The organism is Kitasatospora sp. NPDC002227 (assembly GCF_040296285.1).
Taxonomy (GTDB): domain Bacteria; phylum Actinomycetota; class Actinomycetes; order Streptomycetales; family Streptomycetaceae; genus Kitasatospora.
In genome coordinates this window covers 115,343-205,627 of record NZ_JBEOWY010000010.1, presented here as the reverse complement: position 1 = coordinate 205,627, position 90,285 = coordinate 115,343, and the positions used below count along the sequence as shown (strand labels likewise).

The window sequence follows — 90,285 nt, the reverse complement described above, 5'->3', positions numbered from 1 at the left end:
AAACGCTCGGCTGGGAAACCCCAGCCGAGCGTCTGGCTAAACTCCTCGCGGCCTAGACAACCGACCACGTGTTGCAACGACCCCTAGAAACCGCCCTTTCTCTCCTGGTCCGGGCCCTTCCGGTGCGTGCGACTCAGTCCTCGTCCTCGTCGTCGAGACGGGCCAGCCAGGTGGCCAGCCGCTCGACCGGGATCTCGAAGTCCGGGTTGAGGTCGACGAACTCGCGCAGCCGCTCGGCCAGCCACTCCAAGCTGACCTCCTCCTCGCCGCGGCGGCTCGCCAGCTCCTCGATGCCTCGATCGGTGAAGTACACAGTGCTCTCCGGCCTTCCTGGGGTGTACTGCAGTGGCTCAGTCTGGGGGTCAGGGTAGTACGCCGAAGGCCCGGCCCCCGCGGGGAGCGGGAGCCGGGCCTTCGGGGCGGTGCTAGAGGGTGAAGATCTCCTCGAGCAGGGCCGCCTGCTCGACCTTGTGCCGGTTGGCCGAACCCACCGCCGGGGCGGAGGAGGCCGGCCGGGCGACGCGGCGCAGCCGGGCGCCGTTGGCGCTGCGGCCGATGACGACCTGGAGGTGGTCGACCAGGTTCATCGCGATGAACGGCCAGGCACCCTGGTTGGCCGGCTCCTCCTGGGCCCAGATGAACTGGACGCCGTCACCGTAGCGGGCCAGCTCCTCCTGGAGCTCGGCGACCGGCAGCGGGTAGAGGCGCTCGACCCGGACGATGGCGGTGTCGGTGACCCCGCGCTCCTCCCGGGCCTGGGCGACGTCGTAGTAGAACTTGCCCGAGGTGATGATCACCTTGCGCACGTTGGCCGGGTCCACCGTGGTGTCGCCGATGACCGGGCGGAACGAGCCCGAGGTGAACTCGGACGCCGCCGAGGCCGCCGCCTTCAGACGCAGCATCGACTTCGGGGTGAAGACGACCAGCGGCTTGTGGTGCGGGTTGTGCGCCTGCCAGCGCAGCAGGTGGAAGTAGTTCGACGGGAGAGTCGGCATCGCGACCGTCATGTTGTCCTGCGCGCACAGCGCCAGGAAGCGCTCGGGGCGGGCGGACGAGTGGTCCGGGCCCTGGCCCTCCATGCCGTGCGGCAGCAGCAGGGTGACGCCGGAGTGCTGGCCCCACTTCTGCTCGGCGGAGGCGATGTACTCGTCGACCATGGTCTGCGCGCCGTTGACGAAGTCACCGAACTGCGCCTCCCACATGACCAGCGCGTTCGGGCGGGTCAGCGAGTAGCCGTACTCGAAGCCCATCGCCGCGTACTCCGACAGCAGGCTGTCGTAGACGGTGTAGCGGGCCTGGTCCTCGGTCAGGTACAGCAGCGGGGTGTAGTCCTCGCCGGTGTTCCGGTCGATCAGCACCGCGTGGCGCTGGCCGAAGGTGCCGCGGCGGCTGTCCTGGCCGGCCAGGCGGACGGGGTGGCCCTCCATCAGCAGCGAGCCGATGGCGAGGGTCTCGCCCATGGCCCAGTCGATGGTGCCGTCCTCGACCGAGGCCGCGCGGCGCTGCAGCTGGGGCAGCAGACGCGGGTGGACGGTCAGCCACTCCGGCAGGTTGACCTGCGAGGCGGCGATCCGCTTGACCATCTCCTCGGAGATGCCGGTCTGGATGGAGACCGGGAAGTCGGCCTGCGGCTTGCCGTTGGTGGCGGCGGTCTGCGCCGAGGTGGCCTCGCGGACCTCGGAGAAGACCTTCTCCAGCTGGCCCTGGAAGTCCTGGAGCGCCTGCTCCGCCTCTTCCATGGTGATGTCGCCACGGCCGATCAGGCCCTCGGTGTAGAGCTTGCGCACCGAGCGCTTCTTGTCGATCAGGTCGTACATCAGCGGCTGGGTGAACGACGGGTTGTCGGCCTCGTTGTGACCGCGGCGGCGGTAGCAGATGAGGTCGATCACGACGTCCTTGTGGAACGCCTGGCGGAACTCGAAGGCGATCCGCGCGACGCGGACCACGGCCTCCGGGTCGTCGCCGTTCACGTGGAAGATCGGGGCCTCGATCATCCGCGCGACGTCGGTGCAGTACATCGACGAGCGGGAGGACGCCGGGGCGGCGGTGAAGCCGACCTGGTTGTTGACCACGAGGTGGATCGTGCCGCCGGTGCGGTAACCGCGCAGCTGCGACATGTTCAGGGTCTCCGCGACCACGCCCTGGCCCGCGAAGGCCGCGTCGCCGTGGACCTGGATCGGGAGCACCGGGAAGGTGGTGCCGCCCTGGTCGAGCACGTCCTGCTTGGCGCGGACGATGCCCTCGACGACCGGGTCGACCGTCTCCAGGTGGGAGGGGTTGGCGGCCAGCGAGACCTTGATGGTCTCCCCGTCCAGGCCGGTGAAGGTGCCCTCGGCGCCCAGGTGGTACTTGACGTCGCCGGAGCCGTGCATCGACTTCGGGTCGAGGTTGCCCTCGAACTCGCCGAAGATCCGGCCGTACGGCTTGCCGACGATGTTGGCCAGCACGTTCAGGCGGCCGCGGTGGGCCATGCCGATGACGGCCTCGTCCAGGCGGTGCTCGGCCGCCGAGTCGATGGTGGCGTCAAGCAGCGGGATGAGGGACTCGCCGCCCTCCAGCGAGAAACGCTTCTGCCCGACGTACTTGGTCTGCAGGAAGGTCTCGAAGGCCTCGGCGGAGTTCAGGCGGCGGAGGATCCGCAGCTGCTCCTCGCGCTCGGGCTTGGCGTACGGCTTCTCCAGGCGCTCCTGCAGCCACTTGCGCTGCTTCGGGTCCTGGATGTGCATGTACTCGATGCCGACGGTGCGGCAGTACGTGTTGCGCAGCAGGCCGAGGATGTCGCGGAGCTTCATCATCTTCTGGCCGCCGAAGCCGCCGACGGCGAACTCGCGCTCCAGGTCCCACAGGGTCAGCCCGTGCTCGACCACGTCGAGGTCCGGGTGGCGGCGCTGCTTGTACTCCAGCGGGTCGGTGTCGGCCATCAGGTGGCCGCGCACGCGGTAGGCGTGGATCAGCTCCATCACGCGGGCGGTCTTGTTGACCTCGTCCTCGTGCGTGGTGGCGACGTCGGTGGCCCAGCGGACCGGCTCGTACGGAATGCGCAGCGAGGCGAAGACGTCGTCGTAGAAGTTGTGCTCGCCGAGCAGCAGCTGGTGGATCGTGCGCAGGAACTCGCCCGAGGCCGCGCCCTGGATGACGCGGTGGTCGTAGGTCGAGGTGAGCGTCATGATCTTGGAGATGCCCAGGCGGGCCAGCGTCTCCTGGGAGGAGCCCTGGAACTCGGCCGGGTACTCCATGGCGCCGACGCCGACGATGGTGCCCTGGTTCTGCATCAGGCGCGGCACGGAGTGCACGGTGCCGATGCCGCCGGGGTTGGTCAGCGAGACGGTGACGCCGGTGAAGTCGTCCATCGTCAGCTTGTTGGCGCGGGCCCGGCGGACGATGTCCTCGTAGGCCTGCCAGAAGCCGAAGAAGTCGAGCGTCTCGGCCTTCTTGATGGCCGCGACGACGAGCTGGCGGTCGCCGTTGGGCTTCACCAGGTCGATGGCGAGGCCGAGGTTCACGTGGTCCGGCTTCACCAGGAAGGACTTGCCGTCCTTGACCACGTAGCTGTGGTTCATGCCCGGGTTGGCCTTGATGGCCTGGACCAGGGCGTACCCGATCAGGTGCGTGAAGGAGACCTTGCCACCACGGGCGCGCTGCAGGTGGTTGTTGATGACAATCCGGTTGTCGATCAACAGCTTCGCCGGGACGGCGCGCACGGAGGTCGCCGTGGGCACCTCCAGCGAGGCGTCCATGTTGGTGGCGACGGCCTTGGCCGGGCCACGCAGCGCGATCAGCTCGGGTCCCTCGGCAGCCGCGGCGGCGGGCGCCTGAGCGGCGGCCTTCGGAGCCGGGGGCGCGGCCGGAGCGGCGGCGAGCGGCGCGGGCGCCGGCTGGACCGGAGCCGCGGCGGCCGGTGCAGCGGGTGCGGGCGCCGGTGCGGCCTGCGCGGCAGCAGTCGGAGCAGGGGCGGCAACGGCGGTCGGCGTGGGGCCGGCCTGGGTCGCGGCCTGGGTCACTGGAGTCACCTCGGTACCGGGCTTGTAGTCGGCGAAAAAGTCCCACCAGGCTCGGTCGACCGAGTTGGGATCCTGGAGGTACTGCTGGTAGATCTCGTCGACGAGCCACTCGTTGGGGCCGAAGCCAGTGGAGCTTGCCGAGCTGACGGGGGTTTCAGGGTGTGGCGACACGGGGCAACCGCCCTCTTCCGCTTCCTTTTGGGATGGTGGACAGCGGGGATTAAGGCTACGCCTCTCCCGAGTGATCGCGCAGTCCCCAGCGGGCAGGCGTCGCCCAGATCACAGTGCCGACCGTTAATTTGGCTGGAAATCGACGTTAGGGATTTGTATCGGCGGGGAACGAGGGGTCTCTCCGTCGGTCTCAAATCTAGTCAAAACGGGACAAAGATGCCCGTGCGGGCCCGAACAGATGATCTGACGTAGTCGGATCGGCCCTTCTGTCCCAGTTCTGTGACAGATGTGCAGGTTACGGGCGGACCGGGGGCTCACCCGGGAGAGCGACCTCGATCCGGCAGCCCTTGGCGGACTCGGCGACCCGGATCCGCCCGCCGTGCAGATCGACCGCCCAGCGGGCGATCGCCAGGCCCAGACCGGTGCCACCGTCCGCACCCGGACCAGTGGCCGTCGCGGTGCCGCTGCGGCCGAAGCGCTCGAACACCCGCGACCTGTCCTGCACCGGGATTCCCGGCCCCTCGTCGGTGACGGCGAGCAGCAGCCCGCCCGGCTCCTCGCCCGGCGTGGCCAGCACCGTCACGGTGCCGCCGGCGGGGGAGTGCTTGCAGGCGTTGTCGACCAGGTTGGCCACCACCTGGTGCAGCCGCTCCGGGTCCGCGACGCCGGTCAGGTCCGGCGGATCGACCTCCAGGCGCAGCCGGACGTCGTCCCGCCGGCCGTACGCGCCGCCCGCCGTCGCACCGTCCACCGTCACACCGCGCAGCACGCCGTCCAGGAAGTCGCGCACCTCGAAGGGGCGGGCGTCCAGCGGCACCACGCCGCCGTCCAGCTTGGACAGGTCGAGCAGGTGGGTGACCAGCCGCCCGAGCCGCTCGGTCTGCTCCAGCGCGGCGCCCAGCGTCTTCGGATTGGGCTGGACCACGCCGTCCACCACGTTCTCCAACACGGCGCGCAGCGCCGCGATCGGTGTGCGCAGCTCGTGCGAGACGTTGGCCACCAGCTCGCGGCGGTGGCGGTCGGAGGCCTCCAGGTCTCCCGCCATCCGGTTGAAGGCCTCGGCCAGCTCGCCGATCTCGTCCCGCGAGGAGACCTCGACCCGGCGGCTGTAGTCGCCGCCGGTCATCGCGCGCGAGGCGGCCGTCATCTCGCGCAGCGGGGCGGTCAGCCCGTGCGCGAGGAACTGCATGAAGAGCAGCGAGGCGATCATCGAGAAGATCATGATGATCCGGATCTGGGTCTCGGACCTGGTCGCCACCACGGCCATGCCGGTGGCCAGGAAGACCGAGACGATCACCAGCAGGGCCAGCTTGCCCTTGATCGAGCGGAACGGGTCGAGCGGTCTGATGTCCGCCCAGACACGCCGGGCGGCGCGTGCGGCCAGCCCTCGGCGCGGGCCCTCGCCCGTGTCGTCCCCGTCGCGTTGCTGTGGAAAAGTCATGTCGCCTCTGAAGTCATCCCCCGCGAACGCTCCGGTGCTCCGGCTGTGACGCCTGGGACGTGGGCCCCCCGGTGGCCCGAACGCCCGGTGTCACTCACTGCGAGAGGGGTGCCTCCAGGGCGTACCCGACTCCGTGCACCGTACGGATCCAGCTCGCGCCGATCTTCCGCCGCAGCGCCTTCACGTGGCTGTCGACCGTGCGGGTGCCCGAGGCATCCGTCCAGTCCCAGACCTCGGCCAGCAGCTGCTCACGGGTGAGCACCGCGCGCGGCTGGGCGGCCAGGCAGGCCAGCAGGTCGAACTCGGTCGGCGTCAGGTGGACGTCGCCCGAGCCGAGCCGGACCCGGCGCTGGACGTGGTCGATCTCCAGATCGCCGAAGCGCAGGCTGCCGAGCGCGGGCGTACGGGCCGCCTGCTGGGCGCGCTCGACGCGGCGCAGCAGCACGTTGACCCGGGCCGCCAGCTCGCGCATGGAGAACGGCTTGGTCATGTAGTCGTCCGCGCCGACGCCGAGGCCGACCAGCAGGTCCGTCTCGTCGTCGCGCGCGGTCAGCATCAGCACCGGCACCGGCCGCTGCGCCTGGATCCGGCGGCACACCTCGAGGCCGTCGAAGCCGGGCAGCATCACGTCGAGCACGACGAGATCCGGCTGCCAGGTGTGGAAGCCGTCCACGGCACCGGGCCCGTCATGGGCCACGGCGACCTTGAAGCCTTCCGCGCCCAGCCGGGCGGCGATCGACTCGGCGATCGTGGGCTCGTCCTCGACGACGAGTACGCGTCGCTGCGTACTCACCGCACCGCTGCCGCTGTCCTGTTGAATTTCTGTCACGGTCACGCCACCGCCCCCAGGGCTACGGGCCGACTGCCTGTGGGGACAGCGGGCTCCGCTCGTAGTCGTCTTGTTCCGTCGTGGGCTGTGCCCCGCCAGCGAGCGTACGGACACCTCGCGTGTCCCGGCAGGTCAACCGGACATTTCCGGTCCGCGCAACTGGTGCCGACCCAGGTCAGGACGGGGCACGGGGCGATACCTTACCCGGCAAAAATATCGCCCGTAACGGTGCGTATGCCGCTGGAGGGGTGGCAGACTCCTGGGCTGCGGGGCTACTGGTCCGTAAACAGAGGGCGGCTTCGGGTCGGGCGGTGCGGCAGTTCTGCCGATCTTCACAGCTCGTCCTCAGCCGACTCTCAGAAGTGCCACGTAACGTGGGCACGACAAGTTGCCAGTGGCGGCGTTTCGGGGGGCCGGAACGGCTGGAGTGGAGGCGACATGTCGGATGTGCGGGACGACTTCACACTGCCCCGTGAGCCGGTGCCCCTCGCCGTCACCGTGGTGCCGTACGGCGGCCTCCGGTACGGCCTCCGGTACGGGGTGCTCGGGCGGGTGCTCGGCCTGATCCCCACGCCGCGGCGCAACCGCTTCGCGCTCGGCTACCTCGCAGTACTGCTCGGCACCACCCTCTTCTCCCGGCTCGCCGACCCCGATCTCGTGCACCGGCTGCAGGAGATCTCCAGCACCGACGGGCACAACCTGATCCACCGGCCGCTGGTCGCCCTCTTCTTCAGTGGCTGGTGGGTGGCCGGTCCGGCCTGGCTCCCCTATTTCTGGGGCTTCGCCCTCACCGTCGCGCCGCTCGAGCGCCGGGTCGGCCCCTGGCGGGCGGCCGGCGTCTTCGCCGCCGGGCACGTGGTCGGCACGCTCATCTCGCAGGCCGTGGTGGCCGTCGCGGTGGCCACCGGGAGCATCGGCGCGGACGCGCTCGACTCGCTGGACATCGGGGTCAGCTACGGCGTGCTCGCCAGCATCGGCGCGCTGGCCGGCCTGCTGAAGCCGCCCGGGCGGGTGCTCGCGCTCGCCGGCGCGGGGGCGATGATTCTGCACCAGATCGTGACCGGCGCGGACCTTGTCACCGATGTCGGCCATCCGGTCGCCCTGCTCGTCGGCATCGCCACCTGGCGGCGGCTCCGCCGCGGCCCCGGCGCACCCTTCCGCCTCCGGCGGCTCGCCCTCGCCGGGGCGTAAGCAAGAACAGGGGGCGCGAGGAACTGCACTGCCAGCCATGTGCGGCCTGCGGCCTACCGCTTCGCGCAGTTCCCCGCGCCCCTTGATAGTGCAACTGGTCCGCCGTGCGCCGATGCAGCGAGCTCCTTGGCTGGCCGCGCCGTTCCCCGCGCCCCTGGTGGTTGGCCTTTCGCTCAGAGTGAACAGTTCTCCGGGAACAATCGGCCCTCGCCAATCCTTAGTCAGGTCAACTCAACTTCGCTGACTGGGGAGAGATCATGGCTTCGACGTCCACTCCGCTCACTCTGCCCGTGCTGCCGCTCGACGACGAGGTCGTGCTCCCCGGCATGGTGGTGCCGCTGGACCTGAAGGACGCCGAGGTACGGGCCGCGGTGGAGGCCGCCCGGGCCGCCGCGCAGGGCGGGAAGCCGCAGGTGCTGCTGGTGCCCCGGCTGGACGGCTCGTACGCGTCGGTCGGCACCCTGGCGACCGTCGAGCAGGTCGGCCGCCTCGCCGACGGCGACCCCGCCGCGCTGGTGCGGGCCGTGCGAAGGGTGCGGATCGGCACCGGCACCACCGGGCCGGGCGCCGCGCTGTGGGTGGAGACCAGTGCGTTCCGCGAGTCCGACGCCGGGCTGCCGGTGGCCGGGCGGGCGGCCGAGCTGGTCCGGGAGTACAAGGCGCTCTCCACCCAGTGGCTGCGCAAGCGCGGTGCCTGGCAGATCGTGGACCGGGTCGCCCAGATCGAGGGCGTCGGCGAGCTCGCCGACAACATCGGGTACGCGCCCTTCGCCACCGCCGAGCAGAAGCTCAAGGTGCTGCTCGAGGCCGACCAGGTGGCCCGCCTGGAGTACGCGCTGGGCCTGCTGCGCGACCACCTCGCCGAGGAGGAGGTCAACGACACCATCCGCAAGGACGTGGAGGAGGGTGTCGCCAAGCAGCAGAAGGAGTTCCTGCTCCGCCGCCAGCTGGAGGCCGTCCGCAAGGAGCTGGCCGAGCTGAACGGCGAGGCCGTCGACGAGGAGGGCGACTACCGCGCCCGGGTCGAGGCCGCCGACCTGCCCGAGAAGGTGCGCGAGGCCGCGCTCAAGGAGGTCGACAAGCTGGAGCGCTCCTCCGACCAGTCGCCCGAGGGCTCCTGGATCCGGACCTGGCTGGACACCGTCCTCGAGCTGCCGTGGAACAACCGCAGCGAGGACGCGTACGACATCGAGGGCGCCCGCGCGGTGCTGGACGCCGACCACGCGGGTCTTGGTGACGTGAAGGACCGGATCGTGGAGTACCTGGCCGTGCGAAAGCGCCGGGCCGAGCAGGGGCTCGGGCTGGTCGGCGGCCGCCGTGGCGGTGCGGTGCTGGCGCTGGTCGGGCCGCCCGGGGTGGGCAAGACCTCGCTGGGCGAGTCCGTCGCCCGGGCGATGGGCCGGGACTTCGTCCGGGTCGCGCTCGGCGGCGTGCGGGACGAGGCCGAGATCCGGGGCCACCGGCGCACCTACGTCGGCGCGCTGCCCGGGCGGATCGTGCGGGCGATCAAGGAGGCCGGTTCGATGAACCCGGTCGTGCTCCTGGACGAGATCGACAAGGTCGGCTCCGACTACCGGGGCGACCCGGCGGCGGCCCTGCTCGAGGTGCTCGACCCGGCGCAGAACCACACCTTCCGCGACCACTACCTGGAGGTCGAGCTCGACCTCTCCGACGTGGTCTTCCTGGCCACCGCCAACGTGCTCGAGGCCATCCCCGAGCCGCTGCTCGACCGGATGGAGCTGGTGCGGCTCGACGGCTACACCGAGGACGAGAAGGTCGTCATCGCGCGGGACCACCTGCTGCCCCGGCAGTTGGAGCGGGCCGGGCTGGACCCGGCCGAGGTCACCGTCGAGGAGGGCGCGCTGCGGCTGCTCGCCGGGGAGTACACCCGCGAGGCGGGTGTGCGGAACCTGGAGCGCTCGGTGGCCCGCATCCTGCGGAAGATCGCCGCGCAGAGCGAGCTGGGCACGCTGGAGCTGCCCACCACGATCGGCGCGGCGGACCTGCGCGGCCTGATCGGGCGCCCGCACCACACGCCCGAGTCCGCCCAGGAGCCGGCCGAGCGGCGCACCGCCGTCCCCGGCGTGGCCACCGGCCTGGCCGTCACCGGCGCGGGCGGCGACGTCCTCTACATCGAGGCCTCGCTCGCCGACGCCGAGACCGGCGGCACCGGGCTGACCCTGACCGGGCAGCTGGGTGACGTGATGAAGGAGTCCGCGCACATCGCGCTCTCCTACCTGCGCTCGCGCGGCGCGGAGCTGGAGCTGCCGGTCACCGGCCTGCGGGAGCGGGGCATCCACCTGCACGTGCCCGCCGGCGCCGTCCCCAAGGACGGCCCGAGCGCCGGGATCACCATGACCACGGCGCTGGCCTCGCTGCTCTCCGGCCGCCGGGTGCGCCCCGAGGTGGCGATGACCGGTGAGGTCTCGCTGACCGGGCGGGTGCTGCCGATCGGCGGCGTCAAGCAGAAGCTGCTCGCCGCCGACCGGGCCGGGCTCAGCACGGTGATCATCCCCAAGCGCAACGAGGCCGATCTGGACGACGTCCCGGCCGAGGTGCTCGCGCGGCTGACGGTGCACCCGGTCGCGGACGTCCGGGAGGTGCTCGCGCTGGCCCTGGAGCCGGCGGAGGTCCTCGTCGCGGCCTAGTGCATCCACCTCAGGTTGCACTGTCAGGGGCGCGGGGACTGCGCGAGTGCGGAAGGAACCGGCCTGCGGCCTCCCGCTTCGCGCAGTTCCCCGCGCCCCTGGATAGTGCGACTGGCCCGCTGCGGAAGCTGGCAGCGCCGTCTCTTCCGTCCTCGCGCAGTTCCCCGCGCCCCCGGTGGTGCTCGAGCCATGAGACGGGGGTTGTCTGACCAACCGTCAGGCCGTCACCGTGAGCGCCATGGCCCTGTACGCACACCTGACCCGTCGGCTCGACGTCGACCTGGCCCGGGTGTGCTCGGCCATCTGTCGTCCCGCTGCGTGAACACGAGTCCGCTCACCCTTCACCCACGCAGAACGGGACACCCCTGTCATGCTCCGCTCCCTCGCCGCCGCCGCGCTCCTCGGCCTGACGCCGCTGCCCCCGCTACGCCGAGATCGTCCCGGAGACCGGGCGGGTGACCAGGACGAAGTACCTCGGCGCCGGGTTCGTGTTCGACGCGCTCCAGCTGGCCGGCTCGATCGCGCCCGGCGGTGTGGTGCTGCAGGGCACCACGACCGGAGTGCTGCGGATCACGGGCGGGTGAGCGCGCGGGCCGCGTCCCGTGCGAGACTGCCGAGGTGCCGTCACCTACTCAGCGGGCTCTGGCCCGGGTGCCCGACCGGCTGCGCCCCTTGCTGGTGCAGCATCGCAAGCTGGTGAAGTTCCTGATGGTGGGTGGTTTCTGCTTCCTGCTGACCATGGCCGTCAACTTCGGGCTCAAGCTCACCGTGCTGCAGGCCAAGCCGGTGGTCTCGCTGACCATCGCCACCACCCTGGCGACCGTGGTCAGCTACGTGCTGAACCGGCAGTGGTCCTTCCGGACCAACGGCCGGCAGCGGGAGGCGATCCTGTTCTTCGTGGTCAGCGCGCTCGCGGTGCTGGTCAACGACGCGCCGCTGATCGTCTCCCGGTACGTCTTCGACCTGCGCGAGCCCGATGTCAGCCACCTCGGGCAGGAGGTCGCGGACTTCCTCAGCGGGATGATCGTCGGCACCCTGCTGGCGATGGTGTTCCGGTACTGGGCGATGAAGCGCTGGGTCTTCGTGGCGGGCACGCGACCGGCCCCGGCCGGAGAGCCGGAGCCGGAGCGGGTCTGAGGCGTCAGACCGAGGGGGCCGGCCGGCCCAGGCTCGGGCGGCGGACCACCGCGATCAGCGTGACCAGGATGCCGACCAGAGCCCAGACGAAGAGCACCAGCAGCGGCACCCCGATGTTCGTACCGCCGAAGTAGGCGATCGAGCGGGCCACGTCGGTGCCCGCGCCGTTCGGGATCCAGGCGCCGATCGCGCGCCAGAAGGCCGGCATCAGCGGCGGCGGGTAGACGCCGCCCGCGCTCGGGTTGCCGAGCACCACGAAGACCAGCACCGCCAGGCCGATGCCGACGATGTCGAAGAGCGACTGCAGGGCCATCGTGATGGTGCCGACCGAGAAGACCACCAGGGTGCCCAGGCCGATCAGGCCCCAGAGGGAGCCGGGCAGGGCGTTCAGCACCGGCCCGATGATCACCGCGCCGCCGATGCCGGCCGCGAAGGAGTACACCGCCAGGACGCCGAGCCGGATCAGCGCCCGGTTGGTGTTGGCCGGCCGGGCTCCGGCGCTGATGCCGAGGATCGAGGCGACCAGGTACCCGCCGACGCACCAGCCGATCACCAGGTAGAAGGAGGAGAGGCCGCCGGAGTCGCCGGCGGCCAGCGGCACGACGTTCGCCACCTTCACCGTCCGGCCCTGGGCCTGCTCGAGCGCGGTCACGATCGTCGTGGCCGCCCGGGAGGCGGCCGGGCCGCGCGCGTCGGCGACCAGCAGGGTGTCCTCGGTGCCGGCCGGGTCGAAGACCAGCGCGGCGTAGAGCTTCTGGTCTTTGATCCGGGCGGTGGCGGCCTCGGCGTCCGGCGCGGTTTCGGCCTTCACCGCGTCGTTCGGCACCTGGTCCAGCGCGCCCACCAGCTTCGGCGCGACCTGCGGCGGCGCGACCACGGCGATGGAGAGCTCGTGCGGCTCGGGGTGGTGCAGGGCGCCGACATAGGAGGTGATGAAGCCGAGCTGGAGCAGCAGGACACCGATCACCAGCAGTGCCGCGCGCGGGGTCACGGCCTCCTTGAGCTCGGTGAGGATTCCCCGGGGCGGTCGGTCAATCGACGGTTGCTCCACCGGACTGCGCTCCTAACGGTCGTTATGGCTGAGAAGCGGTCAAAACGGATACTTCATATCATGAAACAGTTGCCGTGAGGGGGAGGCGTGCCCTACGGGATACTGGCGCCATGAGCACAGGCCCGGGGAGCGATGAGGTGGCGGCGCGGAAGGCGGCGGAGGAGGCGGCCCTCGCGGTGGAGCGGGAGGTGACCGCGCTGTTCCGGCGCGGCCGGGCCCGGACGGCGGAGATGTCCCGCCGGGTGCACCCCGCACTGGAGGGGGTCGCGTACAGCCTGCTCGGCTACATCGCGGAGTCGGCGCCGGTGCGGCTGACCGACATCGGCGTGCACTTCGACGTCGGCAAGCCGACCATCAGCCGCCAGCTCAAGACGCTGGAGGGCCTCGGTCTGGTGGTCCGCGAGGTCGACCCGCTGGACCGGCGCTCCTCGCTGGTCTCGCTCACCGAGGAGGGTGCCCAGCGCTACCGCCGGGCCCGGGGGGCGCGGATGGACCGGTTCCGGGAGCTGATGGCGACCTGGGACACCGCGGACGTGGTGCAGTTCGCGCAGTTGCTCGAGCGCTTCAACGAGCTGACCCGCGAGGTCGACGCCCGGTAGGGCCCGACTGTCCGTCCCGCACGGGATCTTTGGCCTGAAAAATAGTTGCCCGAGTCAACCTTTTCCCTTATGGTTGCCTTAGGCAACGAAGTCTCGGCCGAAGGAAGCAGATGAACGACACCGAACCCATGAGTCATCGCCAGGTGATGGAAGCCCTATCGGGGCTGCTCCTCGGCCTCTTCGTGGCCGTGCTCTCCTCGACCGTCGTCTCCAACGCCCTGCCGCGCATCCTCGGCGACCTGCGCGGCGGCGAGTCGGCCTACACCTGGGTGATCACCGCCGCGCTGCTCTCGCTCACCGCCTCCACCCCGATCTGGGGCAAGCTCTCCGACCTGGTGAGCAAGAAGCTGCTGGTGCAGATCGCACTGGTGATCTACATCGTCTCCTCGGCACTGGCCGGCCTCTCGCAGAACACCGGCGAGCTGATCGCCTGTCGCGTCCTGCAGGGCATCGGCGCGGGCGGCGTCACGGCGCTCGCCCAGATCTGCCTGGCCTCGATGGTGCCGCCGCGCGAGCGCGGCCGCTACAGCGGGTACTTCGGCGCCGTCTTCGCGCTGGCCACCATCGGTGGGCCGCTGATCGGCGGCGTCATCGTGGACACCGACTGGCTGGGCTGGCGTTGGTGCTTCTACGTCGGAATCCCGTTCTCGCTGATCGCCATCGTGGTGCTGCAGCGCACGCTGCACCTGCCGGTGGTGAAGCGGAAGGCGAAGATCGACTACCTGGGCGCGCTGCTGATCACCGGTGCGGTCAGCCTGCTGATGATCTGGATCAGCCTGGCGGGCAAGAACTACGCCTGGCTCTCCTGGCAGACCGCCGCGATGGTCGGCGGCGGCCTCGCGCTGGCCGTGCTCTTCGTGCTGGCCGAGCGGCGGGCGGCCGAGCCGATCGTGCCGCTGAGCCTCTTCCGCCACCGCACCGTCTCACTGGCCGCCGGGGCCAGCGCGCTGGTCGGCATCGGGATGTACGGCGCGACCACCTTCCTGAGCCAGTACTTCCAGCTGGCCAAGGAGAAGTCGCCGACCATGGCCGGGATCCTGACCCTGCCGATGATCCTGGGGCTCGCGCTCTCCTCGACGCTCGCGGGCAAGCTGATCACCAAGTACGGCCGCTGGAAGGGCTTCCTGGTGGCCGGGACGTTCCTGCTGGCCGTCGGCTTCGGGCTGCTCGGCACCGTCAAGGCCGACACCTCGTACGGGCTGCTCTCGGTCTACATGGCCGCGGCCGGCATCGGCCTCGGGCTGACCATGCAGAACCTGGTGCTGGCCGTGCAGAACACCGTGCCGCGGCAGGAGCTCGGCGCCGCCAGCTCGGCCGTCACCTTCTTCCGCACCATGGGCGGGGCGATGGGCGTCTCGGCGCTCGGGGCGCTGCTGGCGAACAAGGTGACGCACTACCTCGGCGCGGCGGGCCTGCACGGCGGCGGGGGTGAGATCCCGGACCTGCACAAGCTGCCGCCGCAGGTGGTGCCGGTGGTGACGGACGCCTTCGGGCGCGGGGTCGGGGCGGTGTTCCTGATGGCGGCGCCGTTCGCGCTGCTGGCGTTCGTCCTGGTGCTTCTCATTCGGGAGACCCCGCTGCGGACCAGGGCCGAGGAAGTTCCGGCGCAGCCGAAGCTGGAGCTCGTGCGGGACTGAGTGGGAAAGCAACAAGGGGCGCGAGGAACGGCGCGACCGGCCGTGCACGGAGGTGCATGGCCGGCAGCGCAGTTCCTCGCGCCCCTGGTAGTGCGACCGGCTCAGGCTGCGATGAGCGAGAGGCCGTAGAGGACGACTGCCGCGCAGGCGGCGAAGCAGACTCCGGCGGTGGCCAGGGCGGCCCCGGCCTTGGTGGTGTTGGGGGTGTCACCGGCGAGGGCGGTCTCGCGGGTGGAGAGGGCCATGATGCCGACCGCGAAGACGGCGACCACGGCGACGGTGACCGCGACGCTGACACCGGCGGTCTGGGCCAGGGCGGCCCACTTGATGCTGATGCTGCTCATGGGGTGCTGCCTTCCGGGCTCAGGCCGCGACGGTGGTCTTGGGGGCGGCGGTGGAGGTCGCGACCTCCACCGGGGTGACCTCGTTGACGTTGCCCGCGTGGACGGGCTGGCGGCGGGAGATCACGAACATCGCGGCCGAACCGGCGACCAGCACGACGCCGACCAGCAGGACGCCCCAGGTGCCCTTGTCCGCGACGAAGGCGGCGGCGCCGGAGACCAGCGCGGCGGCCGGCAGGGTCAGGCCCCAGGTGTAGACCATGCGGCGGGCCATCGACCAGCGGACGGTGCCGCCCGGCTTGCCGAGGCCGGCGCCCATGATGCCGCCGGAGCAGACCTGGGTGGTCGAGAGGCCGTAGCCCATGTGCGAGGAGGTGAGGATGACCGTCGCGGCGGCCGACTCGGAGGCGAAGCCCTGGGCGGGCTGGATGTCGGTCAGACCCTTGCCCATCGAGCGGATGATGCGCCAGCCGCCCATGTAGGTGCCGAGCGCGATGGCCGCGCCGGCGCTGACGATGACCCAGGTGGGGGGCAGCGCGTGCTTGGGCAGGGCGCCGACGGAGACCAGGGTGAGGGTGATGATGCCCATGGTCTTCTGCGCGTCGTTGGTGCCGTGCGCGAGCGAGATCAGCGAGGCCGAGAAGACCTGGCCCTTGCGGAAGCCCTTGGCGGAGGACTCCTCGTTGCCCTTGCGGGTGATCAGGTACGCGAGCTTGGTGGCGCCCCAGGCCGCCACGCCGGCGACGATCGGGGAGGCGACGGCGGGGATCAGGATCTTGGAGACCACGACGCCGAAGTTCACGCCGTTCATCCCGATGCCCACGACGGTGGCGCCGATCAGGCCGCCGTACAGCGCGTGCGAGGAGCTGGAGGGCAGGCCCCGCAGCCAGGTCAGCAGGTTCCACAGGATGGCGCCTGCCAGGGCCGCGAAGATGATCGACGGCTGGATGCCGGCCTTCTCGTTGACGATGCCACCGGAGATGGTGGTGGCCACCTTCACGGAGAGGAAGGCACCGGCGAAGTTGAGGACCGCGGCGACGGTGACCGCGACCTTGGGCTTGAAGGCTCCCGTCGCGATGGACGTGGCCATCGCGTTGGCGGTGTCGTGGAAGCCGTTCGTGAAGTCGAAGGCGAGCGCCGTGATGATCACAACGGCCACCAGGAACGTGATGTGTTCCATACCCAAACAATCGTCGTAGTTGTCGTACTGACGCTGATGTCATCGGCGACGGTAGGGACGGTTGGTGAACGGAAGGTGAACTCAACCGGGAATCCCGGCTCCGATGGTGTCAGGTGGGTGGCGCGGAGACGTCCACCGGGTGGCAATCACCGCCGTGACGTGCAGGTTTGTCCCCAGCCGTCCGGTTTGGTCCGGGTATGGTGAGAGCTGTCTCACAGCGCCCTGCCAGGGAGTCTGAGAATTTCGTCAGATCGTGTGGATACCCCCTGTCTGCTTGACGGCGGCCCATGACAGGATCAGGCGGTAACGCCAGGCTGTGGACCGTCCGGCAGGAGCCGGACGCGATGGGGAGGGGCAGGGCCGATGGGGGCTGGACAGCGCGCGGAGACTGACGGCGGGCTCACCCGGCTCGGCACCCGGCCGTGGGTGCGGGCCGCCCTGCGCTGCGGCGCGGTGCTGGCCGTGGCCGCGCTCTCACTGCCGCTGGGGGCCGCCGCCTACGCCGCGCCCGCGCCGCCGGTGCCCACCTTCACGGTGGCCCCGGGGGCCGACCCGCTGGCCGACGCCAAGGCGACGCTGGGCCCGATGCTCGACCGGCTGCACCAGCTCTACCAGGAGGCCGAGGCGGCCACCGACAAGTACAACGGCGCCGCGGCCCAGCTGGCCAAGGAGCAGGCTCTGGTGACCGACCTGGACGGCCGGGTGACGCGCCAGCAGGCCGCCGTGGAGGCCGGCGCCGACCTCGCCTCGCGGCTCGCCGCCGCGCAGTACCGCAACGGCAACGGCTCCCAGATGGCCGACCTGCTGCTCGCCGAGAACCCGTACGAGGCCGTCATGATCGCCGAGCTGCTGCAGGCGGCCGGGCGCTCGCAGTCGGCCTTCCTCGACAAGCTCAAGGAAGACCGGATCGCGCTCAGCGCGCTGCAGCAGCAGGCCCAGCAGGCGCTCGCCCAGGCCAAGGCGCTGACGGCTCAGCAGGAGCTGGCCAAGAACGACGTGGCCAAGCGCCTCGCCGAGGTCGAGCAGATGGTCGCCTCGCTCACCGGCGCCCAGCGCGAGGAGCTGGCTCAGCTGGAGAAGCAGCAGGCGGACGAGGCCCAGCTGGCCTTCCTCGCCTCCGGCGCCCTCGGCAAGGGCGAGCGCACCCCCTCGCAGGCCGGCCGCAAGGCCGTCGCCTTCGCGATGGCGCAGCTCGGCAAGGACTACCAGTGGGGCGCCCAGGGCCCGGACACCTACGACTGCTCGGGCCTCACCTCGCAGGCCTGGATCCACGCCGGGGTGCCGATCCCGCGGACCAGCCAGGAGCAGTGGGCCGAGCTGCAGCACGTGCCGCTCAACCAGCTGCGGCCGGGCGACCTGGTGGTCTACCACTTCGACGCCTCGCACGTCGCGATGTACATCGGCGGCGGGCTGGTAGTCCAGGCGCCGCACACCGGCGCCGTGGTCAAGGTGTCGCCGATCGGGATGAGCACGATCCTCGGCGCGGTGCGGCCCGACCCGTCGGGTGCGGCGGACGACGCCGGCGGGCAGTGGAAGGTACCGGACATCCCGAAGGGCGCGGACGGTGTGACGCCGATCCAGCCCACCAAGCCGGTCAACCTCCCGACGCCGACGCCCACGCCGACGGCTCCCACCACGCCGCCGGTGACGCCGACCCCGACCAAGCCGACCCCCTCGGCCCCGACGACGCCCACCACGCCCACCACGCCGACGACGCCCGGTACGCCGACCACGCCGACCACCCCGGGTACGGCTTCGCCGTCGCCGTCCGATTCGAGCTCGGCCTCAGGCTCGGTGTCGCCCTCGGCCACCGGCTGACGGCACGGAAGAGGGGGTGCGGCCGGCCGCACCCCCTCTTTTTCACGCGCCCGAGTCGGGCTCGAAGCGGATCACGACCGCCTTCGAGGTCGGGGTGTTGCTGATGTCCGCCGTGGAGTCGAGCGGGACGAGGACGTTGGTCTCCGGGTAGTAGGCCGCCGCGCCGCCGCGGGCGACGGGGTAGTGGACCACGCGGAAGTGCGGGGCGCGGCGTTCGATGCCGTCCTTCCACTCGCCGACCAGGTCGGTGTAGGAGCCGTCGGCCAGGCCGAGTTCGGCGGCGTCGGCCGGGTTGACCAGTACGACGCGGCGCCCGCCGGTGATGCCGCGGTAGCGGTCGTCCAGGCCGTAGACGGTGGTGTTGTACTGGTCGTGCGAGCGCAGCGTCTGGAGCAGCAGGCGGCCCGGCGGGACTTCGGGCGCGGTGAGCTCGTTGACGGTGAAGTTGGCCTTCCCGGTGTGGGTGGGGAAGGTGCGGCTGTCGCGCGGCCCGTGCGGCAGCGCGAAGCCGCCGGGGGTGCGGACCCGGGTGTTGAAGTCGGTGAAGCCGGGCACGACCCGGGAGATCCGGTCGCGGATGGTGTCGTACGAGGCCGCGAACTCCTCCCAGGGCACGGGGTTCTCGGCGCCGAGGGCGGCCCGGGCCAGGCGGCAGACGATGGCCACCTCGGAGAGCAGGTCGGCGCTCGGGGGCCGCAGGCCGCCGCGCGAGGAGTGCACCATGCCCATCGAATCCTCGACGGTGACGAACTGCTCGCCGTTGACGGTGCGGTCGCGGTCGGTGCGGCCGAGGGTGGGCAGGATGAGCGCCCGGGTGCCGGTGACCACGTGCGAGCGGTTGAGCTTGGTGGAGACGTGCACGGTGAGGCGGCAGTTGCGCATCGCGGCCTCGGTCACGGCGGTGTCGGGGGAGGCGTGGACGAAGTTGCCGCCCATCGCGAAGAAGACCTTCACCTTGCCGTCGCGCATCGCGCGGATGGTCTCGACGGCGTCGTAGCCGTGCTCGCGCGGCGGCTCGAAGGCGAACTCCTTGCCGAGCGAGTCGAGGAAGGCCTTGGTGGGGCGCTCGAAGATGCCCATCGTCCGGTCGCCCTGGACGTTGCTGTGCCCGCGCACCGGGCAGACGCCCGCGCCGGGGCGGCCGACGTTGCCGCGCAGCAGCAGGAAGTTGACCACCTCGCGGATGGTCGGCACGGCGTGCTTGTGCTGGGTGAGGCCCATCGCCCAGCAGACGATGATCTTCTGCGAGCCGAGCACCATCGTGGTGAGCTGCTCGATCTGCTCCTCGGGCAGCCCGGTGGCGGCGAGCACCTCGGCGTGGTCGGTGCGCTCGGCCTCGGCGGCGAACTCCTCGAAGCCCAGGCAGTGTTCGGTGATGAACTCGTGGTCGACGGCGCCCTCGGTGCGCAGCAGGCGCTGGTTGAGCGCGCGGAAGAGCGCGAGGTCGCCGCCGAGGCGGATCTGCAGGAAGAGGTCGGTCAGCTTGGTGCCGTGGCCGGCCAGACCGCGGGCGTTCTGCGGATTCTTGAAGCGCTCGAGCCCGGCCTCGGGCAGCGGGTTGACGCTGACGATCCTCGCACCGGCCCGCTTGGCGCGCTCCAGGGCGGAGAGCATCCGGGGGTGGTTGGTGCCGGGGTTCTGGCCCGCGACGATGATCAGATCGGCCTGGTAGAGGTCCCCCAGGCTGACGCTGCCCTTGCCGACGCCGAGCGTCTCGGTCAGGGCCGAGCCGGAGGACTCGTGGCACATGTTGGAGCAGTCCGGCAGGTTGTTGGTCCCGAGCTGGCGGGCGAAGAGCTGGTACGCGAAGGCGGCTTCGTTGGAGGTGCGGCCGGAGGTGTAGAAGGCGGCGCCGTCCGGGGTGTCGAGGGCCCGCAGCTCCTCGGCGACCAGCTCGAAGGCCCGCTCCCAGGAGACGGGGGTGTAGTGGCTCGCGCCTTCGTCGAGCAGCATCGGCTCGGTGAGGCGGCCCTGCTGGCCCAGCCAGTAGCCGGACTTGTCGGCGAGGTCGGCCACGGAGTGGGCGGCGAAGAACTCGCGGGTGATCCGGCGCTCGGTGGCCTCCTCGGCCACGGCCTTGGCGCCGTTCTCGCAGAACTCGGCGGTGTGCGTCTTGCCCGGCTCGGGCCAGGCGCAGCCCGGGCAGTCGAAGCCGTTCGGCTGGTTGACCTTGCTCAGGGTGGCGAGGGTGCGCAGCGGGCCCATCTGCTCGGCGGCCATCCGCAGGCTGTGGCCGACGGCGGGCAGCCCGGCCGCGGCGTGCTGGGGCTCCGAGACCCGGGGCGCGTCCTGCGCCGGGTCGCTCTGCGGGGCCTGCTTGGCCATGACCGTTGCACCTCCTGCTCAGGGCCGGGCGTCATCGCCGGGCCGCTACCTGCATGGTAGGCGCCGGACCAGGCCGGTTGTAGGGGGTGGTGGCCGCGAGTGGGCCTGACGCGGGCCGTCTCCGGGCGGGCCGGGTTCAGTACGGGCGGAGCGGGAGGGGAGCCTGGCCGGGCCAGTCCTCCCGCTCGGCGGCGGCCAGGGCGTGCAGCAGGGCCCGGGCGACGGTGTCGAGGTGCCGGAGGACGGGCGAGCCGGCTCCCGGGCGGGCGAAGGCGGCCGGGGTGCGGGTGTCGGTCGCGGGGCCGACAGCCACCCGGCGGGGGTGCGGGGCGCCGTCCAGGGTGGGGTCGAGCAGCCGCGCCGTCCCGGGGTGCACGGCGATCAGCCCGGTGCGGTGGGTGTGCCGCCCGTCCTGGCGGGTCTCCTCCTGGAGCTGGCCGGTGCGCAGCAGCCCGCGCAGCAGCACCGAGCCGGTCCGGCCCAGCGCGTGCCGGGGCAGCCGGGCCTCGATCAGGGCGGTGGCGCGTACGGTGCGGCCGGGCAGGTTGGGGCTGTGGGCGAGGAAGGCGCCGCCGCTCTCGTCCAGGTCGATCTGCAGCCCGCCGCCGAGGAAGTGCAGCACGCCCGCCTCGGCCAGGGCGGCCAGCTCGCGCAGCCGGGCGGCGGGGAGGCCGGAGGCGAGCCGGCCGCGCAGGCCCAGCCACCAGCCGTCCAGCTCCAGCTCGGCCGAGCTGGCGGTCAACCGCCCGGCCAGCAGGGGGAGTTGGTCGGCTCCGGCGGCCAGTGCGGCCCGCACACCCGGGCTGCCGCCGGCGCCGCTGAGCGTCAGCAGGTGCTCCCGGAGCAGCTCGGGGGAGTCGAAGACGCGGCCCGCGAGCGGCTGGTCAAGCGCGTCCAGGTCGAGCCGGTCGGCCGGGTCTGGCACGGCCTCGAGCAGCAGGCGGGCAGGTGCGGGGGAGGAGCGGCCCTGCCGGTCGTAGCGGCGCAGGAACTCGGCCCAGGGCAGTGCGGTGCGCTCGGGGTGGGCGTGGAACAGGTCGTGGTAGTGCGCGTGGCCGAGCTCTTTGGCGAGCAACGGCCAGATGTCGCGCCGGAGTCGGAGCTGGCCGGCGGGCAGGGCGGCCGGGTCGAGGTAGCGCGTGGGCGGCGCCGGCCGGTGCCCGGTCAGGACGGGGAGCAGCGTGCCGCGCCGGGAGCCCGCGTGGATCACCGGCTCGCGCCCGGAGCGGTGGTAGCGGAGACCGGCGGCCGTCTCCTCGAAGCGCCCGCCGCGCCCTTCGGTGAGCAGGGCGAGCAGATCGGCGAAGGCCAGCCCGAGGCCGCGTACCACCAGGGTCTCGCCGGGGGCGATGCCGCTGAGGTCGACGTCGGCGGTGGCGGCCGGGAGCAGGTGGAAGAGGCCGTGCCGGGCGGCGAAGTCGGCCGTCGGGCACTCGGCGGCCACCGGGGCGTTGTCCAGGTGGCCGAGGGCGAGCACCACGTGGTCGGCGGCCAGCACCCGGTCGGTCAGTTCGACCAGCTGCGGCCCGTCCGGCGGCCCGCAGAGCGCCCGGGCGGTGTCCCGGTGGACGGTGAGGCTCACCCCGGGCGGCAGTGCGGCCACCGCCCGGCGGTACGCCCACGCCAGGTAGGCGCCCACGGCCGACCGGCTCGGGTGGTCGGCCGGGCCGAGCTCGGCCAGCTCGGCCCGCACGGCCGGGTCGCCGACCTCCCGGTACGGCGCGAACTCCCGCTGGGCGCAGGCCCATTCGGCCAGTGACGGGCCCGGGTCGGTGCCGTACGCGGTGATCTCGCCCGCCGGTGAGTTCGCGCGCAGCGATGCGGGCAGGCCGGCCCGCCAGATCCGGCCGCCGCCCGGCGGGTACGGGTCGACCAGGTGGATGTCCAGGGCCTGGCCCGGGCGCAGGAGCCCGGCGGCCGAGGCGCCGATCCGCGCCAGCAGCCCGACGGCCAGCGGGCCGCCGCCGACGATCACCAGGCTGCTCATCGCCGGCCTCTCTCGCGCACTGTGCGGCAGATCGTACGCGGTGGGCAGCGGAGACTGTCAAGATCTCCTCAGGGTGCTCCCGTAGGGTGAACTCGTCGGTCGACGCGGTGGGTTGGGGGAGCGATGAGGGTCGGGGACGTGCTGGACGGGGCGTACCAGCTGATCGAGAAGCTCGGCGAGGGCGGCTTCGGGGTGGTCTGGCGGGCGCTGGACCTCGGGCTCGACCGGGAGGTCGCCGTCAAGGTGATCTCCGGCCGGGGCGGGGTCGAGCCCAAGGACATCGAGCGCTTCAAGGCCGAGGCCCGCACGGTGGCCGGGCTCGCCCACCCGCACATCGTCACCGTGCACGCCCAGCGCGAGACCGTGCTGGACGACACCCGCTGGCACTACCTGGTGATGGAGCTGGTCACCGGCCGCTCGCTGGCCCAGGAGCTGCGCCGGGGGCGGCCCGCCACAGCCGTCGGGCTGCGGTGGCTGGCCCAGGTCTGCGAGGCCCTGCACGCCTCGCACCAGGCCGGGGTGGTGCACCGGGACATCAAGCCGGAGAACATCATGGTCACCGCCGCCGGCGAGGTGAAGGTGCTGGACTTCGGCATCGCCGCCCTGGAGGGCCGCACCCTGGGCCTCACCACCACCGGCAGCGTGATCGGCAGCCCGCACTACCTGCCGCCCGAGCGCTGGCGCGGCGAGCCCGGCAAGCGCCAGGTGGACCTCTACGCCGTGGGCTGCCTGCTGTACGAACTCAGCGTCGGCGCCCGGGCGTTCGCCGGCCCGGACGTGGTGGCCGTGATGCACGCCCACGTCGAGGGCCCGGTGCCGAGCCCCCGGGCGGCCGACCCCGCGCTGCCCGTCGAGCTGGACCAGCTGGTCACCGAGCTGCTCGCCAAGGACCCGGCGGACCGCCCGGCCGACGCGGCCCGGGTGCGCGAGCGGCTGCTCGGCCTGGCCGCGTCGGCCGGGCTGCGCGAGCTGCGGCGGCGGGCGGACGCCGCCTGGGCGCTCGGGGTGGCGGGCGAGGCGGGGCAGGCGGTGGCCCAACTGCGGCAGCTGGTCGGCGAGTTCACCGCCGCCTACGGGGCGGCTGACCCGCGGACGGTGCGGACGGCGCACGACCTCGCGCTCTGGCTGGCCGCCGACGGCGAGCCGGCCGCCGCCGTCGGCCTGCTGCGCGAGCTGGACCGGCTGGCGCCGGGGGCCGAGGGGCTGGCGGCGGACCGGCGGCGGCTGGAGGGCGAGCTGCCCCCGGGGGCGGCCGTGCCGGTCGGGGAGCTGGCCGCACTGGGCGCTGTCAAGCGTGCGGGCACCTGATTCGTCAACTGTCCAAGTTGGATGAATTGATAGGAACTGGCCGATGAGACACCCCTGGTTCGCAGGTGGAGCCGGTTGATATACCTCGGCTGCATAGGACGGGAGAGGTGTGCGGCCTCCCCGGCGAGATGCGACGAACCAGGTGGTGATGAGCAGTGAAGCTCCTCCGTGTGGGCCCTTTGGGCGCCGAGCGTCCGGTGGTGCTGGGCCAGGACGGCGCCGCGTACGACCTCTCGGGGCGGACGGCGGACCTCGACGGTGCCTTCCTCGCCGGGCTGGACCCGGCCGAGCTCGGCCGGGCGGTGGCGGCGGGTGACCTGCCGCCGGTGGTGATCGAGGGGCAGCGGATCGGCGCTCCCGTGCCGCGCCCGGGCAAGGTGGTCGGGATCGGCCTCAACTACCGCGACCACGCGGCCGAGGCCGGAGCCCAGCTCCCCGCCGAGCCGGTGATCTTCCTCAAGCCGAGCTACACCGTGGTCGGCCCGGACGACGAGGTGCTGGTGCCGCGCGGCGGCGAGAAGACCGACTACGAGGTCGAGCTCGCCGTGGTGATCGGCCGCACCGCGCGGTACCTGGAGAGCCACGAGGCCGCCGCCGCCGTGATCGCCGGGTACGCGGCCGTCAACGACGTGACCGAGCGGGCCTTCCAGTTCGACCGCGGCGGCCAGTGGGACAAGGGCAAGTCCGCCGAGACCTTCACCCCGCTCGGCCCCTGGCTGGTCACCCCGGACGAAGTCGGCGACCCGCAGCGGCTGTCGCTCAAGCTCTGGGTCAACGGGGAGCTGCGGCAGGACGGCAGCACCGAGAAGATGATCTTCCCGGTGCTCGAACTGGTCCGCTACGTCAGCCACTTCATGGTGCTCGAGCCCGGTGACGTGATCATCACCGGCACTCCGGCCGGCGTCACCCTCGGCCACCCCGGCGCCGCCTTCCTGCGGCCCTCGGACGTGGTGGAGCTGGAGGTCCAGGGCCTCGGCCGCCAGCGCCAGGTCCTCGGCGAGGCGTAACCGCCGCCGCCCGACCCCTGGCACGGGGGTCGGGAGGCCCTCCCGGGGACCTGGCCCTAGCCCGCCGCGCGCCGCCGCAGCGCCCGGACTTCGCGCAGCCGCTCGGTCAGCGCCACCGCCGGCCCGTCCGGCGCCTCCAGTGCGAGCAGCAGCTCGAGTACGCGCGCCGTCTGCTCGTCGTGCACCGCCGTGGCCGCCGTCATCGCCACGAACTCGTCCACCAGCCAGTCCCGCAGGGACTCCGGCGGGATCTGCCGCCCTTCGTCCAGCCAGCTCAGCGACGCGGCCTCGACCACCGAGATCCACGAGCGCACCAGCAGCGTCAGCCGCGGCCCGGCCTCCCGGACGCCCAGGTAGCGCAGCGTCCGCCGCAGCGCGACCCGCCGCACCTCGTCCACGATCGCCGAGGTCCGCGCCGTCTCCACCACCGAGCCGCCGCGCAGCAGCGCGCCGTACCCGGTGTCGTGCTCGGCGACGAAGGAGAAGTAGCTGTCGAGCACCGCCGCCAGCTGGCTGCTCGGCGTACCGGCGGTGGTGATCGAGAACCGGCTGATCAGCTCCTCGGCCGCGCTGCGCAGCGCCGCTTCGTACAGCTGCTGCTTGCCGCCGGTGAAGTACCGGTAGACCAGCGGCCGGGAGGCGCCGGCGGCCTCCGCGACGTCGTCCAGGCTGACCTCCTCCGGCGGCCGGGAGCTGAACAGCTCCAGGGCCACCGAGATCAGCTGCTCGCGCCGCTGCTGTACCGGCAGCCGCCGGTACCCGGCCCGTCTGGAGCGGCCGGTTTCGCTCCCTCCTTCCGGGCCGGCCGGAGTGGGGGATTCCGGGGTGAGCGCTGCGCTGGCTGCCATGGCGGTCAGCGTAATGGCCGTCGGGCTGCTTGGCCCGTGTCCGGAGGCGGTCAAGGCCGGCTCAAAGGGGCTTGAAAACCGGCCCGGGTGCGAAAGGATGGCCGGATGGTCGCAGAACTGATCACCCCACCCGCGGACGGCACCACCCCACGCCGGATCGCCGACGCCTATGTCCACGCCCTCGCGGCACTCGATCCGCTGACCGCCGTCTACCTGGGCCTCAACCCGGAGGACGACCGGCTGCCGGACCTCTCGCCCGAGGGCCACGAGGCCACCGCGGACCTCATCCGCCGCACCCTCTCCCAGCTCGACGCCGTCGAGGCGGCCGGCCCGGTCGAGGACCCGGAGGAGCGGCGCTGCGCCCGGCTGCTGCGCGAGCGGCTGACGGCCGAACTGGCCGTGCACGACGAGGGCGAGAACTTCCGCGCCGTGCGCAACCTCGGCTCGCCGGTGCACAGCCTGCGTGAGGTGTTCAACCAGCTCCGGACCGAGACGGACGAGGACTGGGCCGCCGTCGGCCGCCGGATGGCCCGGCTGCCGCTCGCGCTGGAGCAGTACCGCGCGCTGCTCACCGCCGGGCTCGAGCGCGAGCTGCCCGCCGGCCCGCGCCAGGTGGTCACCGTGGTCGGGCAGATCGGAGAGTGGCTCGCCGGCGACACCCCCGGCGGCTGGTTCGGCGACTTCGTCAGCGCCGCCCCCGAGGCCCTGCGGGACGGCCTGACCGACACCGCCGTGGCCGCCAATGCCGCCTTCGCGGAGCTGCGCGACTGGCTGCGCGACGTGTACGGCCCCGCCGTGGCCGGCGCCCCGGACGCGATCGGGCGCGAGCGCTACGCCCGCTGGGTCCGCTACTGGACCGGCTCCGACCTCGACCTGGACGAGGCGTACGGCTGGGCCTGGGAGCAGTTCCACGAGCTGGACGCCCAGATGCGGGTGGAGGCCGAGAAGGTGCGGCCCGGCGCCACGCCGATGGCGGCCATGAAGTGGCTGGAGACCGAGGGCCCGGCCGTCAAGGGTGAGGAGAACGCCCGCGAGTACCTCCAGGGCCTGATGGACCAGGCGATCAGCGACCTGCAGGGCGTGCACTTCGACCTGGCCGAGCCGCTGCTCAAGGTCGAGTCCCGGATCGCCCCGCCCGGCAGCGCCGCCGCGCCGTACTACACCCAGCCCTCGCTGGACTTCTCCCGCCCCGGCCGCACCTGGCTGGCCACCCTCGGCCGGGAGAGCTTCCCGATCTGGGACTTGGTCTCCACCTGGTACCACGAGGGCGTGCCGGGCCACCACCTGCAGCTCGCGCAGTGGACCTACCTGGCCGACCGGCTCTCCACCTACCAGGTCACCCTGGGCGGGGTGAGCGCGAACATCGAGGGCTGGGCGCTGTACGCCGAGCGCCTGATGGACGAGCTGGGCTACCTCACCGACCCGGGCGCCCGGCTCGGGTACCTGAACGCCCAGATGATGCGCGCGCTGCGGGTCATCGTGGACATCGGCATGCACGCCGAGCTGTCCTTCCCGGCCGGCTCGCCGTTCCACCCGGGCGAGGCGATGACCCCCGAGCTGGCCCGCGAGTTCTTCGGGCAGTACTGCGGGCTCTCCGCCGAGTTCCTGGACAGCGAGCTGATCCGCTACCTCGGCCTGCCCGGCCAGGCGATCGGCTACAAGCTGGGCGAGCGGGCCTGGCTGAGCGGCCGGGCCGCGGCGAAGGCCGCCGCCGAGGCACGCGGTGAGGAGTTCGACCTCAAGGCCTGGCACATGGCGGCCCTGTCGCAGGGCTCGCTCGGGCTGGACGACCTGGTCAGCGAGCTCTCCGCGCTCTGAGCCGTCCCGAGTACCCGAGGCCCAGGTCCTGCAGCAGTGGGACCTGGGCCTGGTCCTTTTGTCCCATTTCGTGGTTTTTGTTGGAAAATGCCTTGCCCATGGCCGATCCGCGAGCTTCCCTTGAGGCAGCGCTGTGTGCGCCCCGCCCCTGCACCCTCCGGAAGGCGGCCCAAGGTGTCCCACGTGCACGCTCCTGACGAATCCTCGGCGGATCCGCGTCGCTGGTGGGCCCTAGCGGTCATCGCCATCGCCCAGTTGATGATCGTGCTGGACGCGACCATCGTGAACGTCGCGCTCCCGTCCGCCCAGCACGACCTGGGCATCTCCGACGGCAACCGGCAGTGGGTCATCACGGCCTACACCCTCGCCTTCGGCGGCCTGCTGCTCCTCGGCGGCCGGATCGGCGACCTCTTCGGCCGCAAGCGGACCTTCACCGTCGGCCTGATCGGCTTCGCCCTGGCCTCGGCCATCGGCGGTTTCGCGGCCGACCCGGCGATGCTCTTCGCCGCCCGCGCCCTGCAGGGCGGCTTCGGTGCCGTGCTCGCCCCCTCGGCCCTGTCGCTGCTCTCCAACACCTTCAGCGACCCGCGCGAACGCGCCACCGCCTTCGGCATCTTCGGCGCCATCGCGGGCGGCGGCGCCGCGATCGGCTTCATCGCGGGCGGTCTGCTCACCGAGTACCTGGACTGGCGCTGGTGCCTGTTCGTCAACGTGCCGATCGCCATCGGCGCCGCGCTCGGCGCGTTCTACCTGCTCAAGCGGGACCACATCGACAAGGGCCACCGGGTCAGGCTCGACCTGCCCGGCGCACTGCTCGGCTGCGGCGGCCTGCTGGCCATCGTCTACGGCACCTCCGAGGCCTCCGGGCGCGGCTGGGGCGACTGGCTGGTGCTCACCGCACTGGGTCTGGGCCTCGCCCTGCTGGCCGTGTTCGTCCTGGTCGAGCGGCGCACCAGGCACGCCCTGCTGCCGCTGCACATCGTGGCCGACCGCAACCGCGGCGGCGCCGCGCTCTCGGTCGGTCTGGCCGTGGTCGGCATGTTCGGCCTGTTCCTCTTCCTGACGTACTACCTGCAGGCGGTCAAGGGGTACTCGCCGCTCAAGACCGGCATCTCGTACCTGCCGATGACGGCCGCCATCATCGGCAGCTCCACCGGCATCGCGGCCCGGCTGATGACCAGGGTGCCCTCGCGGGCGCTGATCGTGCCCGGGCTGCTGCTGGCCGCCGGCGGCATGGCCTGGCTGACCCAGATGAAGGTGGACAGCTCCTACCTCGGCATGGTGCTGCCCGCCGAGCTGCTGCTCGGCGCCGGGATGGGCCTGGTCTTCATGCCCTCGATGAGCCTGGCCACCCTGGGCGTCTCCCCGCACGAGGTCGGCGCGGCCTCGGCCACCATCAACAGCGCCCAGCAGGTCGGCGGTTCGATCGGCACGGCCCTGCTCAACACCATCGCCGCCAGCGTCACCACCAGCTACCTGGCGACCCGGGACGCGCACATCGCACTGGTCGCCAAGCAGGGCCAGGTGCACGGCTTCGCCGTCGCCACCGGGGTGGCGATGGGCATCCTGATCGCGGCCGCCGTGATCGCCTTCCTGATGGTCGACCACCGGCCGGCACCCGGTGAGGCGGAAGGGGAGAGCGCCGACGCCACGGCCCAGGCGCTCGCCTGACCGTTCCTTGGTGAAACCCCTTGCGGAATCCTTCTGCAAGGGGTTTCGTGAGGGCCCATGGACGATGCGCTGGACGTACTGGTGGTGGGCGGGGTCGGGGTCGACACGATCGTCCGGGTCGAGCGGCTCGCCCTCCCTCCGGGGGAGTCGGCGGGTGTCCCGCCGGTGCACGACTACGTGGCGCACACCGGCTCCGGCGTCGCCCTCGGCTGCCACGCGCTCGGGCTGCGCACCCAGCTGCTCGACTACCTCGGTAACGATCCGCAGGGCGAGCTGGTGCGGGCCGAGTTCGCCCGGCACGGCCTCCCGTTCGACCACCTGGTCTCTGCGCACGGCACCTCGCGCTCGGTCAACCTGGTGGACCTCGAGGGCCGCCGGTTCTCCTTCTACGACGGCCGGCACCCGGCCGGGCTGCGGCTGCCGCCCGAGTTCTGCGCGCCGTACCTGGACCGGGCCCGGCACGTCCACGTGTCCATCACCGGCGTCGGGGCCGGCCTCTTCGCCGAGCTGCGCCGCCGCGGCCTGAGCAGCTCCACCGACCTGCACGACTGGGACGGCTCGCAGGAGCACCACCGCCCGTACGCGCTCGGCGCCGACCTGGTCTTCCTCTCCGTGGCCGGCTGCCGGGGGCGGCACGAAGACGTCATGCGACGGATCCTCGCCGAGGGGCGGGCCCGGCTGGTGGTCGCCACCGACGGCGCGGCCGGGAGCCACCTGCTCACGCGTTCCGGTCCTGCGGTGCACATCCCGGCTGTCGACCCGGACCGGCCGGTGGTCGACACCAACGGCGCCGGGGACGCCTACGTGAGCGGCTTCCTGCACTCCTGGCTCGCCGGGCGTCCGCCCCTCGACTGCGCCCGGGCCGGCGCCGTGGCCGGCGCCCACGCCTGCACCGGGGCCGGTACGCACACGGCCCTCATCACCGCCGAGGCGCTGGTGGAAGCCCTGCCTGTGTGAGGGTTCGGTGAGGAAAGGCACACTGCGGACCAGGCGATTCTCACAGCGCTCCCAGCATAGGATCACGGGATTTCCAGGTGATCAGCACATAGTCGGACCGTGCTCGTAGGATCGGGCGCGTACCGGGACCGCAGGGTGGGCAGGAGTCACGTACCTGATGAGCCGTCATCGAAAGGCACGCCGGCGCATGTACCGTCGACCCGTGGCGCTGACCTCAGCCCTCGCACTGGGCCTGATCGCGACGATCGCGGGCATCGACACCCTCACCAGCGAGGCCACGGCCTTCACCAGCCGCCCGCAGACCGCCGCCTCCCGGGTGGCCGCCGCCGCTCCCTCGCCCTCCGCTTCGCCGTCCCCCTCCGCTTCTCCCTCCCCCTCCCCTTCTAACGCTGCGGAGCCCGCTCCGGTTGCACAGTCGGGGCAGGGAGCGGGCAGTTCGCCGACCCAGGGCAGCTCCCAGGTCGTCCCGCCGGTCGCGCTCGGCACCACCGCGACGGCGCCGGTGACGGCCGAGTCCGGCCGGGTCGGTGTGCTCTTCACCGGCTCGACGCCGACGGCCAACCACACCTGCTCGGCCAGCGTGCTGCACAGCAGCACCAAGAACCTGGTGCTCACCGCCGCGCACTGCGTGAGCGCGACCCCCGCCGGCCTGCTCTTCGCCCCCGGCTACCGCAACGGCCAGACGCCGTCCGGCGTCTGGCAGGTCACCAAGGTCTTCCTCGCCGACGGCTGGACCGCGAGCGGCGACCAGGACGAGGACTACGCGATCCTCCAGATCGCCGAGAACGGCACCACCAACATCGAGGACGCGGTCGGCGGCACCGTCCTCGGCCTGGACGCCCCCTTCACCGACACCGTCCGCCTCTACGGCTACCCGGACAGTGCCGAACTCCCCCTGCTCTGCACCAACGTGACCAGCCGGCAGGACACCTTCCAGCGCCGCATCGACTGCCCCTCCTACTCCGGCGGCACCAGCGGAGGCCCCTTCATCGACACCGACACCAACCAGGTCATCGGCGTCATCGGCGGCTACCAGCAGGGCGGCGACACCGACGACACCTCCTACGGTGCCTACTTCGACCACACCATAGGCACCCTCTACCAGCAGGCCGTCTCCGCCTCCTCCTGACGCCGGGTCACCCGGCGGACTCCCAGCACCGCGGCGCGCACCACCAAGTACGCCCCGGTGTTCCACACGGCCCGCCCCACCGTGTCCGTCCACAGCAGCACCCCCGCCGGGGCGCCCACCGCCCGCGGCAGCGCCCCCACCACCTCCACCACCCCGAACACCCCGGGCACCCACTCCCAGTGACTCCGCCCACCCCCCACCACGGAGCTGAGCCCCCAACTCACCCCCATCGCCCCGACCCCGAGCCCGGCCTCAACCCAGTCACCAGCCGCCATGCCGGGATTGTCACGCCGCCACGCCCCTGCGGGCCCCTGCATGAGCACTTTCGATGGGCCGCCCGGCCTCTGGTACGGGGGTCAGGCCTGCGGGTCGGGGCCCTGCAGGCCTCTGACGGCGTCCAGTTCCGCCTCGCCGTGCTGCTCGGCGTAGCAGTGGGGATGGATGTAGAAATCCGGGCCGCCATGGTGAGTGTCCCGGACCTGGGGGAGCCACCGGCGCCCGCCGCGGTAGGTCGTGCCGACCGCCGGCTCGTCGGGGCGGAGATCCGTCGAGCAGTACGGGCACCGTAAGGACAAGGTCATACGCCGAGGCTGTCATGCCGCCGCGGCCGGCAACAGGCCTCGGACACGACGAAGGCCCAGAACCTGCGGACTGACTCCGCTGGCCTGGGCCTGTGTCTGCACTTCTTGCGAAGTGCCCCCGGCAGGATTCGAACCTGCGCACCCGCCTCCGGAGGGCGGTGCTCTATCCCCTGAGCTACGGGGGCCTGCTCTGGTGTTGCCCGATCTTGCTGGGCGACGTAGAGAACAGTAGCAGGCCGGGAGGGTGGTCCGTGCACGGGTTTCGGCGGGGGTGGGGAGGAGTGTCGGGAAAGGCCGGACGGGTGGGCGGGGGAGTGGCTACCCTCGGTGATGTGTCCGGTGCGTTCGGGCGGGTCCTCGTGGTGGACGACAGCGAGGTGATCCGCCAACTGATCAGGGTCAACCTGGAGCTGGAAGGGTTCCAGGTGGTGACGGCTGCCGACGGGGCGGAGTGCCTGGAGGTGGTGCGCCGGGTCCGGCCGGACGTGGTGACGCTGGATGTGGTGATGCCCCGGCTGGACGGGCTGCGGACGGCGGCCCGGCTGCGGGCGCTGCCCGAGACGTGCCGGCTGCCGATCGCGATAGTGAGCGCGTGCACGCCGGCGGACTTGGACCGGGGTGCCTCGGTCGGGGTCGACGGGTATCTGGCGAAGCCGTTCGACCCGGCGGATCTGGTGGCGTTGGTCCGCCGGCTGATGGCGCTGAGTGACGGGGAGAACGGCGCCCGCGAGGGCTTCGCGTACGGCTTCGGCGACGCCGCCGCCGGATTTCGCTCACGGCGAACGGGCCGCAACGGCCCCGGCGGGCAGTACAGCTGAGGGCCGGAAGCAGGAGAGCAGCGTCTCAACGGGTAAACCGGGTGCGGCCCCGGCGGCGCTCTCCCCTACGCTTGGCGTCGTGACACCCGCAGAGCTTTCCCAGGCAGTCCAAGCCGCAGTGAGCGCCGCCGTCGAGGCGGGCGAGCTGACCGTCGCCGTGCCCGAGCAGGTGACGGTCGAGCGGCCGAAGAACAGGGACCACGGCGACTACGCGACGAACGTGGCCCTCCAGCTCGCGAAGCCGGCAGGCATGCCGCCGCGAGCCGTGGCCGAGCTGGTGGCGAGCCGCCTGCGAGAGCTGCCCGAGGTCGACGCGGTGGACATCGCGGGCCCGGGCTTCCTGAACATCACCCTGGACGCGGCCACCCTCGGTGCCCAGGCCCGCAAGATCGTCGAGGCCGGCGCCGAGTACGGCCGCAACGAGGCGCTCAAGGGCCTGAAGATCAACCTGGAGTTCGTCAGCGCGAACCCCACCGGCCCGATCCACATCGGCGGCGTCCGCTGGGCCGCCGTCGGCGACTCGCTGGCGCGCGTGCTCAAGGCGAGCGGCGCCGACGTGGCGACCGAGTACTACCTCAACGACGCCGGCGTGCAGATCAGCAAGTTCGCCGCCTCGCTGCAGGCCGCCGCGAACGGCCGCCCGGTGCCCGCGGACGGGTACGTGGGCGAGTACATCGTGGACATCGCCAAGGCGATCACCGAGGCCGTCCCCGGCGTGCTCGAGCTGACCGAGGCCGAGCAGCTGGAGATCTTCCGCACCCAGGGCCTGGCCCTGATGGTCGCCGAGATCCAGCGCTCGATGACCGAGTTCGGCGTGCACTTCGACACCTGGTTCTCCGAGAAGTCGCTGCACGACAGCGGCGCGGTGGAGAAGGCGATCGGCCGCCTGCGCGAGCAGGGCCACGTCTTCGACCAGGACGGCGCGATCTGGCTGCGCACCACCGACTTCGGTGACGACAAGGACCGCGTCCTGATCAAGGCCGACGGCGAGACCACGTACTTCGCCGCCGACGCCGCGTACTACCTGAGCAAGCGCGACCGCGGCTCCGAGGTCTCGGTCTACATGCTCGGCGCCGACCACCACGGCTACGTGAACCGGCTCAAGGCCATCGCCGCCTGCGCGGGCGACGACATGAACCGCAACATCGAGGTGATGATCGGCCAGTTCGTGAAGATGCTTCGCGACGGCGAAGAGGTCCGCATGTCCAAGCGGGCCGGCAACATCATCACGATCGACGACGTCGTCGACTGGATCGGCGTGGACGCGGCCCGGTACACGCTGGCCCGCTCCTCCACGGACTCCACGATCACGCTCGACATCGACGTGCTCACCAGCCAGCGCAACGAGAACCACGTCTACTACGTCCAGTACGCGCACACGCGGATGTGCGGCGTCGCCCGCAAGGCGGCCGAGCTGGGTGTCGACAAGGGCACGGCCGAGGCGTTCAAACCCGAGCTGCTGTCGACGCAGTGGGAGAAGGACATGCTCGGCGAGCTGAGCGAGTTCCCGCGCATCCTGACGAAGGCCGGCCAGCTGCGCGAGCCGCACCACGTGGCCCGCTACCTGGAGGACCTGGCCGGGGTCTACCACCGCCTGTACGACAACTGCATGTTCCTGCCGAAGGGCGACGAGGAGATGACGGACACGCACCGTGCCCGCCTCTGGCTCGTGGAGGCCACGCGTACGGTCCTCGCCAACGGCCTCGCCCTCCTCGGCGTCTCCGCCCCCGAGCGGATGTAAGCCCGCACGACACGCAGTGCGATCAGGGGCGGTGACGGCCGGAACGGCTGTCACCGCCCCTTGTCGTAACCAGCAGAGCCAGCACAGAGAAGAGACCGCAGATGAGCCGCTCCGCTCACCCCGCAGGCCCCCGCCACGGCGACCTGCTGCCCGAGGGCCACTACCTGGCCCCGCCGAGCGATCTGAACGCGCTGGATCCGAAGGTGTGGTCCGCCACGGTGGCGCGCCGCGAGGACGGGGTGGTCACCGTCGGCGGTCTCGACGTCAGGGCGCTGGCCGCCGAGTACGGCACCCCGGCGTACGTGATGGACGAGCAGGACTTCCGGGCCCGGGCGCGGTCCTGGCGGGAGGCGTTCGAGGGAGCCGACGTGTTCTACGCCGGCAAGGCCTTCCTCTCCAAGGCGGTGGTCCGCTGGCTGCGCGAGGAGGGGCTGAACCTCGACGTGTGCAGCGCGGGCGAGCTCGCGGTGGCGCTGGCGGCCGGGATGGAGCCGGAGCGGATCGCGCTGCACGGCAACAACAAGACGCAGGCAGAGCTGGAGCACGCGGTGAAGACCGGGGTCGGCCACATCGTGGTGGACTCCTACCGCGAGATCGAGCTGCTGGGGGAGATCGCCGAGCGGCACGGGGTGCGCCAGCAGGTGCTGGTCCGGGTGACGGTCGGCGTCGAGGCGCACACCCACGAGTTCATCGCGACGGCGCACGAGGACCAGAAGTTCGGGCTGAGCCTCGGCAGCGGCGCGGCGGCGGAGGGGGTCCGCAGGGCCCTGGCGCAGCGCAGCCTGGAGCTGCGCGGCATCCACTCGCACATCGGCTCGCAGATCTTCGACACCGCCGGCTTCGAGGTGGCCGCCCGCCGCCTGGTCGGCCTGCTCGCGCAGATCCGGGACGAGCACGGCGTCGAGCTGCCCGAGCTGGACCTCGGCGGCGGCCTCGGCATCGCGTACACCAGCGAGGACGACCCCAAGCAGCCCGCCGAGATCGCGGCCGCGCTGGCGGAGATCGTCCGCCGGGAGTGCGCGGCGGCGGGTCTGGGCGTCCCCCGCCTCAGCGTCGAGCCCGGCCGGGCGATCGTCGGTCCGACGGCCTTCACACTGTACGAGGTCGGCACCGTCAAGCCGCTGCCTGGCTTGCGCACGTACGTCAGCGTGGACGGCGGGATGTCGGACAACATCCGCACCGCGCTGTACGACGCCGAGTACTCGGTCGCGCTGGTCAGCAGGAGCTCGGACGCCGACCCGATGCTGGTCAGGGTGGTCGGCAAGCACTGCGAGTCGGGCGACATCGTCGTCCGGGACGCCTTCCTGCCCGCCGACCTGGCACCGGGTGACCTGATCGCGGTGCCCGCGACCGGGGCCTACTGCCGCTCGATGGCGAGCAACTACAACCACGCGCTGCGGCCGCCGGTGGTGGCCGTCGGGGCGGACGGGGCACGGGTGATCGTGCGCCGTGAGACGGAGGAGGATCTCCTGCGTCTCGATATCGGATGACGAAATCCTTGTCTCAGATCGTGGAACGTCCGTAGATCTCCGCGAAAACTCCCGGAGACTGGGACGGACCGAATCTCTGTGGGGCCCCTTGAAGAGCCCCACCGGAAACCGAAGATTGCAGAGCGGAGTCGGATGATGCGTACGCGCCCGCTGAAGGTGGCGTTGCTGGGCTGTGGTGTGGTGGGCTCCGAGGTCGCGCGCATCATGACGACGGACGCCGCCGACCTCGCCGCCCGGGTCGGGGCGCCGGTCGAGCTGGCCGGGATCGCCGTCCGGCGGGCCGGCCGGGCCCGCCCCGGCGTGCCCGAGCACCTGATCACCACCGATGCGCAGGCCCTGGTCAGCCGCGAGGACATCGATGTGGTGATCGAGGTGGTGGGCGGCATCGAGCCGTCCAAACAGCTCATCCTCACCGCCTTCAAGCACGGTGCCTCGGTGGTCAGCGCCAACAAGGCGCTGCTCGCCAAGGACGGCGCCGAGCTGCACGAGGCGGCCGCCGAGGCCGGGGTGGACCTCTACTACGAGGCCGCCGTCGCCGGGGCGATCCCGCTGATCCGCCCGCTGCGCGAGTCGCTCGCGGGCGACAAGGTCAACCGGGTGCTCGGCATCGTCAACGGCACCACCAACTTCATCCTCGACAAGATGGACACCACCGGCGCGGGTTACTCCGAGGCGCTGGAGGAAGCCACCGCGCTCGGCTACGCCGAGGCCGACCCGACGGCCGACGTCGAGGGCTTCGACGCCGCCGCCAAGGCCGCGATCCTGGCCGGCATCGCCTTCCACACCAAGGTCACCGCCGCGGACGTCTACCGCGAGGGCCTGACCGAGGTCACCGCCGCCGACATCGCTTCGGCGAAGGAGATGGGCTGCGTGGTGAAGCTGCTCGCGATCTGCGAGCGCGCGGCGGACGGCGAGTCGGTCACCGCCCGGGTGCACCCGGCGATGATCCCGCTTAGCCACCCGCTGGCCTCCGTCCGCGAGGCGTACAACGCGGTGTTCGTCGAGGCCGAGGCGGCCGGCCGGCTGATGTTCTACGGCCCGGGCGCCGGTGGCGCGCCGACGGCCTCCGCGGTGCTCGGCGACCTGGTCGCGGTCTGCCGCAACAAGGTGAACGGCACCACCGGCCCGGGCGCCTCGGACTACACCCGGCTGCCAGCCAAGCCGATGGACCAGGTGGTGACCAGGTACCACGTCAGCCTGGACGTGGACGACCGCGCGGGTGTTCTCGCCCAGGTGGCGTCCACCTTCGCCGAGCACGGCGTCTCGATCGACACCGTGCGCCAGCAGGGCCGCGACGGCGACGCCTCGCTCGTCGTGGTCACCCACCGCGCCACCGACGCCGCCCTGTCGGCGACCGTGGACAAGCTCCGCGCGCTGGACAGTGTGCGGGGCGTGGCCAGCATCATGCGGGTTGAAGGGGAGTAGGAAGCAGCCATGAACGCCGTGATCGACAGAGCCGCTCACACCCACCAGTGGCGAGGCCTCATCGAGGAGTACCGCGACCGCCTGCCGGTCAGCGCGACGACCCCGGTGGTCACCCTGCTGGAGGGCGGCACGCCCCTGGTGCCCGCGCAGGTGCTCTCCGAGCGCACCGGCTGCGAGGTCTACCTCAAGGTCGAGGGCGCCAACCCCACCGGGTCCTTCAAGGACCGCGGCATGACGATGGCCATCTCCAAGGCGAAGGAGGACGGCGCCCAGGCCGTCATCTGCGCCTCCACCGGCAACACCTCCGCCTCGGCCGCCGCGTACGCGGTGCGCGCCGGGATGGTCTCGGCCGTGCTGGTGCCGCAGGGCAAGATCGCCCTCGGCAAGATGGGCCAGGCGCTGGTGCACGGCGCCAAGATCCTCCAGGTGGACGGGAACTTCGACGACTGCCTCACCCTGGCGCGTGAGCTGTCCGAGAAGTACCCCGTCGCGCTGGTCAACTCGGTCAACCCGGTGCGTATCGAAGGGCAGAAGACGGCTGCCTTCGAGATCGTCGACATGCTCGGCGACGCTCCCGACATCCACGTCCTCCCGGTCGGCAACGCGGGCAACATCACCGCCTACTGGAAGGGCTACCGCGAGTACGCGGCGGACGGCCTGGCCACCCGCACCCCGCGGATGTTCGGCTACCAGGCGAGCGGGTCCGCCCCGATCGTGGACGGCGCCCCGGTGCTCAAGCCGCAGACCATCGCCACCGCGATCCGGATCGGCAACCCGGCCTCCTGGGACTTCGCGCTCGCCGCGCGGGACGAATCGGGCGGTCTCATCGACAAGGTGACGGACCGTCAGATTCTGTCCGCCTACCGGCTGTTGGCCGCACAGGAGGGCGTCTTCGTGGAGCCCGCCTCGGCCGCCGGCGTGGCCGGCCTGCTGCAGGCCGCCGAGCAGGGCCTGATCGACCCGGGCCAGCGGATCGTCTGCACCGTGACCGGCAACGGCCTCAAGGACCCGGACTGGGCGGTGGCCGGCGCCCCGCAGCCGCAGATCGTACCGATCGACGCCGAGGCCGCCGCGCAGCGCCTCGGGCTGCTCGGCTGACCGGTCTGACAGTACGTCAACGCAGGGGCCGACTCTTTCGGGTCGGCCCCTGCGGGTTTGGCCGGCCGCGTCTGGTTTGAAGCGTCGGGTTGACGTCAATGCATTGCACAAGCCCCGGTGAGACGGGGGTGGCCAAAGATTTCGCACACTTTCCGGCCAGAAAGGGCAACACGGCCGATCGAAGAGCGGCGGGGTGTACCGCTCTTGAACCTGTCTTCGATAGTCTGGCCCCCAGCGGGCCGCGCCATGGCCGTGTCAGCCCGCTCCGCCGGGGCGCCGTCGCGTACCCCGCCCCCACGTACCACCGCGGGTCCGTCAGTTCGGGCCGCACCGCTACTCCTCAGGAGAGTCCCACCACATGGCTGGTCCTGCGTTCCGTGCCGCCGCCGTCCGGGTCCGGGTCCCCGCGACCAGTGCCAACCTCGGGCCCGGCTTCGACGCCTTCGGACTCGCCCTCGGCCTCTACGACGACGTGGTGGTCCGCGTCGCCGACTCCGGACTCTCGGTGGACATCGCAGGTCAGGGCGCCGACAGCCTCCCGCGTGACGAGCGCCACCTGCTGGTCCGCTCGATGCGAGCCGCCTTCGACCGGCTCGGCGGGCAGCCGCGCGGCCTCGAAGTGGTCTGTGCCAACCGGATACCGCACGGGCGCGGCCTCGGCTCGTCCTCGGCCGCGATCTGCGCCGGCATCGTCGCCGCCCGCGCGGTGACCATCGGGGGCGCCTCCGCCCTCGACGACGACGCGCTGCTGGTCCTCGCCAACGAGCTGGAGGGCCATCCTGACAACGTCGCGGCGTGTCTGCGCGGCGGTTTCACCATCGCCTGGACGGAGGAGGACACCGCCCGGGCCGTCACGCTGGAGCCCTCGGAGCGGGTCGTCCCGGTGGTCTTCATCCCGGCCGACGAAGTGCTGACCGAGGCCGCCCGCGGCCTGCTGCCCAAGACCGTGCCGCTGGCCGACGCCGCGGCCAACGCGGGCCGCTCGGCGCTGCTGGTCGAGGCGCTCACCAAGCGCCCTGACCTGCTGCTTCCGGCCACCGAGGACCGGCTGCACCAGGACTACCGCGCCACCGCGATGCCCGACAGCGCGGCCCTGGTGGCCGCCCTGCGCGCCGAGGGCGTGCCCGCCGTCATCTCCGGCGCGGGGCCGACGGTGCTGGCGCTCTCGGACGAGGAGAACGCCGAGAAGCTCCTCCACTTCGCGGGGCCGAACTTCGCCGCGCACCGACTGCCGCTGGACCGCACGGGTGCGGCGGTGCTTCCGCTCGACGCGTAACACCAGGTGTGAGCTGCTCGGCAGGGGGGAACTCAGCCGGGCAGCGCACCCGGGGAACAGATGATTGACAGGAACAGGGCTGGGGAATGTGTCAGGGGGTCGGTAGTGTTAACCTCATTGCTGCACCAGATGCCCTCCGGGGCTCGGTGCCGCGCGTCCCGATCCCGGCATCCTCTCCGAGCGGCCAGCCCGCCCAGCGAGGTATGCGGAAGTACGGGGCGACGATTCTCCGGGAGCCCTCCACAGCGCGTACGCAGCCTGCCTGCGCGATTGCGGCCGCATCCCGAAGCCGTGACGGCACCTGACTCCCACCCTCGGCCTCCTACCTGAGGCCCGCCCGGTCGGAGCACGTACCGACACGCGACGGGGGCCCGGGTTCGCACGTGCCTCGCAGTGCACCGCACATCCCAGCAGCTTCCCTCCGAGTGGTTACGCCATCCGGGGGGCCACCGCCTCGGACCGACGCAGACGAGCGTTGGTCAGGACAGCACAACCGGTCGCCGAGCCAGACAGGGCCGACGTCCGCTCCAGGGAAGGACCCTTAGTGAGCGACACCACCGATCTGATGGGCGCGCGCCCGGACGCCGAAGCGTCGGACGCAGCCGCCGCTCCCGCGGCTCCGGCGCGTCGCCGCCGCACCGCTGCCGCGGGCCTGGACGGCCTCGTCCTGGCCGAGCTGCAGAAGCTCGCCTCGACCCTCGGTATCAGCGGTACCGGACGGCTGCGCAAGAGCCAGCTGATCGACGCCATCAAGGAGAAGAGCGGCGGGGACCCGCTGCTCGCCGGCGCCGCCGCCGAGCCGAAGGCCGCCCCCGCCAAGCGGGCCGCCAAGGCCGCTGCCCCGGCCGCCGCCGAGGCTGCTCCGGCCGCCGAGACCGAGCGGCCCGCCCGCCGCTCGCGCGCCGCCGTGGCCGCCGAGCCGCAGGCGCAGATCGAGATCCCGGTGCAGGCCGCGGCCGAGGCCGCCCCGGCCCAGGCCGGGCGCGCCCGCCGCCGCGCCACCTCGGCGGGCGGCAGCCCGACCGCCGAGGCCGCCGCCACCGCGGTCGCCGAGCCGAAGGCCGAGCCGAAGGCGGAGGCCGCCCCGGCCAAGGCCGAGGCGCAGGCCTCGACCCGCACCTTCGAGGGCGACGCCCGCACCGAGACCCGTCGCGACCGCCGTGACCGCCGGGACCGCCGCGAGCAGAGCGTCGACACCGCCGAGGGCCAGCCGCAGGCCGGTGGCCAGGACGGCGAGGCGCGCGAGTCGCGTCGCGACCGCCGCAACCGCCGTGACCGCGCCGACCGTCAGCAGCAGGGCGGCCAGCAGGCCCCCGCGCAGGACGCCGGCCAGCAGCAGAGCCGCCAGCCCGCGCAGCAGGTGCAGCAGGGCGGCTTCGAGGACGACGAGTACGGCGACGGCCGCCGTGGCCGCCGTGGCCGCTACCGCGACCGCCGGGGCCGTGGCACCCGGGGCGAGCGCTTCGACGGCGGCCCCGCCGAGGTGCAGGTCAACGACGACGACGTCCTGATTCCCGTCGCGGGCATCCTGGACATCCTCGACAACTACGCCTTCGTCCGGACCTCGGGCTACCTGCCCGGCTCCAACGACGTCTACGTCTCGCTGGCCCAGGTCCGCAAGAACGGCCTGCGCAAGGGTGACGCCATCACCGGCGCCGTCCGCCAGCCGAAGGACGGCGAGCGTCGCGAGAAGTTCAACGCGATGGTCAGACTGGACTCCGTCAACGGCATGGACCCGGAGAGCGGCCGCGGCCGTCCCGAGTTCGGCAAGCTCACCCCCCTCTACCCGCAGGAGCGCCTGCGGCTGGAGACGGACCCGGGCATCCTGACCACCCGCATCATCGACCTGGTGTCGCCGATCGGTAAGGGTCAGCGCGGTCTGATCGTCGCCCCGCCGAAGACCGGCAAGACGATGATCATGCAGGCGATCGCCAACGCGATCACCCACAACAACCCCGAGTGCCACCTGATGGTCGTCCTGGTCGACGAGCGTCCGGAAGAGGTCACCGACATGCAGCGGTCGGTGAAGGGCGAGGTCATCTCCTCGACCTTCGACCGCCCGGCCGAGGACCACACCGTCGTCGCCGAGCTGGCCATCGAGCGCGCCAAGCGCCTGGTGGAGCTGGGCCATGACGTGGTGATCCTGCTCGACTCGATCACCCGTCTGGGCCGCGCCTACAACCTGGCCGCGCCCGCCTCCGGCCGCATCCTGTCCGGTGGTGTCGACTCGACCGCGCTCTACCCGCCGAAGAAGTTCTTCGGCGCCGCGCGCAACATCGAGAACGGCGGCTCGCTGACCATCCTCGCCACCGCCCTGGTGGAGACCGGCTCCCGCGCCGACGAGGTCGTCTTCGAGGAGTTCAAGGGCACCGGCAACATGGAGCTGCGCCTGGACCGCAAGCTCTCGGACAAGCGCATCTTCCCGGCCGTCGACGTGGACGCCTCCTCGACCCGTAAGGACGAGATCCTGCTCGGCAGCGAGGAGTTGGCCATCACCTGGAAGCTCCGCCGGGTGCTGCACGCGCTCGACGCGCAGCAGGCGATGGAGCTCCTGCTCGACAAGCTCAAGCAGACCAAGAGCAACGCCGAGTTCCTGATGCAGATCGCGAAGAGCACCCCGGGTTCGGGCGACTGACAGGTCGTCGGTAACAGTTTCCGGTGAGACCCCGGGCCGCATGACGCGGCCCGGGGTCTCATGCTGTTACAAGGCGGTGTTAAGAACCGGACTTATGGGTATCTGGTTCGCTTATCCTCGAAATGACGGTCATACCGACCACTACGAGCAGGCGTGAGGCACGTCGCAGACCGCTAGGGACGACGAGGACATGACCGACAACCTGAGCAGCCCCGACGAGACCCCGCCCGGTCGCCGGGCCCGGGGCCACCGGAAGGAGCGCACCCGCCGCAGCAAGGTGCTGCGCGCGGCCGCGTTCACCCTGGCCGGTCTGCTGGTGGTCGGCGCCGGAGCCGGCGGCTACGCGTACTGGAAGCTCAACGGGAACATCAAGAGCGTCGACATCAACGCGCAGCTGGGCACCGCCCGGCCGCCGGCCTCGACCGGGGGCGCGTTCAACGTGCTGGTGCTCGGCTCCGACTCCCGGGACGGCAGCAACGGCAGCCTGGCCGGTGGCGACACCGGCGGCACCGCCCGCTCGGACACCGCGATGGTGGTGCACGTCAACCAGGCGCACGACCACGCGACCGTGGTGAGCATCCCCCGCGACACCCTGGTGGCCCGGCCGGCCTGCACCGACAGCAAGGGCGTCGCGGTGCCCGCCGCCCGTAGCGCGATGTTCAACAGCGCCTTCGAGGTCGGCGGCCCGGCCTGCGCGGTGAAGACCACCGAGGCGCTCACCGGGCTGCGGATGGACCACTTCGTCCAGATCGACTTCGCCGGCTTCGCCGGGCTGATCGACTCGATCGGCGGGGTGGACGTCACCACCACGGTGAACATCCACGACAAGGACAGCGGACTCGACCTCAGCGCCGGGCAGCACCACCTGGGCGGCGACCAGGCGCTCGCCTTCGTCCGCACCCGCCACGGCGTCGGCGACGGCAGCGACCTGGGCCGGATCGAGCTGCAGAAGCAAATGGTCAAGTCGATGATGGCGCAGGTCAAGGGCATCGGGCTGGTCTCCAACCCGGCCAAGCTCTTCTCCGTCGCCGACAAGCTCACCAAGAGCATGACCACGGACTCCGACATCGGCTCGGTCACCTCGCTGATGGGCCTGGCCAACACCCTCAAGGGGATCGGCCCGGACGACATGACGATGGTCACCCTCCCGGTGGTCACCGCGCCGAGCGACCCGAACCGCGTGGTGGAGAAGAAGCCGGACGCCGCACAGGTCTGGGCGGCCCTGGGCAGCGACCAGGCGGTGCCGCAGGCGATCGTCAGCAGTCAGCCCGCCAACCCGGCCGACTCCGTCCCCTCGCCCGGCGCCAAGGCCGCCCGCTAGCCCCCGCTGATACCCACCGGCGGCCCCAGGAATACCTGGGGCCGCCACCCGGTTTGGGAAGAAGCGGCCAGTCCTGGCAGACTGGTCCGTCGGTCCCGGTTCACGTGCAGCCTCCGGCTGCCGACCCGGTGCCCTCCCGAATCACTAGGAGATCCCCTTGAAGCCCGACGTTCACCCCCAGTACGTGGTCACCAACGTGACCTGCACCTGCGGCGCCGAGTTCACCACCCGCTCGACCGAGACCAGTGGCGTCATCCGCGCCGAGGTCTGCTCGCAGTGCCACCCGTTCTACACCGGCAAGCAGAAGATCCTCGACACCGGTGGCCGCGTCGCCCGCTTCGAGGCCCGCTTCGGCAAGGCCCACAGCGGCAAGCAGGCCTAACGCCCGTACGGCGCCGGTCTCTGGCGTCCCCGCACTCTGCTGCGGGGGCGTCCGGGCCGGCGCCGTTCGCGTCCCGCCCTTTTCGCACGTCCCCGTCGAGATCTCACCGGAAGTAGGCCCAGTCATGTTCGAGGCAGTCGCAGAGCTCCTCGTCGAGCACGCCGCCCTCGAGGAGAGGCTGGCCGACCCGTCGGTGCACGCGGACCAGAACAACGCGCGCAAGCTCGCCAAGCGCTACGCCGAGCTGACCCCGATCACCGCCACCTACCGCCTCTGGAAGCAGGCCGTCGAGGACATCGAGACGGCCAAGGAGCTCGCGGCGGAGGACCCGGACTTCATCGCCGAGGTGAAGGCCTCCGAGGCCCGCCGGGACGAGCTGACCGAGGAGCTGCGCCTGCTGCTCGTGCCGCGTGACCCCAACGACGACAAGGACGTCATCCTCGAGGTCAAGGCGGGCGAGGGCGGCGAGGAGTCCGCGCTGTTCGCCGGCGACCTGCTGCGGATGTACCTGCGCTACGCCGAGCGGGTGGGCTGGAAGACCGAGATCATCGACGCCAACGAGTCGGACCTCGGCGGCTACAAGGACGTCTCGGTGGCCGTGAAGACCAAGGGGAACCCGGAGCCCGGCCAGGGCGTCTGGGCGCGTCTGAAGTACGAGGGCGGCGTGCACCGTGTGCAGCGCGTGCCCGCCACCGAGTCGCAGGGCCGCATCCATACCTCGGCCGCCGGTGTGCTGGTCACGCCCGAGGCGGAGGAGGTCGAGGTCGAGATCCTCGCCAATGACCTGCGGATCGACGTCTACCGCTCCTCCGGCCCCGGCGGGCAGTCCGTCAACACCACCGACTCGGCCGTCCGGATCACCCACCTGCCGACCGGTATCGTGGCGTCCTGCCAGAACGAGAAGAGCCAGCTGCAGAACAAGGAGCAGGCCATGCGTATCCTGCGTTCGCGGCTGCTCGCCGCCGCGCAGGAGGCCGCCGAGCAGGAGGCGTCGGACGCCCGGCGCAGCCAGGTCCGTACGGTCGACCGCTCGGAGCGGATCCGCACGTACAACTTCCCGGAGAACCGGATCTCGGATCACCGGACGGGCTTCAAGTCGTACAACCTTGACCAGGTGCTGGACGGCGAGCTGAACGCGCTGATCCAGTCCTGTGTGGACGCCGACGCCGCGGCCAAGCTGGCCGCGGCGCAGGAGAACTGACCCGAGCGACAAGGGGATTGTCGGATGAACCTGCTGCTCGCCGAGGTGGCCCAGGCCACCCAGCGGTTGGCCGCGGCCGGCGTGCCGTCGCCGCGCTTCGACGCGGAGGAGCTCGCCGCACACATCCACAACGTCAAGCGCAGCCAGTTGCACACCGTGAAGGACGCCGACTTCGACGCCCGGTACTGGGAGGCGATCTCGCGCCGTGAGGCGCGCGAGCCGCTTCAGCACATCACCGGGCGGGCGTTCTTCCGGTACCTGGAGCTGGAGGTCGGCCCCGGGGTGTTCGTGCCCCGGCCGGAGACCGAGTCCGTCGTCGAGTGGGCCATAGACGCCGTCCGGGACATGGACGTGGCCGAGCCGCTCGTCGTCGACCTGTGCACCGGCTCCGGCGCGATCGCGCTGGCGCTCGCCCAGGAGCTGCCCCGCTCCACCGTGCACGCCTTCGAGCTGGACGAGGGCGCGATGCGCTACACCCGGCGCAACATCGCCAACAGCTCGGACCGGGCCCGGATCACCCTGCACGCGGGGGACGCCACCCGGGCCTTCGCGGACGACCGCTCCTGGGACGGCCGCTTCGATCTGGTGATCTCCAACCCGCCGTACATCCCGCTCACCGAGTGGGAGTACGTCGCGCCCGAGGCGCGGGACCACGACCCGCAGATGTCGCTGTTCTCCGGTGAGGACGGGCTCGACACCATCCGCGGCATCGAGCGGGTGGCGGCGCGGCTGCTGCGGCCCGGCGGCGCGGTGGTCATCGAGCACGCCGACACCCAGGGCGGCCAGGTGCCGTGGATCTTCAACGAGGAGGGCGGCTGGACGGACGCGGCCGACCACCGCGACCTGAACAACCGGCCCAGGTTCACCACTGCGCGCAAGGCGTCGTTGTGACCACTGCTGTGATCTTCATGTGCCATCTCGGAAGGGGACCGTACCGATGAGCCGCCGATACGACTGTGCAGACGCCGGAGAGCGCGCGACCGGGCTGCGCGAGGCCGCCTCGGCGATCCGCCGGGGCGAGCAGGTGGTGATCCCCACCGACACGCTGTACGGCATCGGCGCGGACGCCTTCAACGCGGAGGCGGTGGCCGGGCTGCTGGCCGCCAAGGGCCGGGGCCGGAACATGCCCTCGCCGGTGCTGGTCGGCTCGCCGACCACGCTGCACGGGCTGGTCACCGACTTCTCCGAGCAGGCCTGGGAGCTGGTCGACGCCTTCTGGCCCGGCGGGCTGACCCTGGTCGCCAAGCACCAGCCCTCGCTGCGCTGGGACCTGGGCGAGACCAGGGGCACCGTCGCCGTCCGGATGCCGCTGCACCCGGTCGCGCTGGAGCTGCTGAACACCACCGGCCCGCTGGCCGTCTCGAGCGCCAACAAGACCGGCGGTCCTTCGCCGGCCACCTGCGACGACGCCTTCGAGCAGCTGGGCGAGGCGGTCTCGATCTACCTGGACGGGGGCGTCGCCAACTTCTCGCAGGCCTCCTCCATCGTCGACGTCACCGGCAAGGTCCCGGTCCTGCTGCGGGCCGGCGCGGTCAGCGTCGAGCAGCTGAGGGAGGTCGTCCCGGACCTGGAGGCCGGCAGTTGACTGCGGCCTCGCTGCACGGGGTGGGCTCCGGCCCGCTCCCCGGCATACCCGGGTACATCGCCGTCTCGCCCCGGCCGGTGGACACCTTCCGGATCCTCTTCGTCTGCACCGGCAACGTCTGCCGCTCGCCGATCGCCGAGCGGCTGACCAGGCATGAGCTGCGGGGCCGCCTCGACGCGGCCGCGGCCGGGCGGATCCTGGTGGAGAGCGCCGGCACCTGGGGCCATGAGGGCGCGCCGATGGAGGCGCACGCCGCGACCGTGCTCGGCGAGTACGGCGTGGACAGCGGGGGCTTCGTCGGGCGGGAGCTGCTCGACGAGCACGTGGTGGGTGCCGATCTGGTGCTCACGGCCACCCTGGACCACCGGGCGCAGGTCATCTCGATGGGGCACGCGGCGGGGCTGCGGACCTTCACGCTGAAGGAGTTCACCCGGCTGGTGCGGCGGATCGATCCCTCGACGCTGCCGGACGTCCGGGGCGGTGTGCAGGTGACCGAGCGGGCGCGGGCGCTGGTCCGGGCCGCCGCCGCCCTGCGGGGGTGGCTGCTCGCCTCCTCGCCGGAGCTGGACGAGGTGGACGATCCGTACGGGGCGCCGATCGGGATGTTCCGCAACTGCGGCGAGGAGATATTCGACGCGCTCGACCCCGTGGTGACGGCCCTGACCGGGGTGGGGCGCTGACCACCGGGGGAGCGGGAAGCTGTCCCGGGTAGGGCTCTGCGGGGTGGGTGGCCGGGCGCGCAGTTCCCCGCGCCCCTGATGGCTGCCCTCTCGGCCCAGCTGACGGGCCGGAGGCTGGGCACGGACCTACGCTGGAGGGGATCCTGCCCCGTCGCTGCCCGGGAGTGCCGCCATGGTCGTCGCCGAATCTGCCGTCGGGTGGGAGGCTCCGCCGGCCCTGATGAGTGCTGATCCGCAGGTGGCCGACCTGTTGGCCGCGGAGGCCGGGCGGCGGGCCGGGAGCCTGCAGCTGCTGGCGGGGGAGAACCTGACCAGCCCGGCCGTGCTGGCGGCCCTGGCGGGGCCGCTGGTGGACAAGTACGCCGAGGGGTACCCGGGGCGCCGGCACCACACCGGGTGCGCGCTGGCGGACGCCGCCGAGCTGCTGGCGGTGGAGCGGGCCCGCGGCCTCTTCGGCGCCGAGCACGCCAATGTGCAGCCCCGGTCGGGGACTTCGGCCATGCTGGCGGCCTACGCGGCGCTGCTGCGACCAGGTGACGTGGTGCTCGCGATGTCACTGGAGCACGGCGGTCACCTCAGCTGCGGCTCGCGGGCCAACTTCTCCGGGCGCTGGTTCGACTTCGTCGGCTACGGGGTGGGGGAGCAGAGCGGGCTGGTCGACCTGGACCAGGTGCGGGAGCTGGCGAAGGCGCACCGGCCGAAGGCGATCATCGCGGGCGGCATCTCCTACCCGCGCGAGCTGGACTGGGCGGGCTTCCGGGAGATCGCCGACGAGGTGGACGCCTATCTGATCGCCTCCGCCGCCCAGATCACCGGTCTGGTGGCGGCCGGGGCCACGGCCTCCCCGGTGCCGTACGCGGACGTCACGGTGGCGGCCACCCACAAGCTGCTGCGCGGGCCGCGGGGCGGGCTGCTGCTGACCACCGGGGAGTTGGCGGACCGGATCGACCGGGCGGTGTTCCCGTTCTCGCAGGGCGGGGCGGCGATGAACGAAGTGGCGGGCAAGGCCGTCGCGCTCGCGGAGGCCGCTACGCCGGAGTTCGGCGCGTACGTGCGGCGTGCGGTGGACGGTGCGCGCTCCCTGTCGGCCGCGCTGGCGGCGGCCGGGGCCCGGCCGCTCACCGGTGGGACGGACACCCACCTGGTCACCGCCGACCTCGGACCGCTCGGCGTGAGCGGGGTGGAGGCGGAGCGGCGCTGCGCGGCGGCCGGGCTGATGCTGGGCAAGTGTGCGATTCCGTACGACCCGGCGCCGGCCGCGGAGGCCTCCGGCATCCGGCTGGGCACTGGGGCGGTGGCGGCGCAGGGGATGACGGCGGAGGGCTTCGCGGAGCTGGGGGAGCTGCTGGTCGCTGCGCTGGGCGGGGCGGAGGTGCGAGGGCGGGTGCAGGAGGTCGCCCGGGCACTGGCAACTGGCTGAGGCGGCGGGACCTTACTGTCCGGTTCTTCCGGATTCGCGCAGTTCCCTGCGCCCCTGGTGGCGAACCACGTGCGCGCGCCCGGCGTCCAACTGAATAAGGTGTGCTCCGTGGCGACGCACCTCGAATCCCGGGCAATCACGGGAGTACCCTCCGTACTCAGCCGTCGGACCGTCGCGAAGGAGGCCGGCCGTGCGTGAATACCTGCTGGTGCTGTTCACGACGGCGGCGGTGACGTACCTGCTGACCGGGCCGGTGCGGAAGTTCGCGATCGCGGCCGGCGCGATGCCGCCGGTGCGGGCGCGTGACGTGCACCGCGAGCCGACGCCGCGCCTCGGCGGGATCGCGATGTTCGGCGGGCTCTGCGCCGGGCTGCTGGTCGCCTCGCAACTGGACCATCTCGGACGGATGTTCGTGCAGAGCGCGGACGTCAAGGCGCTGCTGTCCGGCGCGGGCATCATGTGGGTGCTCGGCGTGCTGGACGACAAGTGGGGCGTGGACGCCCTGGTGAAGCTCGGCGGGCAGATGATCGCCGCCGGTGTGATGGTCTGGCAGGGCGTCACGGTCATCTCGATCCCGGTGCCCGGCTTCGAGACGGTGACCGTCACCCCGACCCAGGGGATGATCATTTCGGTAACACTGGTCGTCGTCATGGTGAACGCCGTGAACTTCATCGACGGCCTGGACGGCCTGGCGGCCGGCATGGTCTGCATCGCCGCGATGGCGTTCTTCCTCTACTCGTACCGGCTCTGGTACGGCTACGGCATCGCCGACGCCGCCCCCGCCGTGCTCTTCAGCGCGCTGCTGATCGGCATGTGCCTGGGCTTCCTGCCGCACAACCTGCACCCGGCCCGGATCTTCATGGGCGACTCCGGCTCGATGATGCTCGGCCTGATGCTCGCCGTCTCGGCGATCTCGATCACCGGCCGCGTCGACCCGGACCTGATCACCGCGCAGACCGGCGGCTCGCAGACCGCCGCGATCCACGTGCTGGTGCCGATCTACATCCCGCTGCTGCTGCCGCTGACCGTCATCGCGCTGCCGCTGGCCGACCTGCTGCTCGCCGTGGTGCGCCGCACCTGGGCCGGCAAGTCGCCGTTCGCCGCCGACAAGCAGCACCTGCACCACCGCCTGCTCGAGGTCGGCCACTCGCACAGCCGGGCCGTGCTGATCATGTACTTCTGGGCGGCGCTGATCGCCTTCGGCACCGTGGCCGTCTCGATCACCAACACCGCCCGGGCCGTGGTGCTGGCCTTCGTCGGGCTCTGCCTGGTCGGCATCGTGGTGCTGCTGATGCCGCGCTTCCGCCCGCACGCGCCGCGCGCGGTGCAGGCCTTCGTGCCGCCGCGCTACCGCAAGCCGGCCGAGCCCGTGCAGGAGCAGGCGCCGGCCATGGCGGAGCTCTCCGCGGAGGACAAGGAACTGCTCGGACGGCTCGGCACCGGGGCCCACGCGGTGGGCAGCCACCGTGCGGAGCACGGGAGCTGACGGGCCGTCAATCCGACACGCCGAGGGGGCGGCACGGTTCGCCCCCCGGTGTGACAGGTACCACACCATCATGGTAAAGCTCTAATCAAATAGTTTGTGATACCGTTCACGAGTACCGAGAATGCGCCGAAAGACCTAACAGGTAGCGGACTTACGTCCCCGGCGCCTCCGAGTGCCGCCGCCCCCCTGTACGCCGACATGCCGCCGGAGTTGCCGACATGCCGTCCCACGACGCCCGGATCCCCCTCCGCGGCGCCGCAATCCCCACTGCGGCCGCCGGAGTCGCCGCCATTGCCGTTTCTGGTGCAGTGGTGGGAGCCAAGGGCTCGATCGGTGCGGCAGCCGCGCTCCTGGTGGTGCTCGCCTTCTTCGCGTCCGGCCAGGTCGCTCTCGACCGGCTGACCAGGAACAACCAGCAGATGATGATGCCCGCGGCGCTGCTCGTCTACACGACGCAGATCCTGCTGATCGGCATCGTGCTGGCGGTCTTCAAACACACCAGCCTGTTCGACACCAAGACCTTCGGCTTCACGGTCCTCGGCTGCGCCCTGATCTGGACAGGCTTCCAGGTCCGCGCCGGTCTGAAGGCGAAGATCTACTACGTCCAGCCCGGTCCGGAGCCTGAACAGAAGCGGAAGTCCGGTCGTCAACCGTGACGCCTGGCTGCTGTCCCCCGCCCGAGGGGGTCGGTGTTTATGCCGCACTGACGGGCTGCTATCGTCCGTCGCAACAACGAAGTACGGGAAGAGGCCTGGTCCCTCCGCCAGCCGGACGGATCGCCCCCCGAGTTCGTGAAGTCTTCGAAGATCCCGCAGCCTTCTGTCAGGCCGCGCCGGGTCAGCGAGAATCCCAACAAGTCCCAGTGCCGTTCCGTGGCCCCAGGCCGCGCCGACACACCGAGGTTGCCGTAACCATGCGTCATGACGAAGGAGTCTGTGGTGGGTGCTGACGTAACTACGCAGCTTGCCGAGGCCGGGTGCCACCTGAACTCCGGCTGCGGCTTCCCCGCCCCCGGCCTGAACGAGTTCGACTTCAAGCCGATCTTCACGGTCGGCGGTGTCGACTTCAACAAGCCGATGCTGCTGTCGATCATCTGCGCGCTTCTCGTCGTCGGCTTCTTCTGGGCCGCCTTCGCCAAGCCGAAGCTGCTCCCGGGCAAGCTCCAGCTGGTCGGCGAGATCGGGTACGACTTCGTCAAGCGGAGCATCGTGCTCGAGACGATCGGCAAGAAGGGCGAGAAGTACGTCCCGATGCTGGTCTCGATGTTCTTCTTCGTGTGGATCATGAACATCATGTCCATCATCCCGTTCGCCCAGTTCCCGGTGATGTCGAAGATCGCATTCCCGGCCGGACTCGCGGCGATCGTGTGGATCACGTACATGACGCTGACCTTCAAGAAGCACGGCTTCGTCGGCGGTCTGAAGAACCTCTGCTGGCCGTCGGGCATCCCCGGCTGGGTCATGTTCATCCTGGTGCCGATCGAGTTCTTCTCGAACATCTTCGTGCGTCCGTTCACGCTCGCGGTCCGAGCCTTCGCGAACATGTTCGCCGGCCACCTGCTGATCGTGGTCTTCTCGGTCGCCTCCTGGTACCTGCTCAGCCCGAGCATCGGCGCCGCCTACGGTTCGGTCTCCTTCGTGGTGGCCGCCGGTCTGACCGCGTTCGAGCTGCTGGTGCAGTTCCTGCAGGCGTACATCTTCGTGATGCTCGCCAGCAGCTACATCGCCGGTGCCCTCGAAGAGGCGCACTGAGCCCCTGCAGCCTCACCGCTGCACCCCTTCAGTCTCCGGTGGCCAACACCCACCGGTTCTCCACCCCGTAAAGGATTAGCTGAGATGTCCGCTCTCGCTGAGGTCACCGGTTCCGTCGCGTCCATCGGCTACGGCCTTGCTGCGATCGGCCCCGGCATCGGTGTCGGTCTGATCTTCGGCAACGGTGTGCAGGCGATGGCCCGTCAGCCCGAGGCTGCCGGCCTGATCCGCTCCAACATGTTCATCGGCTTCGCGCTGACCGAGGCGCTCGCGCTCATCGGCATCGTCATGCCGTTTGTCTACGGCCAGTAAGTCCGGCGCACACCGGTAGCCCTTTTCGACGAAAGGTTCAGATATGAACCCCCATTTCGCCCTTGCGGCTGAGGAGAAGATGAACCCTCTTCTCCCCGCATGGCCCGAGGTGTGCATCGGCCTGCTCTGCTTCTTCATCGTCTTCGGCATCCTCGGCAAGAAGCTCCTGCCCAGCATCGAAAAGGTGCTGGCGGACCGCCGGGACGCGATCGAAGGCGGCATGGAGCGTGCGGAGACCGCTCAGGCCGAGGCTCAGGCCCTGCTCGAGCAGTACCGTGCCGAGCTCGCCGAGGCGCGTCACGAGGCCGCTCGGATCACCGAGCACGCTCGTGAGCAGGGCGCTGCCCTGATCGGCGAGATGCGCGAGGAGGGCCAGCGTCAGCGCGAGGCCATCATCGCCGCCGGTCACGCTCAGATCGAGGCCGACAAGAAGCAGGCGACTGCCGCCCTGCGCCAGGATGTGGGCTCGCTGGCTTCGCAGCTGGCCTCCCGCATCGTTGGTGAGTCCCTGGAGGACTCCGCCCGGCAGAGCGGCGTGATCGACCGCTTCCTGGCTGACCTGGAGGCCAAGGCTTCCGTGGCCCAGGGCGCGTCCAAGTGATCGGCGCCAGCCGCGAGGCTCTGGCCGCCGGTCGCGAGAACCTGGAGAGCCTGACCGACAACACCTCGGTGGACACGGTCAAGCTCGCCGAGGAGCTCGCCGCCGTCACCGCCCTGCTGAACCGCGAGGTGTCGCTGCGCCGCACCCTGACCGACCCCTCGCGGTCCGGTCAGGACAAGGCTCAGCTGATCGCCTCGCTGCTCGGCGGACAGGTCTCCGGCGAGACGGTCGACCTGGTCTCCGGCCTGGTCCGCTCCCGCTGGTCGGGCGCCCGCGACCTGGTCGACGCGGTGGAGGAGCTCTCGGCGTACGCCGAGATCGTCGCCGCCGACAAGGCCGGGAAGCTGGACAACGTCGAGGACGAGGTCTTCCGCTTCGGTCGGATCGTCGCCGGCTCGTACGAGCTGCGCAGCGCGCTGACCGAGCCGAAGGCCACTGCGGAGGCCAAGGCCGAGCTGGTCAAGAAGCTGCTCGGCGGTCGCGCCGAGGCGGCTTCCGTCCGCCTGATCACCACCCTGGTCGTCCATCCGCGTGGCCGTAGCCTGGAGCAGGGCCTCGACGCCTACTCCAAGCTCGCCGCCGCCCGGCGCGACCGCGTGGTGGCCGAGGTCACCACCGCCGTGCCGCTTCTCGACAGCCAGAAGGAGCGCCTGAGCGCCGCTCTGACCCGGCTCTACGGCCGCCAGGTCCACCTGAACATCGACATCGACCCCGAGGTCCGTGGCGGTGTCCGGGTGCAGATCGGTGACGAGATCATCGACGGCACCGTGTCCAGCCGCCTCGAGGGCGCTCGTCAGGCCCTCGAAGGCTGACCAGGCGTCGACCAGACACTGAGCAACATCCGACCCTCGGTCGGGAACCGGCTCCACACGGAGCCGGCAAATCGTACGGCCGGTTCGGCAACGACCCGGCCGAGAGTCGAATACTTGCGGCCCTCAATGGCGGGCCGAGGATCGCAAACTAGGAGAGCAGGGAAGCCTGATGGCGGAGCTTACGATCCGTCCGGAGGAGATCCGGGACGCGCTGGCCGACTTTGTCCAGTCGTACCAGCCGGACGCCGCTTCTGTTGAAGAGGTCGGCACGGTCACCGAGGCCATGGACGGTATTGCCAAGGTCGAGGGCCTGCCCTCGGTCATGGCCAACGAGCTGCTGAAGTTCGAGGACGGTACCCTCGGCCTCGCGCTGAACCTCGACACCCGCGAGATCGGTGTCGTCGTCCTCGGTGAGTTCAGCGGCATCGAGGAGGGCCAGACGGTGCACCGCACCGGCGAGGTCCTCTCCGTCCCGGTCGGCGAGGGCTACCTCGGCCGTGTCGTGGACCCGCTGGGCAACCCGATCGACGGTCTGGGCGAGATCGCCTCCACCGGTCGCCGCGCCCTTGAGCTGCAGGCCCCCGGCGTCATGGTCCGCAAGTCGGTCCACGAGCCGATGCAGACCGGCATCAAGGCCATCGACGCGATGACCCCGATCGGCCGTGGCCAGCGTCAGCTGATCATCGGTGACCGCCAGACCGGCAAGACCGCCGTGGCGATCGACACGATCATCAACCAGCGCGACAACTGGCGCTCGGGCGACCCGAAGAAGCAGGTCCGCTGCATCTACGTCGCCGTGGGCCAGAAGGGCTCCACCATCGCGTCCGTCCGCGGCGCCCTGGAGGAGGCCGGCGCGCTGGAGTACACCACCATCGTGGCTGCTCCCGCCTCCGACCCGGCCGGCTTCAAGTACCTCGCCCCGTACACCGGCTCGGCCATCGGCCAGGAGTGGATGTACGACGGCAAGCACGTCCTCATCATCTTCGACGACCTGTCGAAGCAGGCCGAGGCCTACCGCTCCGTCTCCCTGCTGCTGCGCCGCCCGCCGGGCCGCGAGGCCTACCCGGGTGACGTCTTCTACCTGCACTCGCGTCTGCTCGAGCGCTGCGCCAAGCTCTCCGACGAGCTGGGCGCCGGCTCGATGACCGGTCTGCCGATCATCGAGACCAAGGCCAACGACGTCTCGGCGTACATCCCGACCAACGTCATCTCCATCACCGACGGCCAGTGCTTCCTGGAGTCCGACCTGTTCAACGCCGGCATCCGCCCGGCCGTGAACGTCGGTATCTCGGTCTCCCGCGTCGGTGGCTCGGCCCAGATCAAGGCGATGAAGTCGGTCGCCGGCCGTCTGCGTCTGGACCTCGCCCAGTACCGCGAGCTGGAGGCCTTCGCCGCCTTCGGTTCCGACCTGGACGCGGCCTCCAAGGCCCAGCTGGAGCGCGGTGCGCGCATGGTCGAGCTGCTGAAGCAGGGCCAGTACCAGCCGTTCCCGGTCGAGGAGCAGGTCGTCTCGATCTGGGCCGGCACCACCGGCAAGCTGGACGACGTCCCGGTCGCCGACATCCGTCGCTTCGAGCGTGAGTTCCTCGACCACCTGCGGGTCGAGCACAAGAACCTGCTCGCCGCGATCGTCGAGACCTCCAAGCTCGAGGACGGCACGATCGACGCTCTCACCGAGGCGATCAAGTCCTTCAAGCTCGGCTTCACCACGGCCGACGGCAAGCTGCTCTCCGAGCAGGCCTGAGTCCGGTAGCGAGGGAAAGGACGTAACGACCCATGGGAGCACAGCTTCGGGTCTACAAGCGCCGGATCCGCTCTGTCACCGCGACGAAGAAGATCACCAAGGCGATGGAGATGATCTCCGCGTCGCGCATCATCAAGGCGCAGCGCGCGGTGGCCGCCTCCACTCCGTACGCCGACGAGCTCACCCGTGCGGTGACGGCGGTGGCCACCCGGTCCAACGCCAAGCACCCGCTCACCACGGAGAACCCGCAGGCCAAGACGGCGGCGGTCCTGCTGATCACGGCGGACCGCGGCCTGGCCGGCGGCTACTCCAGCAATGCCATCAAGCAGGCGTCCGTGCTCACCGCGCGGCTGCAGGCCGAGGGCAAGACCGTGGTGACGTACATCGCCGGTCGTAAGGGCGTCTCGTACTACGGGTTCCGCAACCTCGCGGTCGCGGGCTCGTGGACGGGATTCTCGGACAAGCCGACCTACGGTGACGCCAAGACGGTGGCGGGCGAGCTGATCGACGCGTTCGTGTCCGAGCGCGTCGACGAGCTGCACCTGGTGTCGACCGAGTTCGTGTCGATGCTGACCCAGTCGCCGGTCGAGGCGCGGCTGCTGCCGCTGAAGCTGGACGAGGTCCAGACCAGCGACGGCGCGGCGGCCAAGAACCAGATCTTCCCGCTGTACGACTTCGAGCCGTCGGCGGAGGGCGTCCTGGACGCACTGCTGCCGCGGTACGTCGAGAGCCGGATCTACAACGCGATGCTGCAGTCTGCCGCCTCGGAGCACGCCGCTCGCCGGCGCGCGATGAAGAGCGCGACCGACAATGCGGGAGAGCTCATCAAGTCGCTCACGCGGCTTGCCAACTCGGCCCGTCAGGCCGAGATCACCCAGGAAATCAGCGAGATCGTCGGCGGTGCCAACGCCCTCGCCGACGCTAGCCGCGGGAGCGAATGAGAATGACCACCACTGTTGAGCCGACCACGGCGACGGGCCGCGTCGCGCGGGTCATCGGCCCGGTCGTCGACGTGGAGTTCCCCGTCGACGCGATTCCCAACATGTTCAACGCCCTGCACGTCGAGGCCGAGAACCCCGACGGCTCCGGCCTGCGGACGCTGACCCTCGAGGTCGCCCAGCACCTCGCCGACGGCGTCGTGCGCGGCATCTCGATGCAGCCGACCGACGGCCTGGTCCGTGGCGCGGCCGTCACCGACACCGGTGCCGCCATCTCCGTGCCGGTCGGCCAGATCACCAAGGGCAAGGTCTTCAACGCCCTCGGTGAGGTGCTGAACGTCGACAAGGCCGAGTTCGAGGCCCAGGTCGAGGTCAAGTGGCCGATCCACCGCAAGGCCCCCGAGTTCAAGGACCTCGAGTCCAAGACCGAGATGTTCGAGACCGGTATCAAGGTCATCGACCTGCTCACCCCGTACGTCCAGGGTGGCAAGATCGGTCTGTTCGGTGGTGCCGGTGTCGGTAAGACCGTCCTCATCCAGGAGATGATCTACCGCGTCGCCGAGAACTTCGGTGGTGTGTCGGTCTTCGCCGGTGTCGGTGAGCGCACCCGTGAGGGTAACGACCTCATCCACGAGATGGTCGACTCGGGCGTTCTGGACAAGACCGCCCTGGTCTTCGGCCAGATGGACGAGCCGCCGGGCACCCGTCTGCGCGTCGCCCTGTCCGCTCTGACGATGGCGGAGTACTTCCGTGACGTCGAGCAGCAGGACGTTCTGCTCTTCATCGACAACATCTTCCGGTTCACCCAGGCCGGTTCCGAGGTGTCGACCCTGCTCGGCCGTATGCCCTCCGCGGTGGGTTACCAGCCGAACCTGGCCGACGAGATGGGCCTCCTGCAGGAGCGCATCACCTCGACCCGCGGTCACTCGATCACCTCGATGCAGGCGATCTACGTCCCCGCGGACGACCTGACCGACCCGGCCCCGGCCACCACCTTCGCCCACCTCGACGCGACGACGGTTCTCTCCCGTCCGATCTCGGAGAAGGGCATCTACCCGGCCGTCGACCCGCTGGACTCCACGTCCCGCATCCTGGACCCGCGCTACATCGCGCAGGACCACTACGACACGGCCGTCCGTATCAAGGGGATCCTGCAGAAGTACAAGGACCTCCAGGACATCATCGCGATCCTCGGTATCGACGAGCTGTCCGAGGACGACAAGATCACGGTTCACCGTGCCCGCCGTATCGAGCGCTTCCTCTCGCAGAACACCTACGTGGCGAAGCAGTTCACCGGCGTCGACGGCTCGACCGTGCCGCTGTCGGAGACCATCGAGGCCTTCAACGCGATCGCGGACGGCAAGTACGACTCCGTCCCGGAGCAGGCCTTCTTCATGTGCGGTGGCATCGAGGACCTCGAGAAGAACGCCGCCGAGCTGGCCAAGAAGTAATTCAGACCGGCTGATGGCTGACTGATCGTGAGGGGTGGACCCCGTCCCGGGGGCCACCCCTCACGGCGCAATCGGCTGTGATCCCGGTCATCTCCGTGTCCCTGGTTTCTTCTCAGGGGGGCGGGCCCGTTATTCTTACCGCAACTGCCGGTTGATCCGGTGGTTGCAAGAGCCTAGGAGCCCACGTTGGCTGAGCTGCACGTCGAGCTGGTCGCAGCCGACCGCAAGGTGTGGTCCGGTGCGGCCACCATCGTTGTCGCCCGTACGGCCTCCGGTGACACCGGCATCATGCCCGGTCACACTCCGGTGCTGAGCGTGCTTGAGTCCGGCCCGGTCACCATCCGCACCACCGATGGCGGTACCGTCATCGCCGCCGTGCACGGTGGCTTCATCTCCTTCGCCAACAACAAGCTTTCTCTGCTCGCGGAGATCGCCGAGCTGGCGGACGAGATCGACGTCGCCCGCGCGGAGCGTGCTCTCGAGGTCGCCAAGAGCGAGCTCGACGCGCACGCGGAGCGCCGTGCCGAGGTTCGCCTCGTCGCGGCCGGGCGCCGCAAGGCCGCCTGAGCGTAGACATACCGACGGTCCCGGGGCGCGAGAGCGTGACCCCGGGACTGTCGTATCAGTTGGTAGGACAGCACCGGTCGTTCGATACGACCGACACGGGGAACGCGGGTCAGCGAGGAGGTCGGTGAGCATGGTCCTCGCCCTTGTGGTGTGTGCGGCGGTCGTGGCGCTCGGCGTGATCGGCCTGGTCGCCTTCGCGGTACGCCGCCGGGTGATCCAGCGCGTCGGAGGCACGTTCGACTGCAGCTTCCGCCTCAAAATGCCGGCCGACGCCTCCACGGAGCCAGATCTCGACGAGAACGGCAGACCCACCTCAGCCCCGGTCCCGGTGACCGACGGCAAGGGGTGGGTTTTTGGTATCGGCCGCTACAGCGGTGACTCGATCGAGTGGTTCCGGGTGTTCTCGTACGCCCCCCGTCCCCGGCGGGTCCTGCCGCGCCGGGAGATCGAGGTGCTCGGCCGCCGCTACCCGGAGGGCCAGGAGGAGCTCGCCCTGCTCTCCGGCTCGGTCGTGCTGCGCTGCCTCCACAACGGCGCGCCCCTGGAGCTCGCGATGAGCGACGACGCGCTCACCGGCTTCCTGGCCTGGCTCGAGGCCGCACCGCCCGGACAGCGAGTTAACGTCGCATAGTGGTTGGTAGGGGGCTCTCTCCGTCGAGGAGGCCAGTGCCATGCTGCTGGAAGCCAGAGTCGTCGCCGCGCTGCCCGTGTCCGATCTCGCGGTGGCCAAGGAGTGGTACCGCGCGAAGCTGGGCCTCGAACCCGTCGAGGAGTTCGCCGGCGGGCTGATCTACGAGGCCGGTGAGGGGAGCCGGTTCTCGCTCTTCCCGACCGGGATCACCGAGCGGGGCGGTCACACCCAGGTGGCGTTCGGAGTGGCCAACGTGGCCGCGGAGGTCGCGGCGCTGCGCGAGCGCGGGGTGGTCTTCGAGGAGTACGACCAGCCCGGCCTGAAGACCGAGGACGGGATCGCCGTCATGGACGGGCACCCCGGGGCCTGGTTCAAGGACTGCGGCGGCAACCTGGTGGGTGTGGTCCAGCTCGACTGACCGCCTGGTGTGCTCCGCCGGACAGGCCCTAGGCTCGGCCCATGGTCAACCTGACGCGTATCTACACCCGGACCGGCGACGACGGCACCACCGCGCTCGGCGACATGAGCCGGACGACCAAGACCGACCCGCGGCTGCTCGCCTACGCGGACACCAACGAGGCGAACGCCGCGATCGGGGTGGCGATCGCCGTCGGCGCGCTGCCCGAGGACATCTCGGTGGTGCTGACCCGCATCCAGAACGACCTCTTCGACGTCGGCGCGGACCTCGCCACCCCCGTGGTCGAGGACCCGAAGTACCCGCCGCTGCGGGTCGAGCAGCAGTACATCGACCGGCTCGAGGGTGACTGCGACACCTACCTGGAGCAGGTCGAGAAGCTGCGCAGCTTCATCCTGCCCGGCGGCACCCCCGGCGCCGCGTACCTGCACCTGGCCTGCACGGTGGTCCGGCGCGCCGAGCGGGCCACCTGGGCCGCGATCGACACGCACGGTGACACCGTCAACCCGCTGACCGCCAAGTACCTCAACCGGCTCTCGGACCTGCTCTTCATCCTGGCCCGGGTGGCCAACAAGGAGCGCGGCGACGTGCTCTGGGTGCCCGGCGAGAACCGCTGACCGGTGCCGTTCCTCAGGTACTGGGCCCGCGAGGAGGACCGGCTGATCGCCCTGGCCGGCTTCCTCGGCGGGCTGCTGCTGACGGTCTTCGGGGCCTACACCCGGCAGGGCTTCTCGGGCTGGCTGGTGATGCTGCCGGTGACCGGGATGGCGGCGCTCGAACTGATGCGGCGCACCCGCCCGGTCTGGACGGTCTGCCTGGGCGGGCTGTTCTTCGTGGCCACCATCTTCATCGGCACCAACCTGGCGGCGATGGTGATGTACACCGACCTGCTGTACGCCGGGGTGCTGTACGGCTCGCGCCGGATGTCGACCATCCTGCACCTGACCGGCGGCGGCACCACGCTGGTGCTCTCCACCCTCATGCTGATGTACGGCACCGTCGGGCAGGCCTTGATGGTGGCGGCCTTCTCGGCGCTGCTCTTCCTGGTGCCGGTCTGGACGGCCGACCTGCTGCGGGCCACCCGCGAGCGGGCCGACACCGAGCGGCTGCGGGCCGAGCAGACCGCCCTGCTGGCCGAGCTGGACCGCCGGGAGGCGGTGGTCGAGGAGCGGGCCCGGATGGCCCGGGAGCTGCACGACGTGGTGGCCAACCACCTCTCCGCGATCGCCATCCACGCCACCGGCGCGCAGTCCCTCGCCAAGCGGCAGCAGCGGGACGAGGCCGACCCGCTGCTCGCCACGATGGCGGTGATCCGGGAGAACAGCGTGCAGGGCCTGGCCGAGATGCGCCGGATGATCGGCCTGCTGCGGGCCCGGGACGAGAGCTCGTACGTGGCGCCGCGCCTGGACGCGCTGGACACCCTGCTGGCCCAGCTGACGGCCGCCGGAGCTGCCACCGGGCTGGCCTTCGAGGCCGAGGTCGAGGGCGAGCGCGGCGAGCTCTCCGCGCCGCTCGAGCTGGCCGCGTACCGGATCGTGCAGGAGTCGCTGACCAACGCGCTCAAGCACGCCGCGCCCGGCGTGGTGCGGCTGCGGCTGACGTACGGTCAGGACAGCGTGGCGATCGCCGTGGACAGCCTCCACCACGCGGGAGGCCGGGCGAAGCTGCCCAGCGCCCGGACCGGTCTGGTCGGGATGGGGGAGCGGGCCGAGCTGCTCGGCGGCACCTTCGAGGCGGGGGCGGACGGCAACTGGTGGCGGGTGCGGGCCGAACTGCCGCGCGAACTGAAGGACACGGGGCCGGCGCCGGTGGGCGCGGCGAGGACTACGGGGGAGCGGGTCGTGGGGGAGTTCAGGTGACGGCGGTCCGGGTGCTGGTGGCCGAGGACCAGGCGGCGGTCCGGGCGGCGCTGGTGATGATCCTGCGCTCCGAGGCCGGCCTGGAGGTGGTCGGCGAGGCGGCGGACGGCGAGCAGGCCGTGCGGCTGGCCGCGGAACTGCGGCCGGACGTGGTGCTGATGGACGTGCAGATGCCGCGGCTGGACGGGGTGTCGGCGACCAGACGGATCGTCGACGCGGGGACGGCGCAGGTACTGGTGCTCACCACCTTCGACCACGACGAGTACGTCTACGGCGCGCTGCGGGCCGGGGCGGCTGGCTTCCTGCTCAAGGACCTGGAGGCGGACGCCCTGATCGAGGGCATCCGCACGGTGGCCCGGGGCGACGGCATGCTGGCGCCCTCGGTGACCCGGCGCCTGATCAGCACCTTCACCCGCCCCGAGCAGCCCGACCGCCCGAAGGCCCGGGCGGCGGTGGACGCGCTGACGCCGCGGGAGCGGGAGGTGCTCGGCTGCCTGGGCGCCGGGCTCTCCAACGGGCAGATCGCCGAACGGCTGGAGATGGCCGAGGCGACCACCAAGACCCACGTCAGCCGGATCCTGGCGAAGCTGGAACTCAAGGGCCGGGTCCAGGCCGCGATCCTGGCCCAGGACCTGGGACTGGTGGCCAAGTAGCCGGGGTGCGGTCGCCCGGTCAGGGGCGCGAGGCTCTGTTCATCAACCGCGTGCGCGAAGCGGGAGGCTGCGGGCCGTGCATGGCCGGCAGCGCGGTTCTCCGCGCCCCCAGGTGGTGCAGGTCATTCTCCGAGCAAGCTGCGGGCAGCGCGTTCGTCGGCGGGCCAGACCATCAGGCGCAGGCCCTCGGCGGTAGGGGCGAGGGTGTGGCGGATGCCGGCTCCGGCCAGGCGGGCGGCGAGGCGGCGGCCCTCGGCGAGGTCCTCCGGGGCGGCGACGGGGACGAGCAGACCGTACTCGGAGGGGGCGCCGGTGCGGGGTCGGCGGGCGACCAGCGAGGTGCCGGTGCCGTAGGTCCAGCGCAGCAGCAGGACCAGCACGCCGACCACGGCGAAGGAGCCGAGCAGCAGGGCGAGCGGGCGCACAGTACTCCTCCGGTGACTGGGCAGTACAGATCACACCCGCCAATCACACCACGGAGCCCTTCCGGGCGTTAGAGTCCGGCCCGTGAGCGGCGCGGCTCCGGGGGGTGACCCCTGCCCTGAGCCGCCTTCAGGACGGTTACGGGAGACGACAAGGCCATGAGCAACTCAACCACCCAGCAGATCGCCGTGATCGGCGCCGGGCTGATGGGCGCGGGCATCGCGCAGGTCTCCGCGCAGGCCGGCCACCCGGTCGTGCTGCGGGACGTCACCGAGGAGGCGCTGCAGCGCGGCATGGCCGGCATCCGGGCCAGCTACGAGAAGTTCGTCTCCAAGGGCAAGCTGACGGCCGAGGACGCCGAGGCCGCCCTGGGCCGGATCACCACCACCACCGACCTGGACGCCGTCTCCGAGGCCGACATCGTGATCGAGGCCGTCTTCGAGAAGTTCGAGGTCAAGGAGGCCGTCTTCCGCGAGCTCGACAAGCTGGCCAAGGACGGCGCGGTGCTGGGCTCCAACACCTCCGCCATCCCGATCACCAAGATCGCCGCCGTCACCGGGCGGCCGGAGTCGGTCGTCGGCGTCCACTTCTTCTCGCCGGTGCCGATGATGAAGCTCGTCGAGCTGGTCCGCGGCTACAAGACCAGCGACGAGACGCTGGCCCGGGTCCGCGCCTACGCCGAGGGCGTCGGCAAGGAGGTCATCGTCGTCAACCGCGACGTGGCGGGCTTCGTCACCACCCGCCTGATCACCGCCCTGGTGGTCGAGGCCGCCAAGCTGTACGAGACCGGTGTGGCCACCGCCGAGGACATCGACACCGCCTGCCGCCTGGGCTTCGGCCACGCGATGGGGCCGCTGCAGACCGCCGACCTCACCGGCGTCGACATCCTGCTGCACGCGGCGCGGAACATCTACGACGAGACCCAGGACGAGAAGTTCGCCGCCCCGGAGATCATGGCCCGGATGGTCACCGCGGGCGACCTCGGCCGCAAGAGCGGGCAGGGTTTCTACCCCTACGGCAAGTAGGGGTGTGCCCGGCTGCGGGCGGGCTGGTGAGCTTGCTCACGAACCCGCCCGCAGCCGGGTGATTTGGGCGGTAATCGAGCGTAGGTGCAGGGATCGACTGCGTATATTCCCTCGGACGAGTGAAGTTGCTTCAGATCTGCCGGGGACCAGAAACCTGCACCACTGATCCACCGTCAGACGTAGGGGGAGGCGTCCGACCAGGCCCCTGACCGGAAAGCGGAGGAGGAGCGCATGCGCATCACCGGCGATCACGGCGGTCTGGCCATCGCGGGCAGGCTGGACGTGCGCACGGCTGCCGACGCGCGGACCCGGCTCCACCGGGCGGTGGACGGCGGGCAGGGGGATCTGGTGCTCGATCTCTCCGAGCTGGAGTCCTGGGACGCGACGGGTCTGGGCGTCATCATGGGGACGCACCGGCGGGCCGGGCGGCTCGGGCGGCGGCTGGTCCTGCGGGCCGTGCCGGCGCAGTTGCAGCGGCTGCTGGTGGCGACGCGGCTGCACCGGATCCTGGCGGTCGAAGGCGCGGTGCCGGATCCGTACGGGGCCACGCTGCCGCTCGTCGCCGGATAGTGCGGCTGGATCCCCGCGGTACCGGGCAGGCCGGCTTCTTCCGATGTCGCGCAGTTCCCCGCGCCCCTGGTGGTGCAGCCTCCCCGTGCCCGGACACGTGACCCCCTGGAACTCCCTCTCCGAGCGTGTGCGAGAGTACGCGGTCAAGGTGACCGGGCTCGCGTGGGCGGAGTGGGTGGCGTGGTGCAGGAGAGTGTGCGGCCGCGTGGCGGGGAGTTGGTGGTCGGGGAGCTGCTGCTGGCGGTAGGGGCCCCGGAGGGGTCCGAGGTGCGGCCCTGCCCCGACGAGTGGCGGCCGGCGCCGCGCCGGGCCGAGGCCGGGCGGGTGGCGCGGGAGGACGTGCCGCTGGACCGGGAGGCCGATCTCGCCCAGGTGCTCGGGCTGCTCGCCGAGGGCCGCTGCGTCCGGCTGACCGGCAAGGCCGGGTCGGGCCGCAGCACGCTGCTGGCGGCCGTGGCCGGTGCGGCGGGCGAGCTCACCCGGGACGGCGTGGTGCGCCTCGACGGCCACCGCCGGACGGCCGGCGACCTGCTCCAGGAACTCTTCGCGGCCACCCACCGGGCCCCGGGCCTGCGCCCGGGCCGGGAGGAACTGCCCCGACTGCTGGCCGGCCTGGCCGCCGTGGTGGTGATCGACGACGTCGAGCCCGCCGGCCCGGAGCTGGAGGAGCTGCTCGCCACCGCCCCCGGCTGCGTCTTCGCCGTGGCCGCCGCCCCCGGCAGCGCCGCGCTGCCGCCCGGCTCCCGCCTCACCGACCACGCCGTCGGCGGCCTGGCCCGCCCGGCCTGCCTCGCGCTCACCGCCAAGCTGGCCCGCCGTCCGCTGGACGCCGCCGAGAAGGCCTGGGCGGTGGACCTGTGGTTCGAGTCGGAGGGCCTGCCGCTGCGCTTCGTGCAGGCGGCGGCCCTGCTGCGCCAGCGGGACGTGGCGGTGGACTCGCTGGTCGCCGCGCAGGAGGAGCGGACCAGCGTCTTCGGCCTGGTGAAGCCGGTCGAGGTGCCGGACGATCCGGCGGTCCTCGAGGCCGAGCTGCGCCGCACCCTGCCGCTGCCCTCGGTCGCCGAGACCGCCGCGCCCGCCGCCCGCCTGGCCGAGGGGCTGAGCGAGCCCGCGCAGGCGGTGCTGCGGCTGGCGCTGGCGCTCGGCGGCCAGTGCCCGACCGCGCCGCACCTGCCCGCGCTGATCGAGGTCGACCAGGGGCAGAGCGCGCTGCAGGAGCTGGCCGACTGCGGGCTGGCCGTGCCGGCCGGCGGGCACCTGCGGCTGGTGGCCGGGGTCACCGAGGAGCTGGCCCCGCACTGGGCGCCGGAGGAGAGCGCGGCGGGCGCGGCCCAGCACTTCGCCTGGTGGGTCGGGCACGCCTCGGTCGGGGTCGGGCAGGTGGCGGCCGAGGCCGAGGTGGTGGTCGGCGTACTGCGGGCGGACCGGGCCGCCGGGCGCTGGGAGGCCGTGCTGCGGCTGGCCCGGGCGGCCGGGCCGGCGCTGGCGCTGGCGATGCGCTGGGGGGCCTGGGAGCATGCTCTGCAGCTGGGCCTGGAGGCCGCGCGGGAGCTGGGCTCGGAGGCGGACGAGGCGTGGTTCCGGCACGAGGCCGGGGTGCTCGCGCTCTGCCTGCGCCAGCCCGAGCGGGCGGTGGCCGATCTGACGGCGGCGCTCGCGCTGCGCAGCGGCACCGGGGAGACCCGGGCGGTGGCGGCGCTGCGGCGGATGCTGGCGCTGGCCCAGGAGCGGGAGCCGGCCGCGGCCCCGGCGCCCGCCGGGGGCCGACGGCCCGTCATCAGGGCGATGGCGCAGGGCTCTTGGCGGTACGGCCGGGGAGCCGTGCTGAACCGCAAGACGGTGCTGGCAGGGGCGGCGGCGGTGGTCGCGCTCGGTGTCCTGGGCACGGCCGTGGGGCTGAGCCTGGCGGGGCCGGCGCAGGGCGGTGCGGTGCCGGTCCGGCCGGGGGACTCCGCGGAGCCCGTCCCGGGCGGCTACCCGGGGCTCACCCCGTCCGCGTCCGCGTCCTCGGCCGCCCCGGCGCCGAGCGCGAGTGACTCGGCGAGCGAGTCGCCGACCCAGGACCCGGGCGACGGCGGTGCGACGGCGTCGCACCGCCCGAAGCCCAGCGAGTCCAGCACGGATCCCGGGACCACTCAGCCCCCGGTCCAGCCCCCGGTGCCGGTCCCGACCCCGAAGCCGACCCGGACGACGCCGAAGCCGTCCACGCCGCCCCCGACCACCGGGACCCCGACGGCGGACCCGAGCCCGACCGACAGCACCTCACCGTCGGGGAGCCCGAGCGGGTCCCCGACGGCTTGAGGGTCGCGCCCCCCAGGGGCGCGGGGAACCGCGCGACCAGCCGTGTGCGGCCTGTCGCCTACCGCTGCGCGCAGTTCCCCGCACCCCTGACAGTGCAACTGGATCTCTGCGGCAGCCGGCAGGTCGGCTTCTTCCGGCCTCGCGCCGTTCCCCGCGCCCCTGGGGCGCTGAGCTCTCAGAACAGCTTCAGCTTGTCGTCGTCGATGCCGCGGAGCTCGTCGTAGTCGAGGACGACGCAGCCGATGCCGCGGTCGGTGGCGAGCACGCGGGCCTGCGGCTTGATCTCCTGGGCGGCGAAGATGCCCTTGACCGGGGCCAGCAGGGGGTCGCGGTTGAGGAGTTCGAGGTAGCGGGTGAGCTGCTCGACGCCGTCGATCTCGCCGCGGCGCTTGATCTCGACGGCGACGGTGGCGCCGTCGGCGTCACGGCAGAGGATGTCGACCGGGCCGATCGCGGTCGGGTACTCGCGGCGGACCAGCTGCCAGCCGGCGCCGAGCACCTCCATCCGGTCGGCGAGCAGCTCCTGCAGGTGTGCCTCGACGCCGTCCTTGACCAGACCGGGGTCGACCCCGAGCTCGTGGGAGGAGTCGTGCAGCACCTCCTCCAGTGTGATGATCAGCTTCTCGCCGGCCTTGTTGGTGACCGTCCAGGTGCCGTCCGCCTCCTTGAGGGAGCACGGCGGGGACATCCAGTTGAGCGGCTTGTAGGCACGGTCGTCGGCGTGGATGCTGACGCTGCCGTCCGCCTTCACCAGGATGAGCCGGGTGGCGGAGGGGAGGTGGGCGGAGAGCCGACCGGCATAGTCGACGGAGCAACGGGCTACTACGAGACGCATGGTCGACCACGCTAGCCCACCGGGGCCAGTTGATGCGATTCCGCGACAGCCGGGTGAAGAACCGGGGGAGGCGGCGAACCATGGAGTCCGGTGTCTCTTCCGGGCGGCTGCCACAGCCGCTCGACGGGGGTAGGGGCGCCGCGCAACGGGGACGGAGATATGGGATGAACGATCCGACGAGATCCGGCCAATCTGGCTGTCGTGCCCGCGATTCCGGGGGGAACACGGGCATTCGCCAGTCAGGCTGAGGTTCGCCTGTCACTCTGTGGTGAGCGGTCGTCGCTCCACCCGTGACCACCGCCGTGGCCGCGGTGTGCCGCGCCACGTCACGTACCTGTCGTCTGCCGAGAGGCAGCACCCCCGCATCCTCACCTTGTCGCCGCCCACCCACGGCGCCCAGGTCCTTCGTGCACCACCCGTGATGACAGAGGAGAACCCATGTCGCTCGACGTCTCACCGGCCCTGCTGGAGAAGGCCGAGAGAGGAGAGGTCGACGAAGGGGAGTTCGTCGACTGCGTCCGCACTTCCCTGCCGTACGCCTGGGAGCTGGTCAGCTCCCTCGTCGCCCAGCTGAAGGTCGACGGCACCGACTTCGCCGACAACCAGGTACCGCCGCCCAGCGAGCAGGCCCGCGGCCAGCTGCTGCGCGCGATGGCCAGCGACGCGATCCGGGGGGCCCTGCAGCGGCACTTCGGCGTCCAGCTGGCGTTCCAGAACTGCCACCGGGTGGCGGTCTTCACGCCGGGAGAGAAGACGGCGGAGCACTACCGCCGCTTCACCTCGGTGCGGGCCCAGCTGCTCAACCAGTCGGAGGAACTCCGGGACTGCTGACCGGTCGAGCCTGGCAGGGGGCGCGTGGGTCACACCACGCGCCCCCTGCCATGACCGGCCGTCAACCGAGCTGCGGCAGCACCTCGCCGCCGAGCCGGCTGATGTTCTCCATGGTGGCGGCGTGGTCGCCCGAGCCCTCGGCGAGCAGCGCGAAGCGGCGGATGCCCGTCCGCTCGGCGGTGGCGAGCAGCCGGTCGGCGCACTGCCGCGGGGTGCCCACGGAGTGCAGGTCGCAGAGCAGGCGGGTGTACTCGTGCGGGTCGCGCATCCGGCGCTCCCGGTCGTCCACCGTGCGGTGCGCGCCGAGCCCGTACTCGAACCAGCCGGGCATCGAGCGCAGCAGGGTGGCCCGGGCCGCCGCGCCCCGGTCGTCCACCTGGGCCACCCCGGCGGCCACGTGCAGCCGCTCGGTGCGGGCCAGCTGCTCCTCGCCGCGCCCGCAGGCCCGCCAGGCGGTGCGGTAGGCCGCCAGCATCTGCTGCTTGTCCTCGTCGCCCGAGTGCATGCCGAGCAGCATCGGGATGCCGCGCTCGGCCGCCGTGCGGACCCCGCCGGGGGAGGTGCAGGCCATCACCACGGGCGGGCCGCCGCGCTCGGGCAGCGGCGCTTCGTCGCGCCGCTGGCGGGGGAAGCGCAGTGCCGGCTCCCCGTCGAGACCGAGCCAGCCGGCCAGGTCGGTCCGCCGGGCCGGTTCGCAGGCCCGCGGCACCACGGCCACCTCGGGGAAGTCGAACTGCGGCCCCTGCCCGCCCACCCGGGAGTCGCGCAGCCAGCGCAGCAGCAGGTCGAGCCGCTCGGGGAAGCCCTCCTCGTACGCCGCCGCGCCGCCGCCGAAGACGGCGAGGTCGATCCACGGGCCGCCCCGGCCGACGCCCAGGGTGAAGCGGCCGCCGGAGGTGAGGTGCAGCAGGGCGGCCTGCTCGCCGAGGGTCACCGGGTGGGTGGTGGGCAGCACGCTGACCGCCGTGCCGACGCCGATCCGGCGGGTGCGGCCGAGCAGCAGGGCGGCCAGGGTGGCCGCGTTCGGGCAGACGCCGTACGGGACGAAGTGGTGCTCGGCCAGCCAGACGTCGGACAGGCCGGCCCGCTCGGCGGCGTCGGCGGCCTGCACGGTGCGGTCGAGGGCCTCGCCGTGGGTCTGGCCCGGGAACTGGGCGGAGAGCAGGAAGGCGCCGACCTCGATCGCATCGGCGCCCGAGGCGGCGCCGCCAGCGGGCTCGGGACGCAGGCTGCGGTCGGTGGGGACCTGCAGCCGGGTGCTGGGCCGTGCGCTGGTCTTGGTCATCGGGTGGCCTCCTCGGGTGACGCAGGCTCTCTGAGCCCCGCCTGTCCCTCGTGAGTAACCGATGTCATGTGCCAATGGCACGCGGATCACCGAAATTCGCCGGACTTCGGGTGGATCTCGGCAGAAAGCGGCGACCACCACCACTCCCCATGGTAGGGGCCCCGGCGGGCTGCTCCGGCGGCTTACCCTGAAGGGGCCGCCACTGCCCGTACGCCGAGAGGGACCTGACGTGTCGCCCCGCCACAACAAGCAGAGCCGTCGTCAGCGACCGGAGGAACCGGCTGCCGCCGCAGCCCCCCTCGGGGGCGCGCTGCGGCGGACGGAGGAGTACCGGGGCGAGGACTGGGTCGTGCAGACCGTCGCGGGGCAGGCGGGGCGGTTCTACCGGTGCCCCGGGTGCGACCAGGAGATTCCGCCGGGGGTGGGGCACGTGGTGGCCTGGCCGGCGTACGGGGCCGGGGTGGACGACCGGCGGCACTGGCACCGGGCCTGCTGGGGCGCGCGGGAGCGGCGGGGGTCGAACATCCAGCGGGGGCGTGGGGCTCCTAAGTACTGAGCAGCGCGGCCAGTTGGTCGGCCACCGAGAGGGCTGCGGCGAGCTGCGCCGTGCGGGTGGTGCCGGCGATGTGGGGGGTCAGAAGGGCGTTGGGGAGGCCGGCGAGCGGGGTGCTGAAGGCGGCGTGCTCGTGCTCGAAGGTGTCGATGGCGGCGGCGGCCAAGGGGTGGGCGGGGTCGCGCAGGGCTGCGGCCAGGGCTGATTCGTCCACCAGGCCGCCGCGGGCGGTGTTGAGCAGGAAGGAGCCGGGCCGCATCGCGGCGAGTTCGGTGGCGCCGATCAGGCCGCGGGTCTGCGGGGTGAGCGGCAGGTGGAGCGAGACGGCGTCGGCCTCGGCGAGCAGGGCCGGCAGGGAGGCCGCCCGGCGGACGCCGGGGAGGTCGAACGGGGTGCGAGTCAGGGCCAGGACGGGCAGGCCGAGGGCGGTGGCCCGGGCGGCGAGACCGCGGCCGATCCGGCCGAGGCCGACGATGCCGAGGGTGAGCTCGGCGAGCTGACGCTGCGGCAGGCTGACCCAACGGCCCTGGTGGGCGGCGGTGTGGTGGGGCAGCAGCCCCCGGGCCAGGGTGAGCAGCTGGGCCAGGGCGAACTCGGCGACCGCCTCCGCGTTGGAGCCCGGGGTGTGGGCGATCGCGATCCGGTACCGGGCGGCCGCGGCGGCGTCGATGTGGTCGATGCCGGCTCCCGCGCGGCCGACCGCCCGGAGCGGGTGCGGCAGCGACCGGTCGGTGGCCGGGGCGAACAGGAATTCGCCGAGTGGTGCGCTGGAGCGCGACTTGACGGCCTCGTGGCCACCGCCGTCGAGACAGGCGGCGAGCAGGGCGGCCGGGTCGAAACCGTCGAAGTCGGTCAGCGCGATCCGGCCGCCCCAGACACGCTCGACGGCTGCCCGGTCGCCGACCCGCCGCAGGTTGAGCGTGACGGCGAGGCCGGCGCCGAGCAGCCGCTCGAGTTCGAGGTCGAGCAGGTCGCCGGGGGCGGCGTCGATCAGGAGTACACGCGGTCGGTCCATGTGACGATCATGAAGGATGCCGGTGTCAGGCGTCCCGCTTGCGCAGCACCAGGGCGCCGCCGGCCAGTGCGGCGCAGGTCCAGGCGAGGCAGATCAGGAAGCCGGGCCAGGGGCCGTAGGGCTGGCCGTGCTGCTCGTAGACCAGCAGCATCCGCGAGCCCGCGTAGTCGGGGAAGTAGTGCGCGAGGGTCTTGACCTTGGGGACGGCGGAGAGGATCGGGGAGAGCAGGAAGAAGAACGGCACCAGCACGCCGAGCGCCAGGGTCTGGTTGTGCAGCATCGCGGTGACGCCCGCCGAGAAGAGGCAGAGCATCGTCAGGTAGAGCGCGGCGCCGAAGACCGCCCGCAGCACGTGCGGCTCGCTCAGGGTGGTGGAGTGGGTGCCGAGCAGGGACTGGCCGACGAAGAAGGTGGTGAAGGCGGTGACCAGTGAGACGAGGAGCGCCAGGGCGCCGAGCACCACGGCCTTGCCGGCGAGCAGGGTGACGCGCTGGGGGACGGCGGCCAGCGAGACCCGGATCATGCCCGAGCTGTACTCGTTGCCGACCGCGAGCACGCCGAAGACGATGATCGCCAGCTCGCCGAGCAGGATCCCGGAGAAGGAGGTGCCGGTCGCGTCGAAGGGCGATTCGCTGTTGCCCCGGAAGCTGTCGAAGTTGTTGTTGGTCAGCAGCGAGAGCAGGGCGCCGACGCCCAGGGTGACGACGAAGGTGATCGCCAGGGTCCAGACGGTCGAGCGGACGCTGCGCACCTTGGTCCACTCGGACTGCAGGACGGCGGGGAAGGAGGCCATCGGTCAGTCGCCCTTCTGCTCGGAGCTCTTCGGCTGCCAGGTGGCGCCCCAGGCGCCTGCTGCGTCGCGCCCTTCGCCGTTCCCGGCGTGGTACTCGACCGAGTCCGCCGTCATCTGCATGAAGGCCTCCTCCAGGGAGGCCTGCTGCGGGCTCAGCTCGTGCAGGGTGATGCCGTGCCCGGCCGCCAGGTCGCCGAGGTGGACGAGATCGCCGTCCTCGATCTCGTAGGCGCCGTCCGGGGTCGCGGTGGCCCGCAGCCCGGCGGTGGCCAGGGCGGTGAGCAGCTGCTCGACGTGCGGGGTGCGGATCCGGACGGCGGAGCGGGAGTTCTGCTTGATGAACTCGGCCATCGAGAGGTTGGCCAGCAGCCTGCCCTTGCCGATCACCACCAGGTGGTCGGCGGTGAGGGCCATCTCGCTCATCAGGTGGGATGAGACGAAGACGGTGCGGCCCTCGGCGGCCAGCCCCTTCATCAGGTTGCGGATCCACAGGATGCCCTCGGGGTCGAGCCCGTTGACCGGCTCGTCGAACATCAGGATCTCCGGGTCACCGAGCAGCGCCGAGGCGATGCCGAGGCGTTGGCCCATGCCGAGCGAGAACCCCCGGGAGCGCTTGCGGGCCACCGAGGTGAGGCCGACCAGCGACAGCACCTCGTCCACCCGGCGGCGGGGGATGCGGTTGCTCTGGGCCAGCCAGAGCAGGTGGTCGTAGGCCGTCCGCCCCGGGTGGACGGCCTTGGCCTCCAGCAGGGCGCCGATGTACTTGAGCGGCTCGCTGAGCTGCCCGTAGCGCTTGCCGTCGACGGTGACCCGCCCGCTGGTGGGGCGGTCGAGGTCGAGGATCATCCGCATGGTGGTGGACTTGCCCGCGCCGTTGGGCCCGAGGAAGCCCGTCACCACGCCCTGCGGCACCTGGAAGCTCAGGTTGTCCACGGCGAGGGTCTCGCCGTAGCGCTTCGTCAGTTCGTGCAGCTCGATCATGCGCACTCCTTACGCTCTGTCAGATTATGACAAAACAGACATAAAGGTGCGCGCTGGCTGCGGCTCGCGGGCGTGCCGCTCTACGGTTGGAGCATGACCTTCCCCCCTGTGCCCGCCTTCCGTGAGCGCGGCTCCGGCATCCCGCTCGTCCTGCTGCACGCGTTCCCGCTCTCCGCCCGGATGTGGGAGTCGCAACTGGAGCTCCTGCCCGGGCCGGACGGGCAGGACGCCCGGGTGATCACGCCGGACCAGCGCGGGTTCGGGGCGACGCCGCTGGGGTCGGAGGAACCCTCGCTGGACCTGGCGGCGGACGACCTGGCCCGGCTGCTCGACCAGCTCGGCCTGGAGCGCGCGGTGATCGGCGGGCTGTCGATGGGCGGGTACGCGGCGATGGCCTTCGCCCGGCTCCACCCCGGGCGGGTGGCCGGCCTGCTGCTGGCCGACACCAAGGCCACCGAGGACCCGGCGGAGGTCAAGGAGGCCCGGGAGCGGATCGCCCGCGCGGTGCTGGACCGCGGCACCGCCAGCGTGCTGACCGACGAGGCGAAGCTGGCCGAGCAGCTGCTCGGCCCGGCCACCATGCCGGAGCTGACGGCCTACGTACGGGCGCAGATCGCGGCGGCGAGCCCGGCGGCGGTCGCCTGGGCGCAGCGGGCGATGGGGGCGCGGGGGGATTCGCTGGACGTGCTGGCGGGGCTGGACGTCCCGGCCGCCGTGGTGGTGGGGGAGGCGGACGGGGTGACGCCGCTGCTGGATTCGCAGCTGATGGCGGAGGCGCTGGTGGACGCGGAGCTGACGGTGATTCCGAGTGTGGGGCACCTGGCTTCGCTGGAGGCGCCGGAGAGCTTCAACGCGGTGGTTCGGGGGCTGCTGCGGAGGCTTTAGGGCAGCGTACGGAAACCGCAGGGGGCGCGGGGTCTGCGCTGCGCAACCGCTCTACGGGAGTGCATGGTTGGCAGCGCAGTTCCTCGCGCCCCTGAGGTAGCTGCTGCTAGCCGTTCAGCTGCACCGTGTACTGGTCGATGCGGGTGACGGCGTCGTTGGGGACGATCTTGCCGTCCTTGAAGCCGTCCACGCCGAAGTCGTTGTCGTTGACCAGGGTGAACTGGGCCAGGCCGTGGCCGAGGTGCCGGACGGCGAGGCCCTCGACCTTGCCGTTCTGGAGGCCGGCGGCGGCCGCGTCGAAGACCAGGCGCTTGGCGCCCGGGGTGACGGCGGTGGGGTTGAGCTCCAGGGCCGGGGTGGTGGCCGGGTCGTCCCACTTGGTGGCAAGCAGGTTCGTGGCCTGACGCAGGTCGACCGCGAAGAACTGGGTGTGGGCGGTGGGCCGCACGGCGTCCCGCTCCTCGACGACCAGCTGGTCGGGGCCGAGCCAGCTGATGGTGGAGGTGCTCCAGCCGCCGTCGGTGGCCGAGTCGGCCTCCCGGATGTTGGCGAACTCGCCGGTCACGGCCGGGGTGCGGCCGGAGATGTCGATCCGGAAGATCCGCTGCAGGCGGGACTTCTTGGCGGTCTTGGCGTCCGGGTTGGCCAGCTGGGTCTGCTGGGCGGCGTAGAGGGTGCGGCCGTCGGCCGAAATGGTCAGGCCCTCCAGGCCCTTGTTGTTCTTCTGCTTGCTCTCGATCGCCGGGAGGATCGGCAGCACCCGGGCGCCCGGGGCGGTGAAGGCCGAGCCGGCCGGGACCAGCACCGTCTCCAGGACACCGCGCGAGGAGAAGTGCAGGACGGACGATCCGTACTCGCTGCTCACCCAGAACGAGCCGTCGTGCGCGCGGACCAGGCCCTCGCTGTCGACGCCGTACGGGTCGTTCGGCAGCACCTTGTTGTCGGCGTCCACCGGGCGCTCGCCGGTCAGGGCGGCCGGGGGAAGGCCGGTGATGTTCCGGGTGTGGGTGACCGGGTCGGTCCGGCCCTTGGGGGTGCGGAGCGGGATGCGCTTCAGCACCTCGATGCGGTTGTTCTTCGCGAGGCGGATCTTGAGGATCTGCGGGGTGTAGTCGGGCTTCAGGAAGATCTTGTCGTTGTCCGCGGGGGCGTCCGCGTTGGGGCCACGGTCGGTGATCGTCCAGAAGACCTTGCCGGAGTCGTCGGCCGGGAAGAGGTCGCTGAAGCCGCCGAGGGCCAGGCCGTTGCCGATGGGCGCCGGGTCGGCGTACGTCCAGGTGCCGGTGCCGGTGCCGGTGCCGGTGCGGGTGTCGGCGGCGGAGGCGGGGGCCGCGACGGCGGCGAGAGCGGCAGCGGCGGCGAGGGCCGTCAGACGAGAGAGTCGCATGGGCACACAGCTTCGGCCGTGGAGGCCGACGCGCGGGCGGCTTCGGACTGAAGAGTGGGTAACCAGATGGGGCGCGAGGAGCCGCCCGGCGCAACCGTCCTACGAAGGTGGGTGGTTGGCCGCGCGGTTCCTCGCGCCCCTGGGTAGTGCAACTGCCCCTGAGACCCGAAGGGTCAGCGGGTCTGCTGAGCGGGGACACCCAGGGTGTCGTCGTTCGGCAGGGAGGCCGCGGCGACGGCCGCACCGGTGAGGGTGGCGAGCATCTCGCGGACGTTGGTGAGCTGGGCGTTGATCGAGTCGCGACGGTTCGTCAGGGCCGCGAGCTCGCGCTCGGATTCGCTGCGGATCCGGTCGGCCTTGGCGTTGGCGTCGGCCACGATGTCCTCGGACTGGCGCTGGGCCGTCTCGACGGTCTGGCGGGCGCGGCGCTCGGCGTCGGTGCGGAGCTTCTCGGCCTCGAGGCGGAGCTGCTCGGCGCGGTGCTCGATCTCGGCGAGGCGCTTCTCGGCCTTGGCCTGACGGGCCGCCAGGTCGCGCTCGGACTGCTCGCGGCGCTTGGCCAGGTTGGTCTCGAACTCGAGGGCGGCCTGGGCGGCCTTGGTGCGGGTCTCCTCGAAGAGGGCGTCCGCCTCCTCGCGCTTGTTCTGCGCGTCCTTGTTGGCCTCGGCGCGCAGCTGGGCGCTGTCGCTGTTGGCCTTGTCGACGATCCGGCGGCCCTCGTCCTCGGCCTTCGCCTTGCGGTCCTTGGCGTAGTTCTCCGCCTCGGTGCGGACCTGCTGCGCGGCGGCCTCGGCCAGCTCGCGGTGCTGCTCGGCAGCGCGGTGGGCCTCCTCGCGCAGGTCCTTCGCCTCCTCCTCGGCCAGCCGGAGGATCTTCTCCACGCGGGCACCGAGGCCGGCGTACGAGGGCTCCGACTCGGTGACCTGGGCCTGGGCGCTCTGCGTCTCGAGGTGCAGCTCCTCGATGCGCTTCTCGAGTGCACCGATCCGGGCCAACGCGCTGTCACGGTCGGCCACCAGCTTGGTGATCCGCTCGTCGACCTGGGCGCGCTCGTACCCACGGCGCACCAGGTCGAAGCCGTGAATGGAGTGACTGTCGCTCATGGGGTTCTGGGCTTCCTGTCGTCGAACCGCTTGGGGTGGTTGAGGGAATCCTGACACGTTACCGGAGTGTCAACCACGAATTGTGGTTGCTTCACGGACAATGTCCGCTCAATCGGGTGGTGCGCCTCCGGAGCGACCGCCACCCGATCGTGGCGAGCCGGCCCCGGCGCCTGCCTTCTTCGGTGCTCCGTCACGGCCGGAGCCGCTCGCCTTGCTGTTTCCCCCGTTGGCCTGCGCGGCCGGTGACGGCGCCTCGAAGGCCTCCAGGGCGGACAGTACGTCCTGCACCCGGGAGATCTCCGTGTTGATGTCCTTGCGCCGACGTACCAACTCGTCCAACTCCCGACGGCCCTCGTCGGTCACGCGCTGCGCCTCGGCCCGGGCCTCGGCGAGCAGGCGCTCGGCCTCCTCCTCGGCCAGCCGCAGCTGCTCGCGCGCTCCTTCGTCCGCCTTGGCCAGCCGCTTGGCGGCCTCCTCGGCGGCCTGCTCGATCTGCTCCTCGGCCTCGTCCTGGGCCTTCTTGAGGGCGGCCTCGGCCTCGGCCGCCAACTGCTCGGCCTTGGCCGTGGAGTCGGCGAGCTTCTGCTCGGCGCCCTTCAGCAGGCCCTCGGCCTTGCGGACGGCGGAGATGCGGACCTTGCTGGCCTCGGCGGAGGCCTCCGAGCTGAGCTCGGCGGCCTTCTCGGTGGCGGCCGAGACGAGCCCGTCCGCCTTCTCCTCGGCCTCGGTGACGGCCTTGCGGGCCTGCTCCTCGGCCTCGGTCAGCTGCTCCTGAGCCGCCGTCACCAGCGCGTCGACCCGCTCGCCGGCCGACTTCATGGCCTGGGCGTTCTCCTTGCGGGCCCGCTCGTGCAGCGCCTCGATCTCGGCGTCGGTCCGCTCGCGCAGCTCCTCTGCCCGTTCGCGCACGGCGGTGGCGTCCCGGCGGGCCTCGGAGAGCAGCGCGTCGGCGTCGGCGCGCGCCCGCTCGACCTCGGCCTGGCCGGCCGCCTCGCCCGCCGCGACCAGCCGCTCGGCCTCCTTGCGGGCGGCCGAGACCATCGCGTCGGCCTGCTCCTCGGCGGCGGCGGTGGTGGCCAGCGCGGTGGTCTGGGCGTCCTCGCCGAGCGCCTCGGCGTCGGCGAAGGCCTTCTCCAGGACGGACTTGGCCTGCTCGCGGGTGGCCTTGTCGAACTGCTCGGCCGTCTCGCGGGTCTCGGCGTCGTAGGTGTCCGCCCGGCCCCGGGTGTCGGCCTCGTACTCCTCGGCCAGCGTGCGGGTGGCGAGGGCGTACTCCTCGGCCTCGGTGCGCAGCGCGGCGGCGAACTCCTCCGCCTCGGCGAGGGCGGTGGCGCCGCGCTCCTCCGCCTCGGCGACCGCCTGGCGGGCCTGGGCCTCGGCCTCGGCGCGGGTCTGCTCGGCCGCCTCCTGGGCCGCCGTCAGCTCCGCCTCGGCGGTGGCCCGCAGCTCGGCGTCGTACGCCTGGGCCTCGGCCCGCTGCTGCGCCAGCTCGGCCTCGACGGCCTCGCGCTGGGCCCGGGTGTCCGCGTCGGTGGCCTCGCGCAGGGCGGTGGTCTCCGCCTCGGCGGTGGCCCGCAGCTCGCCCGTCTCGGCGTCCACGGCCGCGCGCAGCTCGGCGGCGTAGGTCTGGGCCTCGGTGCGCTGGGCGGCGCTCTCGCGGTCGGCCAGGGCGCGGGTCTCGGCGCTGTAGGCGTCGGCGGCGGCGCGGGTCTCGGTGTCGTACGCGTCGGTCTGCTCGCGCAGCTCGGCGAGTTCGGCCTCGACGGCCTCGCGCAGGGCGGTGGTCTCGGCCTCGGCGGTGGCCCGCAGCTCGGCGATCTGCTGGGAGGCGGCCTCGTGCAGCCCGGCCACGGACTGCCTGGTCCCGGCGGCTTCGTCCTCGGCCGCGCCGATCAGGGCGGCGGCCTCGGCGGTGGCGGCCTCCCGGGCGGCGGCCAGTTCGGCCTCGACGGCCTCGCGCAGTGCAGTGGTCTCGGCCTCGGTGGTGGCCCGCAGCTCGGCGGTCTCAGCCTCGGCGCGCTCGCGCAGCCCGGCCGTCTCGGCGTCCACGGCGCCGCGCTGCTCGGCGGCGTAGGCGTCGGCGGCGGTGCGGGTCTCGGTGTCGTACGCGTCGGTCTGCTCGCGCAGCCCGGCGAGTTCGGCTTCGACGGCCTCGCGCAGGGCGGTGGTCTCGGCCTCGGCGGTGGCCCGCAGTTCGGCGGTCTCGGTCTCGGTGCGCTCGCGCTGCTCGGCCGCCCGGGCGTCGGCGGCGGCGGCCTGCTCCTCGGCCTCGGCCAGGGCCTGGGCGCCCTCGGCGCGCAGCGCGGTGGCCTCGGCCTCGGCCTCGGCGAGCTGGGTCTCGGCGGCCGTACGGGCGTCGGCGAGGGCCTGCTCGGCCTCGGCGACCAGCAGGTCGGCGCTCTCCGCGGCCTCGGCGCGGGCGGCGCGGGCGGCTTCGGCGGCCTCCGTGCGCAGCGCGGTGGTGGCGGCCTCGGCGTCGGCCCAGGCCTGCTGGGCGGCGGCCAGCTGCTCGGCGGTCTCGGTGCGCTCGCGCTTGAGGCCGGCGGCGGCCTCCTCATGGGCCCGGCGGCTCTCCGCGCGCAGCGCGGTGGCGGCCGTCTCGGCCTCGCCGCGCTCGCGCAGCGCCCAGGCCTCGGCCTCGGCGCGGTGCGCCTCGGCCCACTCGCGGGCCTCGGTGCGGGCGGCCTCGGCGGCCGTCTCGGCCTCGCTGTGCAGGGTCTGGACCTCGACGCCGGCCTGGTCGAGCAGCTCGTCGGCGGCGGCCTGGGCCGCGGCCCGGGTCTGCTGGTCGTGCTCGGCGGCCAGGCGGCGCAGCTCGGCCGTCTCGCGCTCGGCGGCGGTGCGGTTCTCGGCGGCGGCGGCCCGGGCGGCGGCCAGCGCCTCCTGGCTCTGCCGCTCGGCGGCGGCGGTCAGCTTCTCCGCCTCGGCCCGGGCCCGGGTGAGGGTCTGCTCGGCCCGGCCCTGCACCTCGACGGCCTGGTCCTTGGCGTGCCGGCGCAGTCGCTCGATGTCGGCGGCGGTGCCCGCGCGCAGCTCGTCGGCGTCGGTCTTGGCCCGGGTGAGCAGTTCCTCGGCCTGCTTGGCCGACTCCTCGATCTGGACCACGGCCTGGCGGCGGGCCTCGCTGCGCAGCTTCTCCGCCTCGGCGGCGGCCTGGGCGCGCAGCTCCTCGGCCTCGGCGCGCAGCTGGGCGGCCTCGTCCTGCATCCGCTCGACCTGGGCGCGGATGCCGGCGGCGTCGTCCAGCGCGGCGTTCTGCGCCTGCTCGACGGCCGCCTGGGCCTGCTCGCGCAGCCGCTCAGCCTCGGTGGCGGCCTGGCCCAGGATCCGCTCGGCCTCGGCGGTGGCGGTGGAGACGGCGGTGCCGGCGTCCTGGTCGGCGCGGGCCAGCACCTCCTCGGCCTGCCTGGCGGCCTTGGCCAGGTGGACGGTCGCGTCCTTGGCGGCCTCGGCGCGGCCCTGCTCCTGGGCCTCGGCCCGCAGCGCCTCCGCGGCGGCCTCGGCCTGGGCGCGCAGCTCGGCGAGCTCGCGGTCGGTCTCGGCCCGCAGCTCGGCGATGGCCGCCTCGGCCTCGGCGCGCAGCTGGCCCGCCACGGACTCGGCGGCGCCGCGCAGGCGCTCGCTCTCCTCGGCGGCGGCGGCCCGGGCGGCGTCCGCCTCGGCCTTGGCGGTGGCGGCCTCGGCCTTGATCCGGTCGGTCTCCTTGGTCGCGGCGGCGACCATCTTGGCGATCTCGGCCCGGGCGGTCTGCGAGCGCTGGTCGCTGGCCGCGGCGCCGTCGGCGACCAGCCGCTCGACGGCGGCCTCCGCGTCGGCCTGCAGCTGCTCGGCGGCGGCCTCGGCCTGGGCGCGCAGCTCGCCGATCTGGCGTTCGGTGGTGGCGCGCAGCTCGGCGGCCTCCTGGCGGGCCCGCTCGGCCTCGGCGAGCGCCTCGGCCCGCAGCCGGTCTATCTCGGCCTGGGCGAGGGCCAGCGCCTCGGCTGCGCGCTCCTGGTCGGCCACGACCTGCTGCTTGAGCCGGTCGATCTCGGCCTGGGCGGCGGCCAGCTGCTGCTCGGCGGCGGCCTGGGCGCCCGCGAGCTGCTGCTGGGCCTGGTTGGCGGCGGAGCCGCGCAGCTCCTCGGCCTGGCCGACGGTCGCCTGCGCCTGCTCGCTGGCGGCGCGCAGCAGCCGCTCGGCGTCGTCCTGGGCGCGCTTGAGGGCGGCCTCGGCGGCGGCCTGGGCCTCGCCGCGGGCGGCGTCCACATCGGCGGCGGTCCGGGCGCGGGCCTGGTCGGCGAGGGCTTCGGCCTCGGCCCGGGCGGCGGCGATCAGCCGTTCGGCCTCGATCCGGGAGTCCTGGAGCAGGCGCTGGGCCTCCTGCTCGGTGCCCGCGCGGGTCTGCTCGGCCCAGGAGACGTTGTCGTTGACGTGCCGCTCGGCGCTGCGGCGCAGCTCGGCGAGCTCGTCCTCCAGCTGGCGGCGGCGGGCGGCGAACTCCGCCTCGAGCCGGGAGGTGCGCTCGGCGGCCTCGGCGAGCAGGCGCTGGGTGGCCGCCTGGGAGTCGCGCAGCTGGCGCTCGGCGTCGGCGCGCAGCGCCTCGGCCTGCATCTCGGCGTTGCGCAGCAGCTGCTCGGCCTGGCCGGAGACGGAGTCGAAGGCACGCGGCTGCGCGAGCATCCGACGGGCCTCGTGCAGCTTGGCCCGGAGCACCTCGACCTGGTAGGCGAGGTCTTCGGCATGCTCGACCGACTTGTCCCGCTCCTTGCGAGTCCGATCGAGCTCGGCCTCGAACTGGGAGAGGTGGTCGTCACCCTCGTAGCGGTCGTTGCCCCGCACTCCGCGGTCCCATCCATCTCCTGGTCGCGTCCTCGACCGGGCCGCCCCGGCACCCCGTACTGCTCTGGGCCGGACCGGCTGGTCCTTGCATCCGCAGCGGGTGCCACGGTCGGAGTCCTCGGTGGTGGTGAGCGGCGTTGCCGCGCTCCTCCGTCCGGGTGGACTCCTGGGCGAACTCTTGCCTCGTGGAGAATGGTGACAGATCCGTACCGCGACCGTTCAGCCGTGCCCGTTGAGTGGACTCCCCTGGACGGGTGTTCCCCGCCCTCGGCTCCTGCGCATTGTAGTGTGCGTCGCCCCGGTGGGAACGGGCGCGGGGTGAACTTCGCGCTACTGAGCGGTAGGGCGGGGACGCACGGGTCAGTGCCGGGTGGCCGCGGAGGTGACCAGCTCGGTCAGGACGCCGCCGCAGTCCTTGGGGTGCAGGAAGGTGATCCGGGAGCCCATCGAGCCGATCCGGGGCTCCTGGTAGAGCACGCGGACGCCCTTGTCCTTGATCGCGGCGGCGTCGCCGTCCACGTCCGCGGTGCCGAAGGCGATGTGGTGCACGCCCTCGCCGTTCTTGGCGAGCCACTTGGCGACGGTGGAGTCCTCGCGGGTGGGCTCGAGCAGCTGGAGGTAGGAGGCGCCGCCGTCACCGGTGTCGTTGATCTTGAGCATCGCCTCGCGGACGCCCTGCTCCTCGTTGACCTCGCTGTGGAAGACCTCGAAGCCGTAGGTGTCGCAGTAGAACTTCACCGTCTTGTCGAGGTCGAAGCAGGCGATGCCGATGTGGTCGATGCGGGTCAGCACGGGGGCCTCCGAGGCAGTCATGGATGTGGCAACAGTGCAGCGCATCGGGCGTGGCCGGCGCCACCGCGGGGAGTGTCGGCCTGCTCACAATTCACCCCGGCTTGCTGACACGGTGTTGACTGGTCAGTGCCAGTGCTGCTGATCACAGCCTTGCTCCGGTGACTGCTGGGTAACAGGTCAGTACATTGAGCCGCACTCCACAACTCTCCTGTGGCCTTGACGCGCGAAGGGGCTCGTCTCAAATGACTACTTCAGTGATCGTCGCTGGTGCTCGCACTCCCATGGGCCGCCTCCTCGGCTCGCTCAAGGGCTTCTCCGGTGCCGAGCTCGGCGGTTTCGCGATCAAGGCCGCCGTGGAGCGGGCCGGGATCACGGGGGACCAGGTCCAGTACGTGATCATGGGCCAGGTGCTGCAGGCCGGCGCCGGGCAGATCCCCGCCCGCCAGGCCGCCGTCAAGGCCGGCATCCCGATGAACGTGCCGGCCCTGACCATCAACAAGGTCTGTCTCTCGGGCCTGGACGCCATCGCGCTCGCGGACCAGCTGATCCGCGCCGGTGAGTTCGACATCGTGGTGGCCGGTGGCCAGGAGTCGATGACCAACGCCCCGCACCTGCTGCCGAAGTCCCGCGAGGGCTTCAAGTACGGCGCGATCGAGATGCTCGACGCGATGGCCTACGACGGCCTGACCGACGCGTACGAGAACATCCCGATGGGTGAGTCCACCGAGAAGCACAACACCCGCCTGGGCATCGAGCGGGACGTGCAGGACGCGATCGCCGCCGCCTCGCACCAGCGCGCCGCCGCCGCCCAGAAGAACGGCGTCTTCGAGGCCGAGATCGTGCCGGTGGAGATCCCGCAGCGCAAGGGCGAGCCGGTGCTGTTCTCGCAGGACGAGGGCATCCGCGCCGAGACCACCGTCGAGGGCCTGGCCAAGCTGCGCCCGGCGTTCACCCGTGACGGCACCATCACCGCCGGCACCTCCTCGCAGATCTCGGACGGCGCCGCCGCCGTGGTCGTGATGAGCAAGGCCAAGGCCGAGGAGCTGGGCCTGACCTGGATCGCCGAGATCGGCGCCCACGGCAACGTGGCCGGCCCGGACAACTCGCTGCAGTCGCAGCCGTCCAACGCCATCAAGCACGCTCTCGTGAAGGAGGGCCTGGAGGTCGCCGACCTCGACCTGATCGAGATCAACGAGGCCTTCGCGGCCGTCGCCCACCAGTCCATGAAGGACCTGGGCGTCAGCTCCGACATCGTCAACGTCAACGGCGGCGCGATCGCCCTCGGCCACCCGATCGGCATGTCCGGCGCCCGCGTCGTCCTGCACCTGGCGCTGGAGCTCCAGCGCCGCGGCGGCGGCGTCGGCGCGGCCGCCCTGTGCGGCGGCGGCGGCCAGGGTGACGCCCTGATCGTGCGGGTTCCCCGCGCCTGATCATCTGACATAACCTCTGGGCCGCGTACTCGCCACAAGCGGGGCGCGGCCCAGACGTTCCCGCACCGAGGAGCACGCTGATGATCGACGTTCGTACCCTGGTCGAGCAGGCCCGGGAGGGCCGGCCGCGGGCCGTGGCCCGGCTGATCTCGCTGGTCGAGAACGCCTCGCCGCAGCTGCGCGAGGTGATGGCCGAGCTGGCGCCGTACACCGGGCGGGCCTGGATCGTCGGTCTGACCGGCTCGCCGGGAGTCGGTAAGTCGACTTCCACCTCCGCGCTGGTCTCCGCCTACCGGCGGCTCGGCAAGCGGGTGGCCGTGCTGGCCGTGGACCCCTCCTCGCCGTTCTCCGGCGGGGCGCTGCTCGGTGACCGGGTGCGGATGCAGGACCACGCGACCGACCCCGAGGTCTTCATCCGCTCGATGGCCACCCGCGGCCACCTGGGCGGGCTCTCCTGGGCCGCCCCGCAGGCGCTGCGGGTGCTGGACGCCGCCGGTTGCGACGTGATCCTGGTCGAGACGGTCGGCGTCGGCCAGTCCGAGGTCGAGATCGCGGCCCAGGCCGACACCACGATGGTGCTGCTCGCCCCCGGCATGGGGGACGGCATCCAGGCCGCCAAGGCGGGCATCCTGGAGATCGGCGACGTCTTCGTGGTCAACAAGGCCGACCGGGACGGCGCCGACGCCACCGCCCGCGAGCTCAACCACATGCTCGGCCTCGGCGAGGCCCGGCAGCCCGGCGACTGGCGGCCGCCGATCGTCAAGACCGTCGCGGCGCGCGAGGAGGGCATCGACGAGGTCGTCGACGCCCTGGAGAAGCACCAGGCCTGGCTGGCCGAGAGCGGCGAGCTGCAGCGCCGCCGCACCGCCCGGGCGGCCTCCGAGATCGAGGCCATCGCACTCGCCGCCCTCCGGGCGCGGATCGGCGACCTGCGGGGGGACTCCCACCTGGACGCCCTGGCCGAGCGCGTCGCGGCGGGGCAGCTGGACCCGTACGGCGCGGCGGACGAGCTGGTCGCGGGCATCACCGCGTAGGGGCAGGAACCTAGGACGGGCGCCGATCGTGTCGTACTCCGATCGGCGCCCGGTGCCGATTTGAAGGGCCGGCCCCGGGCAGGTCACTCCGCTGGGGGAAGCCGGTCGAGGAGTGGCACGCCGTGGGACAGCATGATCTCCGTCAGTGCCCGCCACTCGTCGGTGTCCTCCATCAGGAGCATCCTGCGGGTGATCCGATTGAAGATCGTCGGAGGGTTGACGTTCCTTCCCCGGCAGAGGACCCAGCCGGGCTCGGAGCCGTCCCAGAGGTAGGCGTCCTCCGCGGGGTCGACCGCTCGCCCGTCGCCGGTGTGGGACGGCTGGGCCCGCGAGTACCGGCTCAGGCCGGACCGTCCTCGGCGCCGGCCATGGCCTCCTGCTTGAGGCGCCGGCAGGCCACGAGCACGCCGACCGGGGCCGCGATGACCGCACCGGCCAGGACCGGGGCGAGCAGGCCCGAGCCGCCGTAGTGGAGCGCGAGGAAGCTCGCCGTCCCCGAGACGACCGCGGCGGCCAGGAACTGCCAGAGCTTGCCCCGGTAGCTGCGGCTGAGGAAGAGCTGCCGGTCCGGCGTCGCTTCCAGCCCGTCAAGGCCGGCCGCAGGGCCTGCGGTTGCCGCCTTCGGACGCTTGAAGTACAGGAAGTACATCCAGTGGCCGCACGGCTCCCAGCCTTCGAGCGCCAGCCCGGCCGTCACCGCCTCGCGCTCCTTCGCATTGCCGGCGCCGTCCCGCCGGTACTCCCACCGCATCGCCGTGTCCGGCCGGCGGTGGCAGACGAAGCGGCCGAGGCGGTCCAGGCCCTCGACCTCCCAGCCCTGGTCGCCGTAGTGGTTGAGGAAGCGGCGGTCGGCGTAGATGTCGGCGGCCCACTTCCAGGTCTGCGCCCCCGCCTCGGGCTGCTCGGGGGCGCGCCCTTCGAGGAGCCGGGCCGCGAACTCCGCCGGTGTGCCGAACTCCTCTACGGCGTCCGGCGATCCGCTCTCCGCCAGGTAGCCGGAGAGGTCGGCGACGGTCGCTGCCACCTGCTCCTGCGGCAGGCCGCCGGCGCGCAGGCGCTCGGCGAGGTCGGCGAAGTAGCCGGTGGCGTGCTCAGTGGTGCGGTCGGTGTCGTGGTTCATGATGCTCCCCCTGGTTGTGCGGTGCCCAGCATGCTCGTGACGGCGGTGTGGAACTCCAGCCATGACCGGCCCTGTTCGGCGAGGGCCGCACGGCCGGCGTCGGTGAGCCGGTAGTAGCGGCGGCCCGGCCCGCGCTCGGCGGGCCTGAACTCCCCGACGGCCAGGCCGCCTTCCTCCAACCTGTTGAGCACCGGGTAGAGCGTTCCGCCCTTGATCTCGCCGAGCCCGGCCCCTGCGAGCGCCTTGGCGATCTCGTAGCCGTAGCTCTCACCGTCGGTGAGGCAGGCGAGGACGAGGAGGTCAAGGACGCCCTTGAGCCAGCTGGATCTGCGGTCTGTGGCCATGCCTGTATTCCACCACCAGCTAGATAGGAATGCAACCTATCTAGGGGATCGATCTAGATAGCCGGGCTGGACAGTGGCGTCAGTGCCGCAGGGGGAACTCGGCGCGGTCGTGCCAGGTGGTGCCGTCGTAGGCCAGCAGGTGGACGGAGCCGACGCGGGCGGTGACCGGCAGATGGCTCGCGATGTCCGCTTCGATCTTGTCGAACAGGCCCGGCTCCTGGCCGTAGGCCACGGTCAGGTGCGGGACGATGTCGGCGAACCGGCCCCGGAACGGCGGGGCTTCCGGCCAGCGGTCGGCCACGGCCGTGGTGAGGGCGCGCAGGCGGTCCGCCTGGGTCGGGGCGAGGTAGAGCACGTCGGGGAAGCGGCCGAGGTCGTGGAAGTCGACGTCGAAGGCGGGCTGGGCGCTGAAGAGTGCGGCGAGTTCGCCGAGGACCTGGTCGTCGATGCGGTCGTGGGGCAGGAACGGGTAGAGCACGGTCATGTGTGCCGGGATCCCGATCGCCGCCGAGGAGTCGTACTGGTCGCGCCAACCGCCCACGGCCGGTTCGCTCTCCGGCACGTTGATGATCAGCCCTGTCTCGCCCGCCCGGAACTTGCTCATGGGCGACATCGTGGCAGGTGATCAGCCCGGGTGGTAGCGGGTATTCAGCGTGCGGACGGTCTCGGCGACCATCTCCCGGAGCTCCGGTGGGGCCAGCACCTCCAGGTCGGTGCCCAGTCTGAGGAACTGGTCGTGGGCGTGGGCCAGGGATTCGATCGGGAGGCGGGCGGTGGTCCAGCCGTCGGGGTCGAGGGTGGCGGTCCGGCGGACGGAGTGGTGTTCGGCGGAGCCGAGGTGTTCGTGGATGCGGGTGAGGCCGTGGGGGGAGAGGCGGACCGTGGCCTCGGCGGTGTGGCGGCGGGCGTGGAAGTCGGCGACCTGGGCCTGCCAGTGGGTGGCCAGGTGGAAGTCGGCCGGGGGAGTGAACCGGTCGGGCAGAGTGGCGAGTTCGAGGATCTGGTCGACCCGGTAGGTGCGTGCGGCGCCGCCGCCGGGGGAGGCGACGAGGTACCAGCGGCCGGCCTTGAGGACCAGGCCGTACGGCTCGAGGCGCCGCTGCACCGTACGGTCCCAGCTGGAGTAGTCGACCTGGAGGGCGTGCCGCTCCCGGACGGCCGCCGCGACCGCCGTGAGGTGCGGGGTCTCGTCGGTGCGGCCGTACCACCCGGGGGCGTCGAGGTGGAAGCGGTCCTCGACCCAGCCGGCCGGGGCGGGGAGGGCGGCGCGCAGCTTGAGCTGGGCGGTGGCCCGGGCCTCGCCGAGGCCCAGTTGGGCGGCCGGGCCCGGGAGGGCGGCGAGCAGGGCGGCTTGGGCCTCGGCGGGGGTGAGGCCGGTCAGCCGGGTGCGGAAGCCGTCCAGGAGCTGGTAGCCGCCGGCGTGCCCGGCCTCGCCGTACAGCGGGATGCCCGCCGCGCTCAGCGCCTCCACGTCGCGGTAGACCGTGCGGACGGAGACCTCCAGCTCCTCGGCCAGCTGGGCGGCCGTGAGCCGGCCCCGGTTCTGGAGCAGCAGGAGGAGCGAGATCAGTCGGCTGGCGCGCACACCGGAAGTATCCACTGACAGCAGGTGTCAGTGGAGCGGCCGTAGCGTCCCTCCCATGAACGACTTCGACTTCTTCCTCGGCACCTGGCAGGTCGCCAACCGCAAGCTCACCGCTCCGCTCACCGGGAGCGACGACTGGCAGGAGTTCCCGGGGACTTCCGTCGCCCGGCCGCTCTTCGGGGGAGCGGGCAACTTCGACGAGATCAGCTTTCCGACGCTGGGGCGAGAGGGGGCGACCCTTCGGCTGTTCGACCAGGACAGCAAGCAGTGGTCGCTGTACTGGGCCGACAGCCGCAGCGGCCGGCTCGAACCGCCGGTGGTGGGTGGCTTCAACGGCGACCGGGGTGACTTCTTCGGGGACGACACCTACCTGGGCCGCCCGATCCAGGTGCAGTACACCTGGTACCGGCTCGGCCTTGACGCGGCCCGCTGGGAGCAGCGGTTCGCCCCGGCGGGCACCGCGGACTGGGAGCTCAACTGGGTGATGGAGTTCACCCGTTGATCGTCGAGCTGCGGCGGTACACGCTGCGCCCGGGGGCGCGGGACACGCTGATCGAGCTGTTCGAGCGGGAGTTCGTGGCGGCGCAGGAGGCGGTCGGCATCACGCTCGGCGGGCGGTTCCGGGAGGTGGACGATCCGGACCGGTTCGTCTGGGTGCGGTCGTTCCCGAGCATGGGGGCGCGCAAGCGGGCGCTCGAGGCGTTCTACTACGGCCCGGTCTGGCAGCAGCACCGGGAGGCGGCGAACGCGACGATGCTGGACTCGGACGACGTGCTGCTGCTGCGCGGCCCCGGCTACCGGCCGCCGGCCGGAACGGAGCTCGTCACGGTGACGATCTGTCACCTTGACGGCGGTTCGGGCGGTGCGGAGCCCACGGGGGTGGCTCTGCACCGCACCGAGCGCGCGGCCAACACCTTCCCCGCGCTCCCGGTCCGGGAGGACGCCGACGTACTGCTCTGGTTCACCGAGGGCGAGGCGCCCCGCCCGCCGTGGCCCGGCCGGGTGGAGCGACTGCGGCTCGAGCCGGTGGGCTGAGCGCGGGCTAAGCGCGGCCGCGGAGGTTGCGGAGGTGTTCGGCGACGGGGGCCAGGGCGGCGTACATCGCGTCGATCTGGGCCGGGGTGAAGCGGTCGATGAAGTGGGCCCGGACGCTGCGGACGTGGTCGGGGGCGACCTTCTGCATGGTGGCCCAGCCCTGTTCGGTGAGGTGGGCGAAGAGGCCGCGGCGGTCGCCGGGACACTCCTGGCGCAGGACCAGGCCGGCCGTCTCCATCCGGGTGATTTGGTGGGAGAGGCGGCTCTTGGACTGGAGGGTGGCGGTGGCCAGGTCGGTCATCCGCATCCGCCGCTCCGGCGCCTCGGAGAGCACGACGAGGATCTCGTAGTCGTTGCTCGCGAGGTTGTGCGGCTGCAGCTCACGGCCGAGCTGGTAGTCGAGGAGCTTGCTCACCTCCAGATGGGCACGCCAGAACTGCTGCTCCTTGGCCGTGAGCCAAGGGGTCTCCTCCTCTGCCGCGCTGGGGGAGGAGGAGACGGCCGCTTCGGGGGTGGGGTGCGTGTCCATCGTGTCCATGAGGACAGCATACCGATATAGTTCAATGTTGTACAATAAGACTTGTCAGCAAGGCGGCGGAGCTCAGAGTCCGAAGCGACGCCCCAGGTCACCAAGGTTACCGAGACCCGGCACGTTGACATTGGGCAGCTGCTGGCCCCCCGAGGCCGCCTGCGGCGACATGACGCCGGGGTGGTCCTGCTCGCCGACCTGCCCCACCGAGCGCTCGGCCATCAGCTGCTCGGAGGACTGCAGCAGCACCTGGCCGGCCCCGATGAACTCGAACTGGTGCTCCTCGCCGGAGGCGCCGCCCAGCCCGGTCAGGTGCCGCAGGCCGCCGAGCACGCCGTGCAGGTACCCGTGGTCGTAGTGGTGGCAGGGCGCCGGGCAGTCGGCCCAGCCGACCAGCGCCTGCGGGTCGACCCGGACGGGTGGGTCGACGAAGACCACCGGTCCGTTGGAGGCGGCGACGAACTTGCCGGTGCCGATCAGGGTCAGGAAGCCCGGGATGATCGACTGCTTGAGCGCCAGGGTCGGCTCGAAGGCCAGCAGGTTGCCCGAGCGCACCGTCAGGTTGCCGTCCTCCAGGTCGTAGGAGTTCAGGTCGAAGGCGCGGTCGGCGAGCAGCAGCTTGCCCCGGCCCTCGGCCACCACCCAGTCGGTGGCGTGCAGCGGGGAGTTGAAGTTGCGCTGGAGCGCGACGTCCAGCGCGCCGCGGCCGATCCCGGAGAAGCGGATGTCGCCGTAGTAGGCGATCATCTTGCCCTTCTGCAGGTAGTACGCGCCGTTGAGGTCCACCGAGAAGGCGTACGGGTTGACGTTGTCGTTCACCGGCAGGGTGTACGCGTCGAAGACCGGCGGGCCGCTCGGCGGCGCCTGCTGCGGCTGCGGCGGGATGGGCATCGCCGTCTGGGTCTGCTGGTACGACTGCTGGACCTGCTGCTGGGAGTACCCCTGGCCGTACGGCTGCCCCCCATGAGGCTGCGGGGGCTGCTGCCCGTACTGCGGCTGCTGGCCGTAGGGGTTCTGCGGCGGGTAGGACATCAGAGCTTCTCCTCGCTCGCCTGCACGTACACCACACCCTGGCCGGACAGCTCCAGCTGGAACGCCTCGCCGGAGCCGCGCCCGATCATGTCGCGCCAACCGAGCGCGCTGGACAGCTTGTTGCGGACGTCGCCGCGGTGCGCCACGTACGCCTGCGGGTCGACGTGGATGGGCTGCTGCGGGGTGATCGGCAGTTCGATCACGCCGCCGTGGGCCATCACCGCGACCGAGCCCTTGCCGCTCAGCTGGGTGGTGAACAGGCCCTGGCCGCTCACCTGGCCGCGGACGATGCCCATCACCCCGCCCTGGGAGCCCATGAACATGGTGGACTGCTGCAGCGAGCCCTCGAAGGCCAGCAGCCGGTCGGCCTCGACGTAGAGGGTCTCGCCGTTCAGTTCGATCAGGTGCACGTGGTGGCCGCCGTGGCCGAACATCACGCTGCCCCGGCCCTCGACCGTCATCAGCGGGGTGTCCTCGTTCGCCACCCGGCGCCCGATCATGGACATCACGCCGCCCTGGCCGCCCATCACGTTCGGCGTGAAGCTGACCTCGCCGGTGTACGCGAGCATCGCGCCGCGCTGGCTGAACACCCGCTGGCCGGGCACCAGGTGG

Annotated in this window: 81 protein-coding genes and 1 tRNA gene (1 of these 82 running past the window's edge); 52 read left to right on the top strand and 30 right to left on the bottom strand. The window is 71.9% G+C overall.

Annotated elements, in window-relative coordinates; genetic code table 11:
• Positions 1–133: 133 nt before the first annotated feature.
• The 4 genes from ABT095_RS12300 to ABT095_RS12285 all read right to left on the bottom strand — a co-directional run bounded on the left by ABT095_RS12300 (position 134) and on the right by ABT095_RS12285 (position 6,442).
• Positions 134–313: a DUF6104 family protein gene (locus ABT095_RS12300; RefSeq protein ID WP_350529282.1), complete on the bottom strand. Its 180-nt coding sequence runs from the start codon at positions 311–313 to the stop codon at positions 134–136.
• Positions 314–425: 112 nt separating this feature from the next.
• Positions 426–4,172 carry a multifunctional oxoglutarate decarboxylase/oxoglutarate dehydrogenase thiamine pyrophosphate-binding subunit/dihydrolipoyllysine-residue succinyltransferase subunit gene (locus tag ABT095_RS12295; protein WP_350529281.1) on the bottom strand — a complete coding sequence of 1,249 codons (3,747 nt, stop codon included), beginning with the start codon at positions 4,170–4,172 and terminating at the stop codon, positions 426–428.
• Positions 4,173–4,467: 295 nt separating this feature from the next.
• Complete coding sequence (locus ABT095_RS12290) at positions 4,468–5,613, bottom strand: HAMP domain-containing sensor histidine kinase (RefSeq protein WP_350529280.1); 1,146 nt, start codon at positions 5,611–5,613, stop codon at positions 4,468–4,470.
• A 94-nt stretch (positions 5,614–5,707) separates the two neighbouring features.
• A complete protein-coding gene (locus ABT095_RS12285; protein ID WP_350529279.1) occupies positions 5,708–6,442 on the bottom strand; it encodes a response regulator transcription factor in 735 nt (244 codons plus the stop codon).
• Between the two features lie 438 nt (positions 6,443–6,880).
• Between ABT095_RS12285 and ABT095_RS12280 the strand changes: the two genes are divergently transcribed.
• From ABT095_RS12280 to ABT095_RS12265, 4 genes are all read left to right on the top strand, one after another.
• The gene (locus ABT095_RS12280) at positions 6,881–7,633 is read left to right on the top strand and encodes a rhomboid-like protein (RefSeq protein ID WP_350529278.1); all 753 of its coding nucleotides are present in this window, start codon (positions 6,881–6,883) and stop codon (positions 7,631–7,633) included.
• Between the two features lie 257 nt (positions 7,634–7,890).
• A complete protein-coding gene (gene lon / locus ABT095_RS12275; protein WP_350529277.1) occupies positions 7,891–10,281 on the top strand; it encodes an endopeptidase La in 2,391 nt (796 codons plus the stop codon).
• Positions 10,282–10,736: 455 nt separating this feature from the next.
• Entirely contained in the window at positions 10,737–10,865 is a 129-nt protein-coding gene (locus ABT095_RS12270; protein ID WP_350529276.1) for a hypothetical protein, read from the top strand.
• A 34-nt stretch (positions 10,866–10,899) separates the two neighbouring features.
• Entirely contained in the window at positions 10,900–11,418 is a 519-nt protein-coding gene (locus tag ABT095_RS12265; protein ID WP_350529275.1) for a GtrA family protein, read from the top strand.
• Between the two features lie 4 nt (positions 11,419–11,422).
• Here ABT095_RS12265 and ABT095_RS12260 read toward each other — a convergent pair whose 3' ends face one another.
• Positions 11,423–12,409 carry a DUF3533 domain-containing protein gene (locus ABT095_RS12260; RefSeq protein ID WP_350529274.1) on the bottom strand — a complete coding sequence of 329 codons (987 nt, stop codon included), beginning with the start codon at positions 12,407–12,409 and terminating at the stop codon, positions 11,423–11,425.
• Between the two features lie 170 nt (positions 12,410–12,579).
• On the opposite strand from ABT095_RS12260, the gene ABT095_RS12255 reads away from it, so the two are divergent.
• Together ABT095_RS12255 and ABT095_RS12250 are read left to right on the top strand one after the other, a co-directional pair.
• Entirely contained in the window at positions 12,580–13,068 is a 489-nt protein-coding gene (locus ABT095_RS12255) for a MarR family winged helix-turn-helix transcriptional regulator (RefSeq protein ID WP_350529273.1), read from the top strand.
• A gap of 110 nt (positions 13,069–13,178) precedes the next feature.
• Complete coding sequence (locus tag ABT095_RS12250) at positions 13,179–14,705, top strand: MDR family MFS transporter (protein WP_350529272.1); 1,527 nt, start codon at positions 13,179–13,181, stop codon at positions 14,703–14,705.
• 101 nt (positions 14,706–14,806) lie between these two features.
• On the opposite strand, the gene ABT095_RS12245 is transcribed toward ABT095_RS12250, so the two are convergent.
• Together ABT095_RS12245 and ABT095_RS12240 are read right to left on the bottom strand one after the other, a co-directional pair.
• Entirely contained in the window at positions 14,807–15,049 is a 243-nt protein-coding gene (locus tag ABT095_RS12245; RefSeq protein ID WP_502884860.1) for a hypothetical protein, read from the bottom strand.
• A gap of 19 nt (positions 15,050–15,068) precedes the next feature.
• A complete protein-coding gene (locus ABT095_RS12240; protein ID WP_350529271.1) occupies positions 15,069–16,226 on the bottom strand; it encodes an inorganic phosphate transporter in 1,158 nt (385 codons plus the stop codon).
• 363 nt (positions 16,227–16,589) lie between these two features.
• Between ABT095_RS12240 and ABT095_RS12235 the strand changes: the two genes are divergently transcribed.
• A complete protein-coding gene (locus ABT095_RS12235; protein WP_350529270.1) occupies positions 16,590–18,044 on the top strand; it encodes a C40 family peptidase in 1,455 nt (484 codons plus the stop codon).
• 42 nt (positions 18,045–18,086) lie between these two features.
• Here the strand turns inward: ABT095_RS12235 and ABT095_RS12230 are convergent, their stop codons facing one another.
• Entirely contained in the window at positions 18,087–20,369 is a 2,283-nt protein-coding gene (locus tag ABT095_RS12230; RefSeq protein ID WP_350529269.1) for an FdhF/YdeP family oxidoreductase, read from the bottom strand.
• Positions 20,370–20,505: 136 nt separating this feature from the next.
• Positions 20,506–22,356, bottom strand: coding sequence for an FAD/NAD(P)-binding protein (locus tag ABT095_RS12225; RefSeq protein ID WP_350529268.1), 1,851 nt, complete (start codon positions 22,354–22,356; stop codon positions 20,506–20,508).
• Between the two features lie 123 nt (positions 22,357–22,479).
• Here ABT095_RS12225 and ABT095_RS12220 point away from each other — a divergent pair, with 123 nt between their 5' ends.
• Together ABT095_RS12220 and ABT095_RS12215 are read left to right on the top strand one after the other, a co-directional pair.
• Entirely contained in the window at positions 22,480–23,664 is a 1,185-nt protein-coding gene (locus tag ABT095_RS12220; protein WP_350529267.1) for a serine/threonine-protein kinase, read from the top strand.
• Between the two features lie 155 nt (positions 23,665–23,819).
• A complete protein-coding gene (locus tag ABT095_RS12215) occupies positions 23,820–24,671 on the top strand; it encodes a fumarylacetoacetate hydrolase family protein (protein ID WP_350529266.1) in 852 nt (283 codons plus the stop codon).
• Between the two features lie 56 nt (positions 24,672–24,727).
• Here ABT095_RS12215 and ABT095_RS12210 read toward each other — a convergent pair whose 3' ends face one another.
• Positions 24,728–25,519 (bottom strand): TetR/AcrR family transcriptional regulator, encoded by a 792-nt coding sequence (locus ABT095_RS12210; protein ID WP_350529265.1) that lies wholly within the window; start codon positions 25,517–25,519, stop codon positions 24,728–24,730.
• A 105-nt stretch (positions 25,520–25,624) separates the two neighbouring features.
• Here ABT095_RS12210 and ABT095_RS12205 point away from each other — a divergent pair, with 105 nt between their 5' ends.
• The 4 genes from ABT095_RS12205 to ABT095_RS12190 all read left to right on the top strand — a co-directional run bounded on the left by ABT095_RS12205 (position 25,625) and on the right by ABT095_RS12190 (position 31,094).
• Positions 25,625–27,337, top strand: coding sequence for a DUF885 domain-containing protein (locus ABT095_RS12205; protein WP_350529264.1), 1,713 nt, complete (start codon positions 25,625–25,627; stop codon positions 27,335–27,337).
• 87 nt (positions 27,338–27,424) lie between these two features.
• A complete protein-coding gene (locus ABT095_RS12200) occupies positions 27,425–29,008 on the top strand; it encodes an MFS transporter (protein WP_502884859.1) in 1,584 nt (527 codons plus the stop codon).
• Between the two features lie 57 nt (positions 29,009–29,065).
• Positions 29,066–29,965 carry a carbohydrate kinase family protein gene (locus tag ABT095_RS12195; RefSeq protein ID WP_350529262.1) on the top strand — a complete coding sequence of 300 codons (900 nt, stop codon included), beginning with the start codon at positions 29,066–29,068 and terminating at the stop codon, positions 29,963–29,965.
• A 202-nt stretch (positions 29,966–30,167) separates the two neighbouring features.
• Positions 30,168–31,094 (top strand): trypsin-like serine peptidase, encoded by a 927-nt coding sequence (locus ABT095_RS12190; RefSeq protein ID WP_350529261.1) that lies wholly within the window; start codon positions 30,168–30,170, stop codon positions 31,092–31,094.
• On the opposite strand, the gene ABT095_RS12185 is transcribed toward ABT095_RS12190, so the two are convergent.
• From ABT095_RS12185 to ABT095_RS12175, 3 genes are all read right to left on the bottom strand, one after another.
• Positions 31,064–31,369 (bottom strand): hypothetical protein, encoded by a 306-nt coding sequence (locus ABT095_RS12185; RefSeq protein WP_350529260.1) that lies wholly within the window; start codon positions 31,367–31,369, stop codon positions 31,064–31,066. The two genes, ABT095_RS12190 and ABT095_RS12185, sit on opposite strands and share 31 nt — an antisense overlap.
• Positions 31,370–31,450: 81 nt before the next feature.
• Entirely contained in the window at positions 31,451–31,675 is a 225-nt protein-coding gene (locus ABT095_RS12180) for a hypothetical protein (protein ID WP_350529259.1), read from the bottom strand.
• Between the two features lie 113 nt (positions 31,676–31,788).
• Positions 31,789–31,860: transfer RNA gene (locus ABT095_RS12175), tRNA-Arg, on the bottom strand.
• A gap of 147 nt (positions 31,861–32,007) precedes the next feature.
• Between ABT095_RS12175 and ABT095_RS12170 the strand changes: the two genes are divergently transcribed.
• The 29 genes from ABT095_RS12170 (at position 32,008) to ABT095_RS12030 (ending at position 61,967) form a co-directional block, all read left to right on the top strand.
• Positions 32,008–32,493 (top strand): response regulator, encoded by a 486-nt coding sequence (locus ABT095_RS12170; RefSeq protein WP_350529258.1) that lies wholly within the window; start codon positions 32,008–32,010, stop codon positions 32,491–32,493.
• Between the two features lie 79 nt (positions 32,494–32,572).
• The gene (gene argS, locus ABT095_RS12165) at positions 32,573–34,234 is read left to right on the top strand and encodes an arginine--tRNA ligase (protein ID WP_350529257.1); all 1,662 of its coding nucleotides are present in this window, start codon (positions 32,573–32,575) and stop codon (positions 34,232–34,234) included.
• Between the two features lie 101 nt (positions 34,235–34,335).
• A complete protein-coding gene (gene lysA / locus ABT095_RS12160) occupies positions 34,336–35,724 on the top strand; it encodes a diaminopimelate decarboxylase (RefSeq protein WP_350529256.1) in 1,389 nt (462 codons plus the stop codon).
• 132 nt (positions 35,725–35,856) lie between these two features.
• Positions 35,857–37,149 carry a homoserine dehydrogenase gene (locus tag ABT095_RS12155; RefSeq protein WP_350529255.1) on the top strand — a complete coding sequence of 431 codons (1,293 nt, stop codon included), beginning with the start codon at positions 35,857–35,859 and terminating at the stop codon, positions 37,147–37,149.
• A gap of 9 nt (positions 37,150–37,158) precedes the next feature.
• A complete protein-coding gene (thrC, locus tag ABT095_RS12150; protein WP_350529254.1) occupies positions 37,159–38,247 on the top strand; it encodes a threonine synthase in 1,089 nt (362 codons plus the stop codon).
• A 358-nt stretch (positions 38,248–38,605) separates the two neighbouring features.
• Entirely contained in the window at positions 38,606–39,523 is a 918-nt protein-coding gene (gene thrB, locus ABT095_RS12145; protein WP_350529253.1) for a homoserine kinase, read from the top strand.
• A 544-nt stretch (positions 39,524–40,067) separates the two neighbouring features.
• Complete coding sequence (rho, locus tag ABT095_RS12140; protein WP_350529252.1) at positions 40,068–42,158, top strand: transcription termination factor Rho; 2,091 nt, start codon at positions 40,068–40,070, stop codon at positions 42,156–42,158.
• A gap of 190 nt (positions 42,159–42,348) precedes the next feature.
• Positions 42,349–43,479 carry an LCP family protein gene (locus ABT095_RS12135; RefSeq protein ID WP_350529251.1) on the top strand — a complete coding sequence of 377 codons (1,131 nt, stop codon included), beginning with the start codon at positions 42,349–42,351 and terminating at the stop codon, positions 43,477–43,479.
• A 157-nt stretch (positions 43,480–43,636) separates the two neighbouring features.
• Positions 43,637–43,861 (top strand): 50S ribosomal protein L31, encoded by a 225-nt coding sequence (gene rpmE, locus ABT095_RS12130; protein WP_350529250.1) that lies wholly within the window; start codon positions 43,637–43,639, stop codon positions 43,859–43,861.
• 124 nt (positions 43,862–43,985) lie between these two features.
• Positions 43,986–45,062, top strand: a complete 1,077-nt coding sequence (gene prfA, locus ABT095_RS12125) for a peptide chain release factor 1 (RefSeq protein ID WP_350529249.1) — start codon at positions 43,986–43,988, stop codon at positions 45,060–45,062.
• A gap of 24 nt (positions 45,063–45,086) precedes the next feature.
• A complete protein-coding gene (prmC, locus tag ABT095_RS12120) occupies positions 45,087–45,953 on the top strand; it encodes a peptide chain release factor N(5)-glutamine methyltransferase (protein ID WP_350529248.1) in 867 nt (288 codons plus the stop codon).
• A 46-nt stretch (positions 45,954–45,999) separates the two neighbouring features.
• Positions 46,000–46,647: an L-threonylcarbamoyladenylate synthase gene (locus tag ABT095_RS12115; RefSeq protein WP_350529247.1), complete on the top strand. Its 648-nt coding sequence runs from the start codon at positions 46,000–46,002 to the stop codon at positions 46,645–46,647.
• A 20-nt stretch (positions 46,648–46,667) separates the two neighbouring features.
• A complete protein-coding gene (locus tag ABT095_RS12110; protein WP_502884861.1) occupies positions 46,668–47,327 on the top strand; it encodes an arsenate reductase/protein-tyrosine-phosphatase family protein in 660 nt (219 codons plus the stop codon).
• A gap of 172 nt (positions 47,328–47,499) precedes the next feature.
• Entirely contained in the window at positions 47,500–48,747 is a 1,248-nt protein-coding gene (gene glyA, locus ABT095_RS12105; protein WP_350529246.1) for a serine hydroxymethyltransferase, read from the top strand.
• Positions 48,748–48,937: 190 nt separating this feature from the next.
• Positions 48,938–50,233, top strand: a complete 1,296-nt coding sequence (locus ABT095_RS12100; RefSeq protein WP_350529245.1) for an MraY family glycosyltransferase — start codon at positions 48,938–48,940, stop codon at positions 50,231–50,233.
• A gap of 218 nt (positions 50,234–50,451) precedes the next feature.
• Positions 50,452–50,889: a hypothetical protein gene (locus ABT095_RS12095; protein WP_350529244.1), complete on the top strand. Its 438-nt coding sequence runs from the start codon at positions 50,452–50,454 to the stop codon at positions 50,887–50,889.
• A gap of 264 nt (positions 50,890–51,153) precedes the next feature.
• Positions 51,154–51,984, top strand: coding sequence for a F0F1 ATP synthase subunit A (atpB, locus tag ABT095_RS12090; protein WP_350529243.1), 831 nt, complete (start codon positions 51,154–51,156; stop codon positions 51,982–51,984).
• Between the two features lie 84 nt (positions 51,985–52,068).
• Complete coding sequence (gene atpE, locus ABT095_RS12085; protein WP_099902522.1) at positions 52,069–52,296, top strand: ATP synthase F0 subunit C; 228 nt, start codon at positions 52,069–52,071, stop codon at positions 52,294–52,296.
• A gap of 43 nt (positions 52,297–52,339) precedes the next feature.
• A complete protein-coding gene (locus ABT095_RS12080; protein ID WP_350529242.1) occupies positions 52,340–52,897 on the top strand; it encodes a F0F1 ATP synthase subunit B in 558 nt (185 codons plus the stop codon).
• Complete coding sequence (locus tag ABT095_RS12075; protein ID WP_350529241.1) at positions 52,894–53,709, top strand: F0F1 ATP synthase subunit delta; 816 nt, start codon at positions 52,894–52,896, stop codon at positions 53,707–53,709. The genes ABT095_RS12080 and ABT095_RS12075 overlap by 4 nt, the downstream gene beginning before the upstream one ends.
• Positions 53,710–53,878: 169 nt before the next feature.
• Positions 53,879–55,453, top strand: a complete 1,575-nt coding sequence (gene atpA / locus ABT095_RS12070) for a F0F1 ATP synthase subunit alpha (RefSeq protein WP_350529240.1) — start codon at positions 53,879–53,881, stop codon at positions 55,451–55,453.
• A 32-nt stretch (positions 55,454–55,485) separates the two neighbouring features.
• Positions 55,486–56,394: a F0F1 ATP synthase subunit gamma gene (locus ABT095_RS12065; RefSeq protein WP_350529239.1), complete on the top strand. Its 909-nt coding sequence runs from the start codon at positions 55,486–55,488 to the stop codon at positions 56,392–56,394.
• Between the two features lie 2 nt (positions 56,395–56,396).
• The gene (atpD, locus tag ABT095_RS12060) at positions 56,397–57,842 is read left to right on the top strand and encodes a F0F1 ATP synthase subunit beta (protein ID WP_350529238.1); all 1,446 of its coding nucleotides are present in this window, start codon (positions 56,397–56,399) and stop codon (positions 57,840–57,842) included.
• Between the two features lie 186 nt (positions 57,843–58,028).
• The gene (locus ABT095_RS12055; protein ID WP_350529237.1) at positions 58,029–58,409 is read left to right on the top strand and encodes a F0F1 ATP synthase subunit epsilon; all 381 of its coding nucleotides are present in this window, start codon (positions 58,029–58,031) and stop codon (positions 58,407–58,409) included.
• Between the two features lie 130 nt (positions 58,410–58,539).
• Positions 58,540–59,040, top strand: a complete 501-nt coding sequence (locus ABT095_RS12050; RefSeq protein ID WP_350529236.1) for a DUF2550 domain-containing protein — start codon at positions 58,540–58,542, stop codon at positions 59,038–59,040.
• Between the two features lie 40 nt (positions 59,041–59,080).
• Positions 59,081–59,458, top strand: a complete 378-nt coding sequence (locus tag ABT095_RS12045; RefSeq protein WP_350529235.1) for a VOC family protein — start codon at positions 59,081–59,083, stop codon at positions 59,456–59,458.
• Positions 59,459–59,499: 41 nt separating this feature from the next.
• Entirely contained in the window at positions 59,500–60,072 is a 573-nt protein-coding gene (locus ABT095_RS12040) for a cob(I)yrinic acid a,c-diamide adenosyltransferase (protein WP_350529234.1), read from the top strand.
• 3 nt (positions 60,073–60,075) lie between these two features.
• On the top strand, positions 60,076–61,314 hold the full coding sequence (locus ABT095_RS12035) for a sensor histidine kinase (protein WP_350529233.1): 1,239 nt from the start codon (positions 60,076–60,078) through the stop codon (positions 61,312–61,314).
• Positions 61,311–61,967, top strand: coding sequence for a response regulator (locus tag ABT095_RS12030; RefSeq protein WP_350529232.1), 657 nt, complete (start codon positions 61,311–61,313; stop codon positions 61,965–61,967). The genes ABT095_RS12035 and ABT095_RS12030 overlap by 4 nt, the downstream gene beginning before the upstream one ends.
• A gap of 122 nt (positions 61,968–62,089) precedes the next feature.
• On the opposite strand, the gene ABT095_RS12025 is transcribed toward ABT095_RS12030, so the two are convergent.
• Positions 62,090–62,392 carry a hypothetical protein gene (locus ABT095_RS12025; protein ID WP_350529231.1) on the bottom strand — a complete coding sequence of 101 codons (303 nt, stop codon included), beginning with the start codon at positions 62,390–62,392 and terminating at the stop codon, positions 62,090–62,092.
• Between the two features lie 156 nt (positions 62,393–62,548).
• Here ABT095_RS12025 and ABT095_RS12020 point away from each other — a divergent pair, with 156 nt between their 5' ends.
• From ABT095_RS12020 to ABT095_RS12010, 3 genes are all read left to right on the top strand, one after another.
• Entirely contained in the window at positions 62,549–63,415 is an 867-nt protein-coding gene (locus ABT095_RS12020) for a 3-hydroxyacyl-CoA dehydrogenase family protein (RefSeq protein ID WP_350529230.1), read from the top strand.
• Positions 63,416–63,646: 231 nt separating this feature from the next.
• Entirely contained in the window at positions 63,647–63,985 is a 339-nt protein-coding gene (locus ABT095_RS12015; protein WP_350529229.1) for an STAS domain-containing protein, read from the top strand.
• A gap of 162 nt (positions 63,986–64,147) precedes the next feature.
• Entirely contained in the window at positions 64,148–66,286 is a 2,139-nt protein-coding gene (locus ABT095_RS12010) for an ATP-binding protein (protein WP_350529228.1), read from the top strand.
• Between the two features lie 175 nt (positions 66,287–66,461).
• Here ABT095_RS12010 and nucS read toward each other — a convergent pair whose 3' ends face one another.
• Positions 66,462–67,121 (bottom strand): endonuclease NucS, encoded by a 660-nt coding sequence (gene nucS / locus ABT095_RS12005; RefSeq protein WP_350529227.1) that lies wholly within the window; start codon positions 67,119–67,121, stop codon positions 66,462–66,464.
• Positions 67,122–67,559: 438 nt separating this feature from the next.
• Here nucS and ABT095_RS12000 point away from each other — a divergent pair, with 438 nt between their 5' ends.
• Complete coding sequence (locus ABT095_RS12000; protein ID WP_350529226.1) at positions 67,560–67,952, top strand: SCO5389 family protein; 393 nt, start codon at positions 67,560–67,562, stop codon at positions 67,950–67,952.
• A 61-nt stretch (positions 67,953–68,013) separates the two neighbouring features.
• On the opposite strand, the gene ABT095_RS11995 is transcribed toward ABT095_RS12000, so the two are convergent.
• Positions 68,014–69,135: an LLM class flavin-dependent oxidoreductase gene (locus ABT095_RS11995; RefSeq protein WP_350529288.1), complete on the bottom strand. Its 1,122-nt coding sequence runs from the start codon at positions 69,133–69,135 to the stop codon at positions 68,014–68,016.
• Positions 69,136–69,466: 331 nt separating this feature from the next.
• Here ABT095_RS11995 and ABT095_RS11990 point away from each other — a divergent pair, with 331 nt between their 5' ends.
• Positions 69,467–69,793: an Rv1322 family protein gene (locus tag ABT095_RS11990; RefSeq protein WP_350529225.1), complete on the top strand. Its 327-nt coding sequence runs from the start codon at positions 69,467–69,469 to the stop codon at positions 69,791–69,793.
• On the opposite strand, the gene ABT095_RS11985 is transcribed toward ABT095_RS11990, so the two are convergent.
• Genes ABT095_RS11985 through ABT095_RS11975 form a run of 3 tightly spaced genes read right to left on the bottom strand, consistent with a single transcriptional unit; the run spans position 69,783 to position 72,579 of the window.
• Positions 69,783–70,805, bottom strand: coding sequence for an NAD(P)-dependent oxidoreductase (locus ABT095_RS11985; RefSeq protein ID WP_350529224.1), 1,023 nt, complete (start codon positions 70,803–70,805; stop codon positions 69,783–69,785). The two genes, ABT095_RS11990 and ABT095_RS11985, sit on opposite strands and share 11 nt — an antisense overlap.
• Before the next feature lie 25 nt (positions 70,806–70,830).
• Entirely contained in the window at positions 70,831–71,598 is a 768-nt protein-coding gene (locus ABT095_RS11980) for an ABC transporter permease (RefSeq protein ID WP_350529223.1), read from the bottom strand.
• Positions 71,599–71,601: 3 nt separating this feature from the next.
• Positions 71,602–72,579, bottom strand: coding sequence for an ABC transporter ATP-binding protein (locus ABT095_RS11975; protein WP_350529222.1), 978 nt, complete (start codon positions 72,577–72,579; stop codon positions 71,602–71,604).
• A gap of 93 nt (positions 72,580–72,672) precedes the next feature.
• On the opposite strand from ABT095_RS11975, the gene ABT095_RS11970 reads away from it, so the two are divergent.
• Positions 72,673–73,464 carry an alpha/beta fold hydrolase gene (locus ABT095_RS11970; protein WP_350529221.1) on the top strand — a complete coding sequence of 264 codons (792 nt, stop codon included), beginning with the start codon at positions 72,673–72,675 and terminating at the stop codon, positions 73,462–73,464.
• Between the two features lie 106 nt (positions 73,465–73,570).
• On the opposite strand, the gene ABT095_RS11965 is transcribed toward ABT095_RS11970, so the two are convergent.
• The 4 genes from ABT095_RS11965 to mce all read right to left on the bottom strand — a co-directional run bounded on the left by ABT095_RS11965 (position 73,571) and on the right by mce (position 81,564).
• On the bottom strand, positions 73,571–74,851 hold the full coding sequence (locus ABT095_RS11965; protein ID WP_350529220.1) for an esterase-like activity of phytase family protein: 1,281 nt from the start codon (positions 74,849–74,851) through the stop codon (positions 73,571–73,573).
• 173 nt (positions 74,852–75,024) lie between these two features.
• On the bottom strand, positions 75,025–75,954 hold the full coding sequence (locus ABT095_RS11960) for a coiled-coil domain-containing protein (protein WP_350529219.1): 930 nt from the start codon (positions 75,952–75,954) through the stop codon (positions 75,025–75,027).
• Positions 75,955–76,062: 108 nt separating this feature from the next.
• A complete protein-coding gene (locus ABT095_RS11955) occupies positions 76,063–80,772 on the bottom strand; it encodes a polarized growth protein Scy-related protein (RefSeq protein WP_350529218.1) in 4,710 nt (1,569 codons plus the stop codon).
• 360 nt (positions 80,773–81,132) lie between these two features.
• Entirely contained in the window at positions 81,133–81,564 is a 432-nt protein-coding gene (gene mce, locus ABT095_RS11950) for a methylmalonyl-CoA epimerase (protein WP_350529287.1), read from the bottom strand.
• 242 nt (positions 81,565–81,806) lie between these two features.
• Here mce and ABT095_RS11945 point away from each other — a divergent pair, with 242 nt between their 5' ends.
• Positions 81,807–82,994 (top strand): acetyl-CoA C-acetyltransferase, encoded by a 1,188-nt coding sequence (locus tag ABT095_RS11945; RefSeq protein ID WP_350529217.1) that lies wholly within the window; start codon positions 81,807–81,809, stop codon positions 82,992–82,994.
• An 80-nt stretch (positions 82,995–83,074) separates the two neighbouring features.
• On the top strand, positions 83,075–84,028 hold the full coding sequence (gene meaB / locus ABT095_RS11940) for a methylmalonyl Co-A mutase-associated GTPase MeaB (protein ID WP_350529216.1): 954 nt from the start codon (positions 83,075–83,077) through the stop codon (positions 84,026–84,028).
• A gap of 340 nt (positions 84,029–84,368) precedes the next feature.
• On the opposite strand, the gene ABT095_RS11935 is transcribed toward meaB, so the two are convergent.
• From ABT095_RS11935 to ABT095_RS11920, 4 genes are all read right to left on the bottom strand, one after another.
• Positions 84,369–85,148: a hypothetical protein gene (locus tag ABT095_RS11935; protein WP_350529215.1), complete on the bottom strand. Its 780-nt coding sequence runs from the start codon at positions 85,146–85,148 to the stop codon at positions 84,369–84,371.
• Positions 85,145–85,492 carry a PadR family transcriptional regulator gene (locus ABT095_RS11930; protein WP_350529214.1) on the bottom strand — a complete coding sequence of 116 codons (348 nt, stop codon included), beginning with the start codon at positions 85,490–85,492 and terminating at the stop codon, positions 85,145–85,147. The genes ABT095_RS11935 and ABT095_RS11930 overlap by 4 nt, the downstream gene beginning before the upstream one ends.
• Before the next feature lie 79 nt (positions 85,493–85,571).
• Entirely contained in the window at positions 85,572–86,096 is a 525-nt protein-coding gene (locus tag ABT095_RS11925) for a 2'-5' RNA ligase family protein (protein ID WP_350529213.1), read from the bottom strand.
• Positions 86,097–86,117: 21 nt separating this feature from the next.
• The gene (locus tag ABT095_RS11920; RefSeq protein WP_350529212.1) at positions 86,118–87,077 is read right to left on the bottom strand and encodes a helix-turn-helix transcriptional regulator; all 960 of its coding nucleotides are present in this window, start codon (positions 87,075–87,077) and stop codon (positions 86,118–86,120) included.
• Between the two features lie 55 nt (positions 87,078–87,132).
• Here ABT095_RS11920 and ABT095_RS11915 point away from each other — a divergent pair, with 55 nt between their 5' ends.
• Together ABT095_RS11915 and ABT095_RS11910 are read left to right on the top strand one after the other, a co-directional pair.
• A complete protein-coding gene (locus ABT095_RS11915; RefSeq protein WP_350529211.1) occupies positions 87,133–87,579 on the top strand; it encodes a hypothetical protein in 447 nt (148 codons plus the stop codon).
• The gene (locus ABT095_RS11910) at positions 87,576–88,112 is read left to right on the top strand and encodes an NIPSNAP family protein (protein ID WP_350529210.1); all 537 of its coding nucleotides are present in this window, start codon (positions 87,576–87,578) and stop codon (positions 88,110–88,112) included. Before ABT095_RS11915 ends, ABT095_RS11910 begins: the two co-directional genes overlap by 4 nt.
• Before the next feature lie 7 nt (positions 88,113–88,119).
• Here ABT095_RS11910 and ABT095_RS11905 read toward each other — a convergent pair whose 3' ends face one another.
• The 3 genes from ABT095_RS11905 to ABT095_RS11895 all read right to left on the bottom strand — a co-directional run.
• A complete protein-coding gene (locus ABT095_RS11905) occupies positions 88,120–88,641 on the bottom strand; it encodes a MarR family winged helix-turn-helix transcriptional regulator (RefSeq protein ID WP_350529286.1) in 522 nt (173 codons plus the stop codon).
• 72 nt (positions 88,642–88,713) lie between these two features.
• Positions 88,714–89,532, bottom strand: a complete 819-nt coding sequence (locus ABT095_RS11900; protein ID WP_350529285.1) for an AIM24 family protein — start codon at positions 89,530–89,532, stop codon at positions 88,714–88,716.
• A 140-nt stretch (positions 89,533–89,672) separates the two neighbouring features.
• Positions 89,673–90,285, bottom strand: partial view of an AIM24 family protein gene (locus tag ABT095_RS11895; RefSeq protein ID WP_350529209.1) — the 3' portion only. 38 nt of this gene lie beyond the right edge of the window; 613 of the gene's 651 nt are visible here — the last part of the coding sequence; its start codon lies off the right edge, out of view; it ends in the stop codon at positions 89,673–89,675.

Bases quoted from the DNA above. Each gene is read 5' to 3' on its own strand.
- ABT095_RS11945 (WP_350529217.1), top strand. From the start codon at position 81,807: ATGACTACTTCAGTGATCGTCGCTGGTGCTCGCACTCCCATGGGCCGC.
- ABT095_RS12235 (WP_350529270.1), top strand. From the start codon at position 16,590: ATGGGGGCTGGACAGCGCGCGGAGACTGACGGCGGGCTCACCCGGCTC.
- ABT095_RS12245 (WP_502884860.1), bottom strand. From the start codon at position 15,049: ATGAGCAGCATCAGCATCAAGTGGGCCGCCCTGGCCCAGACCGCCGGT.
- ABT095_RS11960 (WP_350529219.1), bottom strand. From the start codon at position 75,954: ATGAGCGACAGTCACTCCATTCACGGCTTCGACCTGGTGCGCCGTGGG.
- ABT095_RS12040 (WP_350529234.1), top strand. From the start codon at position 59,500: ATGGTCAACCTGACGCGTATCTACACCCGGACCGGCGACGACGGCACC.
- ABT095_RS12135 (WP_350529251.1), top strand. From the start codon at position 42,349: ATGACCGACAACCTGAGCAGCCCCGACGAGACCCCGCCCGGTCGCCGG.
- lysA (WP_350529256.1), top strand. From the start codon at position 34,336: ATGAGCCGCTCCGCTCACCCCGCAGGCCCCCGCCACGGCGACCTGCTG.
- ABT095_RS12155 (WP_350529255.1), top strand. From the start codon at position 35,857: ATGATGCGTACGCGCCCGCTGAAGGTGGCGTTGCTGGGCTGTGGTGTG.
- glyA (WP_350529246.1), top strand. From the start codon at position 47,500: ATGGTCGTCGCCGAATCTGCCGTCGGGTGGGAGGCTCCGCCGGCCCTG.
- prfA (WP_350529249.1), top strand. From the start codon at position 43,986: ATGTTCGAGGCAGTCGCAGAGCTCCTCGTCGAGCACGCCGCCCTCGAG.
- ABT095_RS12225 (WP_350529268.1), bottom strand. From the start codon at position 22,356: ATGAGCAGCCTGGTGATCGTCGGCGGCGGCCCGCTGGCCGTCGGGCTG.
- ABT095_RS12210 (WP_350529265.1), bottom strand. From the start codon at position 25,519: ATGGCAGCCAGCGCAGCGCTCACCCCGGAATCCCCCACTCCGGCCGGC.
- ABT095_RS11925 (WP_350529213.1), bottom strand. From the start codon at position 86,096: ATGAGCAAGTTCCGGGCGGGCGAGACAGGGCTGATCATCAACGTGCCG.
- nucS (WP_350529227.1), bottom strand. From the start codon at position 67,121: ATGCGTCTCGTAGTAGCCCGTTGCTCCGTCGACTATGCCGGTCGGCTC.
- ABT095_RS11975 (WP_350529222.1), bottom strand. From the start codon at position 72,579: ATGATCGAGCTGCACGAACTGACGAAGCGCTACGGCGAGACCCTCGCC.
- ABT095_RS12255 (WP_350529273.1), top strand. From the start codon at position 12,580: ATGAGCACAGGCCCGGGGAGCGATGAGGTGGCGGCGCGGAAGGCGGCG.
- ABT095_RS11900 (WP_350529285.1), bottom strand. From the start codon at position 89,532: ATGCCCATCCCGCCGCAGCCGCAGCAGGCGCCGCCGAGCGGCCCGCCG.
- ABT095_RS12115 (WP_350529247.1), top strand. From the start codon at position 46,000: ATGAGCCGCCGATACGACTGTGCAGACGCCGGAGAGCGCGCGACCGGG.
- ABT095_RS12200 (WP_502884859.1), top strand. From the start codon at position 27,425: ATGCCTTGCCCATGGCCGATCCGCGAGCTTCCCTTGAGGCAGCGCTGT.
- prmC (WP_350529248.1), top strand. From the start codon at position 45,087: ATGAACCTGCTGCTCGCCGAGGTGGCCCAGGCCACCCAGCGGTTGGCC.
- lon (WP_350529277.1), top strand. From the start codon at position 7,891: ATGGCTTCGACGTCCACTCCGCTCACTCTGCCCGTGCTGCCGCTCGAC.
- atpD (WP_350529238.1), top strand. From the start codon at position 56,397: ATGACCACCACTGTTGAGCCGACCACGGCGACGGGCCGCGTCGCGCGG.
- ABT095_RS12195 (WP_350529262.1), top strand. From the start codon at position 29,066: ATGGACGATGCGCTGGACGTACTGGTGGTGGGCGGGGTCGGGGTCGAC.
- ABT095_RS11985 (WP_350529224.1), bottom strand. From the start codon at position 70,805: ATGGACCGACCGCGTGTACTCCTGATCGACGCCGCCCCCGGCGACCTG.
- ABT095_RS12280 (WP_350529278.1), top strand. From the start codon at position 6,881: ATGTCGGATGTGCGGGACGACTTCACACTGCCCCGTGAGCCGGTGCCC.
- ABT095_RS12045 (WP_350529235.1), top strand. From the start codon at position 59,081: ATGCTGCTGGAAGCCAGAGTCGTCGCCGCGCTGCCCGTGTCCGATCTC.
- ABT095_RS12180 (WP_350529259.1), bottom strand. From the start codon at position 31,675: ATGACCTTGTCCTTACGGTGCCCGTACTGCTCGACGGATCTCCGCCCC.
- ABT095_RS11930 (WP_350529214.1), bottom strand. From the start codon at position 85,492: ATGGCCACAGACCGCAGATCCAGCTGGCTCAAGGGCGTCCTTGACCTC.
- meaB (WP_350529216.1), top strand. From the start codon at position 83,075: ATGATCGACGTTCGTACCCTGGTCGAGCAGGCCCGGGAGGGCCGGCCG.
- ABT095_RS11905 (WP_350529286.1), bottom strand. From the start codon at position 88,641: ATGGACACGCACCCCACCCCCGAAGCGGCCGTCTCCTCCTCCCCCAGC.
- ABT095_RS12065 (WP_350529239.1), top strand. From the start codon at position 55,486: ATGGGAGCACAGCTTCGGGTCTACAAGCGCCGGATCCGCTCTGTCACC.
- thrC (WP_350529254.1), top strand. From the start codon at position 37,159: ATGAACGCCGTGATCGACAGAGCCGCTCACACCCACCAGTGGCGAGGC.
- ABT095_RS12185 (WP_350529260.1), bottom strand. From the start codon at position 31,369: ATGGCGGCTGGTGACTGGGTTGAGGCCGGGCTCGGGGTCGGGGCGATG.
- ABT095_RS11980 (WP_350529223.1), bottom strand. From the start codon at position 71,598: ATGGCCTCCTTCCCCGCCGTCCTGCAGTCCGAGTGGACCAAGGTGCGC.
- ABT095_RS12050 (WP_350529236.1), top strand. From the start codon at position 58,540: ATGGTCCTCGCCCTTGTGGTGTGTGCGGCGGTCGTGGCGCTCGGCGTG.
- ABT095_RS12290 (WP_350529280.1), bottom strand. From the start codon at position 5,613: ATGACTTTTCCACAGCAACGCGACGGGGACGACACGGGCGAGGGCCCG.
- ABT095_RS12020 (WP_350529230.1), top strand. From the start codon at position 62,549: ATGAGCAACTCAACCACCCAGCAGATCGCCGTGATCGGCGCCGGGCTG.
- ABT095_RS12220 (WP_350529267.1), top strand. From the start codon at position 22,480: ATGAGGGTCGGGGACGTGCTGGACGGGGCGTACCAGCTGATCGAGAAG.
- ABT095_RS12015 (WP_350529229.1), top strand. From the start codon at position 63,647: ATGCGCATCACCGGCGATCACGGCGGTCTGGCCATCGCGGGCAGGCTG.
- ABT095_RS12240 (WP_350529271.1), bottom strand. From the start codon at position 16,226: ATGGAACACATCACGTTCCTGGTGGCCGTTGTGATCATCACGGCGCTC.
- ABT095_RS12250 (WP_350529272.1), top strand. From the start codon at position 13,179: ATGAACGACACCGAACCCATGAGTCATCGCCAGGTGATGGAAGCCCTA.
- ABT095_RS12080 (WP_350529242.1), top strand. From the start codon at position 52,340: ATGAACCCCCATTTCGCCCTTGCGGCTGAGGAGAAGATGAACCCTCTT.
- ABT095_RS11935 (WP_350529215.1), bottom strand. From the start codon at position 85,148: ATGAACCACGACACCGACCGCACCACTGAGCACGCCACCGGCTACTTC.
- ABT095_RS11970 (WP_350529221.1), top strand. From the start codon at position 72,673: ATGACCTTCCCCCCTGTGCCCGCCTTCCGTGAGCGCGGCTCCGGCATC.
- atpA (WP_350529240.1), top strand. From the start codon at position 53,879: ATGGCGGAGCTTACGATCCGTCCGGAGGAGATCCGGGACGCGCTGGCC.
- ABT095_RS11965 (WP_350529220.1), bottom strand. From the start codon at position 74,851: ATGCGACTCTCTCGTCTGACGGCCCTCGCCGCCGCTGCCGCTCTCGCC.
- ABT095_RS12205 (WP_350529264.1), top strand. From the start codon at position 25,625: ATGGTCGCAGAACTGATCACCCCACCCGCGGACGGCACCACCCCACGC.
- atpE (WP_099902522.1), top strand. From the start codon at position 52,069: ATGTCCGCTCTCGCTGAGGTCACCGGTTCCGTCGCGTCCATCGGCTAC.
- thrB (WP_350529253.1), top strand. From the start codon at position 38,606: ATGGCTGGTCCTGCGTTCCGTGCCGCCGCCGTCCGGGTCCGGGTCCCC.
- ABT095_RS12230 (WP_350529269.1), bottom strand. From the start codon at position 20,369: ATGGCCAAGCAGGCCCCGCAGAGCGACCCGGCGCAGGACGCGCCCCGG.
- atpB (WP_350529243.1), top strand. From the start codon at position 51,154: ATGACGAAGGAGTCTGTGGTGGGTGCTGACGTAACTACGCAGCTTGCC.
- ABT095_RS12095 (WP_350529244.1), top strand. From the start codon at position 50,452: ATGCCGTCCCACGACGCCCGGATCCCCCTCCGCGGCGCCGCAATCCCC.
- ABT095_RS11915 (WP_350529211.1), top strand. From the start codon at position 87,133: ATGAACGACTTCGACTTCTTCCTCGGCACCTGGCAGGTCGCCAACCGC.
- ABT095_RS12000 (WP_350529226.1), top strand. From the start codon at position 67,560: ATGTCGCTCGACGTCTCACCGGCCCTGCTGGAGAAGGCCGAGAGAGGA.